Raw genomic sequence first — 114,865 nt, 5'->3', positions numbered from 1 at the left:
CGCAGGGTGCTGCTGACTGTGTCGATGTTGGCCAGCAGCGACCCGATCTGGATTCGCCGGTGAGCGACGATGGTGGAGAGGCGATGCAGGTCATCCATGGCTTGCGGGATGACCGGCGGTAGGCCCTCCAGCTGCTTACCCAACGTGCCGAGCGAGGCGGCGATTTGGTCGGTATCGGTCTCGCCGAATGTGGTGGTGACGTCGGCCAACGTGTCTTGCAGGTCGTAAGGGACCTCGGTATGCGCCAGGTCGATGATTCCGTGCGCCACCGTGCCGCTGCGTCCCGGCCGCAACTCCAGGTATCGCGAACCAAGGATGGTGGTGACCTTCATAATCGCCCTGGTTTCGGCGCCCAGCGGGACGTCGTCACGTACACGCAGACCGACTTCCACGTGATCGCGGGCCAGTCGCATACTGGTGACCTCACCGACCGGGATACCCGCGACCGTGACGATGTTGCCCGTGTGGAGGGCGGCGGCTTGTGCGAATTGCGCTGTGTAGTGCCGGTATCCGAGTCCGGCGGTCTTGACCAGGAGCAATCCGCCCATCACCGCGACAACCAACCCGATCGCGATGAATCCGATCCATGTTTTGTTGTACGAGTCCAACGGGCGTCGAATGGGACGCCGCCACCGTGCGCTGTTAACCATTGGCCATGCTCCTGCACTTGGGTGTGTGCTGGGTCTTGTTTCCCGGTGTTGCCGCATCCACGATGATCGGGACGACGACGTTCAACCCCGGAAAGAATCCGAGCGCATTGAGATCACACGCATAGATGTTCACGTAGGAGCCGCTCTGGGTTATCCGGGCGACGCCCTTGAGAATCAACGGCAGGTTGCTTCCCAGGAATGCGGTTTGATTTTCGATGCCCACCATGTGCCGGGCCACGCCGGGCTGACGGTTGATGAGGTCGTTGAGTGGCGGATCGATGATGTCGCTGATCGTGGAGAGCCGTTGGGCCACATGGCGGAATGAACCCAGTGAGTCCACAAGTTCGGGGCGTTTGGCGTTGAACGAGGACATCATCTGGCGGGTCTGGGTCAAGATCTGATCAAGGCTGCCGTCCTGTTCGGCGAGGATGCCGGACACCGCGTCCAAGTTGGTGATGACCTGGTCAAGGGATTCGTCCTTACCTGCGACAATCCTTGTCAGGCTGGTGGTTTGGTTCACCAGTGTGGGGATCGCGGCAGTATCGCCCTGTAATGAGGCGACCACGCCATTGGTGAGGTTATCGAGTTGCTTGGGATCCAGGGTGCTGAACAGGGGCGCATATCCGTGTAGCAGTCTGCCGACATCGAATGAGGGCTCGGTCCGTTCCAGTGGGATGGTGCTGCCCGCGGGCAGCGGATCGAGGCTGCCTGTGTTGCCCATCGACAGACCGAGATAGCGCTGCCCGATGATGTTCTGGTACGTCACAGAGGCAACGGTGTTCCCGAACACGTGCTGGTCGTTTTGTACGACAAATGAGACTTTTGCCGTATCGCCGTCGAGTTCCACCTTTTCGACGCGACCCACCCGCACGCCGGCGATCCTGACGTCATCGCCCTCACGCAGACCGAATACGTCCGACACCATCGCTTGATAGGGCGTCGTCGACCCGGAGATATCGCGCCGCAACGAGACATAAACCAACCAGGTAAGACCAAGACAAACCGTTGTGAAAAGGGCAAGGCCCACAAACGCGCCGCGTACCTTCATGACCCGCTTTCGTGTGATTTCTTCAGGGATACGGTGGTGCCGCGCGCCAACGGTCCGAGCAGTAGTTGTGTTGCTGTAGTAGCTGTTTCGCCGGTGATCAGGCCGAGCTGAGCCCGCTCCTCGGCGCCGCCCACCGGACCCACGTTTCCGCCATAGGAGGCAGGGGCGGCTGGGACTGACTGCGCCGGAGGGGGAGGCGGGGGAGCGTCGGCCGGGTCCGCGGTGCCCGGTACCCGGGGAGCGGGGCCGGTCCACCAGGGCAGCGGTGGGTTGGGATCGGCGCGTGCGGGATTTGGATTGATCAGTGGCGGTTCCACCGCGATCAGATTTCCGTCGGGGCCGATCTTCGTCCCCGGTGGTGGCGTCAAGTTCGTGGGCGGCTGATAGTTCTGTGGGAGGAGAACTTCCGGTAGGTCTGGACGTACGACGATTTGCGGTGCGGTGAAGCAGCTCGGGCCCTTGAGCTCGCCGTACTGAGGGCAATCGGCGCGGGTATAGGTAGTGGAGGGCGTGAAGGAGAGGATGCCGCGCAGAGTCGCGCTGTCATTCTCCGGATTCCACGCCTCCTGGATGAACTTGTTGGCGAATATCTTGGTTCGCACTGCGATCGGGACGAATTGCTTGCGGTTTTTCGCGATAACGCCAAGGGCCGGACCAAGCTCGGCGGAGATCCGGATGAGCTGGTCGACGTGGTTGTCGATGGCTTCTCGAGCCGTGCCGAAGGTGTAGTCGGCACTGGCGACCATCGATTTCAGTTGTGCGCGTTTCTCGGCGAATGTCTGCATCGGTCTGACCGCCTGATGCAACGCATCGACCAGGTCAGGAGCGGTGCCCTGTAGTCCGGCCGCCGCATCGACCAGGGCAGAGACGGTCGACGGACCAGGATCAGTGGTGACGATGCTGTCGAGCTGTTGAATGAGTCGGTTCAATTGGGCGCCGCCGGTGAGAAGTCTGGCCCTTCGGTTCTCGGTGGCAGCCCCCACCGCGGCCAGGATGCCCACAGTGTTGTCGTTTCGGTCACGACCGGTGGCGGCCAGTACATCGCGCAGCTTGCTGATGGTGGTCTGGAACAGCACCGTCGGCAATGTGATGTCTTCCTGGATGCGGGCCCCGGCGCGGATCGGTGTCGCGTTCCCGTTCTGGACCAGCTGCACCGAGGACACCGCGAACACATTGCTGGGCACGACCCGCGCGGTGACGGTCGACGGAATGTTCTTTGCGTACAGCGTCTTTATGTGGATCCGCACGTAGTTCGGCTTGCCGTCGACCGCTGGGGTGACGTCGTGGACCGCACCGACGAGCACGCCCCGATACTTGACATCAGATTTCCTGGGCAGACCGTCGCCGACATTTTCGAGCTCGGCCACCACATCGACGTAGTCATCCAGGCGGCCAGTCGATTTCATGAGCAGCAGGGCCACTGCTATCGCGAGGGACGTGATGACGATGCCGCCGCGGATGAGCAATTGGCGTGTGTTCGGGCCGCGGCCATCGAATTCGAACGGGTTACGCACGGTCAGCCTCCGAACCGTGCGCCCGCATCGACACCCCAGAGGGCCATCGTGAGCAGCATGTTGACCATCACGACGGCGGTGATGGTGGATCGAATCGCATGCCCTGCCGCGACGCCAACCCCTTCGGGACCGCCGGTGGCATAGAAGCCGTAGTAGCACTGGATGGTCGAGGCGATCCAGCCGAAGATGATGCACTTGATCACCGAATAGATGACGTCCTGCACGCTGAGCATCATGGTGAAGTAGTGCAGATAGGAGCCGGTGGAGGTATTGCCGAGAACCATCACCATGAGCTGGCAGGACAGGTAGCTGGTGGCCAGGCATACCACGTACAGGGGCAGGACGGCGACGACCGAGGCCATCAACCGGGTGGTGACCAGATAGGGGATGGGGCGGATGGCCAAGGCGCCCAATGCATCGATCTCCTCGGCGATGCGCATCGAGCCGAGTTGGGCGGTGAACCGGCAACCGGCCTGCACCGCGAACGCCAGTGAGGCCATCAACGGCGCCAGTTCGCGGGTGTTCACCAGTGACGAGATGAATCCCGTTGCCGGACCGAGCCCAAGCAGGTCGAGGAAGGCGTAACCCTCGATGGCGATCAAGGCGCCGGCAAGCATCCCCAGCCCTACCGCCACGCCGGCGGTACCGCCGCCAACGACGATGGATCCGTTTCCCCACGAGATATCGGAGAGCAGGCGCACGAACTCTCTGCGGTAGTGGCGTAACGCGAACGGAATTCCGGCGAGCGCTTCGCCGAAGAAGGTGAGCATGTGCCCGAGTTGCATGATCGGTCCCGCGCCGGCGTCTTGAGCCCGCCGGAAGGGGCGCAGCGGTCCGGGGATGTGACGCGATGCCGTCACGTCACAGGCCCGTACGTGGAGACAGCATGACGTAGAACTGGCTGATGGCGACATTCACGGCCATCAGGATCAAGATCGATTCCACGACAGCGGCATTCACCGAATTGGCCACTCCGATCGGGCCGCCCTGAGTCGCCAGACCCTTCTGGCATGCGATCACCGCCACCAGGGCGCCGAAGATGACCGCCTTGAGTAGGGCCACGATCATGTCGCCGGTGGTGGCAAAGGACGAGAAGGTCGACACGAAACTTCCTGGAGCGCCATCCAGGGCGTACACATTGAACAGGTAGGCCGCCAGGAAGCCGACGAAACAGGTTCCGCCGGTGAGCAGCAGCGCCACCAGAATGGAGGCGGCGAACCGGGGGACCACCAACCTGCGGATGACCGAGACCCCCATGACCTCCATGGCATCGGTCTCTTCACGCATTGTGCGCGAACCCAAGTCGGCGGTGATCGCCGAACCGACTGCCGTGGCCATCAGCATCGCTGCCACGAGTGGTGCGGCCTGCCGAATCACCGCCAGACCACTGGCGGCGCCGGCCAGCGAGGTGGCACCGACTTGTGCTGCCAACAGCGCGAATTGAATCGACAGTGTGACTCCTAGCGGCAACGCGATCAGGATCGTGGGAAGCACAGCCGTCGATGCCATGAATGCGCCCTGGCGGATGAACTCACGCCATGGGAACCGCCCGGAGGCCACGTCGATGAAGAAGTACTGCACGGTGTGTACGGCCATCACGAACTGCTCGCCGACGGTCGTCACGGCTGCCAAAGGATGACGCCGGACGTAGCCGACGGCCCAATCCTCGATCGTCGCGACGCTGCCGGCCGGAGCCTTCACTCCTTGTGTCGGCGCGAACTCCACTGCTGGATCACTCAAAGTCTTATCCCCGACTTTCCCTTGACGGGTTAGACAGCAACAGTGCAGGCGGCTCCGTTGCAGTCTTCCGTGGCCCACACTCTAGGGATGTCCCCAAAGTGTGGTCAATAGATTCTTCGAAGAATTATCATTAACTTAAATCTTTGGAACGACATATGTTGGCATTTCACATGCAGTAATATCGTGCAGACGCGTTCATCGGCATGTGAACTACTGAGAACATGAAGGATGGCGGATTACTACCGGTGTAGTGGTGCCGGGATGTCGGAGAGGATGTTCCAGCAATGTTGAGCAAGCTCAACCGGATACTGAACTACGAGATGAAGGTCTCCGAGTTCCTCGGGACACTGATCATCATCGGGATTCCCTACGGCTTGATCGGTGTGGTGTGGACACTCACGCACACATCGCACCTCAAGGAGCTCGACGGGATCGATCTGGTGATCTCGTTTCTCGGCTCGATTGTCTGCTGGCCCGTGCTCACCTTCTCGAATGTGTGCATGACCTGATGATGGGGTTGGTATGGATCATCGATGTCCTGGTGATCATCGTTCAGATCATGGGGGGCCGTCGTCAGGTCAATCCGATACTGCGAATTGGGTTATGGGTCTCATTCGTCTGTCTCGTCGTCGCCGGAACGGCGGCGTTGGGCGGACTTCTAGTGCTGCTACAGATGTGGCTGGCAAGCCTGCGCTGAGAGGAAAGATAAACCATGCCAACGCAATATGTTCAGATGCCTCCCGGGGTGAGGCCCCGCCTCACCACCGATCAGACACGGATACAGATCACTCAGTACACCCCGCGTTGGGTGAATAAGAAGAAGGTCGACCCCACGCAGGCACTCGATTTCTGGTCGGCGGCCGGGGCCGCGGCGAATGTGGTCATGCAGATGTGTTGGCCGGAAGTGGGATACGGCGTTGCCGAAAGCAGGGTCGAGTCCGGCAGTCTCATGAAACACCCCTGGAAGCGTCTGCGTACCACGGCGCAGTACCTCGCCGTCGCAGTCTTGGGAAGCCAAGTGGAGCGAAACGCGTACCGCGACGCCGTCAACGTCGCTCATCGGCAGGTGCGATCGACCGAACATAGCCCGGTGGACTACAACGCCTTCAACCGAGAGCTGCAGTTGTGGGTGGCGGCGTGTCTGTTCATCTTCTACGAGGACACCTACCAACTGCTGCACGGCAAGATGACCGACGGGCAGGCCGAGTACTTCTTCCAGAAGGCGATGCCGATCGGGACCACTCTGCAAGTTACTGAGGACCAATGGCCCTCAACCAGAGCGGATTTCGATACCTACTGGAACATCGCATGTGAACGGGTCAAGCTCGACGGGTACATCCGCGACTACGCGATGAAGCTGATCGACCTACGAATGATCAACTGGCCCATGCGCAAGCTGCTGGCACCGCTGTTGCGCTTTCTAACCATAGGGTTTCTCGCTCCGGTTTTCCGTGAGCAGATGGGCCTGGAATGGACGGACGACGACAGGCGGCGGTTCGAGCATCTGTTTCTGTTCGTCTCATTTGTGAACCGCTTCATTCCGCGATATCTGCGAAACATGAACTACAGCTTGCTCATGCGAGATCTACGTTGGAGATTGCGTACCGGCAGGCCGCTCATCTGAACCCGCCATGATGGGTCTGCCGAGGAGCGCAGCCTCCATCAGACACCGCACGCTGGCCCGCGCGTGTTCGGTGTTGTCGTACTGAACCAGCCGGCCCAGGTCTACGACAAGCGTGAAGCCGGCGTGGACCGCGAAGCGCGCGTGCCCGGGCGTGATCTCGGGCCGTGCGGACAGCAACAGCTTGGTCCAGGATTCGACGGTGGAGCGCTGAACATGGTGCAGGATCGCCTGTTCTGCGGCAGGGAGATTGATGCGTTCGGTGTAGTAGACGTATCCGAGTTCTGGCCGCTCGAATGAACGCGCCACGTATCCCGCCACGAGCTTGCCCAGTGCGGCCTCCGGAGCTGTCGTCTCGGACAGCGCCCGGGATACATCCCCGGAAATCCGGTCTGCCGCACGACGAAACGAGGCTGCGAGCATATCTGCCTTGCTGGGAAAGTAACGATAGATGCCGGACACCGGAATGCCGATGGCTGTCGCAATGTCTTCCATGCTGGTTTCGCGGTAGCCGTTCACGTTGAACAGCCGCATCGATTCATGCAGCAACATCTCATAGGGGCCCGCGTCGATCGTCACCGGTGGCGCCGGGGGCAGAATGGTGTCGTGCGGCGGTGGTGTAGGCAGTTCCGTGTACAGCACCGACTCGGCGAGTTCGGCAAGGACAGTTCGGATTTCCGGAATGGGCAATGTCGCCCGATGATCGGTGATGCTGCCGATGACGCTCAATGCCGCAGACGACAGTGTCCAGCGTTCATGAGATGTCAATGCGGGTCGGATGGATCCGAGGGGCTTCTGTATGCGCCGATTGACCAGTTTGATCTGATTGGAGAGCTCGATCTGGTCCTCATCCTTGAGATACCTTCCCTCCCAGCGGAAAAGGCCTCCTGCCGTGCGGTGGGCAATCGTGGTCTCGATGAGTCCGTCCACCAAGGCGCGCAGTGTCTCTCGCGGGTCGGCGTGGGCGTCGGCGAGAAGGTCAGTGGCGTCAACGAGGCAGCGTCCCAGCCCCAATACCGCGTCGCGGAACAAGTCGTATTTGCTTGCGGAGTGCCGATAGAGCGCCGGTGCCGAGATGCCCACGCGCGATGCGATTTCCTCCATGCTCACGGCGTGATAGCCGGATTCGCTGAAGGCATCGGATGACGCCTTCGCGATCTGGACCTTGCGATCCTTGGGGCGGCGCCGTACCGATTCGGCGGGCTGCGGCCGGCGGGAGGCGGACATGGTCTCTACGGTAGTTGAGGACACGCGAAGTACGTGGCAACAGAGCGGAAATCGCCCGGCTAGCCGAGCCGGCCGCTGATGCGCGGGAGCAGGTAGTTCGAATACGTGTACTTGCCGGTGATCTTGCCGTCGTCGTCGAAATGAAAGACGTCTAGCCCCTCCCAGCCGAACCGTGGAAGCACCACCGCCCCAATGCGCGTCACCAAACCCAACACCCACCCCGCCGACCGGCGCGAACGGATGTCGTGTCGGCAGGTCCATCGAATGGTGGCCTTACGTGCGGCCGCGTCGATGATCCGGTCGTGTTCATCGAATGTCATCGCGCCATAGGCGCCGCGGAACTGCGGTTCGAATTCACGACGAATGGCGGCCAGACCCACGTGGCGAGATCCATCGCCCGGCAGGTACTCGGCGTCCTCGGCGAAGTGCTGCATGACCACGTCGAGCTCGTTGGTGTTGAACGCAGCCACGAAGCGGTCCAGAGCTGCCGCGATATCAGGCATGGCTCAGGTGAACCGGAACCAGCGCAGCGCACCGTATCCGGCGAGCGAGCCCCATACCGCGAGCACGGCGATTGCGAACCAGTCCACCGAAAGCGTCATGGCGGCGGCCAGCGCCTCCGAGAGCGCACCGGAGGGGGAGAGTCGCGCCAAAAGCACCACGGCATGGGGGATCGCGTCGGTGGTGCGCCCGTCCTCCAGGGTCAACGCCCCGAGCCCGGCGAAGATGAACCACAGCAGATTCGCCAGGGCGAGCACAATTTCCGCGCGCAGGGTGCCGCCGAGTAGCAGTCCCATCGCTGCGAACGTCGCGGTGCCGAGAGCGATGACCACCGCACCGAGGAGCAGTCCGACCGGATGCGGGCGCCAGCCCAGCGCAGCGCCGATGGCGCCTATGACAGCGGCCTGCAGGACCACCACCGTCACCACGGCCAGCGCCTTGCCGGCGATGATGCCCCACACCGGTAACGCGGTGGCGCCCAGGCGTTTCAGAGCGCCATACCGGCGATCGAACCCGACAGCGATGGCCTGCCCGGTAAAGGCTGTGGAGATCACCGCCAGTGCCATGATGGCGGGCACGAAGATGTCGGTACGCGAGCCGGGGAATTGGCCCAGCGGCAGCAAGGTCAGCCCGATGAGCAGCGTGATCGGGATGAACATGGTCAGCAGCAGCTGTTCGCCGTTGCGCAGCAGCAGTTTGAGCTCCAGCCAGAACTGCGCGAAGAGCATGGTGTGCACCGCGCTGGCACGCGGATCCGGTGTGAACGTACCCGGGTCAAAACGGGGTGTGGTGTCGGTCATCGCAATTCCCTGCCGGTCAATTCCAGGAACACATCCTCGAGACTGCGTTTCTCCACGCGCAGGTCGGTGGTCAACACATCCATCCGCGCGCACCACGCGGTCACCGTGGCCAGAACCTGCGGGTCGACCACGCCTTCGACGCGATACTCGCCGGGAGTGGCCTCGGCCACCTTGTATCCCTCGGGCAGCGCCGAAATGAGCAGTGCCAGGTCCAGTCGTGGCGGCGCAGAGAAGCGCAGCTGGTTCTCCGCCCCGGTCTGCATCAGCTCCGAGGGTGTACCGGCTGCCACCACGGCACCGTGATCGATGATCATGAGCTGGTCGGCCAGTTCCTCGGCCTCCTTCATGTGGTGCGTGGTCAGTACCACCGATACGCCATCACGACGCAGGCAGTCGATCAGCTCCCACACCACCAACCGGGCGTGGGCATCCATCCCGGCTGTCGGCTCGTCGAGGAAGACCAGCTCGGGCCGGCCCACCAGTGCGCACGCCAGCGCGAGGCGCTGTTGTTGTCCTCCGGACAGCCGTCGATACGGAGTGCGGGCGGCGTCGGTCAACCCGAGCGTATCCAGAAGCCATTGTGGGTCAAGCGGATTGGCCGAATATGAGGCGACAAGGCCGAGCATTTCGCTGGCCCGGGCGGTGGGGTAGGCGCCGCCGCCCTGCAGCATGACGCCGATACGCGCGCGCACCGCCGAGTTCTTCGCAACCGGATCCATGCCCAGCACCTCAACGGTGCCTTCGTCGGGATGCAGGAAGCCCTCGCACAGTTCGACGGTCGTTGTCTTCCCGGCGCCGTTGGGGCCGAGCAGCGCAAAGACCTGGGCCTGCTCTACCTCAAGGTCGAGGCTGTGGAGTGCTGTCGTTGTCCCGTATCGCTTCGTCACCGACCGCATCCGCACCGGCGGTACCGTCCTTGTCGGTGGTTGCGTCACGGTCAGTCAGCGTAAGCGGCGCGTCTTTGTCACCGTTAGGCAGCCGACGCCACGGCAGATAGTCGTGCGTGATAGCGATGAGCAGTAGCGCGATGATCGCGCTCGCCACGGTCGCGTCGATGATCTGGAACAGCGCGAACCTGTCACCGTTGGCGGTGGGCCCGAAAATGCCCACGAGCAGCGTGATGCCGATTGCCGTCCCGCGGAACGCCGGGCGGGTGGCCCAGGCGGCCAGGGGAATGATCGCCCAGAGCAGGTACCAGGGCTGGACCACCGGAAACAGCAATACCGTGATGCCCAGGGCGACACCTAGCCCGCCGACGGGGTGCAGACGCCCCCGTAGCACCGCGAGCAGCAGCCAGGACACCGCGATACCGATGATGCCGATACCGATGCCGCGGGTCAGGGACAGGATCGCGGTGGTGTGATCACCGAGGCCGAGCAGGATGCCGACTTGCCCGGTGCCCAGCGCGACGAGCGTGGGCGGAGACATCCAGCTGCGGACGGCGTTGGCGGTGCCGAGTGTGTACACCCAGCCGAACCCGAGTCCGCTGGCGAATCCGATGAGAACCGTGCAGGCGCCGGTGATGGTGCCCAGTAATGCTCCGGCGTGGAAGAGCCCGCGGACGCCACCGCCCCACCGGCGCGCCAGCGCCATGCCGACGAACCCCAGAGCCAGCAGTGAAGGGAGTTTGACCTGCGATGACGCGGTGATCAGCACCGTGCCGGCCAGCAGATTGCCTAGCGGCACCCAGGTCGCCCATTCGGTACGCACTCCGATAAGGGCACGTGTCGAGTCGACACCGCGCATGGCCAGCTCGGTGCCTGCCAGCATCAGGCCCAGCATGAGCGCTTCATTGTGGATTCCGGCGACCAGATGCATCAGCAGCAGCGGATTCGCGGCGCCGAGCCAGAGCGCACTGACTTCCGCGACGCCGCAGCGCTGGGCCAGACGTGGTGTTGCCCAGATGATCAACAGCACCCCGAGCAGTTCGACGAGCCGATGACACAGTGCTCCGGCGACGATGTCATCGCCGGTGAGCCGCGAGATGCCCTTGCCGATCCACAGAAACAAGGGACCGTAGGGGGCGGGTGTTTCTCGCCACATGCTGGGCACCGACAGGGTGAACACGTGATCCAGGCCAAGGGCGACCGCTGGGCCCTCGGTGTACGGATCCTTGCCCAGGCGCGCTATCTGGCTCTGGGCCAGGTACGAATACACGTCCTTGGAGTACATCGGCGGCGCGATGAGCAGCGGCAAAATCCAGAGCAGCAGGGTCCGGTCCAGCTGGCCGCGGGACATCCTGCGCACCGGGCCGCGCTCGCCGTTGGCGTTTTTGTTGCGCAGGCTGCCGATGGCGAATCGCCCCAGCATGAGCCAGGCCAGCGTCATCACCACCGCGCCGGTCGTCGTCATCGTCAGTGACACCGTTTGAATGCGCGAGGGCAGGTTGAGCAGCCGAACGCCGAAGATCGGGTCTTGGATCACCGGACGTGCGCCGGCGCCGAGTGCGCCGATGGCCATGAGGGCGGTTCCCGTCGCGCCGAACAGCCGAGTTCGGTTCATGGCCGTGAGCTCGCGCTCACTGAGCGGGGCCGAGGAACGTTCGTCATCATGCAGATGCGACAGCGACGAGCTCAGCCACTGACCACGTACCGACACGCGAGCAGCGTATCGGCCCGTCATGCCGGCTCCGTGGAACCGGCCGGGCAGGGCCTGTCCGGCCGGTTCGGCGGCGATCAACATAGGTAACCCTTGCTAGACGTGGCATTCTGAATTGCGTCACACTGGTGTTGTGAAATTCGGCCAGCCCTCTGTGGTGGCGTCTGCTGCGGCGACGTCGCAGGTGCTGGACGCTGCCCCGGCCGTGTCTCATGACGGGCAGACGCGGGTGGCCGTGGTGCGGCTGCTCATGGAGTCCGGGCCGGTCACCGCCGGTGAGATTGGCGAACGGCTCGGTCTTTCGCCCCAGGGTGTGCGCCGTCACCTCGACGCTTTGATCGAGGCCGGGGACGCCATCTCGAATCCGGCGGCCGCATGGCAGCACAACGGCAGAGGCCGCCCGGCCAAGCGGTTCCAGCTCACCGCGGATGGTCGCGCCAAGCTCAATCACGCCTACGACGACCTCGCGTCTGCCGCCATGCGTCAGCTGCGCGAGATCGGCGGCGACGATGCGGTGCGCGTGTTCGCGCGCCGTCGGATTGACTCGATCCTGAGCGATGTCGTCGCCGGTGGACCCTTTCACGACACCGAGGCCACGGTGAATCAGTTGGCCGCGGCCCTGACCAAGGCCGGGTATGCGGCGAGCACCCAGCGGGTCGGCGCAGCCGGCGGACCCTCCAGCGGTGTGCAGATATGTCAGCATCACTGCCCGGTATCGCACGTGGCCGCTGAGTTCCCCGAACTCTGTGAGGCGGAACAGCAGGCCTTCGCCGAGGTGTTGGGAACACATGTACAGCGGCTAGCCACCATCGCCAACGGTGACTGTGCCTGTACGACGCATATTCCGCTGCACGTATCGACAACTCTGGCGCCCAGCCCCGCGTCAGATACAACGACCAGTAAGGAGTCACGATGACCCTCGAGCGTGAGGTGCTGACCCAGAACGAGACGATCGCGTCACTGGGCAACTACGGCTATGGCTGGTCGGACTCCGATGCCGCGGGAGCCAGTGCGCAGCGCGGTCTGTCCGAGGCTGTGGTGCGTGACATCTCGGCGAAGAAGAGCGAGCCCGAGTGGATGCTCGATGTCCGCCTGAAGGCGCTGCGCACTTTCGACAAGAAGCCGATGCCCAACTGGGGATCGAACCTTGATGGCATCGATTTCGACAACATCAAGTACTTCGTGCGCTCCAGCGAGAAGCAGGCGGCCACATGGGACGACCTGCCCGCTGACATCAAGAACACCTACGACCGTCTCGGTATCCCCGAAGCCGAGAAGCAGCGTCTGGTGTCCGGTGTCGCCGCACAGTACGAGTCGGAAGTCGTCTATCACTCGATCCGTGAGGACCTGGAGGCCCAGGGGGTGATCTTCCTGGACACCGACTCAGGCCTGCGCGAACATCCGGAGATCTTCAAGGAGTACTTCGGCAGCGTCATCCCGGCCGGGGACAACAAGTTCTCCGCGCTCAACACCGCCGTGTGGTCGGGTGGCTCGTTCATCTACGTGCCGCCGGGCGTCAAGGTCGATATCCCGCTGCAGGCCTACTTCCGCATCAACACCGAGAACATGGGCCAGTTCGAGCGCACGCTCATCATCGTCGACGAAGGTGCCTACGTGCACTACGTCGAGGGATGTACCGCACCGATCTACAAGTCAGATTCGTTGCACTCGGCCGTGGTGGAGATCATCGTGAAGGCCGGTGGGCGTTGCCGCTACACGACCATCCAGAACTGGTCCAACAACGTGTTCAACCTGGTCACCAAGCGTGCGCGGGCTGAGGCGGGGGCCACCATGGAATGGGTCGACGGCAACATCGGCTCCAAGGTCACCATGAAGTACCCGGCTGTGTGGATGACCGGTGAGCACGCCAAGGGTGAGGTGCTCTCGGTGGCGTTCGCGGGCGAGGGACAACACCAGGACACCGGCGCCAAGATGCTGCACCTGGCGCCGAACACGTCGAGCAACATCGTCTCCAAGTCGGTGGCGCGCGGTGGTGGGCGGGCCTCCTACCGTGGCCTGGTCCAGGTGAACAAGGGGGCGTACGGCTCCCGTTCAACCGTTAAATGCGATGCGCTGCTGGTTGACTCGATCAGCCGCAGCGACACCTACCCGTACGTCGACATCCGCGAAGACGATGTCACGATGGGGCATGAGGCAACCGTCTCCAAGGTCAGCGACGATCAGCTGTTCTACCTGATGAGCCGCGGTATGACCGAGGACGAGGCGATGGCCATGGTGGTGCGCGGATTCGTCGAGCCCATCGCCAAGGAACTGCCGATGGAGTACGCGCTTGAGCTCAACCGTCTCATCGAGCTGCAAATGGAAGGTGCGGTCGGTTAAGGCATGTCGAATCTCACTGAAGCCGTAGAGGGTACGGCTGTCAACAAGGGTGAGCTGTTCAGCTCCTACGACGTCAGCGCATTCGAAGTGCCCGGCGGTCGTGACGAGCTCTGGCGTTTCACCCCGCTGCGCCGGTTGCGTGGTCTGCACGACGGCAGTGCCACCGCGACCGCTGAGCCGACGGTCACCGTCGCCGCTGTTGACGGTGTGACGGTCGAGACCGTGGACCGCACCGACGAGCGGCTCGGCCGGGGCGGTGTCCCGTCGGACCGGGTTGCCGCACAGGCGTACTCGTCGTTCTCGAAGGCGACCGTCATTTCCGTCGGCAAGCAGGCGGTGGCCGCGGACCCGATTGAGATCACGGTCACCGGTCCCGGTGCCGGGCAGGTGGCTTACGGGCACACCCAGGTTCAGGCCGGCGAGCTTTCGGAATCGGTTGTGGTCATCGACTACCGGGGCAGTGGAACGTACGCCGAGAACGTCGAATTCGTGCTCGACGACGCCTCCCGGCTCACCGTCGTCTCGATCGCCGACTGGGCCGATGACGCGGTGCATGTCTGCGCACATCACGCCAAGCTCGGCAAGGATGCGGTACTGCGCCACATCGCGGTCACCCTGGGTGGCGATCTGGTCCGTCTCACCGGCACCGTCCGGTTCGGTGCGCCGGGAGGTGACGCCGAGTTGCTCGGTCTCTACTACGCCGACGACGGCCAGTTCTTCGAGCACCGGCTGCTGGTCGATCACGCTCAGCCCAACTGCCGTTCCCATGTCACGTACAAGGGTGCGTTGCAGGGTGATCCGGCTTCCGATAAGCCCGACGCGCACACGGTCTGGATCGGTGACGTGCTCATCCGCGCCGAGGCCACCGGAACCGACACCTTCGAACTGAACCGCAACCTGATCCTCACCGACGGCGCTCGGGCCGACTCCGTGCCCAACCTCGAAATCGAGACCGGTGAGATCGCCGGGGCCGGGCACGCCAGTGCCACCGGGCGATTCGATGATGAGCAGCTGTTCTACCTGCGCTCGCGCGGTATCGCCGAGGAGGATGCGCGCCGACTGGTGGTGCGCGGCTTCTTCCAGGACATTATTGGCCGGATCGGGATCGAGTCAGTGCGCGACCGCCTCACCGCGGCCGTCGAAAACGAACTCGCCCAGACCAACTCGTAGATAGAAAGCAACTCAATGACCACTCTGGAAATCAAGGACCTGCACGTCAGCATCTCGCCCAACGAGGGCGAGGCCATCGAGATCCTCAAGGGAGTCAACCTGACCGTGAACTCGGGGGAGACCCATGCGGTCATGGGCCCCAACGGTTCCGGGAAGTCCACGCTGTCCTATGCCATCGCCGGACACCCCAAGTACGAGGTGACATCGGGGTCTATCACCCTCGACGGGCAGGACGTGCTGGAGTTGTCCGTCGACGAAAGAGCGCGCGCCGGTCTCTTCCTGGCCATGCAGTACCCGGTCGAGGTGCCGGGCGTCTCGATGTCGAACTTCCTGCGCACCGCCGCCACCGCTGTGCGCGGCGAGGCCCCGAAGCTGCGCCACTGGATCAAGGAAGTCAAGGAAGCGATGGGGGAGTTGGAGATCGACTCCGCCTTCGCCGAGCGCAGTGTGAATGAGGGCTTCTCGGGCGGCGAGAAGAAGCGCCACGAAATCCTGCAGCTGGGTCTGCTCAAGCCGAAGATCGCCATCCTGGATGAGACGGACTCCGGCCTTGACGTCGACGCCCTGCGGATTGTGTCCGAGGGCGTGAATCGCTACGCGGAGCGCGAGCACGGCGGCGTGCTGCTGATCACCCACTACACCCGGATTCTTCGTTACATCCAGCCACAGTTCGTGCACGTCTTCGTCGGCGGGCGCATCGTCGAGTCGGGCGGTCCCGAGCTGGCCGACGAGCTGGAGGAGAACGGCTACGTGCGCTTTGCCCCCGCAAGCGGGCGGGACCCCCACCAAGCGGTGGGAGCCTGACCGTGACGGCCACGGTGCCGCTGGACACCACTCGGATCTCGGAGATCAGGGATGACTTCCCGATCCTGAGCCGGACGGTGCGTGGCGGTAAGCCGTTGGTGTACCTGGATTCCGGTGCAACCTCGCAACGGCCCATCCAGGTTCTCGATGCCGAACGTGTCTTCCTCACCGAGCGCAACGCGGCGGTTCATCGTGGCGCGCATCAGCTGGCCGAAGAAGCCACCGATGCGTACGAGGGCGCACGCAACACCATCGCTCGTTTCGTGGGTGTCGATGACGGCGAGATCGTCTTCACCAAGAACGCCACCGAATCGCTGAACCTGGTGGCGTACACCCTCGGTGACAGCCGGTTCGACCGTGCGGTGGGCCCGGGCGACGAGGTCGTCATCAGCGAGCTGGAGCACCACGCGAATCTTGTTCCCTGGCAGGAGCTTTGCCGCCGTACCGGCGCCACCTTGCGCTGGTACGGCGTCACCGATGACGGTCGAATCGATCTGGATTCACTCGAGCTCACGGGCGCCGTCAAGGTTGTCGCCTTCACGCACCAGTCCAACGTGACAGGTGCGGTGGCTCCCGTTGCCGAGCTGGTGCGCCGCGCTAAATCCGTTGGTGCCCTTGTCGTGTTGGACGCCTGCCAGTCCGTCCCGCATATGCCCGTGAACTTCCGTGAACTGGGCGTCGACTACGCGGCGTTCTCAGGGCACAAGATGCTCGGTCCCTCGGGTGTCGGCGTGCTGTACGGCCGTCGCGAACTGTTGGAAGCCATGCCTCCGTTCATCACGGGTGGCTCCATGATCGAGACGGTGACCATGCAGGTCAGCACCTACGCGCCGCCGCCGCAGCGATTCGAGGCCGGTGTGCCGATGACCTCGCAGGTGGTCGGCCTTGGCGCTGCCGTTGACTACCTCAATGCGATTGGCATGGAAGCTGTTGCCGCGCACGAACATCAGCTGGTATCGGCCGCGCTCGCCGGGCTCGGAAGTGTCGAGGGCGTTCGTATCGTCGGTCCCACGGAGAACGTCGACCGCGGAGGCGCGGTCTCCTTCGTGGTGGATGGAATCCACGCGCACGATCTGGGTCAGGTGCTCGACGACGAGGGTGTGGCGATACGGGTCGGGCATCACTGCGCCTGGCCACTGCATCGACGCTTCGGGATCGCGGCGAGCGCACGTGCCTCCTTCGCGGTCTACAACACCCTGGACGAAGTCGACCGATTGGTCGAAGGCGTCCGTCGTGCACAGGAGTTCTTCCTGGGCGAGCGGAGCGACGGGGGATCGTTCCTGTGAGACTCGAGCAGATGTACCAGGAAGTCATCCTGGATCACTACAAGCATCCGCATCATCGCGGGCTGCGTGAGCCGTTCGCGGCCGAGGTACACCACGTGAACCCGACCTGCGGTGACGAGGTGACCCTGCGAGTCACCCTGGATGACAACAGAATCGCCGATGTGTCCTACGACGGACAGGGCTGCTCGATCAGTCAGGCCGCGACGTCGGTCCTGACGGATCAGGTGATCGGACTGACCGTGGATGAGGCACTCAAGACGGTGGCCTCGTTCAACGAGATGATTTCCTCACGCGGCACCATCGACGGAGACGAGGACATCATCGGTGACGGAGTCGCCTTCGCGGGAGTTTCGCGGTACCCGGCCCGTGTGAAGTGCGCGCTCCTAGGATGGATGGCATTCAAAGACGCTCTCGTGCAGGCAGACGCCGCGACCAGCGGCACTACTGAGAAGGTGAAGCGATGACCGAAGTGTCCGCGGAAGTGAAGCTCCTCGAAGATCTCGAAGAGGCAATGCGTGATGTTGTTGACCCCGAGCTGGGTATCAACGTCGTAGATCTGGGGCTTGTGTACGGGCTCAACGTCGAAGAGAGCGAGAGCGGCAAGGTCGCCACGATCGACATGACGCTCACCTCGGCGGCATGCCCGCTTACCGATGTCATCGAGGACCAATCGCGTAACGCGCTTGTGGGCGCCGGACTGGTCAACGAGATCAAGATCAACTGGGTCTGGGTGCCGCCGTGGGGCCCGGACAAGATCACCGACGATGGTCGGGAGCAGCTCCGGGCCCTCGGCTTCACCGTCTAGTGCTGGTGGCGGCCTTCCTGGTCGCCCACGCATGAGCCGTCCCGTGCGGCGCGAAGGGTGATCGTCGCAGCCTGAAGATTGCCCGATGCGTCATCGGCGCCGTGTGCGGCGATGCACCTGCCTGTCGCGATCGCGCTCTGGGCCGCCGGAGCACGCTTGGCATAGGCGGTGTCGTTGTTGACCGTTACCGTCGTCGGGGTGGCAGCCCCGCCGTTCGGGTCGGTGGCGGACACGGTGATCGCGTTCCCGCTGACCGCGGAGACTGTCCCGCGAATAGCCTGATGCTCGGCGCGTTTGTCCGATGTCGGGGCCGGGGAAGACTCCGGTGAATCCTTCTTGTGCGCCGGTGTGCAGTTGCCGTCTTCGGCCGGCCAGATCATCACGCGGCGGGCTGTCGGCGGGTTGGAGTCCTGTTGGGCCATGGCGGCGATACAGCTGCCCGTGGTGACGTCCGTCAATTGCGCCGAAGTGATCTCGGAGATCTTGGTGGATTGACCGAATCCGACGGTGGCGGTTCCGTCCTTCTTGGTCACCTGGATGGTGTTGCCCGAGACCGAGGCAATGAGCCCGGCTACGTGGTCTTTCCCGCTGTGTTCACCGTGCGGTGCCGCCGAGGAGGTAGCCGGTGCCGATGAATCCGCGGATGTGCCGTTGGTGTTTGTAGGCGCGCCGCATGCGGCCACCGAAAGCGCGGTGAGTCCGGCGAGTGCGAACAGTGCGCCGCGGGCGAACCGTGGTGGGGCGGGTGTCTGGTGTGGGGGCATCGGTGTTCTCCATGGTCGATGAATGAGACACCTCAGCGTGCTGGCGCGGGCTGAGGTTGCGCTCCGGCATGCGTGAGAAGTTGCTGTGTATTGCGGATGCCAGATCGGATCTACCGCGGAGGAGGTCCGCATCGCCCGTCGGTTGCCGGGCCCAGGTCGATCTTGGTGGCCTGCAGCACCCCGTCGGCGTCCTTCGTGCCGTGTGCATCCGCGCATTTGCCGGCGATGATCGCAGTGGTCTCAGTGGGTTGCCGTTGGTCGTAACGGGTGTCGGCGGTCACCGTGACGTTGGTCTGAATCTCCGACGCCCCGCTGGGATCGGTGTTCGCCACCACGATGGTGCTGCCGTTGAGCGACGCGACCGCACCCTGGACGCTGGGGCCGCCGAACGGGGGCGGTGAACCCTCGGGCGCGCCGCCCGGTGGTGGCCCCGGCGGTATGCCGGGAGGTGGTGCGCCGCCGGGCGGTGTCTCCATCGCACATTTGTTGTCCTCGGCCGCACTGATCAGCACCCGTTGCGCCGTGGCCTGGTCCGACTCATCTGCACCGGCCGTCGCCTGCACGCTGACGCAGCTGCCCACGATCACATCCGGCAGATCCGCGGGGTGCACCTCGGTGAGCTTGGTCATGGTGTTGAAGTCGATATCGACACTGCCCACGGGGTTGGTCACCTGGACCGTGTGCCCCGCCACCGAGGAGATCAATCCGCCGGCTCTGTCGTGCCCACCTGCGTGCCGTATGACGGTGGTCGAGGCGGGGGCAGCCGATGGCTGGCCAGGTTTGTCCACGGACCCGCCGCATGCCGCGCTGGAGAACACCACGACTCCGACGATCACTAGCAACGTAGGCCGTGGCCGGAGATTTGGTGACATGGTTGACCACGTTATCCGGAATGGATCAGGCGTCGGCGTAGTTTGACACCTCGTGACCGACGTGAGACCAGACGTAGCGCCCCTTTTCGAACCGTTCACCGTGAAATCGTTGACCGCACCCAATCGATTCGCGATGGCGCCGATGACGCGATCGGCGTCACCCGGCGGTGTCCCGGGCGAGAACGTGGCGGCGTACTACCGCCGCCGTGCTGCCGGAGGTGTTGGGTTGATCATCACCGAGGGCGTCTTCATTCCCGACGACGCCGCGGGCGGTCAGGCTAGCGTTCCGCGCCTTATCGGCGACGATGCTCTGGCGGGATGGACGGCCGTGACCGATGCCGTGCACGAGGAGGGGGCGGCGATCGCCGCCCAGCTGTGGCACCAGGGCGTCGAGCGCGGCGCCGATCCGGAATTCAATCCGCAGGTGGAGTCGGTGAGCCCGTCGGGTCTGGCCGGAGATGCTTCCCCGTTGGGCCGAGCGCTGCTGACCGGTGAACTTGCCCCGCTTGCGGAGCAATACGCGACGGCGGCCCGCAACGCCAAGGCGGCCGGATTCGACGCCGTCGAACTACACGGTGCACATGGCTACCTACTCGACCAGTTCCTGTGGGAGCGCACCAACGTTCGGGCCGACGGGTATGGCGGCTCGGCCGTCGATCGAGTGCGCTTCCCGGTCGAGGTGGTGCGTGCGGTACGTGCCGCCGTCGGACCCGATTTCCCTATCCTGTACCGGTTTTCACAGTGGAAGCAGGCTGATTACACGGCCACCCTGGCCGATAGTCCGGCAGAGTTGGAACGTCTGCTCGCACCGCTCGTCGAGGCAGGCGTGGACGTTTTCCACCCATCCACACGTCGCCACTACATACCGGCCTTCGCGGATCTGCCAGGCGCCGATGGAGAGCTGAGTCTTGCCGGCTGGACAAAACGTGTCACGGGCTTGCCGGCCATCGCCGTCGGCTCCGTGGGATTGCAGACGGAGTTCAAACCCACCGAGGTCCGGGATATCGAGCCCGCACCTGTCGAGGCGGTACTGCGACAGTTTGCCAACAACGAGTTTGACGTCATCGCTGTGGGCCGCGCGCTGTTGTCGGATCCCGACTGGGTGAACAAGCTGCGTGCCGGCAGGCAGAACGAGTTCGTCGGATTCAACATCGGCAAGGCCCTGGCCGCGCTGTACTGAGCGCCCGTGGAACATCACGCACCCCGGCAACGTTGAGGACAACATGGCAACACGTGACATCACCGCTGACGCGTTCAACGACTTGGTCCACGACAACGACATCGTGCTCGTGGATTTCTGGGCGTCCTGGTGCGGACCGTGCCGCCAGTTCGGGCCGGTGTTCGAGGCGTCTTCGGAGGAGAACCCCGACGTCATCCACGCCAAGGTGGACACCGAGGCTGAGCAGGCGTTGGCGGCGGCGGCGAACATCCGGTCCATTCCCACGCTGATGGTGTTCAAGAAGGGCCAGCTGGTGTTCAACCAGGCCGGTGCGCTGCCCCCGGCATCGTTGGCCGACCTGGTGCAGAAGGTCCGCGATCTCGACGTTGAGGCAGCACTGCGCGAACAAGAGGCGTAACACGACCCGCGGGGTACCGCGCGGAAACGATTTGGTGCAACCCGCCGCTGTCGGTTATATGGACGCATGAGTTTCGTGCTGGTCGACCGTCCGCGTCCGGATATTGCCCTGGTCACCCTGAACCGGCCGGAGCGGATGAACGCCATGGCGTTCGATGTGATGCTGCCCTTCAAGCAGATGCTCGTCGACATCAGCCACGACAACGATGTGCGCGCCGTCATCATCACCGGGGCCGGTAAGGGGTTTTGTTCGGGCGCCGATCAGAAATCCGCCGGGCCCATCCCGCATATCGGGGGATTGACCCAGCCGACTATCGCGCTGCGCTCGATGGAGCTCCTCGACGAGGTCATCCTCACGCTGCGCCGGATGCATCAGCCGGTGATCGCGGCCATCAACGGGGCCGCCATCGGTGGTGGCCTGTGCCTGGCGCTGGCCTGCGATGTCCGGGTGGCATCGGAGGCCGCCTACTTCCGGGCCGCCGGTATCAACAATGGGCTGACCGCCAGTGAGCTGGGCCTGAGTTACCTGCTGCCGCGTGCCATCGGCACGTCCCGCGCTTCGGACATCATGTTGACCGGCCGCGACGTCGACGCCGACGAGGCCGAACGCATCGGTTTGGTATCCCGCAAGGTGGCCTCAGAGTCGCTGCTGGAAGAGTGTTACGCGATTGGAGAGCGCATCGCCGGGTTCTCCCGTCCAGGGATCGAATTGACCAAGCGCACCATTTGGAGTGGGCTGGACGCCGCTAGCCTGGAAAGTCACATGCACCAAGAGGGCCTGGGCCAGCTGTATGTCCGGCTGCTCACCGACAACTTCGAAGAAGCCACCGCTGCCCGCAAGGAGCAGCGTAAAGCGGCCTTTAGAGACAAGCGCTGACAGCGCGAGACGCTACACAGCATTCAAGGAGTAAGTAGTGATTACCGCGACGGACCTCGAGGTCCGCGCCGGCGCCCGCACGCTCGTCTACGCGCCGGGCCCCGCGTTACGCATTCAGCCCGGCGACCGTATCGGGCTGGTGGGGCGTAACGGGGCGGGCAAGACCACCTCGATGAGAATTTTGGCCGGCGAGGGTGAACCGTATGCCGGCTCGGTATCTCGTATCGGTGAAATCGGTTATCTGCCACAGGATCCCAAGGAAGGAAACTTGGATCTGCTGGCGCGTGATCGGGTGCTGTCGGCGCGCGGTCTGGACACCATCATCAGCGATATGGAGAAGCAGCAGACGCTGATGGCCGAGCTGGCCGATGAGGCTCAGCGCGATAAGGCGGTGCGCCGCTACGGGCAGCTGGAAGAGCGCTTCTCCTCGCTGGGCGGGTATGTCGCCGAGAGTGAGGCGGCGCGCATCTGTTCGAGCCTCGGGTTACCTGAGCGGGTGCTGATCCAGCCACTGCGGACCCTCTCGGGCGGTCAGCGGCGACGTGTGGAGTTGGCCCGGATTCTGTTCGGAGCGGCCGAGGGTGGCGCCGGGTCGAACATGACGCTGCTGCTCGACGAGCCGACCAACCACCTCGACGCGGACTCGATCGGCTGGTTGCGCGGCTTCCTGCAAAACCACGAAGGCGGGCTCGTGGTGATCAGTCACAACGTCGAGCTGCTGGCCGACGTGGTGAACAAGGTGTGGTTCCTGGATGCCGTCCGCGGCGAGGTCGACGTCTACAACATGGGTTGGCAGAAGTACCTGGACGCACGGTCGCTGGATGAACAGCGTCGTCGGCGTGAGCGGGCCAATGCGGAGAAGAAGGCCTCGGCCCTGCGCACTCAGGCCGCCAAAATGGGCGCCAAGGCAACCAAAGCCGTTGCCGCACAAAACATGTTGCGCCGAGCCGAGAAGATGTTGTCCGGACTCGACGAGGAGCGGGTGGCCGACAAGGTGGCCCGCATCAAGTTCCCGACGCCCGCCGCATGCGGCCGGGTGCCACTGGTGGCCAAGGGGCTGACCAAGAACTACGGATCTCTGGAGATCTTCACCGGGGTAGATCTGGCCATCGATCGCGGGTCTCGAGTCGTTGTTCTCGGGCTCAACGGCGCGGGGAAGACGACGTTGTTGCGGTTGCTCGCGGGCGCCGAGACCGCCGATGCCGGTGCGCTGGAACCGGGCCACGGCCTCAAGCTCGGATACTTCGCGCAGGAGCACGACACCCTGGATGATCACGCGACGGTGTGGGAGAACATCCGCCACGCCGCCCCGGATACCGGGGAACAGGAGCTACGCGGAATCCTGGGCGCCTTCATGTTCAGCGGCCCGCAGTTGGAACAGCCTGCTGGGACGTTATCCGGCGGCGAGAAGACCCGTCTGGCCCTGGCCGGTCTGGTTGCTTCGACTGCGAATGTGTTGCTGCTCGACGAGCCGACCAACAACCTGGATCCGGCCTCGCGTGAGCAGGTTCTCGACGCGCTGCGCAGTTACCTCGGCGCCGTCGTTCTTGTCACCCACGACCCGGGGGCCGCCGAGGCACTAAATCCGCAACGTGTCGTGTTGTTGCCGGATGGCACCGAAGACTACTGGTCCGACGAGTACCGAGACCTCATCGAGCTGGCCTGACCGTCCTCGTACGCCCGAAGCGTCTCATACACACGCGTGATCACATTTGCGCTATGGTGCAACCGGGTCGAGCCGCAGTCCACCGGGGCCGCGGCATGGAGTCGGGAGAGAGGTCGCGATGGCCAAAACGCGCGACGAGGAACGTGTCGAGCTGAAGGCGGCATACGAGCAGGGTGCGAGTATCCGCACACTTGCTGCGGATGCCGGCCGATCGTATGGGTACGTGCATCGTGCCCTCGTGGAATCGGGTGCGGCGCTGCGTGGGCGCGGCGGCCCGAATCGGCGCGGCCGCAAGGTGTAACTGGCGTTCGACACGCAGTGTGCCCGTTGAGCTTTCGGGCGCCAATTGTTGCTACCGTTATGTGATGCGAGGACATGGCGGTATCCGGAACATCGGCGTGCTGGCGCTGGCGGCGTTGACGGCATCCGGCTGCGCCGGTCAGGTGCGTCAGGTGGATGAGGCGGTGTCGCCCGTGGCCACCACGACGGCGTTGCCGCAAACATCGACACCCGCTCCGGAAACCTTCCGCGTCACGGCATGTGAGACGGTCAGCGGTGGCGGCGGCAAGAATGTGGCCACGCAGCTGCGGGATGTGCGGGTGGGCAAGCAGGACGACTACGACAGGGTCACCTTCGAATTCGGGCCGGAAGCCAAGAGCAAGGTGGCGCTGGATCAGTTGGTAGTGCCCAAGTACACGGTGGACAGCCCCAGCAGTGTGTCCGCGGGCCCCAAGGGTGACAACGTCATCGTCGCCGGATCGGCCCTGCTCGGGGTGCTCTTCGACGGTGCGTCCGCGCACGAGACCGATAAGCCCGTCCGGTCCTATCCGGGGCCGAGTGAGATCAAGCCGAAGGACTTCCCGATCCTGGCGGAAGCCGAGCAGGGTGAGGACTTCGAGGGGAAGGTGCGGTGGGCATTGGGCCTGAACAAACAGCGCTGCCCACAAGTGAGCACGCTGACCAACCCGCCTCGTCTCGTGATCGATCTCCCGCACTAGTCGAGTTTGTGATTGGGCACCACCGCCTGCGCCACGGTTAGCAACCCAGGACAATCACCGCTCGAACGCCAGCGGTTCGGTGCCCGAGGCCGTACATTCCGTAACCATGTATCGATACCTGGTACCGCCTGTACTAGTAGTCGCCTCGCTCGTGGGTATCCCGCGGGCCACAGCCGCGCCGGAGTGCCCGACATTGACCGATGGTGGCGCCGAGAACTATGCCAACGTCCTGCACGATGTCCGCATCGAAACCCTTGACGAACTCGACAGGGTCACGTTCAGCTTCGGGCCCGACAAGCTGGCGCCGCCGACCGGGCCCGTCACCTACTGGCAGGCACCACCGTTCTCGGTCACGCCGGTGAGCGGCGGGTACGCGGTGGCATTCCGCGGCGCCGCGGCACACAACACCGTGTTGGGGACGTGGGACCGCCCCGAGAACCAGCAGCTGAAGTCCTTTCCGCAGCCGAACGATCTCGGAGCACCCGCGGGCGCTCCGGTGGTCCGATCAGCGCGCCTGCTGCAGGACCCGGACATCTTCAAGGACAAGAACGGCGTGATGGCGTGGAAGGTCGCTGCGCAGGCATCGAAATGTCCGGTGGCGTACATCGCCGACACTCCCGCGCGGGCTGTCATCGATTTCCCGCACTAGTCCGACGGCAGGGGGGAAACATCGTGAAGGTGATGCACCGGGTCGTGCACGAAATACAGACCCAGCGTCTCAACGGTGAAAACCGAACCGTTACTTCGCCTTCCGCAGCGCATTAGCGAGCCCGCGGGCACCTCGGCGAAGGCGGCGGCGATGGCCTCGCCTGCGGTAGCCAGCTCCTTGGCCACCGTCCGCGGGTCCTGTTCGCCGTACCTGTCGTCGATGGCCGTCTTGTCCTGGTCCCAGTTCTCGAACAGCGGATTCTCCTCGGCGAGCATCAGCTGCAGTCTCGTCAGGAAGATACGGAACACATCCCGGACATGCGCGCCGTACTCCAGCGGCGACCAGGTCTGCTCATCGGGCCGTTGCCGCGCCTCTGGCCGGGACAGTACCGGCTGCCATGCCGCCAGGTTTTCCCGCACGATATCGGGTATCTGAGTGAAAGATGTTGTCGCTGGGTCAAATCCGCATTCCCCGCAGCGGTTATCCAGAACCCAGGTCCAGTCCTTGGTATCAGGAGTGATCGGCACGGCGCACCGAATCCTCGACGAGATCCAGGACGCGGCTGAGGCTTTCGGTGGACTGGCCGGCGGCCAGACGGGCCACCAGGCCATCGAGCACCAGATCCAGATACCCCAGGATCACCTCACTGGGCACGTCCTCGCGCAACCGGCCCGCCTTCTTCTGGCGTTGTAGCCGCGCCAGCGTGGCGGTGTTGAGTTCTTCAGATCGCTGATTCCAGCCCCGCCGGAATTCGGGATCATTTCGCAGCTTGCGGGCAATCTCCAAACGCGTTGCCAACCAATCGAACTGATTCGGGTCGGCCAGCATGTCGCGCATGACCTGCACCAGACCCTCGCGGCTGGCGACATTCGCCATCCGTTCGGCATCTTCACGGGCCAGCGCGAAGAACAGCGTGTCCTTGTCGCGGAAATGGTGGAATATCGCCCCCCGCGACATACCGATGGTGTGTTCCAGGCGGCGCACGGTGGCGCCGTCATACCCGTACTCGGCAAAACAGCGCCGCGCGCCATCAAGGATCTGGCGGCGACGAGCCGCGAGGTGATCCTCGCTAACGCGCGGCACTGTTGGTCAGCCGTTTCTAGCCGGCCAGCATGTTCCGCAGCACGTACTGCAGGATGCCGCCGTTGCGGTAGTAGTCGGCCTCACCGGGGGTGTCGATTCGGACCACCGCCTCAAACTCGACCTTGGAACCATCGACCTTGGTCGCGGTCACGTGCACGGTCTTCGGTGTCGAGCCCTCGTTGAGCTTCTCGATACCGCTGATGTCGTAGGTCTCGGTCCCGTCGAGCTTGAGCGAGGCCGCCGATTCTCCGACCGGGAACTGGAGCGGAATCACCCCCATACCAATCAGATTCGACCGGTGGATGCGCTCGAACGACTCGGTGATCACGGCCTTGACGCCCAGCAGGCGAGTGCCCTTGGCCGCCCAGTCGCGGGAGGAACCGGAGCCGTACTCCTTGCCACCCAGCACCACCAGTGGGATTCCCGCCTTCTGGTAGTTCACCGAGGCGTCGTAGATGAACGACTGCGGGCCACCCTCCTGGGTGAAGTCGCGGGTGTAACCGCCCGACACGTCGTCCAGCAGCTGGTTGCGCAGGCGGATGTTCGCGAACGTGCCGCGAACCATCACCTCGTGGTTACCGCGGCGTGAACCCAGCGAGTTGTAGTCCTTGCGGTCCACACCGTGCTCGTCGAGGTACTGCGCCGCCGGGGTGCCCGACTTGATCGAACCGGCCGGTGAGATGTGGTCGGTGGTCACCGAGTCGCCGAGTAGCGCCAGCACGCGCGCACCCTTGATATCGGTGACCGGCGTGGGCTCCAGCGGCATCCCGTCGAAGTAGGGCGCCTTGCGCACGTAGGTGGACGTGTCGACCCACTCGAAGGTGTTGCCCTCGGGGGTGGGCAGACCGCGCCAGCGCTCGTCGCCCTTGAAGACATCGGCGTAGGAGTTGGTGAACATCTCGCGGTTGATCGACGAGGCGATGGTCTCCTCGATCTCCGAGGCGCTGGGCCAGATGTCCTTCAGGTAGACGTCGTTGCCGTCGTGGTCCTGTCCCAGTGGGTCGGTGTCGAAGTCGAAGTCCATGGTGCCCGCGATGCCGTAGGCGATGACCAGTGGCGGGGAGGCCAGGTAGTTCATCTTGACGTCGGGGGAGATGCGGCCCTCGAAGTTGCGGTTACCCGAAAGCACCGCGGTGACCGACAGGTCGTTGTCGTTGATCGCCTTGGAAATCTCGTCGGGCAGCGGGCCGGTGTTACCGATGCATGTGGTGCAGCCGTAGCCGCCCAGGTAGTAACCGAGCTTCTCCAGGTAGGGCCATACGCCCGCCTTGTTGTAGTAGTCGGTGACGACCTGCGATCCCGGAGCCATGTTGGTCTTGACCCACGGCTTGGTGGTCAGGCCCTTCTCGACGGCCTTCTTGGCCAGCAGGGCAGCGCCCAGCATCACCGAGGGGTTGGAGGTGTTGGTGCACGAGGTGATGCCCGCGACGACAACCGCGCCGTGGTCCAGCACGAAGTTGCCGCGCTCGGCGGACTTCACCGTAACCGGCTTGGTCGGCCGGCCCTCCGCGCCATTCGCCGCGGACGGCACGACGGCATCGTCCTCGGCGAAGGACAGCACCGCGGCATCGCTTGCCGGGAACGACTCTTCAACGGCCTCATCGAGGTTCGTGTGAGGAGCGGGGTGGTTCTCTTCCACGTAGTTGTGGATGTCCTTGCGGAACGCATTCTTCGCGTCGGACAGCTCGATGCGGTCCTGCGGACGCTTGGGCCCGGAGATGGAGGGCACCACGGTGGCGAGGTCGAGTTCCAGGTACTCCGAGAAGGCCGGCTCGTGGTCGGCGTCGTGCCACATGCCCTGTTCCTTGGCGTACGCCTCGACCAGCGCGAGCTGCTGGTCATCGCGGCCGGTGAGGCGCAGGTAGTTGATGGTCTCGTCGTCGATGGGGAAGATCGCTGCGGTAGAACCGAATTCGGGGCTCATGTTGCCCAGGGTGGCGCGGTTGGCCAGCGGGACCTCGGCCACGCCCTTGCCGTAGAACTCGACGAACTTGCCCACCACACCGTGCTTGCGCAGCATGTCGGTGACGGTCAGCACCACGTCGGTGGCGGTGACGCCCGGCTGGATCTCACCGGTGAGCTTGAAGCCGACCACACGGGGGATGAGCATCGAGACCGGCTGGCCGAGCATGGCGGCTTCGGCCTCGATACCACCGACACCCCAGCCGAGGACGCCGAGACCGTTGACCATGGTGGTGTGCGAGTCGGTACCCACACAGGTGTCCGGGTAGGCCTGGCCGTTGCGCGTGAAGATGGTGCGGGCCAGGTACTCGATGTTCACCTGGTGCACGATGCCGGTGCCCGGGGGGACGACCTTGAAATCGTCGAAAGCGCCCTGGCCCCAACGTAAGAACTGGTAACGCTCGGCATTGCGCTCGTACTCGAGTTCGACGTTGCGCTCGAAGGCGTCGGCGGTGCCGAAGACGTCCAGGATCACGGAGTGGTCGATGACCATCTCGGCGGGGGAGAGCGGGTTCACCTTGTCGGGATCGCCGCCCAGTGCCGCCACTGCTTCACGCATGGTGGCCAGGTCGACCACGCAGGGCACACCGGTGAAGTCCTGCATGACCACGCGGGCCGGGGTGAACTGGATCTCGACGCTCGGCTCGGCCGAGGGGTCCCAGTTGGCCAGCGCCAGCACGTGGTCCTTGGTGATGTTTGCGCCGTCTTCGGTGCGTAATAGGTTCTCCGCCAACACCTTCAGGCTGTAGGGCAGTTTCTCGGTACCGGGCACGGCATTGAGGCGGAAGATCTCGTACGACTCATCGCCAACCTGCAGAGTGCCGCGCGCGCCGAAGGAATTCACCGATTCATTGCTAGTCACATCAGCTCCAGAGCTCGAAGGTCACCCGCCGGCGGGCTGTGCCAGGCGGGGTTCCGGAGGCGCCACCGCAGATGGCTGCCTTCCATCGATAGTCTAACAGTACGCTTGTCCCGTAATAAGGGGGATGCCCAAATTTCACCCGCCATTCCCGTCGTGGCATCCGCCACTGTCGGCCGGGGTGTCGTTATGCACGCGAAATGCTGCGGGTCGACCTGCGCAACGCCGCGCTCGCTGCGGGTTAGATTGATCGCGTGACGCCGCAGCACTTGCCCACCTTCATCCCCGCCGAGCTGTGCCAGGCGGTGGGCGTGTCAGTCGAGACCGCGGGCACCGATCCGCTCGGCTGGTCGATCAAGTGTCTGGAGATGGCACGCGCGGATGTCAACGAGGATGGGGTCGCCGCCCCGTCGGCGGATGTCAGCGGATTGAAGGATGTCATCGCGAAGGCGCACGCCAAGAACATCGACCTGAAGGTCGTGGCGCTTCCCAACAATCCCTGGATCGATACACCGCTGCGCGATATCGCCACTGAGATCGGTAAGGACCATCCGGACTCGACGGTCCTGGTCATCAGCCCGTCCTACGCCGGCACCTACAGCGCCACGTTCGACAGGGTGACGCTGGAGGCCGGGCAGGACGTCGCCAAGACGGGCAACCCCGTGCTGTCTGCGAACAACTTCGTGAACGAGATCGGGCGCGAGCACTTCTCATGGACGGCGCTGACCATTGTGCTTGTCCTGCTCGTCGCGGCGGTCTGCGCCGGAATTGCGCTCGTGCGTGGCCGATTCGCGAATGACTCGGTTAAGTAACGATTTGCAAACCATTCGCGCAGCCTGTTTTTTCATGAAATAGCCGCGCGCAGTATGGAACCGGGATGATCTGCCGGTATTCAATTCGAAGCAATTAACCGTCAGAAGACGTGTTGCCAATTGCCCGTCAGGGGCCAATTAATTACAACTTTGTAATTTGTGACTAAAGTTTCATTAGTTGCAAAAGTGACGTACGGTGCAAGTGGCGCCAAAGTGGTTAGTGCGTCTTATGTGACAACTGGGAGCGTGTCGGGGAAGGGCCGCTATGACCGAGAAGGCTCGCCGCACGCCGAAGATCGAGGAGACGGCAGACCGTATGAAACGGACAGTCCCGCAGCAATTCGCGGACCGTTTCGCGGTGCGTGGCAAACGAACCGCGGTAGTTGCGCTGGTGCCGCCGCTGTTGACCGCCAGTCTGATGATGTGGCCCACAACGCTGCCCGTAACCTCCGCCGAGCCGAACGACATGGCCTCGCTGATCAGTCAATTGGCCGACACCAACCAGCAGATCGAACAGCTCACCGCGGATGTGCAGACCCAGCAGGAATCCATCAACAAAGGCTTGGTCGATCTGCAGGACGCGCGCGATAACGCCGCCGCGGCAGGTCAGGCGGTTGAAGAAGGTCAGCGCGCGGTCGACACCGCCAACGGTGCGATCGCCGAGGCGCAGGGCAAGTTCGACCGGATGGCCGTGGCCACCTATATGGCAGGGCCGTCTGGCTCATATCTGACAGCGACCAATCCCGACGACGTGGTGCGCCTTGCCTCGGTGACCAAGAGCGTGGAGTCGAGCTCGCAAACCGTCATGGACAACCTGCGCCGGGCACGTACCGAGCAGGTGAACAAGCAATCACAGGCGCGGGCCATTCAGGAGAAAGCCGACCAGGCGACTGCGGATGCGCAGAAACAGCAGGACGATCTGGTGGCTGCGATGCACGACGTGCAGAAGAAGCTGGAATCCCAGCGCGGCATAGCCTCGGAACTGGCGGAAAAGAAGAAGAGCGCCGAGGCGCAGCTGAGTGCGGCCCGGGGCCCGGCGTTCGCCACCTCTACGGCGAGCGCTCGTGTCATCGATCCGGCCGCCGCCATCGCCGGTAACGGCAACGAATGGACTTCGGCTCCGGCGGCTGTGGCCTCGGCTGCATCGGCTAGTCAATGGGATACGACGCTCCCGATGATCGCCAGCGCCAACGTGCCTACCGATCCGACGCAGACCATCAACATGGTGTTGGGTATCGGCAACACCGCCGCCAACGTCGGCCAGTCCGCGGTGTGCGGAGTGATCGGCATGTTCTGCCCCAAGGCGGCCCCGGCGGCGGCAGCCTCCAGTGAGGGCGGCGAGTACATCCCCAAGGTTTACGGCCGGGAAAACGTGGAGCGGGTGATTGCCCGCGCGGGCAGCGCGATGGGCACGCCGTACTCGTGGGGCGGTGGTTCGTACAACGGCCCGACCCGCGGAATCGATTCCGGCGCAGGAACTGTTGGATACGACTGCTCCGGGCTCATGATGTACGGCTTTGCCGCGGTCGGCATCAGACTGAGGCACTACACCGGGTATCAGTACAACTCCGGGCGCAAGGTGCCCAGCGCGCAGATGAAGCGCGGGGACATGATTTTCTACGGCCCCAACGCAAGTCAGCACGTTGCTCTCTACCTCGGCAACGGTCAGATGCTCGAAGCGCCCAACACAGGCGACGTGGTCAAGGTGTCGCCGGTGCGGACCAGTGGCATGACGCCCTTTGTTACCAGACTGATTGAGTGGTGAAATCGGTGAACGCAGCGAGAACGACCAAATTACTCAAGGTGCAGGGCCTCTTCGTGTTACGTGCCGCACTCGCCGTGGGAATCGCTATCGCTCTGGTGCTGTTCATGGGTGTACCGCGCGCCACCGCCGACGACAACCCGATCAGCCCCAATGTCGGTGCTGCCTTTCTCAACGCCCTGGGACTGAACCCGTCGGGCGGCGACTGGGACAACACCCTGCCCTTCGCGGGGCCGAGTCAGGGCGCGGACCCGGCGAAGATCATGAACGGCGTCATGGGGGTCGGACAGACCGCGTTGGGTGCATTGGGCATCGGCGGCAATCGTGCGTCCGCGGGCGCCGGACGTCCCCTCGCGTACGGCCGCCAGGCGGTGGAAGCGGTGATTCAGCGAGGCGGTACCCAGCTGGGTGTTCCGTACTCGTGGGGTGGCGGCACCGTGCGCGGCCCCAGCGGCGGCGTCGACTACGACGCGGGCAAGGTGGGCTACGACTGCTCCGGCTTCACCATGTTCTCGTATGCGGCCGCGGGCGTGAAGCTGCCCAAGTACTCCGGTGACCAGTACAACGCGGGCCAGAAGGTTCCGGTCTCGCAGGCCAAGCGCGGCGATCTCCTCTTCTACGGACCGGGCGGTTCCCAGCACGTGGTGATCTACCTGGGTAACGGTCAGATGCTGGAAGCCAGCGGCAGCGCCGAAAAGGTAACGGTGTCGCCGGTCCGCACGGGCGGGATGACTCCTTACGCCGTTCGTATCATCGCGTGGTAGCCCTTCTGATCTCTCAGGTGAGCTAGAACGGCGCGCCAGCGAACGGGTACGTGGACCAAATCCCGGGATGCTGGAATAGTGGACCGGAGGCGCCGCCCAGGGTTGGGTGCCGCCCACATGGACATGGCCACCAAGAAGCCACCGAAGTAGCACGGAATCATCAGGCAGAGCCGGAGGGAAGTTGATGTCATCACCAGGGTCACCAGGGGGAGGTGCCGGTTACTCCGGCGGAAGCGCCGGCCTCGCGCCGCACGCCCCGCAGGGTGCGACATCACCGGCCCTGGCCGCCGAGGTACAGAACCTTGAGCGCGCCATCTTTGAGGTCAAGCGCGTCATCGTGGGTCAGGACAGGCTCGTCGAGCGAATTCTGGTCGGTCTGCTCGCCAAGGGGCACGTGTTGCTCGAAGGTGTGCCCGGTGTTGCCAAGACGCTTGCGGTCGAGACTTTCGCCAAGGTGGTGGGCGGATCGTTCTCGCGTGTCCAGTTCACCCCGGACCTGGTGCCTACCGACATCATCGGTACCCGCATCTACCGCCAGGGCAAGGAGGAGTTCGATACCGAGCTCGGCCCGGTGGTGGCCAACTTCCTGCTGGCCGACGAGATCAACCGTGCACCCGCGAAGGTGCAGTCGGCATTGCTTGAGGTCATGGCCGAACGGCATGTCTCCATCGGTGGCAAGACCTACCCGATGCCCAAGCCGTTCCTGGTGATGGCCACACAGAACCCGATCGAGAACGAGGGTGTGTACCCGCTGCCGGAAGCGCAGCGCGACCGCTTCCTCTTCAAGATCAACGTCGACTACCCGACCGTCGAAGAAGAGCGCGAGATCATCTACCGGATGGGTGTCACGCCGCCGGAGCCCAAGCAGATCCTGTCCGCCGAAGCACTGCTGCGCCTGCAGGATCTGGCCGCCAACAACTTCGTGCACCACGCCCTGGTCGACTACGTGGTCCGGGTCATCTCGGCCACCCGCAACCCGGCGCAGTTCGGGCTGGGCGATGTCGCCAACTGGATCTCCTACGGCGCAAGCCCCCGCGCCTCACTGGGCATCATCGCGTCGGCGCGTGCGCTGGCACTGGTTCGTGGACGCGATTATGTGATCCCGCAGGACGTCATCGAGGTCATCCCGGATGTGCTGCGTCACCGCCTGGTGATGAGCTACGACGCGCTGGCCGACGAGGTTTCCGCTGACACCGCCATCAACCGGATTCTGCAGACGGTGGGCCTGCCGCAGGTGAATGCCGTTCCGCAGCAAGGGCATTCGGTGCCGCTGGCGATGGTCGGGACGAACGGTCCGGCCCCGGCAGCCCATAACGCCGCGCCCAGGTGAGCACACCCAGTCCGGGCAGTGCCCGGCCGGTAGACATCCCGTCCCTGCGTCGGGGTGAGATCCGTGATCCGCAGCTCTCGGCGGCGTTGCGGACATTGGAACTGAAGATCCGTCGCAAGCTTGACGGAGTGCTGCACGGCAACCACCTCGGCTTGATTCCCGGTCCCGGATCCGAGCCGGGGGAGTCCAGGCTGTATCAGCCCGGTGACGATGTGCGTCGGATGGATTGGTCGGTGACCGCGCGCACCACCAGCCCGCACGTACGCCAGATGATCGCGGACCGCGAGCTGGAAACCTGGCTGGTGGTCGACATGTCGGCAAGCCTGGATTTCGGGACGACTAACTGTGAGAAGCGCGATCTCGCGGTGGCGGCAGCAGCCGCCATCATCTTCCTGAACAGCGGTGGTGGAAACCGGTTGGGCGCGCTGATTGCCAACGGGGACAAGATTGTTCGTCTACCGGCGCGGTCCGGACGTGCCCATGAGCAGGACATTCTGCGCAGCATCGCCACCATGCCGAAGGCGCCACAGGGTGTCCGTGGCGATCTGTCACTGGCGATAGACGCACTGCGGCGCCCGGAACGCCGCCGCGGCATGGCGGTCGTCATCAGCGACTTCCTGGGCCCCATCAACTGGATGCGGCCGTTGCGCGCCATCGGCGCCCGGCACGAGGTGTTGGGCATCGAGGTGCTCGATCCGCGCGATATGGAGCTTCCGGATATCGGTGAGGTGCTCCTGCAGGACGCCGAGACCGGCATCACCAAGGAGTACCGGATCGACGAGAATCTGCGCCGGGATTTCGCACAGGCGGCGGCAAGGCATCATGAAGAGGTGGCACGCACATTGCGTCGTTGCGGTGCACCGCTTTTGAGTCTGCGGACCGACCGTGACTGGATCAACGACATCGTGAGATTTGTCTCCCAACAGCGCCGCGGTGCGGTCGCCGGGACAGGAGCGGGGGCTCGATGAGTGATCTGCCGTTCTTCGGGCCGATGACTCTCACGGGCTTCACCCACCCGTGGTTCTTCCTGGTCCTGCTGCTGGTGGCCGCGTTGGTGGGGCTGTACGTGTTTGCGCAGTACCTGCGCGAAAAGCGGGTGCTGCGATTCGCCAATACCGAGCTGCTGGATTCTGTCGCCCCCAAACGTCCGCGCGCCTGGCGTCACGCAGCCACTGCGCTGCTGGTGGTTGGCCTGATGGTGCTGACCATCGCGCTGGCCGGGCCCAGCCATGACGTGCGGATTCCCCGGAATCGTGCCGTGGTCATGCTCGTCATCGACGTCTCGCGGTCCATGGAATCGACCGATGTCGCCCCCAACCGTCTGGGTGCCGCGAAGGAAGCCGGTAAGGAGTTCGCCCGCAACCTGACCCCGGGCATCAACCTGGGTCTGATCGCGTACGCGGGTACCGCGACGGTGCTGGTCTCGCCGACCACGAACCGCGAAGCCACCGTAAACGCCCTGGACAACCTCCAGCTTGCGGATCGGACCGCCACGGGCGAGGGCATCTTCACGGCGCTGCAGGCCATCGCTACGGTCGGTGCGGTCATCGGCGGCGGCGACAAGCCGCCCCCGGCGCGCATCGTGTTGATGTCCGACGGTAAGGAAACGGTGCCGTCGAACCCGGACAACCCCAAGGGCGCCTACACGGCGGCCCGCACCGCCAAGGATCAGCAGGTGCCGATTTCGACGATCGCGTTCGGCACCAAGGACGGGTATGTCGAGATCAACGGGCAGCGTCAGAACGTGCCGTACGCCCCCGACATGATGGAGAAGGTGGCCAAGTTGTCGGGTGGAGAGACCTATACGGCCTCCACACTCGGCCAGCTCAAGGAGGTGTACGCGAACCTCCAGCAGCAGATCGGGTACGAGACCATCCGCGGCGACGCCAGTGTCGGATGGTTGCGTTTGGGTGCTCTGCTGGTGCTCGCAGCGGCCTTCGTCGGGTTGGTGATCAACCGGCGTCTGCCCAACTGAGTCGGCATTCGCATGGCGGCTCGTTTGGGCCAGTCGTTTAGGAAGAAGTTTAAGAAGACGATAAGTTGGGTTCCATGTCTGATGCTCTCGGCGCTGGCGCCACCCGTCCCGACTTTGTCTCTCGTTCTGTATTGGTTACCGGTGGCAACCGGGGTATCGGCCTTGCGATCGCGCAACGTCTTGCCGCTGACGGGCATAAGGTGGCGGTGACTCACCGCGGATCCGGGGTGCCCGAGGGCTTGTTCGGAGTGGAGTGCGATGTCACCGACAACGATGCCGTCGACCGGGCCTTCAAAGAGGTCGAAGAGCATCAGGGAGCTGTCGAGGTGTTGGTATCCAACGCCGGCATTGCGCAGGACGCATTCTTGATGCGCATGACCGAGGAGAAGTTCGAGCAGGTCATCAATGCGAACCTGACCGGGGCGTTTCGGGTGGCCCAGCGCGCCTCGCGCACTATGCAGCGGAAGCGCTTCGGCCGGATGATCTTCATCGGTTCGGTTTCCGGTACGTGGGGAATCGGTAACCAGGCCAACTACGCGGCTTCCAAGGCCGGTGTCATCGGCCTGGCGCGCTCGATCGCTCGGGAGCTCTCCAAGGCGGGCGTCACCGCCAACGTGGTCGCCCCTGGTTTCATCGACACCGAGATGACCCGCGCGCTCGATGAGAGGGTTCAGGAGGGCGCACTGGAATTCATCCCGGCGAAGCGAGTGGGCACTGCCGCCGAGGTCGCCGGGGTCGTCAGCTTCCTGGCGTCCGAGGATGCCAGTTACATCTCCGGTGCGGTCATCCCGGTTGATGGTGGCATGGGCATGGGCCACTAGAAGGACTTTTTCGGACATCGATCAGTGTGGTGGCGCGACGCGCGTGGCCACCGCAATTACCTAAGGAGAATCGTGGCAGGGCTACTTGAGGGCAAGCGGATTCTGGTGACGGGCATCATCACCGATTCGTCGATCGCGTTCCACATCGCGAAGGTCGCGCAGGAGCAGGGCGCACAGCTGGTACTCACCGGATTCGACCGGTTGCGTCTTATCGAGCGCATCACGCAGCGCCTGCCCGAGCCCGCGCCGCTGCTGGAGCTCAATGTGCAGGACGAGAAGCACCTGGACAGCCTTGCCGACCGTGTCACCGAGGTGATCGGCGAGGGCAACAAGCTTGACGGCGTGGTGCACTCCATCGGTTTCATGCCGCAGACCGGCATGGGGTTGAACCCGTTTTTCGAGGCCCCCTTCGAGGACGTCGCCAAGGGCTTTCACATCTCGGCGTTCTCGTATGCGTCCCTGGCCAAGGCCGTGCTGCCCATCATGAACCCGGGCGGCAGCATCGTGGGCATGGACTTCGACCCGACCCGCGCGATGCCGTTCTACAACTGGATGACCGTGGCCAAGAGCGCACTGGAATCGGTAAACCGGTTCGTCGCGCGCGAGGCGGGTGCGGCCGGCATTCGTTCGAATCTGGTGGCGGCCGGTCCCATCCGGACGCTGGCCATGAGTGCGATCGTCGGCGGTGCGCTGGGCGAGGAGGCCGGCCAGCAGATGAGCGTGCTCGAGGATGGTTGGGACCAGCGTGCCCCGATCGGTTGGGACATGAAGGACCCGACACCCGTCGCCAAGACCGTGTGCGCCCTGCTCTCGGACTGGCTGCCCGCCACCACCGGCGACATCATCTTCGCCGACGGCGGCGCGCACACTCAGCTGCTCTAGGGGCTCCCATGCTTTTTGACGCGGTGCTTCTGCTGTCCTTCGGGGGACCCGAGGGGCCGCAAGAGGTTCGGCCGTTTCTGGAGAACGTCACCCGCGGTCGCGGGATTCCGCCGGAACGTCTCGACGAGGTGGCCGAGCACTACTTCCATTTTGGCGGTGTCTCACCGATCAACGGCATCAATCGCGCCCTGATCGCTGAGATCTCGCGCCAGCTGGAACTGAGCGGACGCCCGCTGCCGGTGTTCTTCGGCAACCGCAACTGGCACCCCATGGTGGAAGAAACCGTTGCCGACATGCGCGACAAAGGGGTTCGCCGCGCAGCGGTCTTCACGACCTCTGCCTGGGGCGGTTACTCGGGATGCACCCAGTACGTGGAAGACATTGCACGGGCCAGGGCCGCGGTGGGCGAGGGGGCGCCCGAGCTGGTCAAGCTTCGTCAGTACTTCGACCACCCCGCGTTGGTGCAGCTGTACGCAGAGGCGGTGACCGCCGCGGTGTCGGGGATGCGGGAGGCGCCCCGGCTGGTGTTCACCGCACATTCCATCCCCATCGCCGCCGACCAACGGCACGGTCCCGATCTGTACAGCCGACAGGTGCGCTACCTTGCGGAGCTGGTTGCGGCCGCGGCCGGTTACCAGGATTACGACGTGGTGTGGCAGTCCCGCTCTGGTCCACCCCAGGTCCCGTGGCTAGAACCCGACATTGTCGATCATCTTGCGGCACTGAAAGATCGGGACATTCGCTCGGTTGTGGTAGCACCGATCGGGTTTGTCTCGGACCATCTCGAAGTGGTGTGGGACTTGGACAACGAGGCGCGTGAGTACGCGGCCGAACACGACATCGAATTCGCGCGGGCGGCGACACCGGGTGCGGACGAGCGATTCGCACGTGTGGCGCTCGACTTGATCGCAGAGATCGCGGACGGCACGGCACCGCGGCGTATGGCCGGAGCGAACCCGGTCCCCGGGTACGGGTTCAGCGTGAACGGCGCCCTGTGTTCGCCGCTGTGCTGCGGTCGCCAGGAGGTCTAACGCGCGGCTTCGATGATGGCGGCCGCGGCGGCCATCCGTGCCTCACGCACCAGGATGATGAGGGGGCGCAGCACGTCGGCGACCGCACCGTCATCGAGGGCGCCGGGTAACTCCATGACCTGGGCCGCCGCGGTGGCTATGGCCTCGACCTGGTTGGCCGAATCCAGCACGCGGACTGCCCGGTGTGGCGCGTAGTCGGGCAGTCGGTGCCCGCGTAGCGTGGAAAGTACCTCTTCGACCAGGGCGCGGGGGTCGGCATCTGCTGTGTCCACGACCCGATCGAGGCGGTTGAGGGTCGCTGTGGCAGTCCGGACTGCCTGGCGTAGTTGATATTCGGCATCCCCAAGATCTGGTCCGGCTTGTGCTGGGATTCGGGCGGGGAGTGAGTACACGGTCCAGGACAGGCCAACGGTTTCATCGCGATCCTCGTCGTACTCCACAGCGGGAACCAATCCTATTGCTGTGGAGTTATTTTGGCGGTCGCTGAGCACAATCGCCTCGCTGGCCTCCATCGCGTCACGTTGGAACTGGGTGTTGGCGGGCAGGCCGCGGGGGTCACCGGGAGCGGGCAAGATCACATGGATATCGGGTACTCCGTGTGGCTGGCCGGTCGCGGTACGGACCGTCTGGAGTAGGCCGATGGGGCCGTTGTCGTCCATATCAGGCCACGAAAGCCCTGTGTGACCGGCCGCGACGGCGTCGTAGGCCGTGACCAAATGTCGTGGCGCCCAGGCGATAAGGGCATCAATGACGTCGTCGGGAGCCGCGCGGCCGGCCAGCCACGCGCTTGCCCACACCGCCAGGGACACACTCGGATTCGCCATAGTGCTCGCAGTCTAAGGCCCCGTATCCGCCCCCACCAGTTGCCCACGCGGTCTAATGTGGACGCATGCCGATTGTGTGGCTCGTCGCAGGCATCCTGCTTGCGGCCGCCGAACTGATGACAGGTGACATGTTCCTGTTGATGCTTGGCGGTTCGGCCCTGATCACGGCCGGTGCCGGCTGGGTGTTTGACATGCCGTTGTGGGCAGAGGGGCTGGTCTTCGTCATCAGCGCGGTCATTCTGCTGGTCGGCGTGCGGCCTGCTCTGCGCAAGCGGCTAACGGCAGGCCCGATCCTGCACACCAACGCCAAGGCGTTGGAGGGCAAGAGTGCCATTGTGATTGAACCGGTCGATGACGTCCACGGGCTGGTTCGACTCGGCGGCGAGATGTGGTCCGCCCGCAGCCTGGAGAAGTCTGGGCGATTCGAGCAGGGTGAGACGGTGACGGTTGTTCAAATCGACGGCGCGACGGCGGTTGTCGAGAAGATCTAGCGCAAGAATCTCAGTGACAGGAGTACGGGTATGGGAGTAGCTGCCGGAGCCTTTGTGCTGATCGTCTTGATCATCCTGGGCGTCACCATCGTGCTGAAGTCCGTGGCACTCGTCCCGCAAGCGGAAGCCGCGGTGATCGAGCGTCTGGGGCGGTACTCGAAGACCGTGAGCGGGCAGTTGACCATTCTGGTGCCGTTCGTCGACCGCATTCGGGCCAAGGTTGATCTGCGTGAGCGGGTGGTGTCCTTCCCGCCCCAACCGGTGATCACCGAGGACAACCTGACGGTGAACATCGACACCGTCGTCTACTTCCAAGTCACCAATCCGCAGGCTGCGGTGTACGAGATCAGCAACTACATCGTCGGTGTGGAACAGCTCACCACCACCACGCTGCGCAATGTGGTCGGTGGCATGACGCTGGAGCAGACGCTGACCTCACGCGATCAGATCAACGGCCAGCTGCGTGGTGTACTCGACGAGGCCACCGGGCGGTGGGGCCTACGCGTCGCGCGCGTCGAGTTGCGATCCATCGACCCGCCGCCTTCGGTGCAGGAATCGATGGAAAAGCAGATGAAGGCCGACCGCGAGAAGCGCGCCATGATCCTATCGGCCGAAGGTGCCAGGCAGGCCGCGATCCTGTCGGCGGAGGGGCAAAAGCAGGCCCAGATCCTGGCCGCCGAAGGCTCGCGGCAGTCGGCGATTCTGGCCGCCGAAGGTGAACGCCAGTCCCGCATCCTGCGTGCCGAGGGTGAGCGCGCCGCTCAGTATCTGCAGGCTCAGGGTCAGGCCAAAGCCATCGAAAAGGTCTTTGCCGCAGTGAAATCCGGCAAGCCCACTCCGGAGTTGTTGGCATATCAGTATTTACAGACACTGCCGAAGATGGCTCAGGGTGAAGCCAACAAGGTATGGCTCATTCCCAGCGACTTCGGCTCGGCATTGCAGGGGTTCACCAAGTTGCTGGGCGCGCCCGGCACCGACGGCGTGTTCCGCTACGAGCCGTCTCCTGCCGATGAGTCGAGCGAGCGTCCCGAGGACGACGCCACCGAGGTTGCCGGATGGTTCGAGACAAAGACCACCCCGGAAGTCGCTGCGGCGGTTGCCGCGGCGCAATCCGCGGCCCAGGAGATCGGGGCATCGGACCCCGCGATCGATCCGGCGAACCGTCACGGTCTGCCCGGGGCGTGATGCCGGCGCGGGCGTTGTCTGCTTGACAAGCCGATTTCTCCGGCCCATCATGGGTACCGGTTCAGCACCTTGCTAGGTGAGGCTCCTACGTGAATACAGGCCACTGATCTGACGACGTCGAGAGACGCCCAAGGTTAGGACAGGTCTTCCCGGACTAAGGGATGACCCGAAGTGGCTTCCGCGAGCGGACACGTCACGTAGTGCCGAAGCCCTGACGAGAGGGGTGCGTACCGGACGCCGTGAGTGTCCGGTGATTTCCTCTTGTGGTCGCTGTTCTGGAACAGCAGGCGCCCTCGTGCGCCCCGACGGCAAGGAGGTGAGGCACAACCGTGATATCCGGCGATAGTCCGCATAGACAACAGCTGCCGCATACCTTGCTGCTCATTCGAGGGTGAATCCTCGCTCTAGTCAACGTGTTTGACGTTTGCGTTCAGGTATGCGGCTTCCCAAAAGGAGTCCGATCATGAGCACCACATTCCACGCAGTACGCCGGCTGTGGACACGGCACCGGCTGACCCCGCAAGAGCGCGCCAATCTCCAATTGGCGTACTCGCCGCTGGCGGTCGTCTCGGCATCTCTCGGAGCGCACCCACCGCGGTAGCCGCGAGGGGCATCGCCATCGCATCCACGCACAGTCGATTCACAGTGCGTGGACATTCGGAATTCATTCGAGGCCAATACGCTGAGGAGTCGGCATGTCTACTTCGAGTAACGCGGCTGTGCCGCGGGTAATCCAATTTTCGGATCTATTGAAGGCTCCGGTTGTCGCACGTTCGGGTGACACAGTAGGCCGGTTGGAAGACGTCATCGTTCGGTTCCGTGGAGCAGATGAGTACCCGATTGTCACCGGCTACTTCGTCGACATGGGTGGACGCAGGGTATTCGTATCTTCAGACGCGGTTTCTGTCGTGGCGCCAGCTCGAATTGAATTGAGCAAGAACAAAGTTGATCTGCGCGGCTTTGAACGTCGCGATGGGGAATACCTACTGGAGGAGGACGTACTCGATCACCGGTTTATCGATGTGGAGAATGCCGAGCTGGTGCATGCCTACGATATCGAGCTGGTGGAGTCGCCTGAAGGGTGGATTCTCGCTCGACTCGATACCCGTCGTCCGGCAAGGTTTTTCGGCCTGATCAAGGCGGGGGCCGGCCAGGCGGGTAGGGACTGGAAGGCGTTCGAGCCGATGATCGGCCATGGTGGATCGCTGCTGGCACGCCGCGTCGGGGGGAGAGTGAACACACTCAAGCCCGCCGAAATCGCCGACCTACTCGAGGAGGCCGCCAAGGAAGAGGGCGGCGAGATCCTCGACCGCGTCCGCGACAATCCCGAGCTCGAAGCCGATGTATTCGAGGAACTCGATTCGGATAAGGCCAGCAAGCTGTTCCAGGACATGCCCGATGCCGAGGTCGCTGCTCTGCTTGGCAGGATGCGCGCCGATGATGCGGCGGATGCGATCTTCGATCTGCGCCAGTCGCGTCGACGGGCCGTCTTGGAGCTGATGCCGGGCCCGCAACGTACCAAGGTGGTCACGTTGATGGGGTTCAGCCCTCAGTCGGCCGGTGGTCTGATGAACGTCGACATCGTCTCGTGCGTGCTCGGTAGCAGCGCCGCTGATGCGCTTGCTGCGATCTCTGCGGCGAAATCCCTACAACCCGAGGCGCTTCTGAAAGCGCACGTGATCGCCGATAACGGTGAATTGGTGGGTGTGGTGTCGGTGATCCGGCTCCTGCAGGCCGCTCGTGACGTGACCGTGGAATCGATCATGGACGATGACCCGGTGCGGGTCTCCCCGGAGGCCGATCTCACTGATGTCGCGCTGCTGATGGCCGACTACAACCTGGCCTTGATTCCCGTTGTCGATGGGGGAGACAAGGTTCTTGGCGTGGTCACGTATGACGACGTGTTGGCCGCGTTGATCCCTGAGGATTGGCGTCGTCGCGAACCCGCCCCGCGTCCGGTGCGCCAGATCGCCTCGAGCCCAGACGGAGTCAGCCCATGACCGAGATGGGAATGGTCGACGCGCCATTGGGAAACTCGGACGACCTTGTTGTGGGGGCACCTGGAGGCGTCACGGCCCAGCCGAAGAGCGCAGTTCTTGACTCGGCGCATCTCGGCGATATCGAGGGCGCATTCGGCAGGATCAGTGTGAGTGATCCCGGCCAGGCGCGGACCTTCAAGACCCGGATGGCCACGATGGCCGCGATCCTGGGACCGGGCATCATCGTCATGGTCGGTGACAACGACGCCGGCGGCGTGGCGACCTACGCGCAGGCCGGTCAGAGTTATGGATACAGCTTGTTGTGGGTGCTTCTGCTGCTCATTCCGGTTCTTATCGTCAACCAGGAGATGGTGGTTAGGCTTGGCGCGGTCACCGGGGTGGGACACGCACGGTTGATCAACGAACGGTTCGGCCGTGGGTGGGGCTGGTTCTCCGTGGGCGACCTGTTCATCCTGAACTTTCTGACCCTCGTTACTGAATTCATCGGTGTGGCATTGGCTTCCGAGTACCTGGGAGTTCCGAAGTACTACACGGTGCCCGTCGCCGCGATCGCGCTGATTCTCATCATGGCCACCGGGAGCTTCCGTCGTTGGGAGCGCGCCATGTTCGTGTTCATTGTGATCACGCTGCTGCAGATTCCCATGTTCTTGATGTCGGATCCGCAGTGGGGCAGGGCCGCACACGATTTCGTGGTGCCGGGCATCGAGGGCGGAATCAGTTCGGGTGCTGTACTGCTGATCATCGCGATGGTGGGCACCACCGTGGCGCCATGGCAGCTGTTCTTCCAGCAGTCGAACATCGTCGACAAGCGCATCACTCCTCGGTTCATCGGGTACGAACGTGCTGACACCGTGATCGGCTCTCTCGTGGTGGTGATAGGTGCTGCCGCGTTGCTGATGACGGCCGACTACGCAGCCCGCGTCACCGGGAACTCGGGCCCGGACAAATGGGGTGACGGTGGTGATGCGGGTCTGATCGCCGGCTGGTTGGGAGAGGCTCAGCCATTGCTGGGCAAGATCTTTGCCATCGTGCTGCTGGATGCGTCGATCATCGGCGCAGCGGCGGTCACCCTGGCGACCAGTTACGCGTTCGGTGACACCTTCGGGCTCAAGCACTCGCTGCACCGTAGCTTCAAGGACGCCAAGCCGTTCTACTTGTCCTACACCGTGATGGTTGGCGTGGGGGCGGCCATCGTGCTGATTCCGCATGCCCCGCTCGGGCTGATGACCACCGCGGTGCAGGCATTGGCCGGGCTGCTGCTGCCCAGCGCGAGCGTGTTCCTGCTGTTGTTGTGCAATGACAAGGCGGTGCTGGGTCCCTGGGTCAACAAGGCGTGGCTCAACATCGTGGCGGGGCTCATCGTCGGTGTGCTGCTGTTTCTTTCCGGCATCTTGATGGCCACCACCCTCTTCCCGGACCTGGACTTCGTGCAGGTCGCCGGTGACCTGGCGGCAGGTGTCGCGGTTCTCGGGGTGCTGATAGGGATTGGTCTGTGGTGGACCTCGGGTAGGCAAAGCGTCGATCCGGCGGCGGTGGCGATGGCCAAGGCCCTCGAAGGCGTGGACGCCCGGACCTGGCGGATGCCCCCGTTGGCCTTACTCGAACCGGTCACGTGGAGTCCGTCGACGAAGTTGGGCATGCTTGCGCTTCGGGGATACCTCGTGGTCGGCGCCATCCTGTTGGTGGTGAAGGCAATTCAACTCGCGCACGGGAGTTGAGTGTCTGCCCAGGCAACGCGTATGAGAAGACGCGGTCGCGCTGGATTCTGTGGGCGCGACCGCGATGGCGCTCCAGGAAAAGTCGCAACGCGCGAATACTCATGTCTTCATTGGACGGGATTGATTCCGGGCTGTGCGTCCGGCCGGTTCCCTACGTTGCTAAATGCCTTGATGACGTGCGTTATCCGCAGGAGAACCGTTGGATCTTCGCGCCGATCAAGGCCGCATCCGCGATAGGGCTGCTGGGCGGAATCCGGTTCCCGGGGCTTGCCAAGCTGACGCTGGTGATGCTCACCATCTATTTCGGTCTGGCAGTGGGCGCACATCTGCGGGTGCGCGATCTCGGTGTGAATGCGATGTCCGCCTCGACCTTGTTTGCCACCTACGGCGTGTTGGCGGCCAGGGGCTTGGCGGCGAAATCGTCATGACGCAGCGGCGTTTGGCGACACCGACGGTACTGGCCGCGCTGGCGGCCATGCAGGCAGCCGATGCCGCGGCTTGCGTCCGGCCGATCAAACCCATCAAGGATGCGCTGGAGAAAGTTGGTTTGCCACAACGGATCTGGTGGGTTCTACCGGTGGTGAAGTCGGCCTCGGCCGTGGGGCTTCTCGGCGGTATCCGATGGACAGCGTTGGGTCGGCTGACCGCGTTCATGCTCACCGTCTACTTCACGCTGGCGGTGGGCGCGCACTTCCGCGCGCATGACCAGGCATTCCGCGCGCTGCCGGCGGCAAGCCTGCTGGTGTGGTTCGCGATTCTCGCGGGCAAGGGATTTCAGGGGCGGGAGTCCGCGGTCTAGCCGCCGACCCGTTCGGGTTCATCCGAGGCCTCGGGAGCGGCGATTTCGGTGTGCGTGCGCTTGTATCGCCGGATCTCGTACAGGATGCCCAGCACGCCGATCACCGAGGTGGCCAACGAAACCATGAAGAGCGTGCCACTGATATGTCCGGTGAGTGCGTCACCGAGTACCACGACGGCAAGGGTGCCCGGAAGCAAGCCGATGAAGGTGGCCAGCGTGTACGGAAGCACCCGCACCGCGGAGGCTCCGGCCGCGTAGTTGAGCACCGAGAACGGCACGGCCGGGATGAGCCGCATAGACATCACGGCGATCCAGCCGCGACGGCGTAGTTGGTCGTCGACATTCTTCACACCGGGTCGGTGATGCAGTGTGCTGAGCTTCCAACCCAACGCCCGCACACCCCACAGCGCCAGGACCGCGCTCGCGGTGCTCGCGACAACGGCAAGTAGTACGCCGAGCTGCGTGCCGAAAAGCAAGCCGGCGGCCAGGGTGAAGGCGGTCCGTGGGAACGGCAACACCGTCACGATCGTGTGCGCGGCGAGGAAGGCCAGCGGGAACCAGGGGCCGAGCTCACCGGCCCAGTCCCGCATCTGCAGGGCAGTCGGCAGTGGAAGAAACAGCACGGCCGCGGCCACGATGAGAACGGCCACACCGGTCCATAGCAGCTGACGCGGCGGGATCCGTCGCGCCGCCGCGACGCCCGCGCCCCAGACCTGCCGGAATCCCATGGTGGTCAAGCCTACGGAGCCCGGATGAACGAAGGGGACAGGACACGGGTGTCGCGATGGCCGTGCCCCCGTACTGGGCAGTAGTCGATGGCGTCATTTAGCCTGATGACTAAGTGTGATAGGCATTTCGGCATGGAGTGCCATATATGTCGCTCGACGACGAGCAGCAGGGAGCAGTTTCGTGACTGTTGAGGTACCCGAGATTAGGCATGACTTCGCACGGTGGCAGAAGAACGTCGCCGGGGTGTTGGCTAAGTCGACGCGCAAGGCTGTCGAGGATCTGCCCGCCGACCCCGAGCGACTGCTCGACTCGCCGACATACGACGGGATCGCGATCCGTCCGTTGTATACGGCGTTGGATGAGCTTCCCGAGCCGTCGCTGCCCGGACAATGGCCGTTTGTCCGTGGTGGCGATCCTCGGCGCGATGTGAACAGTGGGTGGAAGGTCGCCGAGCGTTTCGACGGTGCCGCTGGGACCGATGCGGCCCTCGTGAACGAGGCCATTCTGGACGCTCTGGGGCAGGGCACCAGCGCCATCGTCCTAGCCGGTCTTGCACCCGAGTCGGTGGGGCGTGCGCTGCAGGACGTCTACCTCGATTTGGCTCCGATCCAAGTGGAGGCCGGTGCCGGGTTGATCGAGGTGGCCGAGGCGATCTTCACGGTGCTGGATGCCTACGAGGGCGATGCCGCCGGTGTTGTCGTGGACCTCGGCGCCGATCCGCTCGGGGATGCCTTCACCGGCCGTTCTGGCATAGCGATCGATGACGCGGTGGCGTTGGCCGAACGTGCGGTCGCGCGGACCGAGCAGATCCGCGCCATCACCGCAGACGGCACGATCGCCCACGAACTCGGCGCCAGCGACAGCCAGGAACTTGCGGTCGCGATAGCGGCCGGGGTCGCCTACCTGAGGCTATTGCAGAACGCGGGCCTGGGAATCGCGGAAGCATTGCGGCAGATCAGTTTCCGTTTCGCCGCGACCGATGATCAGTTCCTGTCGATCGCCAAATTCCGTGCCGCCAGAGTGCTCTGGGCGCGGGTGGCCGAGGTCGCCGGCGCGCCCGAGGCCGGGGGAGCTCTCATGCATGCGGTGACCTCGGAGCCGATGATGGCCCAGCGTGATCCGTGGGTGAACATGCTGCGCACCACGTTGGCCGCCTTCGGCGCCGGAGTCGGTGGCGCGGACAGTGTGCGGGTGCGTCAATTCGATGACGCGATTGCCGGTGGACTGGATTCGGTATCCCCGGCGTTCTCCGCGCGAATCGCCCGAAACACGCAGCTCCTGCTCATCGAGGAGTCCCATGTCGGCCGGGTGCTCGACCCCGGCGGCGGTTCGTGGTACATCGAGGACCTCACGGAAACCCTTGCTCAGCAGGCATGGTCGCTGTTCACCGAGATCGAGGGTGCGGGAGGATTCCAGGCGGCCGCCGAACTGATTCGGGAACGCATCGCCGCGACGCGCGCCGAGCGTACCGACGACATCGCCCATCGGCGTACCTCGGTGACCGGGGTGAACGAATTCCCGAACCTGGCGGAAGCTCCGCTGCCACCACATGCGACGGCGGGTTACCGATACGCCGCCGAATTCGAGGCCCTGCGTGATCGCTCCGATGCAGCGCTGGCCGCATCGGGTGCGCGTCCGTCCGCACTACTGATACCGCTGGGTCCGCTGGCCGAGCACAACGTGCGCACCACATTCGCCTCGAACCTGTTGGCCTCAGGCGGTATCGAGGTCGTCAATCCCGGCGTACTCGACGCCGGATCCGTTGCCGATGCGGTGGCGGATGCGGGAGCGCGCATCGCCGTGATCTGTGGAACCGATGCCCGATACGCCGCTGAAGCAGGTCCGGTTGTCGACGCGGCCAAAGCGGCGGGGATCACCGACGTGTATCTCGCGGGACCCGAGAAGTCCGTCGCGGAGGTCGCGCAGACATCACGACCCGATGGCTACCTGACCATGAAAATCAATGCTGTCGAAGCGCTTTCGGCCATACTGAACAAGTTGGGGGCGTGACATGACTGACCTCACGGATCTTTCGGTATCCGATACCACCCTGGGCAGCTTCGCCGATGTGCCGCTGCACGGTGATCGCGCATCGGTCGCGCCGGACGCTGCCGCCGTCGCAGCCGCGGTGGGCGCCGCCGCCGGCGCCCACGGATACACACCCGAACAGCTCGACTGGGAGACGCCCGAGGCGATCACCGTCAAGCCCATCTACACTGCCGCGGACCGAGATGCCGTGCGAGATCAGGGATATCCACTGGATACCTTCCCGGGGCAGGTGCCGTTTCTGCGCGGGCCGTACCCGACGATGTACGTCAATCAGCCGTGGACCATCCGCCAGTACGCGGGCTTCTCCACCGCCGCCGAATCCAATGCCTTCTACCGCCGCAACCTGGCCGCGGGCCAGAAGGGCCTGTCGGTGGCCTTCGACCTGGCGACCCACCGGGGATACGACTCGGATCATCCGCGGGTGCAGGGCGACGTCGGCATGGCCGGTGTGGCCATCGATTCCATCCTGGATATGCGTCAGTTGTTCGACGGGATCGACCTGGGGTCGGTATCGGTATCGATGACCATGAACGGTGCGGTGCTCCCGATTCTGGCGCTGTACGTGGTGGCCGCCGAGGAGCAGGGTGTCAGTCCCCAGCAGCTGGCCGGAACCATCCAGAACGACATCCTCAAAGAGTTCATGGTCCGTAACACCTACATTTACCCGCCGAAGCCGTCGATGCGGATCATCTCGGACATCTTCTCCTACACCAGCGCCAAGATGCCGAAGTTCAACTCGATCTCCATTTCCGGCTATCACATCCAAGAGGCAGGTGCCACAGCCGATCTCGAACTGGCCTACACCCTGGCCGACGGCGTCGAGTACATCAAGGCGGGGCTGGAGGGCGGCCTTGACATCGATGTGTTCGCACCGCGACTGTCCTTCTTCTGGGCGATCGGCATGAACTTCTTCATGGAGGTGGCCAAGCTGCGGGCCGGGCGTCTGCTGTGGAGCGAGCTGGTCGCGCAGTTTGATCCGAAGAGCGCCAAATCGCAGTCTCTGCGTACGCATTCGCAGACCTCCGGCTGGTCGCTGACCGCGCAGGATGTGTTCAACAATGTCGCCCGCACCTGCATCGAGGCGATGGCCGCCACGCAGGGGCACACCCAGTCGCTGCACACCAACGCCCTGGACGAGGCGTTGGCGCTGCCCACCGACTTCTCGGCACGTATCGCACGCAACACCCAGCTGCTCATCCAGCAGGAGTCGGGTACCTGTCGTCCGATCGACCCGTGGGGTGGCTCGTACTACGTGGAATGGCTGACCCATCAGCTCGCATCCCGTGCGCGCGAGCACATCCGAGAGGTCACCGAGGCCGGTGGTATGGCGCAGGCCATCGATCAGGGCATCCCGAAGCTCCGCATCGAAGAGGCCGCCGCACGTACTCAGGCACGCATCGACTCGGGCCGTCAGCCGGTGATCGGCGTCAACAAGTATCAGGTGATCGAGGATCAGCAGATCGAGGTCCTCAAGGTCGAGAACTCGCGGGTGCGCACCGAACAGCTGGCCAAACTGCAGCAGTTGCGCGCCGAGCGCGACAACGACGCGGTGCAGCGGGCACTCGACGAACTCACCAGGGCCGCGGCTGATTCCAGCCGTGCCGGGGAAGACGGATTGGGCAACAACTTGATGGCGCTGGCCATCGACGCTGCTCGTCACAAGGCGACCGTCGGGGAGATCTCCGACGCGCTGGAGAAGGTCTACGGGCGCCATCAAGCCGAAATCCGTACCATCAGCGGGGTATACCGCGACGAGGTGGGAAGGGACGGCGCCGTTAGCAGCGTGACGCAAGCGACCGAGCTCGTACAGAAGTTCGCCGACGCCGATGGCCGCCGGCCGCGTGTGCTGGTCGCCAAGATGGGCCAGGATGGGCACGATCGCGGGCAGAAGGTGATCGCAACGGCCTTCGCCGATATCGGTTTCGACGTGGACGTGGGCCCGCTGTTCCAGACTCCGGAGGAAGTCGCACGCCAGGCCGCCGACAACGACGTGCACGTGGTCGGGGTGTCCTCGCTGGCCGCCGGTCACCTGACTCTGGTGCCGGCGCTGCGCGAGGCCTTGGCAGAGGTGGGGCGGCCCGACATCATGATCGTCGTCGGCGGCGTCATCCCGCCCGGTGATTTCGATGAGCTGTACGAGGCGGGTGCCGCGGCCATCTTCCCCCCGGGAACCGTGATCGCTGACGCCGCGATTGGCTTGTTGCACAAGCTGGCTGAACGACTCGGATACAAGCTCGCGTAAATGGACCTGAGCAACGCGATCCGTTCGGGTGATCGTTCCGCGCTCGCGAAAGCCATCACTTTGGTGGAGTCGACGCGCCCGGATCACCGAGCGCAGGCTCAGCAGTTACTGCTGGATATCTCGCCCGATGCGGGAGAAGCGCTGCGAGTTGGCATCACCGGTGTGCCCGGTGTGGGCAAGTCGACCACCATCGAGGCCCTCGGCATGTATCTCATCGAGCAGGGGCACCGGGTCGCGGTGCTGGCGGTCGATCCGTCGTCCACTCGCACCGGAGGATCGATCCTCGGCGACAAGACCCGGATGGGGCGGCTCTCAGTACATCCCGATGCGTACATCCGGCCCTCGCCCACCTCAGGCACGCTGGGTGGGGTGGCGAAGGCGACCCGTGAGACGGTGGTGCTGCTGGAGGTGGCCGGGTTCGATGTCATCCTCATCGAGACCGTCGGCGTCGGGCAGTCCGAGGTCACCGTCGCGAACATGGTTGACACCTTTGTGTTCCTGACGCTGGCACGTACCGGAGATCAGCTGCAGGGCATCAAAAAGGGCGTGCTGGAGCTCGCCGATATCGTGGTGGTGAACAAGGCCGATGGTGCCCATGCCATCGAGGCACTGAAGGCCGCGCGGGAGTTGTCGGGCGCCCTACGTCTGATCTATCCACATGACACCCTCTGGCGCCCACCGGTTCTCACCATGAGCGCATTGGAGAACAGCGGGGTGTCCGAGATGTGGGACACCGTGTTGCGGCACCGCGAGGTGTTGACGGAGGCGGGGGAGTTCGGGGCCAAACGCCGTCGTCAGCAAGTCGACTGGATGTGGGCGATGGTGCGTGATGCGGTGCTGGATCGGGTGCTCAACGCGCCGGACGTGAAAGCCGCACGGGCGGATATCGAACAGCAGGTGCGCGAGGGAACCTTGACCCCTGCACTGGCTGCCGAGCAACTGCTCAAGCTCAGCTCGTAGTCGCGCGCGAGAGGATGTTCCATGGCCCTGGTCTTTCTCGATACCGAGACCACCGGGCTCCACCGTGAGCGCCAGCCATGGGAAATAGCGATCATTCGCCGGACCGATGCCGGTCAACGGCAGCTGCACCTGTGCGTGGACGTTCAGGATCTGGATCTGGAATCGGCTGATCCGGCCGGTCTTGAGATCAGCGGTTTCCACAAACGTCATCCGCAGGTGCGTCTGCGCCCGCTGCAGTTCCCCCGCGTCTTCCGTGCCGCTGAAGCGGTTTCGCTTGTCGGGGAATGGACAGCGGGCGCCACCATCGTCGGGGTGATACCTCAATTCGACGCCGAATGTCTGACTCGAATGTTCTTGGCGCATGGGGGCAGCCCGGCCTGGAATCCCGATCTTGTCGATGTTGTCGCATTGACGGCGGCCCGGATCCGTGAACGCGGGTTGATACCTGACGCCGACTACTCGAACCTGTCGCTGCAATTCGGGGTCAGAACGCCCAGCGCCGGCCAGCGGCACACGGCCCTGGTTATCTGAAGTTGTCGCTATATTTACTTCCGTGACCAGCCGTTGAGCGTCGTGAACAGGTGTCCGGCACGAGAGGTGAATCGGCAGGGTTTTGCGGTGTGACTGTTGTGTCTGGTCGGCCCCTGCGGGACATGTTGAAAACCGTGTCGTTACAGGTCATACATGGCTAGATTCGACGCGCTGGAACGCGGGTGGGTCGATCTCGGAACGCGCCCTAACGAGCGTGCAGCGCTACGCAACCCTTACGAGCACTGCTGACCATCGATCTGAGTCTCACGAGCCGGATGGGTCTGCGGCACCGGCGCAGCCCGCTGAGGTCAAGCTGATCGGAAACAGGGACGTCGAGGTGATGCTGACCGGATCGATCGCCGCTAAGTATTCGTCGGCAACCGAGGATCAGAAGAAAGCTCTCGGCAAGGCACTGGCGGGTGACCGCGACGCCGGCACACGGGAGAGTGGCGCGGTGTTCCAGGAGTTCCAGAGGGGTGCAATCATCGCCAAGAACAACCAGGCGGCACACCTGCATACATCGTCGTGGGCAAGATCCGGGACGCCTGGAATAACCAGCGCGGCCCGGACGGCACGCCGTCGGTTACCGGCGATAACGGCTCGGCAGGTCCTCTGGGCCTGCGCACCAGCGACGAGAACGCAGTCGGCGATCTGCTGGCGTCAATCTTCGAGCCTGGCAAGATCGCGTATAACGCGAAGACCGACCAGGTCGACGTGACGGTGAATGGCAAGGTCGTACCCTCCGGGCTATAGTCCGCCAACTTTCGGGACTAAATCGCGATCAGGTATTGTGACTGCGAGTTGGTCGACCGTGGGCCTTTGGGGGTTCTGGCGCCTATTGGTCCGACCAGCGGACGATTCCGGTATCGAGCGCATAGTGCGCGCCGACAATCCGCAGCTGGTTGTTGCTGGAATTCATTGCCAACGGCGGGTCGGTGCGCAAAGCGGCGACGGTCGCACGGATCTGAGCGCGGATGGTCGCCTCGATGAGGTCGTCCAGGGATTTCCATGGTGTTTGCTTGGCTTCCAGATATGCCGGTTTGAGCGCCTCGACTACCTCGGCCAAGTGAGCAGGCGCAGGTTTGTGCTGTTCGAGGGATTTCACCGCTGCCGTGGCCGCGCCGCAGCGCTGGTGGCCCAGGACCACCATCAGCGGCGTGTGGTCCATGATGGCGCCGTATTCGATGCTGCCCTCGATGAGAGCGTCGTAATCCTGTGCGCCGGTGCGTATCACGAACAGATCTCCCAGGCCCTGGTCGAACACGATCTCCGGAGGAACCCGAGAATCGATGCAACTGAACACAATTGCCATCGGGTCTTGCCTGTCGGTCAGCTCGGCTCGCCGCTGCGGCGACTGACGTGGATGCATCATCTGTCCGTCGGCGAAGCGGGCATTGCCCGCCTTCAACTCTTCAAGCGGGTCACTATGTCCGGGTACGGACGAGGCGACAGTCGGCGTTGAGCCGTGCTGCCCACATGCTGCGACGGACACGACCGCTGCGAGCCCTCCCACGAGAAGTCCTCGCCGGTTCAACAGCCCTCCCATTGGTTCTCCTAGCCTGTTTCGCAAACGCAATCTCGTGACCATCTCACAAGTGGGTGAGCTGCGACCAGACCGATCATTTCGCGAAGATGAGGATTGCTGGCAGCAGTTGAGGCCCAGAACTGCGCAGAGTGCGATGACTACGTCGGGCACCGATAGGTGATCCCGGTGCTGGGGATGTGGGAGGCGATGGCCAGCACCGGTGCACCGGACCGATGGGCGTCGCAGAGGCTATTGATTGATAAGGTGCAAATTGCCGGGGCTTCAGGACCCGGCGCACACCGCAAGGCGGTTGTGCAATTCGGCATCGGCGACGGCGAACGCCGCGGCCTCTTCATGGCGGACGCCGGGGAGATCAGGACGTCGATGAGTTGATCGGCGATGGCGCGTGCCATCGTGGCTCCTTACTCGAGGGCGGCTAGTGCAGCAGACCGGCCTTGCGGGCATCGAACAGCAGTTGATCGCGGTGGTTGGGATGGGCGATGGCTATCAACCGGCGGGCTCGTTCGCTCAGTGACGCACCGCGCAGCGTCGCGATCCCGTATTCGGTGACAACGTTGTCGATGGTGTTCTTCAGCGTGGTCACCACGCTGCCGCTGTGCAGATGCAGGCGTATCCGTCCCAGACCGGAACTGGTTGTCGAGTGCAACACCAGAAATGCTTGCCCCCCTGACGAATACATGGCTCCACGAGCGAAGTCGGCCTGCCCTCCGGACGAGGACCAGTACCGGCCGGCGATGGTCTCGCTCGCGGCTTGGCCCATCAGATCGACCTCGGTGGTGGCGTTGATGGAGATGAAGTTGGGCTCTTGGGCAACGACCCGCGGATCGTTGGTCCATTCGACGGGCAACATTTCGACCGCGGCGTTGTGGTGGAGCCAGCCCATCAGCTCGGCTGAACCCACCGAGAACGTCGCGACGTGCTTGTTGCGGTGATGGCGCTTTCGGCTTCCGGTCACCGCACCGCACTCGACGAGATTCATCAGACCATCCGAAAAGCACTCGGTGTGTACGCCGAGGTCGGTGTGGTCAACCAGCTCGGACAGCAGAGCATCGGGAATCGCGCCGACACCAACCTGCAGACAACCACCGTTTGGTATCCGTTCGGCGATGAACTGCGCGATCGCCCTGTCGCGAGGGTCGGGGTGACGTCGGTTGACCGTGGGCAGCGGTGCATCGGTCTTGGTCCAACCAGCGACCTTGCTGATGTGAATGTGGTTCTGGCCGTATGTGAAAGGCTGAGCGTCGGTGACCTCGAGGAAGAACGGCACCTCGTCGATGAACGATGCCACGTAGTCGGCATTGGTGCCCAGGCTGAAGTAGCCGTGTTCGTCAGGGCCGTTGGCGGCCGCGACGACCAGATCGGGCTTGACGGTTTGCCGCAGCAGCAGCGGTACTTCGGAGAAGTGGTTGGGTACCAGTTCTACGTGTCCATCCCAGTAAGCCTCTCGAGTCCCTGGCCCCAGGTAATAGCTGACGTGCCGCAGATGATCGCCGAATTCCCCACGGATGTAGCGCCGTTCGATGAACGCATCCATCTGGTGGATGCACACACCGTCGAGATGGCTCGCATGATCCTCCAACACGTCGATCAGCGTTGGCGGTTCACCGAACCCGATCGGGACCAGGATGTTGGCTTGCGGGCGAACGAATTTCAGGACGTCGTCGGCCGCCACCGGTGCCGGTGTGTTCATGGTTGAGCCCTGTCAGTAGGAGCGAGGCAAGCCCAGGACGTGCTGTCCGAGGAAGGCCAGAATCATGTTGTTGTTGACGGGTGCGACCTGGTAGACCCGGGTCTCGCGGAACTTGCGCTCCACGTTGTACTTGTCAACGAAGCCGTAGCCGCCGTGGGTGTCCAAGCAGATTTGCGCGGCCTGCCAACTCGCCTCGGAAGCGACGAATTTCGCTGTGTTGGCTTCCGCGCCGCACTTCTGTCCGGCATCGAACAGTTCAGCGGCCCGGTTACGCATCATGTCAGCGGCAAGGACTTGGGTGTAGGCGCGGGCAAGCGGGAACTGCACGCCCTGATTGGCGCCGATCGGCCGGCCGAACACCTCACGTTCCCGCGCGTAATTGATAGCGGTGTCAAGAAACCAGTAACCATCGCCGATCGCTTCGGAAGCCAGCAGGATTCGTTCGGCGTTCCAACCGTCGATGACGTAGCGAAATCCCTGCCCCTCTTCTCCGATCAAGGCGGAGGCAGGAATACGCATGTGCTCGTACCAGACCTGATTGGTGGCGTAGTTGAACATGGTGCGCACCGGCTCGACAACAAAAGTGTCCGGGGCGTTGGCGCGGACCTCGCGCAGATCAACCAGGAAAAGACTCATGCCCTGGGCGCGCTTCTCCGGGTCCGCCGGCCGCTCTTCGGTGCGGGCCAGCAGCATCAGCAAATCCGACTGCAGGACACGGCTGGTCCAGTTCTTGTGGCCGGTGACCACATAGCCGTCGCCGTCTTTGGCTGCGAACGTGGTGATGTCCGGCGTGTTGGACCCCGCCTCGGGTTCAGTGATCGAAAACGCTTGCAGGCGTAGTTTTCCTTTGGCGATCTCGGGCAGATAACGTTGCTTCTGCTCATCGCTGCCGTGGCGCAGCAGTGCGCCCATCGTGTACATCTGCGCATGACATGCCGCTGAGTGGCCGCCCGAGCGGTTGACTTCCTCCAGGATGATCCCGCCCTCGGTGATACCCAGGCCCAGCCCGCCGTACTCGATCGGTATGAGGGCAGCCAGGTAGCCGGCCCTGGTGAGGGTTTCTACGAATTCCTCGGGATATTCGCGGTTCAGGTCGCGCGCTCGCCAGTAGTCCTCGCCGAATTGGTCGCACAATTTCCGCACGGCGCGGCGCAACTTTGCGTGTTCGGGGCTATCGGCGGAATTCGCCAACTCGATGGTCATCACTGTCCTCCTAGTATCCGATTAGTTGAGTGCGCCACGAATCTCGGCGGTGTCAAGGATGCGGTGCGCTTGGTCAATGCGCGGTTTGTCGATCATCTGGCCGTCGAGTTCGACTGCCGACCCGTGCGCTTTCCGGGCTGCCTCGACGATGTCCCGGGCTCGAGCGACTGCCTCGAGTGAGGGCGTGAACACCGCGTTGACGGTGGCGATCTGGCGCGGATGGATGCACTGCTTGCCGGCGAATCCCAGCCTGCGGGCCCGTTCGGCGTCGTGGCGTACGACGTCCGGGTCGGTCAGGGTCACGGTCACCCCGTCGATGGGGGCCCCGATATCTGTCTGTCGGCAGGCGATCACCAGTACCGACCGTGCGTACAGCAGGGCCTGCTCATCCTCCTCGACTCCGTCGATACCCAAATCGAGGGCGAAATCGATGCTCCCAAAGGCGAGAGTTGACACATTGGAACTCGCTGCAATCGCTGAGGCGTTCGACACCCCAGCAGCGCTTTCGATCAACGGCACCAAAGGGATATGGCCGCCAAGGCTGTGTGATACTTCGGCGATCTGGTCCGGGTGCGCAGACTTGGGGACGATGACTGCCCTCAGCCCCGGCGCGTCGGTGACCGCGGCGATGTCATCGGCATGCCATGGAGTGTCGATGCCGTTCACCCGCACTGCGGCTCGGTTGTCGCGGAGCCACTCGGCCACTGCATCGCGCGCTGAATTCTTGTCAGCCTGAGCCACCGCGTCCTCGAGGTCACAGATGACCACGTCCGCTCCGCTGCCGGCTGCCTTCGGGAATCGGTCACCACGATCGCCGGGGACGTAGAGCCACGACCGGTGAGCGGTACCTGACGTCATCACCGCACCTCACTGCCCTGATCGGGCACGCTGGCAGCCGCCCGGGATCGGTCATCCCAAACAGGTTGAGCAGCTGCGAATTTCGGTCCATGTCCGCGGCGATACACCAGGAAACTACGTTCGAATGTGATGACGATCTTGCCCTCCGCGGTGTATCCCACCGTCCGCACCTCCACGATGCCGACGCTGGGGCGCGACTTGGACGGCCGGGCGGACAGCACCTCCGACTGTGAGTACACGGTCTCGCCCTCGAACAGCGGATTGGGCATGCGCACCCGGTCCCAGCCGAGGTTGGCCATCACATGCTGAGACAGATCAACGACGCTTTGCCCGGTGACCAACGCGAGCGTGAACGTGGAATCAACCAGTGGTTTACCGAACTCGGTCTGCGCGGCGTAATGAGTATCGAAATGCAGCGGCGCGGTGTTCTGCGTCAGCAGTGTCAGCCAAATGTTGTCGGTCTGGATGACCGTGCGGCCCAAGGGATGCTGATACACGTCCCCAACTACGAAGTCTTCGAAGTACCGTCCCTGCCAGCCCAAGACAGGTTCGGCGGAACTGCGCTGATCTACGTCGGCCATCATGTGCTCCCTGAGGTGGTTGGCGAGTTGTTTTGAGTTAAGCAAAAGAATCGCCATGCGTAAAATGATAATATTTTCTCGAGTTGATGCCATTTGTGCATCAATACCTTCGGTTCGTCCAGCGCCCGCCCGTGCACCCTGCGCCTAAGCCGCAGTTCGGTGCGGACGCGCAGCCCTACTGGTATCGGGGACGGCGTTGTTGGCTGAGGCGTGCAGATCAGCGTCCAATGCTCATTACTTTTGCGCCGTAGTGGTGGAATATCCATGCATTTGGCGCATGATTCAGTGATGAATGTCGATGAACTGCAGTGGTTTGTTGTCCTCGCCGAAACCCAGCACATGACCGACGCCGCCGAGCGAGTCAACATTGCGCAGCCCACACTGTCGCGAGCGCTCAAACGGTTAGAACGCCAGGTGGGTGCTCCACTATTCGACAGGGTCAATCACCGACTCCGACTCAATAATTGCGGCGGCATCATGCTCGAGCATTCGCGCCGCGGCTTGGCGGAGATCCACGCGGCTGCGGAACGGATCGCCGCCCTGCGTGACCCCGACAGCGGGACGGTCCGCCTCGCTTTCCTGCACTCGATGGCCAGTTCTTTTGTCCCCGATGCACTGCGCCGGTTTCGCGTTGATGCCGCGCAGGTTCGGTTCGAGCTGCAGCAAGCGGCCGGGCACGAGATCATCGAACTGCTCGGCAACGGCCAAGTGGACCTCGCCATCACCGGCCCGCGTCCCAATGGACACGACTTCGGCTGGCATGAACTTCTGACCGAGCGATTGTGCTTAGTGGTGCCCCAGGATCACCGCTTGGCTAGACGGCGCCGGGTCGACCTGGCCGAGACCGGCGATGAATCCTTCATCGCCCTCGGTGAGCATTTCGCGTTACGCCAGATCACCGATGCTCTGTGGGCCGCAGAGGACATCAGGCCCGCGGTCGTATTCGAGGCTTCCGAGATTGCCACCGTCGAAGGGCTGGTCGCCGCCGGTCTGGGCATCGCCGTTGTTCCCGTCCCACCGCCGCATCGCTGTGAGCCGATGGCGGTGTACGTCGCCTTGTCCAACCCTCAAGCGAAGCGCCCCATCGGGTTGGCCTGGCCACAGCGGCGGGCCATGTCAGCGCCCGCTGAGCGCTTCGCGGCCTTTCTCAAGTCGACCCGCTAGACATCCGCCACGTATCCCCGCCAGAACCGCGCGGTGTCCCCGCTGGTTGATAGACGATGGGTGTGGTTGAGCAGATTTGGTAAAACGTCATCGCAAGCGACGCAGGTGGCCGGGGACCCGCCATCGTCGACATCCGCCGCCCCATCGCCGCGGGTTGAATGCCGCGGACCGACGGTGGCATCACGGACGACGGGCGCGCAGAACCCTTCGGTGACCAGCCTTTTGCGCAACTGCGGCACCAGGTCGTCGGTTTGCGGACCCCATACCTTGTGGGGGGCTCGCCACGACGGTCGTCGGGTCCTCGATGAATTCCCTGAGCTGATGGGTCGACTGGATCCTTTCCACCACATCCGTCGCCGGCCCGCGCGATTCCTCCCAAAGGGCTGTACGGAAGGAAGGACAATCCGAGTTCGGTGGTGTACCGAAGTTCATCCTGGCTGGTGCGGAACGCGGGGGAGTACTGATTCTGCACGGCCACAAGGCGATCGCCGAGGATCGAATGCGCGAGCCGGATCTGGTCCACATTCACATTCGAGATGCCGGCCAGGTGAACCACGCCCGAGTCGACCAGGTCGCGCAGTGCTTCAATTCCTTCGGCGAAGGGGACTCGGGGGTCCGGCCGGTGGTACAAGCCGCGCACCGCTGAGACCGCCGATTTCAGGTTGTCGTAGCGGATTCCGGCCGAACGGCACCCCACCAAGAACCTCGAAAGCGTGCACGTGGGCCTCCAGGAACGCCTCCTGGCCAGCTGAGAAGAACCCCCGGTGCAGTGCGCGGCCCGAGAACGACAGGCGCAGGCGCAGCGAGAACAACGCGCACGTGACCGGTTGACCGCGCAGCTCGATCACCACGTCACCGAAGTCGACCTCTGCCTCGTCACCGGGGCGGTGCGACTGCGGCACAAACACCTCGACTGGGGCACGACCGGATTCGTCCAGAATCTCCCCGCGACGCACCGACACATAAGCCCGCACCCGCGAATACGACACATCGGCTTGATGCTCATCACGTAGCCGGTCGAAGATCCGCTTGGCTGTGTGGCGTTGCTTGCGCCGGGCCGTCAGATCCGCGCGCAGCTAGCCGTCGATGGCCTCGCGGTAGTCGTCGATCTTGCTGCCTCGGTCGGGGTAGTGCTTGCGCTCGCTCGGCCAGGCCGAACCCAGAGCTTGTGCACCGTCGTCCACGAGACCCGGTACTCACGCTGAATCGCCCGCGCCAACTTGCCAACGCGGGCGCCCCGGCGGATCGCTGCATACAGCTCCGCCTTCGAGCCCGAACGCCGCACACCGACATCCAACTCGGACCACGTGGACAGCCGGTGACTCCCGAATTCACAGTCACGGACTTCACCGTGACAACACCGACTCCGAAATCTGTGATCAAACGACTCTCGAATCAGCAGTCAAAGTCACCGGAGATATCTTTGCTTCGCAGAGTTCGTCGAAGTGCGCGGCGATCTCCCCGGTCGTTAACGCTTGGCATACCATGACAACACGATCTCATCGACTCGCTCCTCCTCGGAGAGAAACCGGGCCGAGATCGGAGCGTCGGCCCATAAACGCCGGGGTACCTGATCTTGATAGCCCCCGCCGTTCGGGGGGGACTGTCTGAAAAACGGTGGATCTGACTTGGTTCAACACGCCGGGCGTTGCTTGGCGGGAAGGACTGATGATGACCGAAACCATGGATGACATGGCGAATCAGATTGATACCGCGGCGGTGGCCGCGCAGTTGCTGGCCCAAGCCGGCGAGCAGGGTGTGGAGCTGGTCGGCCCGGACGGGTTGCTCAATGCGCTCACCAAACAGGTGTTGGAGTCCGCGCTGCAAGCGGAGATGGATGAACACCTGGGCTATGAAAAACACCAGGTGGCGGGCCGTAATGGCGGGAACTCCCGCAACGGGGTCCGCGAGAAAACGGTGCTGACCGAGATCGGGCCGGTGCAAATCGAGGTGCCCCGCGATACCGACGCCCGCTTTGATCCGAAGATCGTCCGGAAACGCCAGCGCCGGCTGACCGGGATCGATCAGATCATCTTGTCCCTGACCGCCAAAGGGCTGACCACCGGCGAAGTCGCCGCTCATTTCGGTGAGGTCTATGGTGCTGACGTCTCGAAGGACACGATCTCGAAGATCACCGATAAGGTGGTCGGAGAAATGGCCGAATGGGCAGGGCGGCCACTAGATTCGGTGTATCCGGTGATGTTCATCGACGCTATCCACGTCAAGATCCGCGACGGCCAGGTCGCCAACCGGCCGGTCTATGTCGCCATCGGCGTCACCACCGCAGGTGAACGGGACATCCTGGGCTTGTGGGCCGGGGACGGCGGTGAAGGCGCCAAATACTGGCTTGCTGTCTTGACCGAGATCAAGAACCGTGGCACCGCCGATGTGTGCATCGTGGTCTGTGACGGACTCAAAGGCTTACCCGAGTCGATCAACACTGTCTGGCCCGCTGCTGTGATCCAGACCTGCGTTATCCATTTGATCCGCAATACCTTTCGCTACGCATCCCGCAAATACTGGGACGAGATGGCCCGCGATCTGCGGCCGGTCTACACCGCAGCGACCGAGGCCGCGGCCAAAGAACGCTTCGTCGAGTTCAGCGGCAAATGGGGCCAACGCTATCCGGCGATCATGCGACTCTGGGAGAACGCCTGGAGCGAGTTCGTGCCGTTCCTGGACTACGACACCGAGATCCGGCGAGTCATCTGCTCCACGAACGCTATCGAATCGGTCAACGCCCGCTACCGCCGGGCAATCCGCGCCCGCGGTCATTTCCCCACCGAGCAAGCAGCTCTCAAGTGCCTGTATCTGGTCACCCGATCACTAGACCCCACCGGCAAAGGTAGGGCACGATGGGCCATGCGGCGGAAACCAGCTTTGAACGCATTCGCTATCGCGTTCGAAGGCCGGATTACCCCGGCAGCGAATAACTAACCATGCCAAGCAGATCCACCGTTAATCTGACAGATCCTTCGGTGACAACAGACCGAGGTCAGGCGGTGGTGTCTGGTTGCCGGGCCCGGGCCTGAGGCCATCATCCTCACGCTGGCGGGCGGTGCTTGAGATCTCGTAGATCACCGTGCGCCACTTCGATTTTGCGGCGCAGTGCTTCGTTTTCACGGCGGAGCTTCTTGTTTCGGTCGGTCAACGCGGCGATGCGAGTGAGCAGGGATCGCTCGCTGGCTCGCTGGCGGGCGGGGATCGGTTCAGGACCGGGATTACGTGCCTGCAAATCGCGAACAGTCGTCATCAAGTCGGGGTGCGAGTGCAGGAATGTTCGCGAGACATTTGCGCGACGAGCGACTTTCGAGATACTGACGGGTTCACCGCTGCGGTACAGCTCTCGGATCGCGGCATGTACACGCTCGACCGATTCCTCGCTGCGCTTCTTGGCTGCCGCGATCAGGTGACGGGAGTTGTCAGCTCGCATCGCCGTGTGCCCTCTGTCCGCCACGGGCTGTCCCGCCGATCACGATCTGATCGCTGTGACACCCTTCGCAGGCGCTGATAATGCGATCGAGGTTCCCCAGCAGCTGTGTGTTCTTCTCGACGACCCGGTGATGGCCTTCGGCTTCGGCCTTGGTGATCAGCTGCAGAGTCGCCGAACGCTGGGCCTGATGCTGCGGCAAAAAATCCGGTGTGGTGAGAAACAACGGGCAAGTCAAACACGGGTTAGCATGCTCACAGGGACTGTGCGCCGGCATTCCGCAGTAACCGTTTGGCAGCGTGGTCTTCGCCTTGTCCAGTCCAGCCCGGGTCCACTCTGCCCCGGCGAGCGGATGATCTTCGTCGAGTTCGACTTCCTGACCTTCGGAGTTGATCTTGCGGGCTTTGAGCCATGCCTCACGCAGTTTGTCATCGCACAGCCTGGCGTAGTGGGCGGTCATCTCCGGGCTCTCGTGATCGAGCAGCTTTTGCACAATATGTTGGGGCACATCACGATTAATCAGCCGGGTGGCGAAAGTGTGCCGCAGTTGATGTGCAGTCACGTAGACGGGCATCTGACGCTCGTCGACGAGCTGAATGCTATCTAGCCAGCTCCGGATTTGGTGGCCAAAGGTTCCCGGAGCGTACGGCCGTGAACCATCTGGATTAGCCAGATGGGCCGGGATCAGTCGCGTGCAGCCCTGGGGGAAGCGCTGCAGTACCCGGCCTTGTTGCGCCGTGATCACCCCGAGCGTGTGGTCATCGAGTGGCACGAACGTGGTACGGCGCATCTTATGGTTCAGGAACCGCAGGTACGGGTTGTCGTCGCCATCGCGTACCACGCAGCTGAAGTCGAGTTGGCGGGCATCGCCACCGCGTAGGCCGCAATTCAGCATGATCTCGACGATCGCCCGCACGTTGGGATCCCTGATTTGGCCGAGTTTTTCGTCGCTTTCCAGCTGCCGCATCACGTATTCAGGGATCGCCCGCGCCGCGGCGTCGCGAAGTCGCTCGACGTTGTCCTCGGGATACAGCTGGGTGGTGACAGGCAGATCGGGAGCCCACGCCTTGCGGTGAACGTCCCGCAGGAACACCGACACGTTGGTGATGTAGCCGCGGCGGGTCTCGGAGTTCTCGATCGCCAACTTGCGTTCGGCAAGCCACCCTTCGAGATGGTCTCTCGTGAGCTCTGCTGGTGTCGTTGGCGGCGACGCATGGCCTTGTAGATAGACGCTCAGGCTCACGATCGCAGCCAGGCTGACGTGGGTGGTGTGCTTGGATCGGCCGACTGTCAGACGGTTACGGAGCCATTTCTTGGCCAGCTCACGTAGCCACAGTTGGGAAATGCGGTCAAACTTTAGGCTCTCGGTCTTGGCGTCAAAGCCCAGACGGTTCAGCCGCCACACATCGCGGGGATACTCCACATCCCACCCGATGCCGTTAACGAGCATGTCCAACTGGTCCGAGACAGTGCGTACGAATCGGTTCACTTCGGCAAAATCGCCACGAGCGGTGAGGAATTCGTTCTGCCACTGCTCAGGCGTTCGTTCTGTCAGGCTATTTGCCCCTGTCGCGGTAAGGAACTTCGTCAAGGGTTGCAGGTCGGCGAGTTTCGTTCGGATCCGCCCGGCGTCGGCCCGGCATTGCAGTCCATATTGAATTTCCAGACGCATCTGCGGGCGCAAACCATCCAGCCGCAGAACTGGCCGGCCGAATAATCCTGCGTGTACGACGAACTCGTCCACTGATTCGTTGTGGCCGCCGATCCGGGCACGTTCGCGCCACCGGTTGAAGTGGCCCCGACATAGCTCTTGTCGCCCCTGAGCGGCCAGATCACAGTCTTCAACGGCGCATCTTTTCCGAACCTCAGGTAGCCAGGTGACTGTCGCGGCCCATTGATCGACCGGAGACGGTCGGCCCGATTGCACCCAGCGATGTCGATGCTGGCTGCATAATCCTTGTCCGTAGACACCGAATTCACACCCTTGGACTGCGCAGCGGCGAAGCAGCCGACGAACCCGGCCCTGTGTGAGCACCCAGGTGTCTATGTCTTGTCGGCCTTGCTGAATCCACCGGGCATGGTGCGCGTGACACAACAAGCACTGGTAATCGGACTCGCGATCGCAGCTCTCGATGCGGCACATGCCGACGCAAAGCAGCCGATGATGCGAGCCGGTGATGACGTCGTGGCGCCATTCTGGGCGCACTGCGGTAAACAATGCCGCCAGCAGTCGCGGGTCACCGCCATCCCCACGAACGGCCAGTCTTCTTTTGGTCACTGTTCCTCTTCCTGAGCGAGCCAGCCAGCGTCAATCAGCGCCTTGCGGGTGTCTGCGGCCGTGAGATGGCCGTAAATGTTCAGCGTGGTCTGCACGCTGGAGTGACCCAATAACAGTTGCACCACATGCCAATCAGTGTTCCGAGTCAACAGGTCGTGGGCGAACGTGTGACGCAATTGATGAGGAGTGAACGACGACAACCCGGTAGCCTCACGCAGACGCAGAACCAGTTGCCGCACACAACCGTAGGTCATCGGGCTGCCACGTTGTCCACGAACAAGATTCACGAACAGATAGTCTGAATCGATCGCACCGTATTCGAGGTCCATGTAGTCTGCGTAAAGGGCGAAAAGCTCGGTATTCACCGGAACAGTACGAGGTTTCCATCTTTTCACCCGGGCACCGTTCTCGTTGAGCCGCGGCTCGATCTGAACCTCGCCTTTGGCGATGTTGAGGTCTTCATGTCGCATCCCCAACGCCTCGCCAATGCGCGCACCGGTCTCAAACAGCAGATTCAACAGAAATCTGTCACGCACCAGCCTGCAAGCGCCGACCAGTCGGCCCATGTCTTCGCGCCCAACGATCTGCGGGAACGGGTCAATCGCCGCGCCCAGCTGAATCTCCTTACGCAGCCGACCGGACTGCAGATGCGCCAGGAAAGGCTTATATGTCCTACGGCCGCCCGGGTGCCAGCGGCTCAAGCACATTCGGACCGTCTCATCGCGGCGAGCATGAAACACGTAGAACGTGTCCACAGATGCCAGTTTCCGACGCAACGTATGCACGGTGACCGCCGGTTTCACCATCGGCAGGACAGACACTGGAGCCGTGCGGGTTTCAAGCGGCAGACGCAGCCACGACACCCAATGGGCGATGTCCTCGATATCCAGAGTGCGCCAATCACGCTGTTGCAACCGCGTCCACTCGAACAGATCCGCGACATCACGCGCGTACGCCCGAATCGTGTTCGGAGACCGGCCAATGTTCGTCAGATAGACCAGAAACCGATCAATCTCGTCAACCGGACGTAGATCCGCTCCCAGGACCGCATAAGACAACTGGCCGTCAGCCGAGCTTCGGACCGCCTGAACATCCATCAGCTTGACTCCCGGAGTTCGTCGCTGACAGCGAGGCTATTAGTGCAATCCACAAATCAATTGCCCCAACACACATTTAGTGGTTTACATCCTTTACAACACTCGATGACGTACGGATAACTCTGGGAGATGCTCGTTGGGCCATGCGTTGGTACGACCGATTATCGGAATGAGGATGTCGAGGACAGGTAGATGAGCTTGCGCCGGACGCCGGCGATCTCGCGTGCCACAGAACGCAGCACCGCACGTTCCTGTGGGGCAAGGGCAGCCAGTGACACGGTGTCGGACATCTGCTGCCCGTCCTGCCAGGCTGCCGCCCGGGACCGCCACCGAAATCGCAGCAGCCACGCGAAGCAATCCCGCAGCGTTGACGCGTCATCGGCGTCCAAGATCTTGGCCGCGGAGGCGGCGTCGAGGCGATCCGGTGTCGCGAGTGCATCCGATCCGGCGGACAACGCCGCCCAGCGGGCGATCTTCACCACGGGATCGATCGCCGCGACCTTAAGGTCGACAGCATCCGACTGCGTGGCGAATATCCTTAATCGGGAGGGGAACCCGGCGCGCACGGCCACCGCGTCCTGAAGCATGGCAAGCCGGATGGCATAGTGCCGCTGTGCGCAGCGGACGTTCTCGCTGCGAAGTGCGTTGTCGGATAACAACGCTCCCGCGTCAATCCCGTGAGAGTCGGCCATCAGCCCCGCCATCACCACACCGCGGTCTTCGGGCGGGTTGATGCACCACCGTTCGATTCCCTCGAACCAGTTGGCCTTGCGGCGGCAGAATCGGCCGCGACTGGCCAGGACTCCGTTGGCGTCGCTACCGATGTCCGCACGTTCGAGCATCGCGTGGACGCGAGCCGCCTGCTCCATCAGGTATGTCTTGCCCTCGGCGTCGATCTCGTCGTCCACGACAAGCAGTGTCTCTACATCGGAACCGGGTGCCGCCTCGCCCCGGGCCACGCTTCCGGAGACGAACCAGGCCCAGCCCGGGTTCACACCCTTGGTGACGAGTCGTGCCGACGTGTGGATGCTGTGCCGCAACGCTTCCGACCAGGCGGCGGCCAGCGCCGCTTCCGGTGTACGCGCCCGCACTTCGCGTGCTATCACCGCCCGGACGGCCGCCACGGCTGTGCAGAACTGCGCCTCGTCGTCGGCGATATCGATCTGCGCTATGGCCAGCGCGATCCCGTTCTCGGGCGGCACATCGGCAGACATGGAGATGATTGTTACCTAGGTCGAGGCGATGGCGTGGGATATGAAATCGCGTACCGGGCGCGAAAGCGGCTGCCCGGAGTTCCAGATGATGCCGACGTCCCGGTGCGCATCGGCATCCACCAGGCGCAACATCCTGAGGTCGGGTGGGTAGGTGGTGGCATCGACGGGGAGCACCGTGATGCCGAGGCCCGCCGCCACCAGGCCCGCCACGGTGGTCAGATTGCTCGATTCCAGCACTATGCGCGGCTGGAATTGTGCAGCAGCACAGAGCTCTTCGAGAAGGCGACGCATCCCGTACCCGGGATGCATCCCGATGAAGGGCTCATCGGCCAGATCAATCATCGATACGTCCGCGGCTTGTGCCAGCCGGTGATCCGTGGGTACGGCAACCCCCAGCCGCTGCCGGAAAAGGTTGCGCCACGCAAGATTTGCACGCCGAGGACGTGGCGACACGATCGCGACGTCAAGATCGCCATTTGCGACAAGGTCATCAAGGCTGCCCGCGGCGCCCTGCTCCAACACGAACCGCACGTGTGGCGACGTCGCGGCGAAGCCCGCAATCAGGCGGGCGACGAGCGTGGGTCCAAAGGTGTGCAGGAATCCGAGCCGGATCTCGCCCTCGGCGGGGTTGGCGAGGTCGTTGATGGTTCGGCGGGCAGAGTCCAGTTCCATCTGGGCGCGCCGGGCGTGCTGGTAGAAGATCCGCCCCGACGGGTTCAACGTCAGTCGCTTACCGTGCCGGTCGAACAATTGAACGCCAAGCCGTCGTTCCAACCTGGCCAGCATCCGGGTGAGCGTGGGCTGGGCGAGTTGGAGTTGCTCGGCGGCGGCGGTGACGTTTTGTCGTTCGGCGAGTGTGATGTACCACTCGTAGTCACCGTCGGCCACGCTGCTACCTCCATATATGCGTAAAGTGAATTATAGATCGTCATATCGCTCATTTCCGTGATATGCCTGCTCGGGAGGAGCATCACTCGTCATGGCGATGGCTCCAAGTACCGAGCACACCCTGGCGATCAGCGCCGCCGATCCCGTACCCCACGAGACGGGTACCGCCGGATATCGGCGCCTAACGGGCGCGCTCTTCGCCGCCGGGCTTGCGACCTTCGCGGCTCTCTACGGCACGCAGGCGGTGCTCCCGGCTCTCTCTGCGGATTTCGGGGTCAGTCCCGCCGCCGCCGCGCTGACGGTCTCGGTGACCACCGGAATGCTCGCGCTGTCGATCATTCCGGCCAGTGCGCTCTCGGAACGGTACGGGCGCACCCGGGTGATGCTGGTCTCGGCAATCGCGACGACGATCATCGGGTTACTGCTCCCGGCCAGTCCCAGCTTCGCGGTGCTGTTGATCGGCCGTGCTGCCGAAGGTGCAGCACTGGCGGGGATTCCGGCTGTCGCGATGGCGTTTCTTGCCGAAGAAGTACACCCGGGCTCACTGGGCTCGGCTATGGGCAGATACATCGCCGGAACGACGGTCGGTGGGCTCTCCGGACGGCTGGTGGCGTCCTCGGTGCTCGATGTGAGCAACTGGCGGATCGCCTTACTCGGCAGTGGTGCAATGACTTTGGTGTGCACGGTGTTGTTCGCGGTGCTGCTGCCGAAGTCCCAGTTCTTTGCGCCGAAGCGGGTCAGGGTCGGTACCACGATGCGAATCCTCGGTGCGCACCTGCGAAACCCGGTCCTGCTCATCATGTTCGGGTTGGCATTTGTGCTCATGGGCGGGTTCGTCACCGTATACAACTACCTGGGATATCGCCTGGTCGCGCCGCCGTTCGATTTACCCACGGCTATTGCCGGCCTGTTGTTTCTGCTGTACCTGGCGGGAACGGTGTCGTCGGCGATGGCCGGGCGGCTGGCGGACCGTCGCGGCCGGGGCCTGGTGCTGATCGCGGCGGTGACCATCACGGCGGTGGGGCTCGCGCTGACCATCCCGGACTCGCTCATCACGGTGATCATCGGAGTGGGGGTGTTCACCGCCGGATTCTTCGCCGCACATACCGTCGCGAGCGGCTGGGTTGGCGCCGTGGCGCAGCGCGACCGAGCCGAGGCGTCCGCGCTGTACCTGTTCAGTTACTACCTGGGCAGCTCGGTGGCAGGCGCTGTGGGTGGATTGGCATACCAGGCCGGCGGGTGGGCACTCACGGTGCTCTTCGTGGGTGCCCTCCTGGCGATTGCCCTGGTACTGGCCGCGGTGATGATGCTCCGAAACCGGTTTGGCCATATCAACGCACCCGAATAGAATTGCCGGCACAGACATCGATCCGGCCATCACCGGGGAGTCTCCGGAAGAAAGGCTCCGCGCCCGGCGCGGATCACCGAGTAGAGCCGGACGGGTAGGCCCGTCACAGCCTGCGTGAGAGGCCCCGGGCAGGTGGGGGCAAGCGGGGTGGTACCGCGGAGGTACGCCGACGGCGTCCCATCGTCCCCGTGCCGGCGAGCACAGGGAGATGTACCGACTATGCCTGATGGTCTTCGCGCACGCGGCTCATCCACAGACGCGTACCCGCGCACCGATCTTGGCGCCGATCAGCGCAGCGGATCACCGAATCTTCCTGCATTGGAAGAGCAGGTGCTGCGCTACTGGGGCGCGGACGACACATTCCGCGCCAGCATCGCCAACCGGGACGGCTCGCCGGAATACGTCTTCTACGACGGTCCGCCGTTCGCCAACGGCCTGCCCCACTACGGGCACCTGCTCACCGGGTACGTCAAGGACATCGTGCCGCGCTATCAGACCATGCGTGGCCATCAGGTGTATCGCCGATTTGGCTGGGACACACATGGTTTGCCCGCCGAGCTGGAAGCGGAACGCCAACTCGGCATCACCGACAAATCGCAGATCGACGATATGGGTATCGCCGAGTTCAATGACGCCTGTCGCGAGTCGGTGCTGCGCTACACCAAGGAGTGGCAGGACTACGTCACCCGGCAGGCGCGCTGGGTGGACTTCGACAACGACTACAAGACGCTCGACCCGACCTTCATGGAGTCGGTCATCTGGGCGTTCAAGCAGTTGTGGGACAAGGGACTGGCGTACGAGGGATATCGGGTACTGCCGTACTGCTGGCGTGACGAGACACCGCTGTCCAACCATGAGCTGCGTATGGACGACGACGTCTACCAGAGTCGCCAGGATCCCGCGGTCACCGTGGGATATCGGATCGCGGGCAACGTGGACAGCCGGTGGGCGGTGCTCGACGGTGCACGCCTGCTGATCTGGACCACCACCCCCTGGACCCTGCCCTCGAACCTGGCCGTTGCGGTCAACCCAGAGGTGACCTATGCGGTGGTGAAACCCGAGGGCTCAGAGGAGCGTTACCTGTTGGCGCAGCAGCGAATTGGAGCCTACGCGCGCGAGCTGGGTGAAGAGCCCACCGTGCTGGACACCTACACCGGGGCCGAGCTGCTGGGCATGCGGTACCTCCCGCCGTTCCCATACTTTCAGCAGGATGCGTCGCCGAATGCCTTCACGGTGCTCTCGGCCGATTACGTAACGACCGACGACGGCACCGGCATCGTGCATATGGCGCCCGCCTACGGTGAAGAAGACAAGAACGTGACCGACAAGGCCGGGATTACCCCCGTCACCCCGGTCGACTCAAAGGGCCGATTCGACGCCACTGTGCCCGACTATCAGGGCCAGCAGGTATTCGATGCCAACGCGCAGATCATCAAGGACCTCAAGAACGGCACCGGTTCCGCGGGTATCAACGACGCCGTCCTGCTGCGTCACGAGACCTACGACCACTCGTACCCGCATTGCTGGCGCTGCCGAAACCCGTTGATCTATCGCGCGGTGTCGTCGTGGTTCATCAAGGTGGCCGAGTTCCGCGATCGAATGGTGGAGCTCAACGAACAGATCACCTGGTACCCCGAACACGTCAAGCACGGCCAGTTCGGCAAGTGGCTGGAGGGCGCGCGCGACTGGTCTGTTTCCCGAAATCGGTACTGGGGCAGCCCCATACCAGTGTGGAAGTCTGACGATCCGGCGTATCCGCGCATCGATGTATACGGAAGTCTCGACGAGCTTGAGCGCGACTTCGGAGTTCGTCCGACGAACCTGCACCGGCCGTACATCGACGAGCTGACCCGCCCCAATCCGGACGATCCGACCGGCCAGTCCACCATGCGGCGCATCCCGGACATCTTCGATGTCTGGTTCGATTCGGGCTCAATGCCGTACGCGCAGGTGCACTATCCGTTCGAGAACGCCGAGTGGTTCGACAACCATTTCCCGGCAGACTTCATTGTCGAGTACATCGGACAGACGCGCGGCTGGTTCTACGTCATGCACGTGCTGGCGACCGCGATCTTCGATCGGCCCGCGTTCAGAACCTGTGTGTCGCACGGCATCGTGCTGGGCAACGACGGCCAGAAGATGAGTAAGTCGCTGCGTAACTATCCCGATGTCAACGAGGTCTTCGATCGCGACGGATCCGACGCGATGCGGTGGTTCCTGATGGCGTCGCCGATCCTGCGCGGCGGCAATCTGATCGTCACCGAGCAGGGCATCCGCGAGGGTGTGCGGCAGGTGCTCCTGCCGCTGTGGAACGCATGGAGCTTCCTGCAGCTGTACGCGCCCAAGCCGGGCGTATGGCGCACCGATTCGACGCAGGTACTGGACAGGTACATCCTGGCCAAACTGGCGCAGCTGCGTGACGACCTCACCGCGGCCATGGATATCTGCGATGTCTCGGGCGCATGCGAACACCTGCGGCAGTTCACCGATGCGCTGACCAATTGGTATGTCCGACGGTCACGTTCGCGATTCTGGGACGAAGATGCGGATGCGATCGACACCTTGCACACCGTCCTGGAGACCACCTGCCGTCTGGCCGCACCGCTGCTGCCGCTGACCACCGAGGTGATCTGGAAGGGATTGACGGGGGAGCGTTCTGTGCACCTGACCGATTGGGTGCCCGAATCGGCGCTGCCCGCCGATCCCGACCTCGTCGCCGCCATGGACGAGGTGCGAAAGGTGGCTTCCACTGGGTCTTCCTTGCGCAAGGCCAAGAAGCTGCGGGTGCGCCTGCCGCTGCTGAAGTTGACTGTCGCGGTACCGAACCCCGAGCGGTTGGAGCCCTACCGGGCACTGATCGCCGATGAGCTCAACGTGAAATCCGTGGAACTCACCGACGATATCGCCGGATACGGCAAGTTCGAGTTGACCGTCAACGCGCGCGCCGCCGGCCCGCGGCTGGGCAAAGAGGTGCAGACCGTCATCCGTGCGGTCAAAGCCGGCGACTGGGCGCAGCAGGCCGACGGAACTGTCGTCGCGGCCGGAATCACCCTGCAGGAGGGTGAGTTCGACTCACGGCTGGTGGCCGCGGAGCCCGATTCCACGGCCGCCCTTCCCGGGGGCGGGGGATTGGTCATCCTCGATGACACCGTCACCGAGGAGCTGGAGGCCGAGGGATGGGCGCGCGATCTCATCCGAGAGCTGCAGGATCTTCGCAAATCGTCTGGTCTGGAGGTGTCCGACCGTATCGAGGTCACCCTCGAGGTTCCCGCCGAGCGCGGTGCCTGGGCCGAACGTCACCGCGACCTGATTGCCGGTGAAATCCTTGCCACGACACTGGAAATCGGCGAGGCCGGCCAGGATACGCGAACGCCCGCCACCGATCTCGGTGACGGGGTCCGGGTGTCCTTGAAGAAGACGGCGGGCTAGCGCCGGCTCTAGGCGGCCTTAACCGCGCGCCAGCGCTGATTGCCGCCGTCGAGGTGATGCTCGATATCGGTGAAACCTGCTGCCCGCAAGCGATCCGGCAGTGATGTCGTCGGCACCGGGTTGTAGGTGTCACCGATGTGCAGCAGCCGGAAGAACGTGGAATGTACTCCGTCGCTGCCGGCGAAGACACCGCCGGGGGCCAGCACCCTGTGCGCCTGCGCGAACAGCTGGTCCTGCAGATCAGGTGTCGGGACGTGGTGCAGCATGGTGAAGCACACCACGGAGCTGAAGCGGTCGTCGTCAAAACCGAGCTTGGTGCCGTCACCCTGGATGACGGTCGCCTGATGGCTGTAGAGCCGCTGGAGCCGCGAGGCCATGGTGTCGTCGATCTCCACGGCGGTCAGCTGGGGGGTGCGTTTGGTGAGCACTCGCAGATTCGCGCCATAGCCGGGGCCGATCTCCAAGGTGTCCGCTCCGAGTTCAACGCCCTGCAGCGCCCACGGCAGGAGCTGGGACTCGGTCTTGCGGGCCCACATCTCCGAGCTACAACACCACCGGTGCACCAAATTCATTGCCATGACATCAGGCTAGGGACGCATCGGCTGTCCGAGTAGCGTGATTCGGCCATTTCTTATCGGAGTTCGGCCATCGAATGGCGACCGTGGTGCTCAGCGTGGCCGTATCGCCGGACAGGGCACGTCCGACCTGCGCAATACGATGATCGCGTGTGTGCTGCCGGTCGATGGGTTCTGCACCTCGACATGGACGCCTTCTTCGCCTCGGTCGAGCAGCTGACCCGGCCAACCCTGCGTGAGCGACCGGTCCTTGTCGGCGGCACGGGAGGTCGGGGCGTGGTGGCCGGTGCGAGTTATGAGGCCCGGGTTTTCGGTGCCCGCTCGGCCATGCCCATGCACCAGGCGCGGCGCCTCGTGGGCATCTCCGCCGTTGTGCTGCCGCCTCGCGGGGCGGTGTACGGCGTCGCGAGCCGACGGGTGTTCGCGACGGTGCGATCGATGATTCCGGTTCTGGAACAGCTCTCCTTCGACGAGGCTTTCGGGGAACCCGCCGAACTGGCCGGGGCCACAACCGAAACGGTAGGCCAGTACATCGATGAACTTCGTTCCCGGGTGCTCGCCGAGACCGGGCTCACCGCATCGGTCGGGGCGGGGTCCGGGAAGCAGCTCGCCAAGATTGCATCGGGACTGGCCAAACCCGACGGGGTGCGGATCATCGCTCCCACGGAGGAACGCTCACTGCTCGACGATCTGCCAGTGCGCAAATTGTGGGGGATCGGACCCGTTGCCGAAGAGCGGCTGAACCGTCTGGGAATCAACACTATTGGCCAGTTCGCGGCGCTGCAGACCGGCGAGTTGGCCTCGGTGCTGGGCGGCACCATCGGCCCCGCTCTGCACCAACTCGCACGTGGGATCGATGAGCGTCCGGTCGCCGAACGTGCCGAGACCAAACAGATCAGCGCCGAATCCACCTTTGCCGATGATCTGACGACTCTCGATCAATTGCGGGAGGCGATCGAACCCATCGGCGCCCACGCCCATCGACGGTTGATCAAGCACGGTCGCGGCGTGCGTACTGTCACCGTCAAACTTCGCCGCTCGGACATGAGCATCCTGACCAGATCGGCGACTTTGCCCTATGCCACCACTGAACGGGCGGTTCTGATGTCAGCCGCTCGCCGACTGCTGCTGGACCCTGTTGAGATCGGTCCCATTCGCCTTGTCGGCGTGGGATTCTCGGGATTCTCCGATACCCAGCAGGCCTCACTGTTTCCCGACCTGGACCAGACCGAATCAATCGCCGAAACCGATGAGTCCGCATCGGCCGTCGCCGCGCCGGAACCACGCGTGGTGAGCTGGGGCGTCGGTGACGACGTCAGTCATCCCGAGTTCGGACACGGTTGGATCCAGGGCACCGGACATGGCGTCATGACCGTGAGATTCGAGACACGTGGCAGCGGGCCCGGCATCGCGCGCACCTTCGGTGTCGATGATCCGGGTGTCACCCGCGCCGACCCCGTGGCCAGTTTGGACTGGCCGCAGGAGTCAGCCGAGCCGGTCGATGACGGCACGGAGATCTGATCCGGTGGCCAGCGCCGCCATCAACAGCACGCGCGCCTGCGCGGAACGTAGCCGGGGCACCACCACCGCGCCGGCATCGATCAATCTCTGGCCCGGCGCATATCCGGCTGCCAACGCGCCACCTGGCACCCGGGTGGTCACCAGCACCCGTATCCCGTTCTCCACGAGACGCGAAACCGCCTCGATGACAACATCATTGGCATTGCCCGCGCCCATGGATTCCAGCACCAGTCCCTGGGCGCCGGCTCGCACGTAGGAGTCGAGCGCCACCGCGTCGGCGCCCGGGTACAGGCTCACGATGTCGACGCGGGGTAACGCGGCGCGGGTCACGGTGCCAAGGAATGGTGCGGGGGCATTGCCGCCGCGAACGAACACGCCGTCGCGCACATGTCCAACAGTGGTGGAACCGGCGAATCCGGCGGGGTCCGCCAGGTCGATCTTGCGCAGGCCAGGCGCCGCGTACACCTGCCCGGCGAAGCACACCACCACGCCCAGAGTCTCGCCGCTCGCGGCCACCGTCAACGCGTCGCGAAGATTTCCCGGACCGTCGGATTCAGGGTGGTCGCCGCTGCGTTGCGCCCCGGTGAGCACCACGGGCACCGGCACTGCGCAGGTCAGCGCGAGCCAGAGTGCGGTCTCCTCCAGGGTGTCCGTGCCGTGCGCGATGACGACTCCGGAGGCGCCGCCGGCGATATGACCGCGGATTGACGCGGCGATCTGCTGCCAGCGCTGCGGGGTCATTTCCGAGCTGTCGATCGTCATCAGATCGTCGACCACGACCTCGCCGTACCCTGACGCCGCGAGTAGCTCATCGCCTGAACTGCGGTGCCGGGCGATGCCGTCACTGCCGACCTCGGTCGCGATGGTTCCGCCGGTGGTCAGCAGCACAAGGGTCGGCGATGAGCCTTTGGGGCGAAGAGCGTCGGGCACAGCGGCGATCATCGCAGACACGCTGCGCAAAGCGCCTCACCGAGTAAGGGATGATGGGTGACGTGAGTGACGAGCCCGAAACCGCCCCGAAGCCCAAGCGGCGGATAAAACTGCTGCTCATCGTGGCGGCGGTGGTACTCGCGGTGGACGTCGTCAGCAAGGTCCTCGCCGTCAAACTGCTGCAGCCCGGCAAACCGGTGCCCATCATCGGCGACACCGTCAGCTGGACGCTGGTGCGTAACTCGGGCGCCGCGTTCTCCTTCGCCACCGGATACACCTGGGTTCTGACCCTCATCGCCATGTCGGTCGTGGTGGGAATCCTGCTCATCGGACGCCGGTTGGTCTCGACGTGGTGGGCGATCGGTTTGGGGATGATCCTCGGCGGTGCGCTGGGCAATCTCGTCGACAGGTTCTTTCGGGGGCCCGGACCCCTGCGCGGTCACGTGGTCGACTTCCTCTCGGTGGGGTGGTGGCCTGTCTTCAATGTCGCCGACCCGGCGGTGGTAGGTGGGGCGATCCTGCTGGTGGCGCTGTCGCTGTTCGGCTACGACTACGACTCCGACGAGCGCTCGACGCGAGGAGTATCGAGCACCGACGAGCGCTCGACGGGAGAAGCATCGAGCACCGACGACTCGACGACGCCGGACGACGCCGACGCGCAGGCTTCCCAGATCAAGCCAATATGACCTCGCGTTCTCTGCCGGTGCCCGACGGCCTGTCCGGCATGCGGGTCGACGCCGGGCTGGCACGCCTGCTCGGGCTGTCGCGCACGGCCGCGGCCACTCTCGCCGAAGAGGGCGCGGTGCTTCTCGATGGTGTTGTGGTCACCAAGTCCGAGAAACTCACCGCGGGCACCTGGCTGGAGGTCACTCTCCCCGAACCCAAGGCCCCGCCGGAGAATCGGGTCGAGGCCATCGAGGGTATGAAAATTCTGTACGCCGATGACGATCTGGTTGCCGTCGACAAACCAGCGGGCGTCGCGGCCCACGCCTCTGTCGGCTGGAGCGGTCCCACCGTGCTCGGCGGGCTCGCCGCCGCCGGGTTCCGGATGACTACCTCAGGTGTGCCGGAACGCAAGGGAATCGTGCACCGCCTGGACGTCGGCACCTCGGGCGTGATGGTTGTCGCGTTGTCGGAGAAGGCTTACACCGAGCTCAAACGGGCCTTCAAGTACCGGCGCGTGGAGAAGCGTTATCACGCTCTCGTGCAAGGACATCCGGACCCGTCCAGCGGCACCATCGATGCCCCCATCGGGCGGCACCGGGGACACGACTGGAAGTTCGCCGTCGTCGAGGACGGACGTCATTCGATCACCCACTACGACACCCTTGAAGCGTTCGTGGCGGCCAGCCTGTTGGACATACACCTGGAAACCGGTCGCACCCACCAGATCCGGGTGCATTTTTCGGCCATCAAACATCCCTGCTGCGGTGATCTGACCTATGGCGCGGATCCAACGCTGGCTGCCAAGCTCGGGCTGGAACGGCAATGGCTGCACGCCAAATCGCTGGCATTCACGCATCCGGGCGATGGCCGCTGGATGGAGATCACCAGCGACTATCCGGACGATCTGGCGCACGCGCTCGACGTCCTGCGATGAGTGGGGCGATCGCCGCTTCCCAAGAGAGTCGTCTGAAGTCCGGATACCTGTTCGGTGCGGCCGCCTACTTCATGTGGGGATTGTTTCCCGCGTTCTTCCCTCTGCTGAAGCCGGCCAGTGCGCTGGAGATCCTGGCGCACCGGATGATCTGGACGCTGCTGTTGATGCTGACCGTCGTCGCCATCTCTCGGCGATTGCGCGATCTCATCGCGATGGGGCCGCGCAACTGGCTTCTCCTGGCGGGTGCCTCGGTGCTTATCGCCCTCAACTGGGGTGTCTACATCTATGCCGTCAACTCGGGGCACGTCCTGGACGCCGCGCTCGGATACTTCGTCAACCCATTGGTGACGGTGTTGTTGGGCGTACTGATCTTCCGGGAGCCGCTCAGCAGATGGCAGCTGCTGGCCCTGGTGCTGGCAGTCACCGCGGTCATCGTGCTCACCATCAACTACGGACAGCTGCCGGTCATCACGTTGGTACTGGCCGTCTCGTTCGCCGGATATGGAGCCATCAAGAAGACGGTGACCGTCGATCCGCGCGTGAGCCTGACTGCCGAGGGAATCGTCGCGGCACCGTTCGCGCTGGCCTATGTGGCGTTTCTCGGTCTCACCGGGCAGCAGCACTTCCTTGGTTACACCCACGGTCACACCGCGCTGATCGTGTTCAGCGGTGTGGTGACGGCGCTGCCACTGCTGATGTTCGGGATTGCGGCACAACGTATTCCATTGGTAACCCTTGGGTTGCTGCAGTACCTGACGCCGTCGCTGCAGATGCTCTGGGGTGTACTGGTCAAGCACGAGGCGATGCCCCCGGAGCGCTGGGCCGGCTTTGCCCTGATCTGGGCGGCGCTGGTGGTCTTCACCGTCGACGTGGTGCGCAGTGCGCGCCGGGTGCAGCCCGCCACGACCTGACACACAGCCGCCATCGTCGGCGCGCCATCGCGCTGCGGAGAGTTACGGTCGCGCGGTGCGCATTGCGGTCATCGGTGGCGGCCTCGGTGGATTGACCGCGACGATCAGCCTGACGCAGGCGGGCCATGAGGTGACGCTTTTCGAACAACGGGAGAGGTTCACCGAGGTCGGTTGCGGTATCAGTGTCTGGCCCAACGCGATGCGGGCGCTCGACGAGCTGGGACTTGGCGCCGAGGTGCGAGCGCATGGCATCCACCACTGCAGCGGGGCATTTCTGAGCCCAACCGGGTCGCGGCTGTTGGAGCCCGGCCACGGTACTTCGAGACTTTTGGAGACACCTGCGTCGTCAGCCGCCACCCGTGCGAGGACTCGTCGGCGAAACAGGTCTTGATCGTTGCTGACGGGGCTTTTGTGACCGCTGTGATTCGGGTAGCTGGATGAGCCGGGCGACACACCCCCGACACGCCCGGGACTGTCGGACCCTCGCCATAAACTGACCCCTCTAGCGATTGACGCCCCAATCGTGGGTCGGTACGAAAGGCACGTGTGAGCTCCTCGAATTCTTCGTTCGTGCACCTGCACAACCACACCGAGTACTCGATGCTCGATGGTGCCGCGAAGATCAAGCCGATGCTTGCCGAGGTTGAGCGCCTCGGCATGACGGCAGTCGGCATGACCGACCACGGCAACATGTACGGCGCCAGCGAGTTCTACAACGTCGCCAGCGCCACCGGGGTCAAGCCCATCATCGGCATCGAGGCCTACATCGCGCCCGCCTCTCGGTTCGACACCAAGCGTGTCTTCTGGGGCGATCCTGGTCAGAAGTCCGATGACGTGTCCGGCTCGGGTTCGTACACCCACATGACGATGGTCGCTGAGAACGCGACAGGCCTGCGCAACCTGTTCAAGCTGTCCTCGATGGCCTCGTTCGAGGGCCAGCTGGGCAAATGGGCGCGCATGGACGCCGAGCTCATCGCCGAGCACTCGAGCGGCATCATCGCCACCACCGGATGTCCTTCCGGTGAGGTGCAGACCCGGCTTCGTCTCGGTCAGGAGGCAGAAGCACTCGAAGCCGCCGCCAAATGGCAGCAGATCTTTGGCAAGGAGAACTTCTTCCTGGAGCTGATGGACCACGGGCTGTCCATCGAACGCCGGGTGCGTGAGGGACTGCTGGAGTTGGGCAAGAAGCTCGGCATACCTCCGCTGGCCACCAACGACTGTCACTACGTCACCAAGGATCACTCGCACAACCACGAAGCACTGCTATGTGTGCAGACCGGCAAGACCATGTCGGACCCCACGCGCTTCAAGTTCGACGGCGACGGCTACTTCCTGAAGCCGGCGTCCGAGATGCGTGACCTCTGGGATGACTCCGTCCCCGGCGCATGTGACAACACCTTGCTCATCGCCGAGCGGGTGCAGTCGTACGAAGACGTCTGGAGCTTCAAGGACCGTATGCCGGTGTTCCCGGTGCCCGAGGGCGAAGACCAGGACTCCTGGCTGCGCAAGGAGGTGGACCGTGGACTGGAGCATCGTTTCCACGGCGTCCCCGGCGGAGTGCCCGACGAGTACTTCACCCGTGCGCACTATGAGCTCGACGTCATCAAGCAAAAGGGTTTCCCCGCATACTTCTTGGTCGTTGGTGACCTGGTCACGCATGCCAAGGAAGTCGGTATCAGGGTGGGCCCGGGTCGTGGATCGGCGGCCGGATCGCTGGTCGCCTACGCGCTCGGCATCACCAACATCGACCCCATCCCGCACGGGCTGCTGTTCGAGCGCTTCCTGAATCCGGAACGACCGTCGGCACCCGATATCGATATCGACTTCGACGATCGTCGCCGCGGAGAGATGGTCCGGTACGCCACGGACAAGTGGGGCAGTGACCGGGTCGCACAGGTCATCACCTTCGGCACCATTAAGACCAAAGCGGCGCTGAAGGACTCGGCGCGTATCCACTACGGACAGCCCGGATTCGCCATCGCGGACCGGATCACCAAGGCGCTGCCACCGCCCATCATGGCCAAGGACATCCCACTTTCGGGTATCACCGACCCCGAGCACGAGCGGTACAAAGAGGCCGCCGAGGTTCGCACCCTGATCGACACCGATCCCGATGTGCGGACCATCTATCAGACCGCCCGCGGTCTGGAAGGCCTGATCCGCAACGCCGGTGTGCACGCATGTGCCGTCATCATGAGCTCGGAGCCGCTCACCGACGCCATTCCGCTGTGGCGGCGCGCGCAAGACGGCGCCATCATCACCGGCTGGGACTATCCGTCGTGTGAGGCCATCGGCCTGCTGAAGATGGACTTCCTGGGTTTGCGCAACCTGACCGTCATCGGTGATGCGCTGGACAACATCAAGGCCAACAGGGGCATAGATCTGGACCTCGATCATCTGCCACTGGAAGATCCGGCCACGTACGAATTGCTCTCCCGCGGTGACACTCTCGGCGTGTTTCAGCTCGACGGCGGCCCCATGCGGGATCTGCTGCGCCGCATGCAGCCCACCGGATTCAACGACATCGTCGCCGTGCTGGCGCTGTACCGCCCCGGCCCGATGGGCATGAACGCACACAACGACTACGCCGACCGCAAGAACGGTCGTCAGCCGATCAAGCCCATTCACCCCGAACTGGAGGAGCCGCTCAGGGACATCCTCTCGGAGACCTACGGTCTGATCGTCTACCAAGAGCAGATCATGTTCATCGCCCAGAAGGTTGCCTCGTACTCCATGGGTAAGGCCGATGCGCTCCGCAAGGCCATGGGCAAGAAGAAGCTTGAAGTGCTGGAAGCCGAGTACAAGGGCTTCTATGAGGGCATGACCAACAACGGCTTCTCCGAGAAGGCCGTGAAGGCGCTGTGGGACACCATTCTTCCGTTCGCCGGATACGCGTTCAACAAGTCGCACGCCGCCGGCTACGGATTGGTGTCGTTCTGGACTGCCTACCTCAAGGCCAACTACCCCGGCGAGTACATGGCCGGGCTGCTTACCTCCGTGGGTGACGACAAGGACAAGGCGGCCATCTACCTCGCCGATTGCCGTCGGCTGGGCATCACGGTGCTACCGCCAGACGTCAACGAGTCGGTCCACAACTTCGCCTCGGTGGGGGAAGACATCCGCTACGGGCTCGGCGGCGTGCGAAATGTCGGCGCCAACGTGGTCCAGTCGCTGATAGCGACCCGGGAATCGAAGGGCGCCTTCACCGATTTCTCCGACTATCTGCACAAGATCGACATCGCGGCCTGCAATAAGAAGGTCACGGAATCGCTGGTGAAGGCCGGTGCCTTCGACTCGCTGGGGCATTCCCGCAAGGGGCTTTTTCTCGTCCAATCCGATGCCGTCGACTCGGTGTTGGGCACCAAGAAGGCCGAAGCGATGGGGCAGTTCGACCTCTTCGGCGGCGCGGGGGACGACGATGCCGACGCATCCAGTGTGTTCGCCATCAAGGTGCCCGACGAGGAATGGGAAGAGAAACATAAACTCGCGCTCGAGCGAGAGATGCTGGGGCTGTACGTATCCGGGCACCCGCTCAACGGAGTGGCGCACCTGCTGGGTCGCCAGACCGACACCCAGATCCCAACGATCCTCGAAGGCGACATCGCCAACGACACTCAGGTGCGCGTGGGCGGGATCCTCGCCTCGGTCAACCGTCGGGTTAATAAGAACGGAATGCCTTGGGCTTCCGCGCAACTCGAGGACCTCACCGGTGGCATCGAGGTGCTCTTCTTCCCGCAGGCCTATTCGGTGTACGGCGCCGAGATCGCCGATGACGCCGTCGTTCTGGTGAACGCGAAGGTGGCGATCCGTGATGACCGGATTTCGCTGATTGCCAACGACCTTGTGGTGCCAGACTTTTCGCAGGCCTCCGACGATCGTCCGGTTGCGGTCACGCTGCCGACACGTCAGTGCACCATCGACAAGGTGACCGCACTCAAGCAGGTGTTGGCGCGGCATCCCGGGACCAACCAGGTTCATCTGCGTTTGATCAGCGGAGAGCGTGTCACCACGCTCGAACTCGATCAGTCGCTTCGGGTGACGCCATCATCGGCTCTGATGGGTGACCTCAAGGCGCTACTCGGGCCGGGCTGCCTGGGCGGCTGAGTCTGCGAGTCGGGTCGCTGCGGCATCGGCCAGCTCGGGCACGACGGGATCGGCGGAGTCGAGCCATTCGGCTTGATCGGCCACCACACCGGTCAAGATCTTGCGTGCGGTCGCCAGTAACTCGGCTACGCGCGGTGAAGTCAGTGTGTACAGCACGGACAGTCCTTCGCGGCGGGCGGTCACCAGGCCGGCACGCCGCAGTACGGCCAGCTGCTGCGACAGGTTGGCCGCCTCGATACCCACTTCGGGCAGCATTTCCGACACGGCTTGATCGCGCTCGCTGAGCAGCTCGAGCACCCGAATCCGCACCGGATGGCCCAATGTCTTGAAGAAATCCGCCTTCATCCGATACAGCGGTTGACGCGCATCCATATCCAGTCCACCTCACCACACAACAACTTGCAAAGATTAGCAACCCGGCAACACTGCAGGACAGGGGCCCGTCTATAGTTCCTGACGGCTCTCGTCGGGGCCTTACCTGTACTCAGCAGGGCTGTCTGCTGCTCACTCCGGCGAGAGCCGCACAAGACGCCAGGAGTGTGTATGACAACGGATCGGCCCACCGCGGGGCAGTACATCACCTACGCCTACGGAAAGCGCTTACCCGACTCGATGCGGGATTGGGTGACCAACGATCTGTCCGGTCCCGGCGCGGTGCGGCGGCACATGATCCGGTACGTGATCCCGCCGCATTTCATCCTGGCTCCGTTCTGGCTCCTGCCGGGTGGACTGCTGCTGCACGTGGCGATCACCCTGCCCATCTACGTGTGGGCGATCCTGATGACCCACGCTCTCAACAAGATCTGGCGACGCTACCGGTTGGCCCAGCATGATCTGGATCCGAAACTCGCCGATATCGGTAACCGCGAAAAGCACGCCCGCAAGCACCAGACATACGCCCAGCGCTACGGTGCCCGTCCGGAGTCGACCGACACCTACTCCAGCAGCGACCCCATCTGAGGAGCGCTCACCGCCGCGTCCCTGTCCAGGGCTCTTCGTTCTTCCTTCGCCGTGCCGTCTCGTAGTTCCGGTCCTTGGCCCATTGCTGCTCGAAGGTCAGTCCCGGCCGCGCGCTGGGGATCCGGTTCATCGCCCGGCTGAGCCAGCGCGGCGGGGTGGCCGGCTCCCATTGCGGGAACGTGACACTGAGTGAATACATGGTCTTCAGGACCACGAACACGCCGAACAGCGCCGAGGGCGCGTCGGTGACCGCGACCGCGAACATCCCGAAGATCAAGGTGAGGTGTACTACGGCAACCCGCATGAACCCACGGCTTGCCATCACCTCCAGCTGCCAGAAAGACCAACGGCGCAGCGACGGAAGGTCGATCAGGAAGTCGACGGCCAGTGCGATAAGAACCTGTAGGCACCCGAATCCCACAGTGTGCCAATCGACACCAATCAGTGCGGCCTTGCCGTTGTGGGTGAGGAGCAACACGATGACGGCCAGAAAGAACCCGTGTGCTCCCGAAAAGACGAGAGTCGTGAAGAGGAATCCTTTGATGAAAGAAGTTCGCGAGTAGCTCTGATCCGGCCCCGGTGCCTCGTACCTGAAGTGCCCGCGGCGCGGACTCCATCGCTTGTGAAGAAGTGCCCGGAGTGCGACGAACAGAGACGCCACCACAGTTTCGAACCAGTAGACCGCGAGCGTCGTACCGGCGGTCCACCCGCCCACGAACCAGCCGGTGAGGGGAATCGCGTTCACCGCGAGCATCGTGGCCAGGTGCAGAATCCGGTTAAGGGTCCCGGGTACCTCCGATGCCGGGGCCGAACCCTGCGCGATCACCGCTAGCCCAGAATGTTCACGGCACGGGCCAGCACCAGTGCCACTGTGGACAGCGCGACCATCGACTGCAAGGTCATCAGCATCTTCGCCCAGCGCGACAGTGGCATGGTGTCGGTGGGGGAGAACGCGACGACGTTGGTGAAGCTCACGTAGAGGTAGTCGGGGAACTTTGGGCGCCAATCCGGCGGAGCGAGTTCGGGATTGGCCATCTGCGGAAACATAAAATCCGGATGCGGCCGTTCGGTGGTGTGGCGCGCGAACGGTCCGCCACGGTCAAACTCCCAGTACCACATGCCGAACACGATGATGTTGGTGATGAAGATGGCCAGGCCGCTGCCCAGGAGCACGCGCGGGTTGTCACCCATCTGCCCGGTCACGATCTTGTAATCCAGCAGCGCCGCCGAGATGGTGTTGTCGGCGGTGATGGCTGCGATCAGCACATATGTCGCCCAGCGCCCGAGAGTTGTTGAACGCGTGAACTTTAGCGGGTTCAGGATCACCAATACGACCAGGAGTGCGGATTCGAGGGCCGGTAGCGGCCAACGTGGCGTCAGGTTGAACTGGGCGGGGATGGCCAGCTGAAGACCGATTGCCGCGACAAGAGCGATAAGGACCGGTATTCGGCTTTCCGGAGCGCCCGGGCGCAACCAGGAAGGCAGGTATTTCTCGGCGGCCAGTACATCATCGGTCACCTCGTGGGCCAGCCGCTCCATACGGCGCTCACCGGGATGCCCGGCGGCCGATTGGCTTGGTGAAGACATGGGGATGTATTACACCCCGTTGGATGGTTCTGCTCAGTGAATGAGCGAGCCGGTGAGCCAGACCATGCTGGCCACCGCGGCGGCCGAGAGTACCGCCGTCGACATCGACGCGACCAGCAAGAGCGTCACCACGAATACCGCGGTACCGACTCCCAGTGCCAGCAGCTTGTAGGCCGGCATGGCCGCGACGTCCACCGGCCGCACCCCGTGTGCTGCGCGCTCGAACGTCGTCATGAATGAAGGATATGCCTAATCGGGAAGTTCGGTCAACCGAACACTCCCATCATGGGGTCTAAAACTAAAGTCGCGGGGTATCCGATGCGGGCGGGCCTCGTGGGTGCTGGGTGTTATCGGCGTGATTCCGCGATGCCTGGAGCGATACAGTTATCGGCATGCCATTAACCGGTGAATACGAACCCAGTGGACTCGATTGGTCGCAGAAGCAGGTGGCCAAGATTATCGAGAGTGGGACCACCGACGGCATCACCATCGCGGACATGCCCGTGATCCTGCTGACCACGCTGGGCGCGAAGTCCGGCAAGCTGCGCAAGATCGCCCTGATGCGGGTCGAGCACAACGGCGAGTACGCCATCGTGGCCTCGCTCGGAGGCGCACCCAAGAACCCCGTCTGGTACTACAACGTCAAAGAGAATCCGCTCGTCGAGCTGCAGGACGGCAGCACCACCAAGGACTACCAGTCGCGCGAGGTGGTCGGCGACGAGAAGGCACAGTGGTGGGATCGCGCCGTCGAGGCCTACCCGCCGTACGCGGAATACCAAACCAAGACCGACCGTCAGATCCCGGTTTTCGTGCTGACACCTGTCTCTTGAGCACGGCTCAGGCCGTCACCGCCGACGACATCGATGCGGCGGCCAAGCGCATCGACGAGGTGGTGCACCCGACTCTCGTCCAGCACGCTGATCGTCTCTCGGCGCTCACCGGGGCCAACGTCTATCTCAAACGTGAAGATCTGCAATCGGTTCGCTCGTACAAACTGCGTGGTGCGTTCAACCTCCTGATGCAGCTCAGCGACGAGGAGAAGGCTGCCGGCGTCGTGTGCTCCAGCGCCGGAAACCACGCCCAGGGGTTCGCGTTGGCCTGCAACTCGATGGGCGTACACGGGCGCGTATACATCCCCAGCAAGACTCCGAAGCAGAAGCGGCAACGGATCATCTATCACGGCAACGGGTTCGTTGAGCTCATCGCGGTCGGGCACGGCTACGACGAGGCGGCCGCGGCGGCCAAGGCCGACGCCGAACGCACCGGGGCCACCCTGGTCCCGGCGTTCGACGATCCACGGACCATCGCCGGGCAGGGCACCATTGCCGCCGAGATCCTCGACCAGCTCGATGTCCAGCCGGACGTTGTGGTGGTCCCGGTCGGTGGCGGCGGCTGCATCTCCGGGATCGTCACGTACCTGCGGGAACGGGCTCCTCAGGTGCGGGTCGTCGGTGTCGAACCGGCCGGTGCCGCGTGCATGGCGGCCGCGATGCGCGCGGGCGGTCCGGTTCCACTCGACCACGTCGATCCGTTCGTCGACGGCTGCGCGGTGCAGGTGGCCGGTGCGGTTCCGTACCGACTGCTGGCCGCGGCCGGAGAAACACTGACGTTGATGACCGTCGACGAAGGTGCCGCCTGCACCGCGATGCTCGAGCTGTATCAGAACGAGGGCATCATTGCCGAACCCGCCGGTGCCCTGTCGGTCGCCGCGCTGTCAGAACTGGACCTGGCCCCCGGCGAGACGGTTGTCTGCCTGATTTCCGGTGGAAACAACGATGTTTCGCGGTACGGCGAGATCCTGGAGCGCTCATTGGTGCATCTGGGGCTCAAGCACTACTTCCTCGTCGACTTCCCGCAGGAGCCGGGTGCGTTGCGCCGATTCTTGGGGGACATACTCGGGCCCAACGACGACATCACGCTGTTCGAGTACGTCAAGCGGAACAACCGTGAGATGGGTGCCGCCTTGGTGGGCATCGAGCTCAGCAATGCCGATGATCTCGCGGGCTTGCTGGACCGCATGTACGCGTCGGACCTTGATATCGAGCGGCTGGAACCGGATTCGGCCGCATTCCGCTACCTGACGTAGCGCCGACTATCCGGTCTTGCGCAGTACTACCAGGGCGCGATCCTGGACACGCACGGCCTTGCCTGCGTCGACTATCGCCGAGCATTGTCCGTCGGGTTCGGCGGTGTCGAGGACTGCCGTCCACTGCCTCGCATAGTCGCCGTCGGGTGTCACGAAATCCAGCGGCTCGTCATAGGCGTTGAAACACAGCAGGAACGAGTCACCGGACACGCGTTCGCCGCGTGCGTTGGGTTCGGGGATCGCATCGCCGTTGAGGAAGACGGCCAGACTCTTGCCGAAACCGCTGTCCCAGTCGGCGGTGGTCATTTCCTCGCCCGCGGGTGTCAGCCACGCGATGTCACGTACTTCCTCGCCCTCGCGGATCGGTCGTCCGGCGAAGAAGCGGCGGCGGCGGAATACCGGGTGCTGTTTACGCAGCGCGATCACCGTCCTGGCGAATTGCAGCAGGTCGGAATTTGTCGCAGCCAGCTCCCAGTCCATCCAGGACAGCGTCGAATCCTGGCAATACACGTTGTTATTGCCCTGCTGGGTGCGGCCGATCTCGTCGCCGTGCGAGAGCATCGGCGTGCCCTGGCTCAGCACCAGAGTCGCGAAGATGTTGCGCATCTGACGGGCACGTAGCGCGAGAATCTCCGGATCATCGGTGGGGCCCTCCACACCGCAGTTCCACGAGCGGTTGTGGGTTTCCCCGTCCTTATTGTTCTCGCCGTTGGCCTCGTTGTGTTTTTCGTTGTACGAGACCAGGTCTCGTAGTGTGAAGCCGTCATGTGCGGTGACGAAGTTGATGCTCGCACTGGGGCGGCGCCCGGTTGCCTCGTAGAGATCTGAGGAGCCGGTGAGACGGGAGGCGAATTCGCCGAGGGTGGCGGGCTCTCCGCGCCAGTAATCGCGGACGGTGTCGCGAAACTTGCCGTTCCATTCGGTCCACAGGCCGGGGAAGTTGCCCACCTGGTATCCGCCCTCACCGATATCCCAGGGTTCGGCGATCAGTTTGACCTGACTGACGATCGGGTCTTGCTGCACCAGGTCGAAAAAGGCGGACAGGCGGTCGACGTCGTGCAACTCGCGGGCCAGGGTCGAGGCCAGGTCGAACCGGAATCCGTCGACATGCATTTCGGTGACCCAATAGCGCAGCGAGTCCATGATGAGCTGCAACGTGTGCGGGTGGCGAGCGTTGAGACTGTTCCCCGTCCCGGTGTAGTCGGTGTACCGCGCGAGGTTGTCATCGTTGAGTTTGTAGTAGGCGCGATTGTCGATACCGCGGAAGCTCAAGGTCGGACCGATGTGATCACCCTCGGCCGTGTGGTTGTAGACGACATCGAGGATGACCTCGATGCCCGCCTCGTGCAGAGCGCGAACCATGGCCTTGAACTCGGCGACGGCACCGCCCGCGTGCGGCGATGACGCGTACCCCGCATGCGGAGCCAAGAATCCGAAGGTGTTGTACCCCCAGTAGTTTCGCAATCCTAGTGCAATCAGCCGGCTGTCCTGGAAGAACTGGTGCACGGGCATCAATTCAATGGCGGTAACACCGAGGGAACGCAGGTGCTCGATCACGACGGGATGTGCCAGACCGGCGTAGGTGCCCCTGAGCTCCTCGGGGACTCCGGGATGTGTCTGTGTCATGCCCTTGACATGAGCCTCGTAGATGACCGTCTCGTGGTACGGGGTGCGTGGGCCACGATCCGAACCCCAGTCGAAGTAGGGGTTGATGACCACGGAGGTCATGGTGTGGCCCAGCGAGTCGCGCGCGACGAGTGCCTCGGTGTCCAGTGGATCGGTCTGGTACGAGAGCAGCGGCGGATCCGCCTCGGGGGTATAGCCGAACTCACCGTGAAAGGCCTTGCCGTACGGGTCGAGCAGCAGCTTGTTCGGGTCGCAGCGGTGCCCGGCCTCAGGCTCCCAGGGCCCGTGCACCCGGAATCCGTAACGCTGGCCGGGGGAGATGGTTGGCAGATAGCAGTGCCACACGTACCCGTCGACCTCGTCGAGTGGCACTCGGGTTTCTGTGCCGTCCTTGGCGATCAGGCACAGTTCTACGGCCGTGGCGACCTCGGAGAACAGCGAGAAGTTGGTGCCGGCTCCGTCATAGGTGGCGCCCAGCGGATACGGGTTACCCGGCCATACCTGAAGTGGTGGCAGGGTCATAGTGATAGACCCTATCGGTCTACGCCGGGATCGCGCGCCTCACTTGCCCGGCGGGGTCGTTCGCCACCAACCGGTTGCGAGGGTGATCTGGCGCCCCAGCTCCTTGGTCATGGTGCGCATATAGGTCGCCGAGATGTGGTGAGAATCGTGATACACCAACACGTTTCCCTCAACTACGCGACATTTGTCAGAGCGGCACACGGCCTTGGTCATGTCGAGGATCTTGAGCAGTGGGAACTGGTTCGCGATGGCGAGCGTGGGATTCACATCGTCGAGCGCGCGGTTGCGATCCATGGCGCACGAATCGGAGTTTCCACCCGCCGAAATGCAGTCGGCGGCGGTGTAGGTGGTGCCGTCCTTGTCGATCAGCCAGGGCGTGTCGCGCATTCCGAGAACGGGAATGCCCGCCTCATCGAACGCCGACCAGATACCCAGGTAGCTGTCGGGCATCACATCGCCGGTGCCGAGGGCGGAGCGGGGGCGGGTCGTGGTGGTGAAGACGTAGTCGGGATGTTCCTTGATCAACCGCGCCATCACCTCGTCGACCCATTTCTTGCAGTCGGGGTACGGATCGTTGGACCCGGCGATGCGGGGGACCTCTTCGGTACTGAGCGGGCAACCCATCTTGAGATAGGTGGTGATCTTGAAGTTGTGTTGGCGCCCCAGGATGTCGAGCGCGGTGATCCAATGTTCGGCATGTGACCCACCGGCCAGTGCGATGGTTCGCGTGGCGTGCGGATTGCCGTAGTTACAGGTGATCACCGCGCGATTGCGGAAGTCGCTGATGCATTCCTGCTCAGTGGTGATGGGCAGGTCGTCGGAGGCCTCCAGGGTGGTGGGCCGCATCGGTAGATCGGGGACCCGATCGCCGTAGAGCAGGGCTCCGGCACCCGGGTAGTCCCGTGGACGCAGGCCGGAAAGCTCCTTGCCGTTGGACCGCTGCACCGTGACATGTTCGAGCCAGGTGAACGAGGTGGCGGTCAGCGCGACCGCCATCAACACGATGGAGGTCCCGAGCGCCAAGGTGGGGCGCCGCAGCCTGGTCCACAGCGTGGAGGGCTTGGCAACCGGTCGGGGGTATCGCAGGGGAGTCTCGACGTATTTGTTGGTCAGGTAGGCCAACGCCAGGGATATGCCGAGGATGGCGGCACCTTCCCACAGCGAGACCTTGGGCTGGCCGCTGTAGACCAGCCAGTAGACCAGCAGCGGCCAGTGCCACAGATAAAGGGAGTAGGCCAGCGATCCCAGCTCGACCAGCGGCCTGGTGGCCAGGAACCGGTTGGCCGCCGGTTGTGGGGTCTCTGTGGGCAGATTCGCCGCCGACAAGATGAGGACGAGTGTGGCGACGACGGGCACGAGGGCCAGCGGGCCCGGGAACTCCCGCACGCCGTTGATGAGCGCGCCGCAGGACAGGATCGTCGCGAGGGCCGCGATGCTCAGGATCTGGCGAAGCCACATCGGCCAGCGGGTTCCCGCCACCAGCGCGCCTACCAGCACGCCGAGCAGCAACTCCCAGGCCCGCGCGAACGTGTTGTAGTAGGCAATCGACTGGAAGTCGAGATGAGCGTAGATCGCGTACCCGAACGATGCGGCGGCCAGCACTCCGATCACGGCCACCAGGACGGTGCGAATGTGCCGGCCGAGGGGTTGGCGCAGCATAACTGCCAGCAGATACACCAACGCCAGGAAACCCACGTAGAACTGTCCCTGAACGGACATCGACCAGAGGTGCTGGAGCGGGCTGACCGACTCGCTGGCCGCCAGATAGTCGGCGGCCGTGTTGGCCAGCTCCCAGTTCTGGTAGTAGCCCAGGCTGGCCAGACTCTGCTCGGCGAACGTCTCCCACCGGGTCTCGGGTTGCACTAGAATGGTGAGTACGGCACAGGCCGCCAGCACCAGAACCAGCGCGGGGAGCAACCGCCGGACCAGTCGCTTCAACACCGGCACCGGATTGAGCGAGGCTCCCTGTGTGGTCGCTGTGCGAAGTAGCTTGCTGCCGTAGAAAAAGCCCGAAAGGGTTAAGAAAACGTCAACTCCACCCGACACCCTGCCGAACCACACGTGAAACACCGCGACCAGAAAAATCGCGATTCCACGCAATCCGTCGAGGTCGTAGCGATAAAACCCCTTGCCGCTCTTGGGTTTTGGGGTGGCGTCCATCGCCGCGGTGCTGGGCACCTCGGGATCAGTCATGGGCTTGGTTGCTGAGACGAAGAACATTTTCGCCCCCAATGTACCCATGGTTGCCGAGAGTCTCCGCAGGTGCGCGCCAACGGCGTGTGCGTACGAGGCGAATGTCTCCGTAGTGAGGGTTTGTGACAGGCTCGACGACTGTGCCGAGGTTGACACCCGATGAAGTCGGAGCCATCGATGCCGCGCATGTGTGGCATCCGTACAGCAGGATCGGTGATCCCGATACGACCCAGCGGCCGCTGGTGGTCACCAGCGCGAGCGGACCACATATCACTGTGGTGCGTGAGGGCCGACCGGTCGAGGTGCTCGACGCGATGAGCTCATGGTGGTCGTGCATTCACGGCCACGGCCATCCCGCGCTGGACCGTGCGGTGACCGAACAGGTGGCCTCGATGAGTCACGTCATGTTCGGTGGGCTCACCCACGAACCCGCCGCGCGCCTCGCCCAACTGCTGGTGGAGCTGACTCCGCCTGGCCTGGAAACGGTGTTCTTCTGCGACTCCGGATCGGTATCGGTGGAAGTGGCGATCAAGATGGCGCTGCAGTACTGGCGCAGTCTGGGGCTGCCCGCCAAGCATCGCCTGATGACCTGGCGCGGGGGTTACCACGGCGACACCTTCGCCCCGATGAGCGTGTGCGATCCGGAAGGCGGCATGCACTCGCTGTGGACTGATGTGCTGGTCGAGCAGGTCTTCGCCGAGAAGGTTCCCAACGCGTACGACGACGAGTACACGCGGCGTTTTGAAGCGGAGCTGACCGAGCATGCCGCCGAACTGGCGGCCGTCATCGTCGAGCCGGTGGTTCAGGGTGCCGGCGGAATGCGGTTCCACGATCCGCGTTATCTGACAGAGCTGCGCGCCATGTGCGACCGGCACGGTGTGCTGCTGATCTTCGACGAGATCGCGACAGGGTTCGGGCGCACCGGTGAACTGTTTGCGGCCGACCATGCCGGGATCAGCCCCGACATCATGTGTGTGGGCAAGGCGATGACCGGTGGCTATGTGACCCTGGCCGCCACGCTGTGTACCGCGAAGATCGCACGCACCATCAGCGACGGTGCGGCGGGCGCGCTCATGCACGGCCCGACCTTCATGGCCAACCCGTTGGCCTGCGCGGTGGCGGTCGCCTCGATAGAACTACTGCAATCAGGGGAGTGGAAATCGCGGGTCGCGGCGATATCCGAGGGCCTGCGCAGCGGACTGGCGCCCGCCGCTGATCTCGATGGGGTTGCCGATGTGCGGGTGTGCGGTGCGATCGGGGTGATTGACATGCAACTGCCCTTGGGTGAGCACGCCATGCGGGCCGCCACCGATGCGGCGCTCGACGCCGGGGTGTGGCTGCGGCCGTTCCGGACCTTGATCTACACGATGCCGCCGTACATCTGCAGCGAGGACGAGATACACCGGATTACCGATGCGATGGTGCGTGCGGCGACCGCGGTGGGGGCCGCATCGCCGGGCCGAACGCCGTGACGGGAGCTTCCACGCGTGCGCTAACCTGAACACCGTTCAGGAGAGGAGGCGTCGGTGGTCGAGGCATCATCACCGCTTGCCTGGCTGGGTGAGGTAGAGCGTCAACGGGAAACCGCCGGACTGCGTCGGCGTCTACGTACCCGCAGTGCTGCAGAACCCGAGATCGACCTGGCGTCCAACGACTACCTGGGCCTGGCACGACACCCGAAGGTGATCGAGGCCGGCGTCGAAGCCCTGCGGATGTGGGGTGCGGGCTCCACCGGTTCGCGCCTTGTCACCGGCAACACCGAGCTGCATGAAGAGCTTGAGCGCGAGCTCGCCGACTTCATGGGCACCCAGTCGGCATTGGTCTTCTCCTCGGGCTACACCGCCAATCTCGGTGCGGTGGTTGCACTTTCCGGTCCGGGAACGCTTGTTGTCTCCGATGCACGCACCCACGCCTCGCTGATCGATGCCTGCCGCCTGTCGAGGGCGCGCGTTGTGGTGACCCCCTATCGCGATACGCAGGCAGTGGCTGCGGCCCTGGCGCAACGTCCCGAGGAACGCGCACTTGTCCTTACCGATGCGGTCTTCAGTGCCGATGGCGCGCTCGCACCGCTGACCGACCTGTACGGGGTCTGCCGTAGTCACGGCGCGGTGCTGTTGGTGGACGAGGCACACGGGTTGGGCGTACGCGGAGCCGGTGGTCGCGGGCTGGTCTCCGAAGTCGATCTTGCCGGTCGTGAGGATCTCGTCGTCACCGTCACGCTTTCCAAGGCCCTCGGTAGCCAGGGTGGGGCCGTGTTGGGCTCCGAGGCTGTCCGCGCACATCTGATCGATGCTGCGCGACCGTTCATCTTCGACACCGGTCTGGCTCCGGCGGCGGTTGGGTCAGCGCTGGCGGCACTGCGCCTGATGGCTGTCGAACCGGAACGGGTACACGCCGTCCTCGAGCATGCGGCCACGCTTGGTCAGTGGTGCGGCTTGGCGGATAGGCCCGAATCTGCGGTGGTGCCGGTGGTGTTGGGAGACCCCACGGTCGCGTTCAACGCCGCCAGGGCATGCCTGGAGCAGGGCGTCCGGGTGGGCTGCTTCCGCCCGCCGTCGGTCCCCGAAGGTCAGTCGCTGCTGCGTCTGACAGCACGCGCTTCTCTGACCGATGCCGATATGAATCGGGTGCGTGAGGTGCTCGCTGGCGTATTGGCGCTGGCCCGCCGATGACAGTTCTCCTGGTCACCGGAACATCGACCGGGGTGGGCAAGACGGTGGCCACGGCGGCTCTGGCCGCGGCCGCGGTGAGCCAAGGCATTGAGGTGACGGTGTGTAAACCGGTGCAGACCGGCGAGGACCGTGACGCCGACGAGGTTGCCCGACTGTCCGGGGTGACGCGAGTCGAGACCTTGGCGCGTTATCCGGAACCGCTGGCCCCGGTGGCGGCGGCCTCGCGGGCGGGCCTTCGCCTGCTGGACCACGTGCAGATGGCCACGGCAATATTCGCTCTCGACCGCCCCGGAGCGTTGACGCTGGTTGAAGGCGCGGGTGGCCTGCTCGTGGAGTTGGCCGCCGGGGGGAAGACCCTGCGCGATCTGGCGATTGTTCTGGACGCACCGGTGCTGGTGGTGACCACCGCTGACCTGGGCACGCTCAACCACACCGCGCTCACGCTGGAAGCACTGGAGGCGCAGTCAGTGCCCTGTGCCGGCCTGGTGATGGGGAGTTTCCCGGCAGAGCCAGACCTGCCGCAGCGGCTCAACCGTGAGGATCTGGCGAACCAGTTCAAGACGCCGGTGCGCGCGGTGATTCCGGAGGGCGCCGGACGGCTGATGCCCGCGGTCTTCGCCGAGATGAGCGTTGCGCTCTTCGACCCCCAGTGGGTCCGGGAGCTGGTCGCCTCTAACTGATCGAGCTGGACTGGCGGGCCAACTGGCCGATGCCATCCACAAGAAGACGCACCCCAAAACCGAACTGCGCGGTGGGGTCCGTCAGCCCTGCACCGTCGGCGAGGAACGACTGGCCGTCTTGTAGCGCACCGGCCGAATCCCACTGCAGCCGAGACTGCTCGTCGGCGACATAACCCAAGACGTAGTAGACGATGCTGCGGGCGGCCAGGGCGGCGGGCACCGCGCCCAATCCAGAGGTGACGGCGGCCTCGGCCAAGCGGTTCACCACCGTGATCATGTGGGAGGTCTGGCCGGAGGCGAAGCTCGCCGACACCAACTCCGCTCCGTCCTTGTGGGATAACAGAGCGTCACGCAGGGCGGCACACAGGAATTCGACGCGCTGCTGCCAGGACACATCGCGACAATCGGATTCGGCCAAGGGCGCCAGCACGTGATCGGCGACCGCGCCGAGCAGCTGCTGCTTGTTCGCGAAGTGCCAGTACAGCGCGCTCGGCGCGATATCGAGTTCACGAGCCAGCCGGCGCATCGTGAGGTCAGCGATCCCGTAGTCGTCGAGAATCGCGGTGGCCCGGCGTACCAGGTCGTATCGGTTCAGCGGGGCGGCGCGCCCCTTGTTTGGCTCGGTGATGGCCATACTCTAACCTGAACACCGTTCAGGATTGAGTATCAGGTTTGGACCTAGTGAGGAGCGCTGCGTGACTCAGGCAGCCGAAGCAACGACCGCGGGCGATACGGATCGCGACATACTGGCTACCGCCCGTGAGCAGGTGCTCGAGCAGGGGGTGGGCCTGACCCAGGATCAGGTACTGCGCGTGCTCCAGCTCCCCGATGATCGCCTTGAGGAGCTGCTCGCCCTCGCGCATGAGGTCCGGATGCAGTGGTGCGGCCCCGAGGTAGAGGTCGAGGGCATCATCAGCCTCAAGACCGGTGGCTGCCCCGAGGACTGCCATTTCTGCTCGCAGTCCGGTTTGTTCGCTTCTCCGGTACGCAGTGCGTGGCTCGATATCCCGAGCCTGGTCGAGGCCGCTAAGCAGACCGCGAAGTCCGGCGCCACCGAGTTCTGCATCGTGGCCGCGGTTCGTGGCCCGGACGAGCGCTTGCTGGCGCAGGTCGCAGCCGGTATCGAGGCCATTCGCAACGAGGTCGACATCCAGATCGCGTGCTCGCTGGGCATGCTGACCCAGGAGCAGGTGGATCGCCTCTCGGCGATGGGCGTGCACCGCTACAACCACAATCTCGAAACAGCCAAATCGCACTTCCCGAACGTGGTCACCACGCACAGCTGGGAGGAGCGCTGGGACACCCTTCGGATGGTTCGCGAGGCGGGCATGGAGGTCTGCTGCGGCGGCATCCTCGGTATGGGTGAGACGCTCGAGCAGCGCGCCGAATTCGCCGCCAATCTTGCCGAACTGGAACCCGATGAGGTTCCGTTGAACTTCCTGAACCCGCGCCCCGGAACGCCTTTCGGCGATCTCGAGGTACTCCCGGCCGCTGACGCGCTGCGCGCCGTTGCCGCGTTCCGCCTCGCACTGCCGCGCACCATGCTGCGCTTCGCAGGCGGTCGCGAGATCACCCTGGGTGACCTGGGTGCCAAGCAGGGCATCCTGGGCGGCATCAATGCCGTCATCGTCGGCAACTATCTGACGACACTGGGCCGTCCGGCCGAGGCAGACCTGGAACTGCTCGTCGATCTGCAGATGCCGATCAAGGCACTCAACAGCAGCCTGTGACCAATAGCCTGTACGTGATGGGCACAGAACCGGTGGCCGCCGGTAAGTACAACGTGTACACCGGCGAATCAATGGACGGGTTGACTGGTCTGGTCATGCCGACGGCGGCACAGTTGGGCTTGGAGCCCCCGCGTTTTTGCGCGGCGTGCGGGCGGCGGATGATCGTGCAGGTGCGCCCGGATGGTTGGCACGCGAAGTGTTCGCGGCATGGTGAGGCGGACTCCAAGCAGCTTGAGCAGCGATGAGCGCTAGCGAAGAGCCGCAGGTACCGATGAGCGCTGGCGAAGAGCCGCAGGTACCGATGAGCGCTGGCGAAGAACCCGCAGTGCCTGCGACTGTCGCCTCGCCGGTCGTGGATCAGGCTGTCGCGCCACGTTTTTCACACGTGAAGGCGGCCGCGGTGGTGTTCGGCGTTCTTAGCGCCGCAGGAGTGTTGGTAGGGGCGCTATGGAGCACCATCGCACCGGGTGCGCACGGCGCCATCGCCGATACTCGTGACAACGGCCGCGTGTTTGTTCACCTGGGTAATCAGGCCGACAATTTCTTTATCGCGACCACGCTGCTGACGGGGATGTCGGCGGTGGTTGCGGTGGTCGTATCCGCCGCGGCCTGGCAGTGGCGGGCGCACCGGGGCCCGATGATGGTGGGCGCGATCGCCCTGGGGGCACTGGCAGGCTCGGCGCTCGCGGCCGGTGTCGGGGCCGCATTGGTCCGGTGGCGTTATGGCGTACTGGATATCGCGGGTGCTCAGCTCGACGAGGGTCATCGGATCAAGTACGTCGTTGAGGCTCCGGCTGTCTTCTACGGTCACACGCCTGCTCAGATCGCCGTCACGCTGGCGCTCGCTCCGTGTTTGGCGGCGGTCACGTACATGTTCTGTGTGGTGGCGTGTGTGCGTGACGATCTCGATGCCTGGCCACCGGTGACTGGCCCGCTGTACCGGGTGCCGTCGACCGTCCCGCCGGTCGACGGAGTCAACTCGACGGCCTAGTTTCGTCGAGGCCCAGCGCGCGTGCGGTTGCCCGCGTGGAGTCGGTGACGGCCGCCGCATCCCAGACGGGTTCTGCGGCAGCCGGGATCGCGCCCAACATCGTCGTGTGCCACGACGTGTGCCATCGCTCGGGGAAGCAGCGCTGGAGGGCGTCGAGCATGATCGGGACGGCTGTGGACGCACCGGGAGAGGCGCCAAGTAGTCCGGAGATGGTGTGATCCGCGCTGACCACCAGTTCGGTGCCTTGCTGGAGTACGCCCACGCGCCGGCGATCGGGTGTGATGAGTTGTGCCCGTTGACCTGCCGGGACAAATTCCCAATCGCCGGGTTCGGCGGTGGGGTAGTAGCGGCGCAACTGAGCGAATCGTTGGCGGGGGCCCGCCGCCAACTGGGTGATCAGGTATCCGATCAGTGAAAGATTCTGGACGAGCGCGGCCGCGATCACATGTACGTTGTGCCAGCGCAGTGTGGTGAAGAAATCGATCCATCGGCCGGTGCTCACGTGTGAATGGGCCACCGCAACGAGGTGGCGTCGGCTAGCAACACGACGGCCGCTATGCCCAATGATGTTCTGGCGCTTCCCGATCCAGATCGTATTCGATGTGCTACGGGCGGACCATTCCCTGGTAGTCGCGGATGGCGAAGGTATCGTGGATGTTCAGCGCGCGTGCCGCGACAAGCCGGGAGGCGACGCGTGCCAATGGCGTCGGCAAATGACCAAGGATTCGTGCGCCGTGAATGAGAGTCCACAGCCCGACACGGCTCTTGGGAACCAAGGTGCCCGACGCGGTCAGGGCCAGTTGACGGCTGCGGCGTACGTACTCGCCCAGCGCCGCTTCGCAGGCGGGGTAGGCGCGGGTGTGATCGCCTGCTGCGGCCGCGATTTCCCCGGCGAGCACATATGCCCCGACCACCGCCAGGCTGGTGCTTCCTCCCACTGCAGGGCCCGGACAGTATCCGGCGTCACCGACGAGCGTGATCCGGCCCTTTGACCAGGTATCCATGCGCAGCTGGGTGATGGAGTCCATGTAGAACGCGTCGGTTACGTCGACCTGTGCCAGCATCCGTGGCACCTCCCAGCCGAAGTCCGCGAACGCCTCGCGCAATAGCTGCTTCTGCCGTGGTACATCCCGGTGGTGGTACTGAAGTGGTGCTCGTGGGCGGAATAGGAAGAACGCGCGCGCATCTGGGAGCGGCGCGGCGCTGTAGATGCCCGCCATCCGGTTGACCCGCGGGAACATCAGGGCGCGGTCGTGGAGATCTAGGTAGTTGGGTATCGAGGCGACCGCAAGATACTCGCCCAGCCAATGCGAATAGCCGGACTCGGGACCGAACACCAGGTTGCGCACATTCGAGTGCAATCCGTCCGCGCCGATGACGAGTTCGAATCGCCGTTCGGGGCCCTGCTCGAAGGTGACGTGAACACCGGTGTCGTCATCGGTGAGCGTGGTGATCGAGTCGCCGAAGATGTACTCGGCGGTGGAGGAGCTGGTTTCATACAGGATCTCGCTGAGATCGTCGCGCATGATCTCGACATGGCGCTGCGACACGGCCGAGAAGATGAGCGCCTCGGGGAGGTCCACCAGGTCGGGCTTGCCCTCGCGATGGATGGATAGGAGGTCGGTGCCGACCTTACGGGCCTCGATCCTCTCAAGAGCACCCATCTTCTCCACGATGTCCATCGCGGGTTTGAACAAGTCGACGGCGTGCCCCCCGGATTTGCGTGGAGCCGGTGAGCGCTCGACCACTGTGACGTCAAATCCATAGTGCGCCAGCCAGTAAGCCAGCGTGGGGCCTGCGACGCTCGCGCCAGAAATGAGAACTCGCATCTCCGCTTCCTTACTTAACGCTCGGTAAGTAAACCCAGCATACTGCTTACCGACCGGAAAGTCAGGGACTATTATCGGAAGATGGCTCCCGAAGCTCCCGTCACGATCAATACCAGGGAACGCATCCAAGCGGTCGCGCGAGATCTCTTCGCGGAGCAAGGGTTGCGCAACACCAGCCTGCGAGACATAGCGGACCGGCTGGATATCACCAAGCCCGCTCTCTACTATCACTTTTCGTCGCGGGACGACCTGGTACGGAGCATCGTGCAGCCGATGGTGGACGACTTGGAGGCGTTTTTGGCCACCGGCGGATCACGGGACGCTCGCCAACTATTGGAGGACTACTTCGACGTGCTGTGGGCTCATCGCGTGGTGATGGGCATCATCGTGCGTGACCTGGCCACATTGGGACAGATCGAATTGGGCGAGTGGATGATCGAATGGCGGCGTAACCTGATCAGACTTCTGGCGGGCGCCAAACCCTCACCGGTACAGATGATCCGGGCGACAGTCGCCCTCGGCGGATTGTCCGACTGCACCATCGAGTACGCGGGCCGAACACGTACGCAAGTCAAGAAGACTGCGGTAGAGGCCGCCCTTGCCGCGCTGAACAGCTGAGCCTTCTCTACAGAGGACGTCCGCCCAGTACCTTGGCGCTCACCCAGCCGAGCTTGAGCAGGCCCAAGTAGGTGGAGGGCTTCAACGCCAGCGGCCAGCTTGTTCGGCGCGGCTCCGTTCCCAGATCTTCACCGTCGAACCGTGCACGCAGCCATGCCATCGACATGGGTGCGGACATCGGGTGCAGCAGCAGGTGCTCGTTGAGCAAGTCGCGGTGGTAGGCGACATGGGCACCGCCGCCGCGATAGGTATCGGCGAGCTCGTCGATACACGACGTCGAGATGATCTGGTCGTGCACGGCCTGGACGATGAGGAGTGGAGGGGTGGGGACGGTCTTTCCGAGCTTGATGCTCTCGAAGACGTGTTGCACCTCAGGGGTCTCGAGGAGCTGATCTAGCGGCTGGTCCACCAGATCGTCCATGTCTTTGAAGGCCATGGCCACGATGGCCCGCAAGGTTGGCATGTCTTCGAGCCGCCCGAGGAACTCCTTGCCGCTGGGCGTCGCATGCTCCTCGATCACCCGCTCAAGGCCGGGGTACACGTGTGCGAGGGCGGCGACGACGAGGCCGGGCAGCGCGGCGAACAGCCCGCCATTGAGGCGACGGAAGGTATGCCCCAGGTCGCCCACGGGAGAACCGAGCACCGCACCCGCGATATCGAGCTCGGGTGCGTACTCGGCACTGACCTCTGCCGCCCAGGCGGTGGCAAGCCCTCCGCCGGAGTACCCCCACAGTCCGATGGGCGCGCGTCGGGACAGTCCGAGGCGCTCACAGTCGAGCGCCGCCCGAATTCCGTCGAGCGTCCGATACCCGGGGTCCTCCGGCGCACCCCAGATCCCATCGACACCCTCGTGATCGGGTATGGAGACGGCCCAGCCGTGGGCGAGCAGTGCCGCGATCAGAAGTAGTTCGAGCTGCGTGAAGGAGCCGAGCGCGTGCGCACCACGTCGCAAGGCATAGGAGGGGAAGCAGCGATCGGTGACGGCGTCAATGGCGCATTGGTACGAAACGATCGGAATGGATGCCGCCGGATCGGTACCGGCGGGCGTGAGAACGGTGGTCACCGCCGCATCGGGGCGACGATTGAGGTCATTACTGCGGTAGAGCAGCTGCGTCGCGGTGAATCGCTGCGGGATCACGCCCAGGAACCCGATCTCGACATCGCGGGTGCGCAGCACGGTGCCGGGCACGGCGTGTTCGAATCCGCGGGGCGGGAGGTAGAACGGATCCTCGGTGGGCAGCAGCGGGCGCGCGCCGCGCTCGAGCTCCTGATGAGGCGGTTCGCCGATCCACTTGACGTCACCGGATATCGCCAGGTAGTGGGGTGCCATGCCTGAGCTCCCTTCAAGGTCCCCGGCATTCATACCCTAAGAAGACTCTAAGAGGCTAGTCCCGTCAGCCGGGAGGGCGTAGCGCAGCAAACTCGTCGGTGACTCGGTACCGGTCGTCGGTGAATCGGTAGAGCGCAGCGGGCCGGCCGCCACTGCGACCCGATCGCACGGTGGTCCCGGTTGGGGTGAGCACGCCGCGCCGCACCAACACGCGCTGGAGGTTGGTCGCGTCGACGGGATATCCCAGCGACGCACAGTAGATGTCACGGAGCGTGGAGAGTGTGAATTGCTGTGGTGCTAAGGCAAATCCGATGTTGGTGTAGGACATCTTGGCTATCAGGCGGGTATGCGCGTGCGCGACCATCACCTGATGGTCGAAGGCCATCGCGGGCAACGTGCTCACCCGGTGCCACTGGGTATCGGCGGGAAGCTCGGGGGTGGCGGGGAAGGGGACGAGTCCGAGGAAGGTTGAGGCGATGGTCCGCGGACCGGGAACACGCCCCGGTGCAGAAAACACGGCCAGCTGTTCGAGGTGTGCCAACTCACGCACATCCACCTTTTCGGCGAGCTGCCGGCGGATGGAGGAGGGGAGGTCCTCGTCGGCGCGGACCTGGCCGCCGGGGAGCGCCCACGCGCCGCGGTGCGGTTCGAGCGCGCGCTGCCACAGCAACACGGCGAGTTCAGGAGTGGATGTGGGGCCATTCGCGCTGGTTGTGCTGTCTTCGAAGTGACGTACTTGGAACACCACGGCTAACACCTCGTGCTCGGTGCTAGTATGGACCATGTTTTCGATCATAAGTCGAAAACCTCGGTCGACCAAACGCAGCCCGAAGGCTGATCGAGAACCAAGGGCGCGAGGAGGCGGCCATGACGGCAGCTGACGTCGTACTTGACGGCGTGATCGACGGCCCAGGTGGGTACACCGGGGTGGAGGGCGATGCCCGTTGGGCCGAGCAAGTACGTCGGCTGGCCAAGCAGCGTGGCGCCACATTGCTTGCGCACAACTACCAGCTTCCCGCCATCCAGGACGTCGCGGACCATGTCGGAGATTCTCTGGCGCTCTCCCGTATCGCCGCGGAGGCGCCCGAGGACACCATCGTCTTCTGCGGTGTTCACTTCATGGCCGAGACTGCCAAGATTCTCAGTCCGGACAAGACGGTGCTCATCCCGGATCAACGCGCAGGCTGCTCGCTGGCCGATTCCATCACCGCAGAGGAACTGCGCGACTGGAAGGCCGAGTTTCCCGACGCCGTGGTGGTCTCTTACGTCAACACCACCGCGGCCGTGAAGGCGCTCACCGACATCTGCTGCACCTCCTCGAACGCTGTCGACGTCGTCGCGTCGATCGACCCGGACCGTGAGGTCTTGTTCTGCCCCGACCAGTTCCTCGGCGCTCACGTCAAGCGCGTGACAGGTCGTCAGAACATGCAGATCTGGGCGGGCGAGTGCCACGTGCACGCCGGAATCAACGGCGAAGAACTCGCCGGACAGGCGCGTTCACACCCGGACGCCGAGCTGTTCGTCCATCCCGAATGCGGATGCGCGACATCGGCGCTCTACCTGGCGGGCGAGGGTGCCGTCCCCGACGACCGGGTGAAGATCCTCTCCACCGGCGGCATGCTGGACGCGGCCCGTGAAACGCGGGCGAGAGAGGTATTGGTGGCCACGGAAGTAGGCATGCTCCATCAGCTGCGCAAGGCGGCTCCAGACGTGAACTTCCTGGCAGTCAACGACCGTGCCTCGTGCACGTACATGAAGATGATCACCCCCGCGGCCATGCTGCGCTGCCTTGTCGAGGGCCGCGATGAGGTGCATGTGGACCTGGACACCGCGCGGCTGGCTCGGCGCAGTGTGCAGCGGATGATCGAGATCGGACAGCCCGGCGGCGGAGAATGACGCTGCCGGCGGGGACCACCTGGGCTGCCGATGCCGATGTGGTTGTCGTCGGTGCGGGTGTAGCTGGATTGGCGGCGGCGCTCGCAGCACACCGCCTCGGCCGAAAGGTCGTGGTGCTCAGCAAGGTTGGAGCGACTGCGACGCATTTCGCTCAAGGCGGTATCGCGGTGGTGCTTCCCGATACGGACGATTCGGTCCAGGCGCACGTCCAGGACACGCTGACCGCAGGGGCCGGGCTGTGTGACGTGGACGCGGTGCGCTCCATCGTGTCCGACGGTTACCGCGCGGTGCGCGATCTGGTGGCTGACGGTGCCCGATTCGACGAAACACGTTCTGGACAATGGGCGTTGACGCGTGAGGGTGGACACGGGACCCGTCGGATCATTCACGCGGGCGGCGATGCGACCGGCGCGGAGGTACAGCGGGCACTCGATCACGCCGCGGCGACATTGGACATCCGGCGCAGCCACGTGGTGCATGACATTCTCATGGGGCCCGACGGTGTGGGCGGTGTGCTCGTGAAGAACGATGACGGTGTGGGCGTCATTCACACCGGGGCCGTGATTCTTGCCACCGGCGGTCTCGGACACCTGTACTCGGCGACCACCAATCCGGCGGGCTCCACCGGCGACGGGATCGCACTGGCCTTACGCGCGGGTGCTCCGGTAGCCGATATCGAGTTCATCCAGTTTCACCCGACCATGCTGCATAGTCCCGGGGCCACCGGCTGCCGTCCTCTCATCAGTGAGGCGGTCCGCGGCGAAGGTGCCGTTCTTGTTGATAAACAGGGAGATTCGGTGACCGCCGGGGTGCATCCGATGGGTGATCTGGCACCGCGTGATGTAGTGGCCGGAGCGATCGCCCGGCGGCTGCGCGAGACTGGAGATCAGTGCGTCTACCTCGACGCACGCGTGATCGGCAACTTCGCGAGCCGATTCCCGACCATCACCGCTGCGTGCGTCGCGGCGGGCATTGATCCGGCGGCCCAGCTCATCCCGGTCGTTCCGGGTGCGCATTACAGCTGCGGCGGCGTTGTCACCGATCCGTACGGCCAGACTGAGATTGCCGGATTGTTCGCCGCCGGCGAGGTTGCTCGTACCGGCATGCATGGGGCAAACAGGCTGGCTTCCAACAGTTTGTTGGAAGGCCTCGTGGTGGGCAGGCGTGCGGGGGAGGCGGCTGCCGGCGTGGTCGGTCGGTCGCCCATCGTCACGGATCGTGATCGTGTGCAGTCTCGCCTCGAACGTCGACGACTTCAGGCGGCGATGACTCGCTGGGGGTCCGTGCTGCGTGACGCGAACGGGCTCAAGCTACTTGATGAGGAGTTGCGATCATGTGTCCCAACGCAGTCCGATTCGAGCAGCATGACTCCACATGACGTGGAAGATGCTGCGCTCACCTTGACCGCCGCCGCTGTGGTGAAGGCGGCTGCTGCACGCGCCGAATCCAGGGGCTGCCACGGCCGCTCGGATTGGCCGGACACCGATCCAGAGTTTGCCGTGAGCCTCCCGGTGCGCCGCGATGCTGACGGATGCGAAGTTGCGCTACCGTCAGGGGTGCCATGTTGACCGAAACATTCACGGAAACCGAACTCGCCGAGGCGCGTTCGCTAGTAACGCGTGCTCTTGAAGAAGACCTCCGCTATGGACCCGACATCACGAGCCAGGCAACAGTGCCCGCCGACGCGGAGTGCACCGCCTCGATGGTGACACGATCGGGCGGAGTCATTGCCGGCGTTGACGTCGCCCTCATCGTTCTCGACGAGGTTGTGGGCGTGGGGAATTATCGTGTAGAGAATCGTCTCTCCGACGGCGCGCGCGTGGGCACCGGAACGCCACTGCTCACCGTCACCGCCCCCACACGCGATCTGCTCACTGCCGAGCGCACCATGCTGAACCTGGTGTGTCACCTCTCCGGAATCGCGACCACCACCGCTGCCTGGGTGGATGCTGTCGACGGAACAGGCGCGCAGATTCGCGATACCCGCAAAACCCTTCCGGGACTGCGACTCCTGCAGAAGTATGCGGTGCGTGCCGGGGGTGGTGTGAACCACCGCCTCGGTCTGGGTGACGCCGCGCTCATCAAGGACAATCACGTGGTGGCCGCCGGATCGGTGGTGGCCGCGTTGCGGGCGGTCCGTGAGGCCGCCCCGAACATCGAGTGCGAGGTGGAGGTGGACTCGCTCGAACAGCTGGACGAGGTCATCGCCGAGGGGGCAGAGCTTGTCCTTCTCGACAACTTTCCCGTCTGGCAGACGCAGGTGGCCGCGCAGCGTCGTGATGCACGTGCTCCGCAGCTCAAACTGGAGTCCTCCGGTGGGCTTTCGCTGGAAACCGCTGCCGCGTACGCCAAGACGGGTGTCGACTACCTTGCGGTGGGTGCGCTGACGCACTCCGCCCGAGTCCTCGACATCGGTTTGGATATGTAGCGTCAATCCCGCAGTGCGGCCCGCGCGAACTCGGTCGTGTAGGTGGCGGTGATGTCGATACGTTGCTTCACGGGCGCCACATTCTTGGAGTACATCCCGAGGATGCGCAAGGCATTCTGGGCGCCTTCGGGTTTCATCAACCCGTCGCCGTTGAACATTCCGATGGAGTCGGCGATCGACTGCAGGTAGAGGTCTTTGTTTCCGCCCGCGTATTGGGGTGGCATCTGGTCCGCGATCTGTGCTGGGGAGTGCTGTTTGATCCACCGCAGGGTCTGGACGAACGCCGTGACGAGCTTCTGCACGATGTCGGGATGCGCCTTCACCGTGTCGCACCGCATGTAGAGCGAGGTCGACGGATACAAGCCGCCGAGAGCCCGGCGTGTTCCGGCTTCGGTACGCATGTCGACGAGGACCTTGGCCTGGCCCGCGTTCACCATCTGCGCGACCGTCGGATCCGTGGTCATGCCGGCATCGATGCCGTCATGGTTCATTCCGGCGATGAATGTTTGGCCCGCACCGACTTTGACCCGGTTGTAGTCGGCGGTGTTCAGTCCGGCCTGACCTGCCAGGGCCTGTGTCAGGAAGTCTGTGGATGACCCCAACGATGTGACTCCGAGGTTCTTGCCACGGAAGTCGGCGGGGGATGAGACGGTCGCGGTGTCCCTGGCGGACACCAGCTCCACCTCCCCTGGAACGTCTGCCATCTGAACCACCGAGGTGATGCATTGCTCCTTGGCCTGCAGGTCAATGGTGTGGTCGTAGAACCCGACAACCGCCTGCACGTCGCCGGTGAGCAGCGCGGTCTCTGCGGTGGCGCCGGACTGCTCGCTGAGCAGTGTCACGTCGATGTCGTTGTTCGTGAAGTGGCCGAGCTGTTGGGTGAGCATCGCCGGTAGATAGATGATCTTCTCGAGGCCGCCCACCATTATCGTGACCTGCGGTCTGCCGTTGGCCATCGGGATGTGCCGAGAGTCGCGGCATCCCGCGGCCAGGAGTACAGCGATGACGAGAACGAAGGCGAGTACAAGTTTTCTCATTACTACACCCCATGGCCCGAACTGGATTGCGTGGGGCGCCATTTCAGCAGCCGGGATTCGGCGATACCGATAACCCATTCGGCGAGCAGGGCGACGACCGTGATGATGATCATGCCCGCGTAGATGCCCGCGGAGTCGAAGGTGCCCTGGGCATTGCTGATCAACAGGCCCAATCCCTTGCTGGCTCCAGCGTATTCACCGACGACGGCCCCGATCAGGGCGAATCCGAATGCGGTGTGCAGGCTCGACAGAATCCAGCTTGTCGCGCTGGGGAGCACGATCGAGGTAAGGATGCGACTGGGGCCGGCACCGAGGATCCGGGCATTGTTGATCACATTTCCGTCGACCTCACGGGCACCGGTGAATGCGTTGAAGAACACCGCGAAGAACACCAGAACCACCACGGTGGCCACCTTGGAGCTCAGCCCGAGGCCGAACCAGATGATGAACAGCGATGCCAATACGATGCGCGGAACGGCGTTGAGCGCCTTGATGAACGGCGCCAATACCTCCGACCAAGAGCGGCTACGGCCCAGCAGCACGCCCAGTGTCACACCCGCGACAGTGCCGATCGCAAACCCCAGGACGGCCTCTTGCACGGTGGTGAAGATCTGCAGCCATATCGAGCCGAACTGGGTGCCGACGGTGAACCACTCAACCAATCGATCCCAGATCAGTGAGGGTTTCGAGTAGAAGAAGGGGTCCAGCCAGACCGAGGCAGCCAGCTCCCACGAGGCCAGCCACACCACCACCAACAGGGTCCGCAACCCCCAGACACGAATCTGGCTGCGGCGCTTGGTGTGGCGGGCGCGCTGGAGGATGTCCTCCTCGCTTTCGGACACCGGATGAATGAGCAGACTATGCGACACGAGACTCTCCCTTCGCGCGAGCGGCCTCGACCTGATCGCGCAGTGTTTCCCAGATTTCGCGGTAGATGGTCCGGAATTCGTCGGTGAGTCTGACCTCTTCGACATCGCGGGGACGCGGGAGGGTGACGGGAAAGTCGCCACACACGGTGGCGGGGCTTGCGGTCATCACCACCACTCGGTCGGCCAGCGCGATCGCCTCTTCGAGGTCGTGGGTGACGAAGATGACCGCCGCTCCGGTGCCTGACCACACCCGCAGCAGTTCGTCCTGCATGAGCTGGCGGGTCTGCACATCAAGGGCGCTGAATGGCTCATCCATCAGCAGAATCTCGGGTTCGTTGACGAGGGTCTGGGCCAGCGCCACACGCTTGCGCATCCCGCCGGAGAGCTGATGCGGATAGTACCTCTCGAACCCGGCCAGGCCGACAGTCCGAACCCACGTCGCTGCCTTCGTGCGTGCCGCGTCCTTGCTCGCGCCGCGATAGATCGGACCCAGGGCGACATTGTCGATGACGTTCTTCCACGGCAGGACCGCGTCCTGCTGGAACATGTAGCCCACTCCTGCGGGGATATCGGACACGTCCTCGCCGCGCACCAGCACACGGCCGGCCGATGGCGGTTCAAGTCCGGACACGAGGGACAAGGTGGTCGACTTGCCGCATCCTGTGGGTCCGACGACTGCGACAAACTCCCCGGCGCCGATGTCGATGTTCAGATCTCGGACCGCGGTGTGGATACCGTCGCCTCGATTGGAGGGGAACCGTTTGGTTGCACCCTGAAGTTCGATGAGTGGAAGCGTCATTGCCTTCTCCTTCGCTAGCCGACGGTGACTGAACATAAGTGGTGGGCGTCACAGATTTCTGCTTGTGCGCACTACCCGCGCAAATCGCGGATTTCGTCAGTTTTGCGCATTCTGCGCACGGCCTGCCTACGCTCAGGCACATGGGTTCCGGGAAGCGCACTGCGCTGCGATTGCGCACGCAGGTGCTTCTCCTACAGGTCGCTGTCATTTTTCTGGCGTTGGGGTTGGCGTTCGCAGTACTCGCCGCGGTGGGTGATCGGCGGCTGTCCTCCGAGTACGGCCAGCGGGCGTTGGCGATCGCGGGAACAGTGGCGGCCATGCCGGAGGTGCGGGCCCGGGTTACCGAGTACGCGCAGGGCACGCTCACTCCGGGACCGAACCTCACCGACGAGCTCTCCGATGGGCCGCTGCAACACATCGCCGCCGCGGTGCTGGAACGCAGTGACGCGCTGTTCGTGGTGATCACCGATGAGCATGGAATCCGACTGGCGCACCCCACACAGGAGCGACTGGGTCATCCCGTCAGCACCGACCCGTCCGGGGCTCTTGCCGGACGAGATGTCGTCGTCGAGGAAACCGGGACGTTGGGAGGCTCCGTGCGGGCCAAAGTGCCAATACGGCAGCCTGGTTCATCGACCGTGGTGGGGGAGGTCAGTGTCGGAGTGTCGACCACCGCCGTGCGCGACAGATTGTTCTCGGATCTGAGGATCGCGGGATGGATCGTCGGTGTTGCATTTCTGTTCGGAATCGGCGGCTCGGTGTTGTTGGCTCGCCGGTGGCGAAGTCTCACTCTGGGCCTGGAGCCCGCCGAGCTGGCCGAGCTGGTGAGAGAACAAGCGGCGGTTTTACACGGTATCGGCGAGGGTGTTCTCGCCGTAGACGTCGACGGGCGAACGACAGTTGTCAACGATGAAGCGAGACGTCTGCTGGGGCTTGATGATGTGACGGGGCGCCATGTCAGTGATATCGGTTTGACCCCAAGGATTCTCGCGACACTTCGGGAGATGTCGGCGGCGCCGGTTCTGGCGACGGTGGAAGACCGGGTTGTTGTGGTGACTGCGCGGAGGGTGACCCGAGCCGGCCGTGAGCTGGGCGCGGTGCTCACCGTGCGCGACCGAACGGATGTCGAATCCTTGACTCGGCAGCTGGATGCGGTGCAGTCGATGAGCACCGTACTGCGGGCGCAGCGACATGAGTTCGCGAACCGCTTGCACCTGTTGAGCGGGCTGGTGCATGGAAACCGGACGCAGGAGGCCGCCCGCTTCCTGGACGAGTTGCTCGGTACCGGCCCGCTGGGAGCAGCGCTTCCGGATATCGAGACGTTGGGCGATCCCTACCTTCAGGCCTTTGTCGCGGCGAAGACCGCGAACGCCCGTGAGGCGGGCGTCACGCTGACATTGGGTGACAACACCTGGGTATCGGGCACTCTCGTACATCCCGTCGATGTCACGACTGTGCTGGGCAATTTGATCGACAATGCGATCGATGCGGCACGTACCGGTGCCGACTCGCAACGTCGGGTCGAGGTCGGTGTGGTTCAGGATGGTTCTACGCTGCACATCAGTGTCGCCGACAGCGGTAACGGCGTTGCCGAATCGGTGGCGGATGATCTTTTCGCAGAAGGGATCTCGACTAAAGAGCACGCCGCAGTGCCGGGCGGCCGCGGAGTGGGCCTGGCGTTGTCGCGTCAGATCGCTCGCGGACTGGGCGGCGACGTGTGGCTGGCGGTGGCAGCGGGGGCAGGGCCAGGGCTCGCGGGTGCGGAATTCAGCGCGCGGATGCCATCGGTGATGACCCCGACCGACGGGAAGGACCCGGAATGAACGAAACCGACATAAAGGTGCTGATCGTCGACGATGACTTCCGCGTGGCCAATTTGCACGCCGGGATAGTCGATGCGGTACCGGGATTCACGGTCGTGGCGACGGTGAACAGCATCGGCGCCGCTCACGACGCGATGCGGTCGAACATTCTCGATCTCGCGCTGGTCGACGTGTACCTGCCGGACGGTTCCGGGATCGACTTCGTGCGCGAGTTGCGCTGCGATGCCATGGTCCTATCGGCAGCGGTCGACGGCGCCACGATCCGGCAGGCGCTGATCGCCGGTGCCGTGAGTTATTTGGTGAAGCCGTTCGCCAATGCCTCGCTGGTGGCGAGGCTGACCGCGTACGCCCGTTACCGCAAGATCCTGCACAGTGACGAGCTGAGCGCGGCCGAGGTGGACGCTGCGTTGGAGTCCCTGCGACCCAGTGTCGGTGTGCCGCGTGCTGCCGCGGCGTCGCCCACCAAACAGATCGTCCTACACGCGATTCGGGACGCGCGCGTGCCCATGTCTTCTGCGGAAGTTGCTCTGGCGGTGGGGATCTCACGTGCGACCGCGCAGCGCTACCTGGCCTCACTGGTGGGAAGTTCAGAGTTGCAGATGCGGTTGCGGTACGGCACCACCGGCCGTCCCGAACAGGAGTTCCTCATTCCAGGAACGTGACATTGGCGCTGACCGGGTCGCGCGGGGCGCGTACAGAATTCACCGGTGCGGCGGGATTCGCATAGCCAATGGACACCGCGCAGATCAGATTCAGGCTCTCGGGCAGATTGAGCACCGGCCGAATCGCTTCGGGAAACATGGCGGGAGCGACCTGCATGCACGAACTGATCCCGCGCGACTTAAGGGCCAGGGCAAGCGTCTGCAAGTACATGCCGACTCCGGCGATATCGGCCGGGCCCAGGCGTGAGTCCACGCCGACGATGGCGGCGGTGGGTGCCCCGAAGAACCTGAAGTTCCGCAGTCCGGCCTCGAAACGTGCCTCGGCATCGTCACGCTGGACGCCGAGTGCCCCGTAGACCTGGACGCCGACCGCGAACCGGCGGCCGTTGTACTCGTCGGGCAGCTCCATGCGATCCAGGCCGTTGGTGTGTACGCAGGCCACCAACGACTCGCTCAGGCGCTCGCGTATTGCGCCTTCGGCGATGACCACGCGCCACGGCTGGATGTTCGAGTTCGATGGCGCGTGCTGTGCCGTCTCCAGGGCGGCCATCAGAACATCGCGGGGGACCGGTGTCGATAAGAAATCACGGATCGAGGACCGGTCACGGACCAGCTGTTCGAAATCAGGCACGCCTCAGTATGGGCAGGGCCCACCAGAAATTCAACAGCTGATGAATATCTACTGGGCGATATCGGCGACGAACACTCCCGCGCGCTTGTTCACCTGGCGGGTCGCCCGGGTCAGTCCCGGATCTCCTTGGCCCTGCTCCACGATGCGCGGGTTGATCACATGAATCTGCTTGCCCCGGAAGAGCGTGATGTCGGCACCGCCGGCGGCGATCACGTTCTTGGTCCAGTTGGTCTTGCCGTGAATCAGTCCGATGGAGAGGACATTGCCTTTGCGGAATGCATTCACGGTGGTTTCGTACTTGGCGCCCGAGGTGCGGCCGAAGTGCGTAACGGTGGCGAATGAAGGCAGAAAGCGTGCGATAGGCGCCATGAGCGGGTTTATGAACTTGATCTGAGCTCGCTCAAGCCAGTCAGGCAGAAGCATGGGCACGCCGGGCTGATGGTTTGCTGACATCGATGATCCGATCGTTGTGGGTCGGTGCGGTGTTTCGTGGACGAGTCTAGTTAGACGTGCGTCACACACAACCGGTGACTGCGTGGTAAATGGTGTTGAGCAGCTCTGGGAGAATGGCGGATGTGACCGACGGACCCACCCCAGCAGATGCTCTTGGTGCAGGCGGCGCAACGCTGCTTCGCCGTATCGACATGCGTGGTGCAAGCCTGTCCCCGTCCCATCTGCGCTCTGCGCTCCCGCGAGGCGGAACCGATGTCGACGCCGTGCTCCCGACGGTGCGGCCGGTCGTCGAAGCGGTCCGAGACCGCGGCGCCGAGGCGGCACTTCAGTACTGCGCCGAGTTCGATGGCGTTCGCCCCGAGACCATTCGCGTGCCGGCGGCTGAGCGGGAGCGCGCCTTCGCCGAACTGGACCCCGCGGTGCGCGACGCACTCGAGGTGGCCATCCTGCGCGCGCGGGCGGTGCACGCCGATCAGCGCCGCCAGGACACGGTGACCACCGTCGCCGACGGCGCCACCGTCACCGAGCGGTGGGTGCCCGTCGAACGCGTGGGCTTGTACGTTCCCGGCGGCAACGCCGTGTACCCGTCGAGCGTCGTGATGAACGTCGTGCCGGCGCAGACGGCCGGAGTCGGTTCCCTCGTCATCGCGTCACCGCCGCAGGCGCAATTCGGTGGGCTGCCCCACCCGACGATTCTCGCGGCGGCGCAGTTGCTTGGAGTCGAGGAGATCTGGGCGGTCGGCGGTGCGCAGGGTGTCGCGCTACTGGCCCATGGTGGCGTCGACACCGATGGCGGCGAGCTCGCTCCGGTCGACATGATTACCGGGCCCGGCAATATCTACGTGACCGCGGCCAAGCGGTTGTGCAGGTCGCTGGTGGGGATCGATGCCGAGGCAGGCCCCACCGAGATTGCCATCCTCGCCGACGAGACGGCAGATCCGGTGCATGTGGCCGCGGATCTGATCAGCCAGGCCGAACACGATGTGTTGGCGGCAAGCGTGCTCGTCACCACGAGTGAAAAACTGGCCGATGCGGTGGTGAAAGAGACCGCCGCACAGCTGGAGACGACGGTGCATGCCGAACGTGTCACCGCGGCGTTGACCGGCCCTCAGTCGGGAATCGTTCTCATCGACGATCTCAGCGCCGGAATCAAGGTTGTGAATGCCTATGCGGCCGAGCACCTGGAAATTCAAACTGCCGATCCTGTGCCCGTGGCCGCACGCGTGCGCAGTGCCGGCGCGATCTTCCTGGGTCCGTGGTCGCCGGTAAGCCTCGGCGACTACTGCGCCGGATCCAATCACGTACTGCCCACCGCCGGGTGTGCACGGCACTCCAGTGGGCTGTCCGTGCAGACCTTCCTGCGCGGCATCCACATCGTGGATTACACCGAGGCTGCTCTCAAAGAGGTTTCCGGGCACGTGATCACGCTTGCCAACGCAGAGAATCTGCCTGCGCACGGTGAGGCCGTTCGGCGCAGGTTCGAGCGATCATGAGCGATCTGATCGGAGGCGCGGCCCGGCTGGAAGACTTGCCGCTGCGGGACAGCCTGCGTGGCAAGAATCCCTACGGCGCACCGCAGTTGACCGTGCCGGTGCGGCTGAACACCAACGAGAATCCGCACGAACCATCGGACGGCTTGATCGAGGACGTCGCCGTGTCCGTTCGCGAGGTGGCCGCGGAATTGCATCGATACCCAGACCGGGATGCGGTGGCCCTGCGCACGGATCTGGCGGCATACCTGACCGAGCGCACGGGTGTGCCAGTCGCTGCCGAGAATGTTTGGGCGGCAAACGGTTCCAACGAGATACTGCAGCAGTCACTGCAGGCCTTCGGCGGGCCCGGGCGCAGCGCGTTGGGCTTCACGCCGTCGTATTCGATGCACCCGATCATCTCCGATGGAACCCAGACGGAATGGTTGCAGGCTCAGCGTTTGGAGGACTTCTCGCTCGACGTCGGCGCTGCAGTCGAGGCGATTCGAACGCGTCAGCCCGATGTCGTCTTCGTGACGAGCCCCAACAACCCGACGGGGCAGTCGGTTCCGCTGCAGGACTTGCGGCAGATTCTCGACGAGGCTCCGGGCGTGGTGATCCTGGACGAGGCGTACGGCGAGTTCTCTTCGGCGCCGAGCGGAATCACGTTGATCGACGAGTATCCGACGAAGCTGATCGTGAGCCGCACCATGAGCAAGGCCTTCGCCTTCGCCGGTGGGCGGCTGGGGTATCTCGCGGCGGCACCGGCGGTCATCGATGCGCTGCTGTTGGTGCGACTGCCGTACCACCTCTCCGTGCTCACCCAAGCGGCCGCGCGTGCCGCGGTGAAACATGGCGCCGAGACCCTCGGCAGTGTCGCGACGTTGGTCGCCGAACGTATTCGGGTATCGGAAGCGTTATCGGCCAGCGGATTCGAGGTCATTCCCAGTGACGCGAACTTCGTGCTGTTCGGCCGATTCACCGATTCGGCCGCGAGCTGGCAGCGTTATCTCGACGCGGGTGTTCTCATCCGGGATGTCGGCATTCCGGGATTTCTGCGCGTCACCATCGGGTTGGCGAGCGAGAATGACGTGTTCTTGAAGGTCAGCGACAATCTGGCTGCGACGGACCTAGAGAAAGGTGCGCCCTCATGACGGCATCGGCGTGGAATCGGGTGGCACGCGTGGCGCGCGCCACCCGCGAGTCGGACATCGTGGTGGAACTGAACCTGGACGGCACCGGCCAGGTGCACATAGACACCGGGGTGCCGTTCTTCGACCACATGCTCACGG

Annotated in this window: 111 protein-coding genes, 3 pseudogenes and 1 riboswitch (2 of these 115 cut by a window edge); of the genes and pseudogenes, 66 read left to right on the top strand and 48 right to left on the bottom strand. The window is 63.9% G+C overall.

The window, feature by feature from the left end:
• The 5 genes in view from MSTE_RS13305 to MSTE_RS13285 are tightly spaced (at most 2 nt apart) and all read right to left on the bottom strand, a layout consistent with a single transcriptional unit that may run on beyond the window.
• Positions 1-650, bottom strand: partial view of an MCE family protein gene (locus MSTE_RS13305; RefSeq protein ID WP_096501866.1) — the 5' portion only. 397 nt of this gene lie to the left of the window's left edge; only the first 650 of its 1,047 coding nucleotides appear in the window; it begins with the start codon at positions 648-650; its stop codon lies off the left edge, out of view.
• Complete coding sequence (locus MSTE_RS13300; protein WP_096501864.1) at positions 643-1,698, bottom strand: MlaD family protein; 1,056 nt, start codon at positions 1,696-1,698, stop codon at positions 643-645. Before MSTE_RS13300 ends, MSTE_RS13305 begins: the two co-directional genes overlap by 8 nt.
• On the bottom strand, positions 1,695-3,212 hold the full coding sequence (locus MSTE_RS13295; protein ID WP_096501862.1) for an MlaD family protein: 1,518 nt from the start codon (positions 3,210-3,212) through the stop codon (positions 1,695-1,697). The genes MSTE_RS13300 and MSTE_RS13295 overlap by 4 nt, the downstream gene beginning before the upstream one ends.
• A 2-nt stretch (positions 3,213-3,214) precedes the next feature.
• A complete protein-coding gene (locus MSTE_RS13290; protein ID WP_096501860.1) occupies positions 3,215-4,072 on the bottom strand; it encodes an MlaE family ABC transporter permease in 858 nt (285 codons plus the stop codon).
• A 1-nt stretch (position 4,073) separates the two neighbouring features.
• Positions 4,074-4,952 (bottom strand): MlaE family ABC transporter permease, encoded by an 879-nt coding sequence (locus MSTE_RS13285; RefSeq protein WP_231896877.1) that lies wholly within the window; start codon positions 4,950-4,952, stop codon positions 4,074-4,076.
• A gap of 284 nt (positions 4,953-5,236) precedes the next feature.
• On the opposite strand from MSTE_RS13285, the gene MSTE_RS13280 reads away from it, so the two are divergent.
• The 3 genes from MSTE_RS13280 to MSTE_RS13270 are packed head-to-tail and all read left to right on the top strand — an operon-like array spanning position 5,237 to position 6,576.
• Positions 5,237-5,461, top strand: a complete 225-nt coding sequence (locus MSTE_RS13280; protein ID WP_096501857.1) for a hypothetical protein — start codon at positions 5,237-5,239, stop codon at positions 5,459-5,461.
• Positions 5,449-5,649, top strand: a complete 201-nt coding sequence (locus tag MSTE_RS13275; RefSeq protein ID WP_096501855.1) for a hypothetical protein — start codon at positions 5,449-5,451, stop codon at positions 5,647-5,649. The genes MSTE_RS13280 and MSTE_RS13275 overlap by 13 nt, the downstream gene beginning before the upstream one ends.
• 15 nt (positions 5,650-5,664) lie before the next feature.
• Positions 5,665-6,576, top strand: coding sequence for an oxygenase MpaB family protein (locus tag MSTE_RS13270; RefSeq protein ID WP_096501853.1), 912 nt, complete (start codon positions 5,665-5,667; stop codon positions 6,574-6,576).
• Here MSTE_RS13270 and MSTE_RS13265 read toward each other — a convergent pair.
• Genes MSTE_RS13265 through mptB form a run of 5 tightly spaced genes read right to left on the bottom strand, consistent with a single transcriptional unit; the run spans position 6,538 to position 11,699 of the window.
• A complete protein-coding gene (locus MSTE_RS13265; protein WP_096501851.1) occupies positions 6,538-7,800 on the bottom strand; it encodes a TetR/AcrR family transcriptional regulator in 1,263 nt (420 codons plus the stop codon). The two genes, MSTE_RS13270 and MSTE_RS13265, sit on opposite strands and share 39 nt — an antisense overlap.
• Positions 7,801-7,859: 59 nt before the next feature.
• Positions 7,860-8,303, bottom strand: a complete 444-nt coding sequence (locus MSTE_RS13260) for a YybH family protein (RefSeq protein WP_096501849.1) — start codon at positions 8,301-8,303, stop codon at positions 7,860-7,862.
• Positions 8,304-8,306: 3 nt separating this feature from the next.
• The gene (locus tag MSTE_RS13255; RefSeq protein ID WP_096501847.1) at positions 8,307-9,101 is read right to left on the bottom strand and encodes an ABC transporter permease; all 795 of its coding nucleotides are present in this window, start codon (positions 9,099-9,101) and stop codon (positions 8,307-8,309) included.
• Entirely contained in the window at positions 9,098-9,997 is a 900-nt protein-coding gene (locus tag MSTE_RS13250) for an ABC transporter ATP-binding protein (protein WP_096501845.1), read from the bottom strand. The genes MSTE_RS13255 and MSTE_RS13250 overlap by 4 nt, the downstream gene beginning before the upstream one ends.
• A complete protein-coding gene (gene mptB / locus MSTE_RS13245) occupies positions 9,939-11,699 on the bottom strand; it encodes a polyprenol phosphomannose-dependent alpha 1,6 mannosyltransferase MptB (protein WP_096505835.1) in 1,761 nt (586 codons plus the stop codon). The genes MSTE_RS13250 and mptB overlap by 59 nt, the downstream gene beginning before the upstream one ends.
• A 133-nt stretch (positions 11,700-11,832) precedes the next feature.
• On the opposite strand from mptB, the gene MSTE_RS13240 reads away from it, so the two are divergent.
• From MSTE_RS13240 to MSTE_RS13210, 7 genes are read left to right on the top strand one after another with little or no spacing between them, the layout of a single operon-like run.
• The gene (locus MSTE_RS13240) at positions 11,833-12,615 is read left to right on the top strand and encodes a helix-turn-helix transcriptional regulator (protein ID WP_096501843.1); all 783 of its coding nucleotides are present in this window, start codon (positions 11,833-11,835) and stop codon (positions 12,613-12,615) included.
• The gene (gene sufB / locus MSTE_RS13235; protein ID WP_096501841.1) at positions 12,612-14,039 is read left to right on the top strand and encodes a Fe-S cluster assembly protein SufB; all 1,428 of its coding nucleotides are present in this window, start codon (positions 12,612-12,614) and stop codon (positions 14,037-14,039) included. The genes MSTE_RS13240 and sufB overlap by 4 nt, the downstream gene beginning before the upstream one ends.
• 3 nt (positions 14,040-14,042) lie before the next feature.
• Positions 14,043-15,209 carry a Fe-S cluster assembly protein SufD gene (gene sufD / locus MSTE_RS13230; protein WP_096501839.1) on the top strand — a complete coding sequence of 389 codons (1,167 nt, stop codon included), beginning with the start codon at positions 14,043-14,045 and terminating at the stop codon, positions 15,207-15,209.
• Between the two features lie 15 nt (positions 15,210-15,224).
• Positions 15,225-16,013, top strand: coding sequence for a Fe-S cluster assembly ATPase SufC (sufC, locus tag MSTE_RS13225; RefSeq protein ID WP_030093468.1), 789 nt, complete (start codon positions 15,225-15,227; stop codon positions 16,011-16,013).
• 2 nt (positions 16,014-16,015) lie between these two features.
• Positions 16,016-17,299, top strand: a complete 1,284-nt coding sequence (locus MSTE_RS13220) for a cysteine desulfurase (protein ID WP_096501837.1) — start codon at positions 16,016-16,018, stop codon at positions 17,297-17,299.
• On the top strand, positions 17,296-17,763 hold the full coding sequence (sufU, locus tag MSTE_RS13215; protein ID WP_096501835.1) for a Fe-S cluster assembly sulfur transfer protein SufU: 468 nt from the start codon (positions 17,296-17,298) through the stop codon (positions 17,761-17,763). Before MSTE_RS13220 ends, sufU begins: the two co-directional genes overlap by 4 nt.
• Positions 17,760-18,104, top strand: a complete 345-nt coding sequence (locus MSTE_RS13210) for a metal-sulfur cluster assembly factor (RefSeq protein WP_096501833.1) — start codon at positions 17,760-17,762, stop codon at positions 18,102-18,104. The genes sufU and MSTE_RS13210 overlap by 4 nt, the downstream gene beginning before the upstream one ends.
• Here the strand turns inward: MSTE_RS13210 and MSTE_RS13205 are convergent.
• Both MSTE_RS13205 and MSTE_RS13200 read right to left on the bottom strand, forming a co-directional pair.
• On the bottom strand, positions 18,101-18,868 hold the full coding sequence (locus MSTE_RS13205; protein ID WP_096501831.1) for a DUF5666 domain-containing protein: 768 nt from the start codon (positions 18,866-18,868) through the stop codon (positions 18,101-18,103). The genes MSTE_RS13210 and MSTE_RS13205 overlap by 4 nt on opposite strands.
• A 110-nt stretch (positions 18,869-18,978) precedes the next feature.
• On the bottom strand, positions 18,979-19,740 hold the full coding sequence (locus MSTE_RS13200) for a DUF5666 domain-containing protein (protein ID WP_231896876.1): 762 nt from the start codon (positions 19,738-19,740) through the stop codon (positions 18,979-18,981).
• A gap of 52 nt (positions 19,741-19,792) precedes the next feature.
• Between MSTE_RS13200 and MSTE_RS13195 the strand changes: the two genes are divergently transcribed.
• The 7 genes from MSTE_RS13195 to MSTE_RS13165 all read left to right on the top strand — a co-directional run bounded on the left by MSTE_RS13195 (position 19,793) and on the right by MSTE_RS13165 (position 25,506).
• On the top strand, positions 19,793-20,920 hold the full coding sequence (locus MSTE_RS13195; protein WP_096501829.1) for an NADH:flavin oxidoreductase: 1,128 nt from the start codon (positions 19,793-19,795) through the stop codon (positions 20,918-20,920).
• 43 nt (positions 20,921-20,963) lie between these two features.
• Positions 20,964-21,317 (top strand): thioredoxin, encoded by a 354-nt coding sequence (trxA, locus tag MSTE_RS13190; RefSeq protein ID WP_096501827.1) that lies wholly within the window; start codon positions 20,964-20,966, stop codon positions 21,315-21,317.
• A gap of 66 nt (positions 21,318-21,383) precedes the next feature.
• A complete protein-coding gene (locus MSTE_RS13185) occupies positions 21,384-22,193 on the top strand; it encodes an enoyl-CoA hydratase (protein ID WP_096501825.1) in 810 nt (269 codons plus the stop codon).
• A 37-nt stretch (positions 22,194-22,230) separates the two neighbouring features.
• Positions 22,231-23,859 carry an ABC-F family ATP-binding cassette domain-containing protein gene (locus tag MSTE_RS13180; protein ID WP_096501823.1) on the top strand — a complete coding sequence of 543 codons (1,629 nt, stop codon included), beginning with the start codon at positions 22,231-22,233 and terminating at the stop codon, positions 23,857-23,859.
• 118 nt (positions 23,860-23,977) lie between these two features.
• Entirely contained in the window at positions 23,978-24,160 is a 183-nt protein-coding gene (locus MSTE_RS13175) for a helix-turn-helix domain-containing protein (RefSeq protein ID WP_096501821.1), read from the top strand.
• A gap of 64 nt (positions 24,161-24,224) precedes the next feature.
• Positions 24,225-24,857 (top strand): AMIN-like domain-containing (lipo)protein, encoded by a 633-nt coding sequence (locus MSTE_RS13170; protein WP_096501819.1) that lies wholly within the window; start codon positions 24,225-24,227, stop codon positions 24,855-24,857.
• A 79-nt stretch (positions 24,858-24,936) separates the two neighbouring features.
• On the top strand, positions 24,937-25,506 hold the full coding sequence (locus tag MSTE_RS13165; protein ID WP_096501817.1) for a hypothetical protein: 570 nt from the start codon (positions 24,937-24,939) through the stop codon (positions 25,504-25,506).
• Here the strand turns inward: MSTE_RS13165 and MSTE_RS13160 are convergent.
• Genes MSTE_RS13160 through acnA form a run of 3 tightly spaced genes read right to left on the bottom strand, consistent with a single transcriptional unit; the run spans position 25,503 to position 29,395 of the window.
• Positions 25,503-26,033, bottom strand: coding sequence for a DinB family protein (locus MSTE_RS13160; protein ID WP_096501815.1), 531 nt, complete (start codon positions 26,031-26,033; stop codon positions 25,503-25,505). The genes MSTE_RS13165 and MSTE_RS13160 overlap by 4 nt on opposite strands.
• On the bottom strand, positions 26,017-26,589 hold the full coding sequence (locus tag MSTE_RS13155) for a TetR/AcrR family transcriptional regulator (protein WP_096501813.1): 573 nt from the start codon (positions 26,587-26,589) through the stop codon (positions 26,017-26,019). The genes MSTE_RS13160 and MSTE_RS13155 overlap by 17 nt, the downstream gene beginning before the upstream one ends.
• 16 nt (positions 26,590-26,605) lie before the next feature.
• The gene (gene acnA, locus MSTE_RS13150) at positions 26,606-29,395 is read right to left on the bottom strand and encodes an aconitate hydratase AcnA (RefSeq protein ID WP_096501811.1); all 2,790 of its coding nucleotides are present in this window, start codon (positions 29,393-29,395) and stop codon (positions 26,606-26,608) included.
• Between the two features lie 269 nt (positions 29,396-29,664).
• On the opposite strand from acnA, the gene MSTE_RS13145 reads away from it, so the two are divergent.
• The 9 genes from MSTE_RS13145 to MSTE_RS13105 all read left to right on the top strand — a co-directional run bounded on the left by MSTE_RS13145 (position 29,665) and on the right by MSTE_RS13105 (position 38,787).
• On the top strand, positions 29,665-30,222 hold the full coding sequence (locus MSTE_RS13145) for an Rv1476 family membrane protein (RefSeq protein ID WP_096501809.1): 558 nt from the start codon (positions 29,665-29,667) through the stop codon (positions 30,220-30,222).
• Positions 30,223-30,538: 316 nt separating this feature from the next.
• Entirely contained in the window at positions 30,539-31,987 is a 1,449-nt protein-coding gene (locus MSTE_RS13140) for an NlpC/P60 family protein (protein WP_096505831.1), read from the top strand.
• 38 nt (positions 31,988-32,025) lie between these two features.
• Positions 32,026-32,748, top strand: coding sequence for an NlpC/P60 family protein (locus MSTE_RS13135; protein WP_096505829.1), 723 nt, complete (start codon positions 32,026-32,028; stop codon positions 32,746-32,748).
• Between the two features lie 184 nt (positions 32,749-32,932).
• Positions 32,933-34,078, top strand: coding sequence for a chaperone MoxR1 (gene moxR1, locus MSTE_RS13130; RefSeq protein WP_096501807.1), 1,146 nt, complete (start codon positions 32,933-32,935; stop codon positions 34,076-34,078).
• Entirely contained in the window at positions 34,075-35,046 is a 972-nt protein-coding gene (locus tag MSTE_RS13125; protein WP_096501805.1) for a DUF58 domain-containing protein, read from the top strand. Before moxR1 ends, MSTE_RS13125 begins: the two co-directional genes overlap by 4 nt.
• Positions 35,043-36,053 (top strand): VWA domain-containing protein, encoded by a 1,011-nt coding sequence (locus tag MSTE_RS13120; protein WP_096501803.1) that lies wholly within the window; start codon positions 35,043-35,045, stop codon positions 36,051-36,053. Before MSTE_RS13125 ends, MSTE_RS13120 begins: the two co-directional genes overlap by 4 nt.
• A 74-nt stretch (positions 36,054-36,127) precedes the next feature.
• Complete coding sequence (gene fabG1, locus MSTE_RS13115) at positions 36,128-36,874, top strand: 3-oxoacyl-ACP reductase FabG1 (protein ID WP_096501801.1); 747 nt, start codon at positions 36,128-36,130, stop codon at positions 36,872-36,874.
• A 72-nt stretch (positions 36,875-36,946) separates the two neighbouring features.
• Positions 36,947-37,756: an NADH-dependent enoyl-ACP reductase InhA gene (inhA, locus tag MSTE_RS13110; protein ID WP_046253835.1), complete on the top strand. Its 810-nt coding sequence runs from the start codon at positions 36,947-36,949 to the stop codon at positions 37,754-37,756.
• Between the two features lie 8 nt (positions 37,757-37,764).
• On the top strand, positions 37,765-38,787 hold the full coding sequence (locus tag MSTE_RS13105) for a ferrochelatase (RefSeq protein WP_096501799.1): 1,023 nt from the start codon (positions 37,765-37,767) through the stop codon (positions 38,785-38,787).
• Here MSTE_RS13105 and MSTE_RS13100 read toward each other — a convergent pair.
• Positions 38,784-39,611 carry a hypothetical protein gene (locus tag MSTE_RS13100; protein WP_096501797.1) on the bottom strand — a complete coding sequence of 276 codons (828 nt, stop codon included), beginning with the start codon at positions 39,609-39,611 and terminating at the stop codon, positions 38,784-38,786. The genes MSTE_RS13105 and MSTE_RS13100 overlap by 4 nt on opposite strands.
• A gap of 65 nt (positions 39,612-39,676) precedes the next feature.
• On the opposite strand from MSTE_RS13100, the gene MSTE_RS13095 reads away from it, so the two are divergent.
• From MSTE_RS13095 to MSTE_RS13070, 7 genes are all read left to right on the top strand, one after another.
• Positions 39,677-40,102: an NfeD family protein gene (locus MSTE_RS13095; protein WP_096501795.1), complete on the top strand. Its 426-nt coding sequence runs from the start codon at positions 39,677-39,679 to the stop codon at positions 40,100-40,102.
• Positions 40,103-40,132: 30 nt separating this feature from the next.
• Positions 40,133-41,287, top strand: coding sequence for an SPFH domain-containing protein (locus MSTE_RS13090; RefSeq protein WP_096501793.1), 1,155 nt, complete (start codon positions 40,133-40,135; stop codon positions 41,285-41,287).
• A gap of 61 nt (positions 41,288-41,348) precedes the next feature.
• A riboswitch (M-box (ykoK) riboswitch) is annotated at positions 41,349-41,517 on the top strand.
• Positions 41,518-41,750: 233 nt separating this feature from the next.
• Entirely contained in the window at positions 41,751-41,888 is a 138-nt protein-coding gene (locus MSTE_RS25195; protein WP_167455688.1) for a hypothetical protein, read from the top strand.
• Between the two features lie 94 nt (positions 41,889-41,982).
• Positions 41,983-43,287, top strand: a complete 1,305-nt coding sequence (locus MSTE_RS13085) for a magnesium transporter MgtE N-terminal domain-containing protein (RefSeq protein ID WP_096501791.1) — start codon at positions 41,983-41,985, stop codon at positions 43,285-43,287.
• Positions 43,284-45,005: an Nramp family divalent metal transporter gene (locus tag MSTE_RS13080; protein WP_096501789.1), complete on the top strand. Its 1,722-nt coding sequence runs from the start codon at positions 43,284-43,286 to the stop codon at positions 45,003-45,005. Before MSTE_RS13085 ends, MSTE_RS13080 begins: the two co-directional genes overlap by 4 nt.
• Positions 45,006-45,106: 101 nt before the next feature.
• Positions 45,107-45,433 carry a DoxX family protein gene (locus MSTE_RS13075; RefSeq protein ID WP_096501787.1) on the top strand — a complete coding sequence of 109 codons (327 nt, stop codon included), beginning with the start codon at positions 45,107-45,109 and terminating at the stop codon, positions 45,431-45,433.
• Complete coding sequence (locus MSTE_RS13070; protein ID WP_096501785.1) at positions 45,430-45,804, top strand: DoxX family protein; 375 nt, start codon at positions 45,430-45,432, stop codon at positions 45,802-45,804. Before MSTE_RS13075 ends, MSTE_RS13070 begins: the two co-directional genes overlap by 4 nt.
• Here the strand turns inward: MSTE_RS13070 and MSTE_RS13065 are convergent.
• The gene (locus MSTE_RS13065) at positions 45,801-46,532 is read right to left on the bottom strand and encodes a TVP38/TMEM64 family protein (protein WP_096501783.1); all 732 of its coding nucleotides are present in this window, start codon (positions 46,530-46,532) and stop codon (positions 45,801-45,803) included. The genes MSTE_RS13070 and MSTE_RS13065 overlap by 4 nt on opposite strands.
• Positions 46,533-46,713: 181 nt before the next feature.
• Here MSTE_RS13065 and mutA point away from each other — a divergent pair, with 181 nt between their 5' ends.
• The 5 genes and pseudogenes from mutA to MSTE_RS13040 all read left to right on the top strand — a co-directional run.
• Positions 46,714-48,543, top strand: coding sequence for a methylmalonyl-CoA mutase small subunit (mutA, locus tag MSTE_RS13060; RefSeq protein WP_096501781.1), 1,830 nt, complete (start codon positions 46,714-46,716; stop codon positions 48,541-48,543).
• Position 48,544: 1 nt separating this feature from the next.
• Positions 48,545-50,824 carry a methylmalonyl-CoA mutase gene (gene scpA / locus MSTE_RS13055; RefSeq protein WP_096501779.1) on the top strand — a complete coding sequence of 760 codons (2,280 nt, stop codon included), beginning with the start codon at positions 48,545-48,547 and terminating at the stop codon, positions 50,822-50,824.
• Complete coding sequence (meaB, locus tag MSTE_RS13050) at positions 50,825-51,784, top strand: methylmalonyl Co-A mutase-associated GTPase MeaB (protein WP_096501777.1); 960 nt, start codon at positions 50,825-50,827, stop codon at positions 51,782-51,784.
• Between the two features lie 21 nt (positions 51,785-51,805).
• Positions 51,806-52,315, top strand: coding sequence for a hypothetical protein (locus MSTE_RS13045; protein ID WP_096501775.1), 510 nt, complete (start codon positions 51,806-51,808; stop codon positions 52,313-52,315).
• A 280-nt stretch (positions 52,316-52,595) separates the two neighbouring features.
• Positions 52,596-53,068 (top strand): annotated as a pseudogene (locus MSTE_RS13040) (LGFP repeat-containing protein); the annotation flags it as partial.
• A gap of 82 nt (positions 53,069-53,150) precedes the next feature.
• On the opposite strand, the gene MSTE_RS13035 reads toward MSTE_RS13040, so the two are convergent.
• The 6 genes and pseudogenes from MSTE_RS13035 to MSTE_RS13010 all read right to left on the bottom strand — a co-directional run bounded on the left by MSTE_RS13035 (position 53,151) and on the right by MSTE_RS13010 (position 58,193).
• Positions 53,151-53,849, bottom strand: coding sequence for a carbonic anhydrase (locus MSTE_RS13035; RefSeq protein WP_096505827.1), 699 nt, complete (start codon positions 53,847-53,849; stop codon positions 53,151-53,153).
• Between the two features lie 170 nt (positions 53,850-54,019).
• Positions 54,020-54,203 (bottom strand): annotated as a pseudogene (locus MSTE_RS13030) (thiamine pyrophosphate-binding protein); the annotation flags it as partial.
• A 73-nt stretch (positions 54,204-54,276) separates the two neighbouring features.
• Complete coding sequence (locus tag MSTE_RS13025) at positions 54,277-55,551, bottom strand: acetyl-CoA hydrolase/transferase family protein (RefSeq protein WP_096501773.1); 1,275 nt, start codon at positions 55,549-55,551, stop codon at positions 54,277-54,279.
• A 12-nt stretch (positions 55,552-55,563) separates the two neighbouring features.
• Positions 55,564-56,754, bottom strand: a complete 1,191-nt coding sequence (locus MSTE_RS13020) for an acyl-CoA dehydrogenase family protein (protein WP_096501771.1) — start codon at positions 56,752-56,754, stop codon at positions 55,564-55,566.
• A 21-nt stretch (positions 56,755-56,775) separates the two neighbouring features.
• Positions 56,776-57,612, bottom strand: a complete 837-nt coding sequence (locus MSTE_RS13015) for an HpcH/HpaI aldolase/citrate lyase family protein (protein WP_096501769.1) — start codon at positions 57,610-57,612, stop codon at positions 56,776-56,778.
• The gene (locus MSTE_RS13010) at positions 57,612-58,193 is read right to left on the bottom strand and encodes a MaoC family dehydratase (RefSeq protein WP_096505825.1); all 582 of its coding nucleotides are present in this window, start codon (positions 58,191-58,193) and stop codon (positions 57,612-57,614) included. The genes MSTE_RS13015 and MSTE_RS13010 overlap by 1 nt, the downstream gene beginning before the upstream one ends.
• A gap of 288 nt (positions 58,194-58,481) precedes the next feature.
• On the opposite strand from MSTE_RS13010, the gene MSTE_RS13005 reads away from it, so the two are divergent.
• Positions 58,482-59,357 carry a LysR family transcriptional regulator gene (locus MSTE_RS13005; protein ID WP_096501767.1) on the top strand — a complete coding sequence of 292 codons (876 nt, stop codon included), beginning with the start codon at positions 58,482-58,484 and terminating at the stop codon, positions 59,355-59,357.
• On the opposite strand, the gene MSTE_RS25875 is transcribed toward MSTE_RS13005, so the two are convergent.
• Together MSTE_RS25875 and MSTE_RS25350 are read right to left on the bottom strand one after the other, a co-directional pair.
• Entirely contained in the window at positions 59,341-59,997 is a 657-nt protein-coding gene (locus MSTE_RS25875) for an aldo/keto reductase (protein WP_162291419.1), read from the bottom strand. The genes MSTE_RS13005 and MSTE_RS25875 overlap by 17 nt on opposite strands.
• Positions 59,942-60,346, bottom strand: coding sequence for a hypothetical protein (locus MSTE_RS25350; RefSeq protein ID WP_162291418.1), 405 nt, complete (start codon positions 60,344-60,346; stop codon positions 59,942-59,944). The genes MSTE_RS25875 and MSTE_RS25350 overlap by 56 nt, the downstream gene beginning before the upstream one ends.
• Before the next feature lie 703 nt (positions 60,347-61,049).
• On the opposite strand from MSTE_RS25350, the gene MSTE_RS12990 reads away from it, so the two are divergent.
• Entirely contained in the window at positions 61,050-62,294 is a 1,245-nt protein-coding gene (locus tag MSTE_RS12990) for an IS256 family transposase (protein WP_408645785.1), read from the top strand.
• A 106-nt stretch (positions 62,295-62,400) separates the two neighbouring features.
• Here MSTE_RS12990 and MSTE_RS12985 read toward each other — a convergent pair whose 3' ends face one another.
• From MSTE_RS12985 to MSTE_RS12965, 5 genes are all read right to left on the bottom strand, one after another.
• A complete protein-coding gene (locus MSTE_RS12985; RefSeq protein ID WP_096501761.1) occupies positions 62,401-62,790 on the bottom strand; it encodes a DUF6262 family protein in 390 nt (129 codons plus the stop codon).
• On the bottom strand, positions 62,780-64,531 hold the full coding sequence (locus tag MSTE_RS12980) for a tyrosine-type recombinase/integrase (protein WP_157997686.1): 1,752 nt from the start codon (positions 64,529-64,531) through the stop codon (positions 62,780-62,782). Before MSTE_RS12980 ends, MSTE_RS12985 begins: the two co-directional genes overlap by 11 nt.
• A 530-nt stretch (positions 64,532-65,061) precedes the next feature.
• Positions 65,062-66,162 carry a tyrosine-type recombinase/integrase gene (locus MSTE_RS12975; RefSeq protein ID WP_096501757.1) on the bottom strand — a complete coding sequence of 367 codons (1,101 nt, stop codon included), beginning with the start codon at positions 66,160-66,162 and terminating at the stop codon, positions 65,062-65,064.
• Between the two features lie 161 nt (positions 66,163-66,323).
• Positions 66,324-67,376 (bottom strand): putative nucleotidyltransferase substrate binding domain-containing protein, encoded by a 1,053-nt coding sequence (locus tag MSTE_RS12970; RefSeq protein ID WP_096501755.1) that lies wholly within the window; start codon positions 67,374-67,376, stop codon positions 66,324-66,326.
• 15 nt (positions 67,377-67,391) lie between these two features.
• Positions 67,392-68,264 carry a LysR family transcriptional regulator gene (locus MSTE_RS12965; RefSeq protein ID WP_096501753.1) on the bottom strand — a complete coding sequence of 291 codons (873 nt, stop codon included), beginning with the start codon at positions 68,262-68,264 and terminating at the stop codon, positions 67,392-67,394.
• Positions 68,265-68,355: 91 nt separating this feature from the next.
• Between MSTE_RS12965 and MSTE_RS12960 the strand changes: the two genes are divergently transcribed.
• Both MSTE_RS12960 and ileS read left to right on the top strand, forming a co-directional pair.
• Complete coding sequence (locus tag MSTE_RS12960) at positions 68,356-69,612, top strand: MFS transporter (RefSeq protein WP_096501751.1); 1,257 nt, start codon at positions 68,356-68,358, stop codon at positions 69,610-69,612.
• Positions 69,613-69,831: 219 nt separating this feature from the next.
• Positions 69,832-73,041, top strand: coding sequence for an isoleucine--tRNA ligase (gene ileS, locus MSTE_RS12955; protein ID WP_096501749.1), 3,210 nt, complete (start codon positions 69,832-69,834; stop codon positions 73,039-73,041).
• 8 nt (positions 73,042-73,049) lie between these two features.
• On the opposite strand, the gene MSTE_RS12950 is transcribed toward ileS, so the two are convergent.
• Positions 73,050-73,619, bottom strand: a complete 570-nt coding sequence (locus tag MSTE_RS12950) for a class I SAM-dependent methyltransferase (RefSeq protein ID WP_193442022.1) — start codon at positions 73,617-73,619, stop codon at positions 73,050-73,052.
• 147 nt (positions 73,620-73,766) lie between these two features.
• Between MSTE_RS12950 and MSTE_RS12945 the strand changes: the two genes are divergently transcribed.
• A complete protein-coding gene (locus tag MSTE_RS12945; protein ID WP_096501745.1) occupies positions 73,767-75,137 on the top strand; it encodes a DNA polymerase IV in 1,371 nt (456 codons plus the stop codon).
• Here MSTE_RS12945 and MSTE_RS12940 read toward each other — a convergent pair.
• Positions 75,102-76,019, bottom strand: a complete 918-nt coding sequence (locus tag MSTE_RS12940; RefSeq protein ID WP_193442091.1) for an asparaginase — start codon at positions 76,017-76,019, stop codon at positions 75,102-75,104. The two genes, MSTE_RS12945 and MSTE_RS12940, sit on opposite strands and share 36 nt — an antisense overlap.
• 98 nt (positions 76,020-76,117) lie before the next feature.
• Here MSTE_RS12940 and lspA point away from each other — a divergent pair, with 98 nt between their 5' ends.
• The 5 genes from lspA to dnaE all read left to right on the top strand — a co-directional run bounded on the left by lspA (position 76,118) and on the right by dnaE (position 82,682).
• Positions 76,118-76,753, top strand: coding sequence for a signal peptidase II (gene lspA, locus MSTE_RS12935; RefSeq protein WP_096501741.1), 636 nt, complete (start codon positions 76,118-76,120; stop codon positions 76,751-76,753).
• Positions 76,750-77,667 (top strand): RluA family pseudouridine synthase, encoded by a 918-nt coding sequence (locus MSTE_RS12930; RefSeq protein ID WP_096501739.1) that lies wholly within the window; start codon positions 76,750-76,752, stop codon positions 77,665-77,667. Before lspA ends, MSTE_RS12930 begins: the two co-directional genes overlap by 4 nt.
• Positions 77,664-78,578, top strand: coding sequence for an EamA family transporter RarD (gene rarD, locus MSTE_RS12925; RefSeq protein ID WP_096501737.1), 915 nt, complete (start codon positions 77,664-77,666; stop codon positions 78,576-78,578). The genes MSTE_RS12930 and rarD overlap by 4 nt, the downstream gene beginning before the upstream one ends.
• Positions 78,579-78,633: 55 nt before the next feature.
• On the top strand, positions 78,634-78,969 hold the full coding sequence (locus tag MSTE_RS12920; RefSeq protein ID WP_157997685.1) for an FAD-dependent monooxygenase: 336 nt from the start codon (positions 78,634-78,636) through the stop codon (positions 78,967-78,969).
• Positions 78,970-79,124: 155 nt separating this feature from the next.
• Positions 79,125-82,682: a DNA polymerase III subunit alpha gene (gene dnaE, locus MSTE_RS12915; RefSeq protein WP_096501733.1), complete on the top strand. Its 3,558-nt coding sequence runs from the start codon at positions 79,125-79,127 to the stop codon at positions 82,680-82,682.
• On the opposite strand, the gene MSTE_RS12910 is transcribed toward dnaE, so the two are convergent.
• Positions 82,653-83,054 (bottom strand): ArsR/SmtB family transcription factor, encoded by a 402-nt coding sequence (locus tag MSTE_RS12910; RefSeq protein ID WP_231896874.1) that lies wholly within the window; start codon positions 83,052-83,054, stop codon positions 82,653-82,655. The genes dnaE and MSTE_RS12910 overlap by 30 nt on opposite strands.
• Positions 83,055-83,225: 171 nt before the next feature.
• Between MSTE_RS12910 and MSTE_RS12905 the strand changes: the two genes are divergently transcribed.
• Positions 83,226-83,642 carry a DUF5313 domain-containing protein gene (locus MSTE_RS12905; RefSeq protein ID WP_030093419.1) on the top strand — a complete coding sequence of 139 codons (417 nt, stop codon included), beginning with the start codon at positions 83,226-83,228 and terminating at the stop codon, positions 83,640-83,642.
• Between the two features lie 7 nt (positions 83,643-83,649).
• On the opposite strand, the gene MSTE_RS12900 is transcribed toward MSTE_RS12905, so the two are convergent.
• From MSTE_RS12900 to MSTE_RS12890, 3 genes are read right to left on the bottom strand one after another with little or no spacing between them, the layout of a single operon-like run.
• Positions 83,650-84,468 carry a DUF6498-containing protein gene (locus tag MSTE_RS12900; protein WP_096501729.1) on the bottom strand — a complete coding sequence of 273 codons (819 nt, stop codon included), beginning with the start codon at positions 84,466-84,468 and terminating at the stop codon, positions 83,650-83,652.
• A gap of 2 nt (positions 84,469-84,470) precedes the next feature.
• On the bottom strand, positions 84,471-85,229 hold the full coding sequence (locus MSTE_RS12895; protein ID WP_096501727.1) for a hypothetical protein: 759 nt from the start codon (positions 85,227-85,229) through the stop codon (positions 84,471-84,473).
• A 33-nt stretch (positions 85,230-85,262) separates the two neighbouring features.
• Complete coding sequence (locus MSTE_RS12890) at positions 85,263-85,463, bottom strand: hypothetical protein (RefSeq protein ID WP_096501725.1); 201 nt, start codon at positions 85,461-85,463, stop codon at positions 85,263-85,265.
• A gap of 158 nt (positions 85,464-85,621) precedes the next feature.
• Here MSTE_RS12890 and MSTE_RS12885 point away from each other — a divergent pair, with 158 nt between their 5' ends.
• Both MSTE_RS12885 and ilvA read left to right on the top strand, forming a co-directional pair.
• The gene (locus MSTE_RS12885) at positions 85,622-86,059 is read left to right on the top strand and encodes a nitroreductase family deazaflavin-dependent oxidoreductase (protein WP_096501723.1); all 438 of its coding nucleotides are present in this window, start codon (positions 85,622-85,624) and stop codon (positions 86,057-86,059) included.
• Positions 86,056-87,315, top strand: coding sequence for a threonine ammonia-lyase IlvA (gene ilvA, locus MSTE_RS12880; protein ID WP_096501721.1), 1,260 nt, complete (start codon positions 86,056-86,058; stop codon positions 87,313-87,315). Before MSTE_RS12885 ends, ilvA begins: the two co-directional genes overlap by 4 nt.
• 6 nt (positions 87,316-87,321) lie before the next feature.
• Here ilvA and glgX read toward each other — a convergent pair whose 3' ends face one another.
• Together glgX and MSTE_RS12870 are read right to left on the bottom strand one after the other, a co-directional pair.
• Positions 87,322-89,463, bottom strand: coding sequence for a glycogen debranching protein GlgX (gene glgX, locus MSTE_RS12875; protein WP_096501719.1), 2,142 nt, complete (start codon positions 89,461-89,463; stop codon positions 87,322-87,324).
• Between the two features lie 39 nt (positions 89,464-89,502).
• On the bottom strand, positions 89,503-91,683 hold the full coding sequence (locus MSTE_RS12870) for an acyltransferase family protein (protein ID WP_096501717.1): 2,181 nt from the start codon (positions 91,681-91,683) through the stop codon (positions 89,503-89,505).
• Between the two features lie 122 nt (positions 91,684-91,805).
• On the opposite strand from MSTE_RS12870, the gene MSTE_RS12865 reads away from it, so the two are divergent.
• From MSTE_RS12865 to bioD, 3 genes are read left to right on the top strand one after another with little or no spacing between them, the layout of a single operon-like run.
• The gene (locus tag MSTE_RS12865; RefSeq protein ID WP_162291638.1) at positions 91,806-93,128 is read left to right on the top strand and encodes an adenosylmethionine--8-amino-7-oxononanoate transaminase; all 1,323 of its coding nucleotides are present in this window, start codon (positions 91,806-91,808) and stop codon (positions 93,126-93,128) included.
• Between the two features lie 54 nt (positions 93,129-93,182).
• Positions 93,183-94,328, top strand: coding sequence for an 8-amino-7-oxononanoate synthase (locus MSTE_RS12860; protein ID WP_096501713.1), 1,146 nt, complete (start codon positions 93,183-93,185; stop codon positions 94,326-94,328).
• Positions 94,325-95,008 (top strand): dethiobiotin synthase, encoded by a 684-nt coding sequence (bioD, locus tag MSTE_RS12855; RefSeq protein WP_096501711.1) that lies wholly within the window; start codon positions 94,325-94,327, stop codon positions 95,006-95,008. Before MSTE_RS12860 ends, bioD begins: the two co-directional genes overlap by 4 nt.
• Here the strand turns inward: bioD and MSTE_RS12850 are convergent.
• Positions 95,001-95,642 (bottom strand): TetR/AcrR family transcriptional regulator C-terminal domain-containing protein, encoded by a 642-nt coding sequence (locus tag MSTE_RS12850; RefSeq protein WP_096501709.1) that lies wholly within the window; start codon positions 95,640-95,642, stop codon positions 95,001-95,003. The genes bioD and MSTE_RS12850 overlap by 8 nt on opposite strands.
• Positions 95,643-95,703: 61 nt before the next feature.
• On the opposite strand from MSTE_RS12850, the gene bioB reads away from it, so the two are divergent.
• The 3 genes from bioB to MSTE_RS12835 are packed head-to-tail and all read left to right on the top strand — an operon-like array spanning position 95,704 to position 97,729.
• Complete coding sequence (gene bioB / locus MSTE_RS12845) at positions 95,704-96,738, top strand: biotin synthase BioB (RefSeq protein ID WP_046253801.1); 1,035 nt, start codon at positions 95,704-95,706, stop codon at positions 96,736-96,738.
• Positions 96,735-96,983 carry a biotin synthase auxiliary protein BsaP gene (gene bsaP, locus MSTE_RS12840; RefSeq protein WP_030093406.1) on the top strand — a complete coding sequence of 83 codons (249 nt, stop codon included), beginning with the start codon at positions 96,735-96,737 and terminating at the stop codon, positions 96,981-96,983. Before bioB ends, bsaP begins: the two co-directional genes overlap by 4 nt.
• Positions 96,980-97,729 (top strand): DUF2567 domain-containing protein, encoded by a 750-nt coding sequence (locus tag MSTE_RS12835; RefSeq protein ID WP_096501707.1) that lies wholly within the window; start codon positions 96,980-96,982, stop codon positions 97,727-97,729. The genes bsaP and MSTE_RS12835 overlap by 4 nt, the downstream gene beginning before the upstream one ends.
• On the opposite strand, the pseudogene MSTE_RS12830 reads toward MSTE_RS12835, so the two are convergent.
• Together MSTE_RS12830 and MSTE_RS12825 are read right to left on the bottom strand one after the other, a co-directional pair.
• Positions 97,713-98,222: pseudogene (locus MSTE_RS12830) on the bottom strand (malate:quinone oxidoreductase); the annotation flags it as partial. The gene MSTE_RS12835 and the pseudogene MSTE_RS12830 overlap by 17 nt on opposite strands.
• A 112-nt stretch (positions 98,223-98,334) precedes the next feature.
• A complete protein-coding gene (locus MSTE_RS12825; protein ID WP_096501703.1) occupies positions 98,335-99,558 on the bottom strand; it encodes an FAD-dependent monooxygenase in 1,224 nt (407 codons plus the stop codon).
• 81 nt (positions 99,559-99,639) lie between these two features.
• Between MSTE_RS12825 and MSTE_RS12820 the strand changes: the two genes are divergently transcribed.
• Entirely contained in the window at positions 99,640-100,176 is a 537-nt protein-coding gene (locus MSTE_RS12820; RefSeq protein ID WP_096501701.1) for a TetR/AcrR family transcriptional regulator, read from the top strand.
• Positions 100,177-100,183: 7 nt separating this feature from the next.
• Here the strand turns inward: MSTE_RS12820 and MSTE_RS12815 are convergent, their stop codons facing one another.
• On the bottom strand, positions 100,184-101,506 hold the full coding sequence (locus MSTE_RS12815; RefSeq protein WP_162291417.1) for a lipase family protein: 1,323 nt from the start codon (positions 101,504-101,506) through the stop codon (positions 100,184-100,186).
• A 64-nt stretch (positions 101,507-101,570) separates the two neighbouring features.
• Positions 101,571-102,290, bottom strand: coding sequence for an NUDIX hydrolase (locus tag MSTE_RS12810; RefSeq protein ID WP_096505823.1), 720 nt, complete (start codon positions 102,288-102,290; stop codon positions 101,571-101,573).
• Between the two features lie 83 nt (positions 102,291-102,373).
• Here MSTE_RS12810 and nadA point away from each other — a divergent pair, with 83 nt between their 5' ends.
• The 3 genes from nadA to nadC are packed head-to-tail and all read left to right on the top strand — an operon-like array spanning position 102,374 to position 105,830.
• Entirely contained in the window at positions 102,374-103,402 is a 1,029-nt protein-coding gene (nadA, locus tag MSTE_RS12805) for a quinolinate synthase NadA (protein ID WP_096501697.1), read from the top strand.
• The gene (locus tag MSTE_RS12800; RefSeq protein WP_096501695.1) at positions 103,399-104,970 is read left to right on the top strand and encodes an L-aspartate oxidase; all 1,572 of its coding nucleotides are present in this window, start codon (positions 103,399-103,401) and stop codon (positions 104,968-104,970) included. Before nadA ends, MSTE_RS12800 begins: the two co-directional genes overlap by 4 nt.
• Positions 104,964-105,830 (top strand): carboxylating nicotinate-nucleotide diphosphorylase, encoded by an 867-nt coding sequence (nadC, locus tag MSTE_RS12795; RefSeq protein WP_162291416.1) that lies wholly within the window; start codon positions 104,964-104,966, stop codon positions 105,828-105,830. Before MSTE_RS12800 ends, nadC begins: the two co-directional genes overlap by 7 nt.
• A gap of 2 nt (positions 105,831-105,832) precedes the next feature.
• Here nadC and MSTE_RS12790 read toward each other — a convergent pair whose 3' ends face one another.
• The 3 genes from MSTE_RS12790 to MSTE_RS12780 are packed head-to-tail and all read right to left on the bottom strand — an operon-like array spanning position 105,833 to position 108,535.
• On the bottom strand, positions 105,833-106,867 hold the full coding sequence (locus MSTE_RS12790) for an ABC transporter substrate-binding protein (protein ID WP_096501691.1): 1,035 nt from the start codon (positions 106,865-106,867) through the stop codon (positions 105,833-105,835).
• Positions 106,868-106,869: 2 nt separating this feature from the next.
• Positions 106,870-107,736, bottom strand: coding sequence for an ABC transporter permease (locus MSTE_RS12785; protein ID WP_231896873.1), 867 nt, complete (start codon positions 107,734-107,736; stop codon positions 106,870-106,872).
• The gene (locus tag MSTE_RS12780; protein WP_096505821.1) at positions 107,726-108,535 is read right to left on the bottom strand and encodes an ABC transporter ATP-binding protein; all 810 of its coding nucleotides are present in this window, start codon (positions 108,533-108,535) and stop codon (positions 107,726-107,728) included. Before MSTE_RS12780 ends, MSTE_RS12785 begins: the two co-directional genes overlap by 11 nt.
• 140 nt (positions 108,536-108,675) lie before the next feature.
• Between MSTE_RS12780 and MSTE_RS12775 the strand changes: the two genes are divergently transcribed.
• Together MSTE_RS12775 and MSTE_RS12770 are read left to right on the top strand one after the other, a co-directional pair.
• On the top strand, positions 108,676-110,358 hold the full coding sequence (locus MSTE_RS12775) for a sensor histidine kinase (protein ID WP_193442021.1): 1,683 nt from the start codon (positions 108,676-108,678) through the stop codon (positions 110,356-110,358).
• Positions 110,355-111,020, top strand: a complete 666-nt coding sequence (locus MSTE_RS12770; RefSeq protein ID WP_096501687.1) for a response regulator — start codon at positions 110,355-110,357, stop codon at positions 111,018-111,020. Before MSTE_RS12775 ends, MSTE_RS12770 begins: the two co-directional genes overlap by 4 nt.
• Here the strand turns inward: MSTE_RS12770 and MSTE_RS12765 are convergent.
• Together MSTE_RS12765 and MSTE_RS12760 are read right to left on the bottom strand one after the other, a co-directional pair.
• Positions 111,004-111,651: a nitroreductase gene (locus MSTE_RS12765; protein ID WP_096501685.1), complete on the bottom strand. Its 648-nt coding sequence runs from the start codon at positions 111,649-111,651 to the stop codon at positions 111,004-111,006. The two genes, MSTE_RS12770 and MSTE_RS12765, sit on opposite strands and share 17 nt — an antisense overlap.
• A gap of 48 nt (positions 111,652-111,699) precedes the next feature.
• On the bottom strand, positions 111,700-112,074 hold the full coding sequence (locus MSTE_RS12760) for a nitroreductase family deazaflavin-dependent oxidoreductase (protein WP_030093388.1): 375 nt from the start codon (positions 112,072-112,074) through the stop codon (positions 111,700-111,702).
• A 221-nt stretch (positions 112,075-112,295) separates the two neighbouring features.
• On the opposite strand from MSTE_RS12760, the gene hisD reads away from it, so the two are divergent.
• The 3 genes in view from hisD to hisB are tightly spaced (each overlapping or abutting the next) and all read left to right on the top strand, a layout consistent with a single transcriptional unit that may run on beyond the window.
• Positions 112,296-113,597, top strand: coding sequence for a histidinol dehydrogenase (gene hisD / locus MSTE_RS12755; RefSeq protein ID WP_096505817.1), 1,302 nt, complete (start codon positions 112,296-112,298; stop codon positions 113,595-113,597).
• Positions 113,594-114,727, top strand: a complete 1,134-nt coding sequence (locus tag MSTE_RS12750; RefSeq protein WP_096501683.1) for a histidinol-phosphate transaminase — start codon at positions 113,594-113,596, stop codon at positions 114,725-114,727. Before hisD ends, MSTE_RS12750 begins: the two co-directional genes overlap by 4 nt.
• Positions 114,724-114,865 carry the 5' end (the start) of an imidazoleglycerol-phosphate dehydratase HisB gene (gene hisB, locus MSTE_RS12745; RefSeq protein ID WP_096501681.1) on the top strand. It continues 482 nt past the right edge of the window, so only the first 142 of its 624 coding nucleotides appear in the window; the start codon lies at positions 114,724-114,726; its stop codon lies beyond the right edge, outside the window. The genes MSTE_RS12750 and hisB overlap by 4 nt, the downstream gene beginning before the upstream one ends.

Origin of the sequence: [Mycobacterium] stephanolepidis, from assembly GCF_002356335.1 — a bacterium.
GTDB lineage: Bacteria > Actinomycetota > Actinomycetes > Mycobacteriales > Mycobacteriaceae > Mycobacterium > Mycobacterium stephanolepidis.
The sequence above is the reverse complement of the archived record's forward strand: the minus strand, read 5'-3'. Positions and strand labels throughout refer to the sequence as shown.

Coding starts and splice junctions, on each gene's coding strand:
- MSTE_RS13300 (WP_096501864.1), bottom strand. CDS start 1,698: ATGAAGGTACGCGGCGCGTTTGTGGGCCTTGCCCTTTTCACAACGGTT.
- MSTE_RS13280 (WP_096501857.1), top strand. CDS start 5,237: ATGTTGAGCAAGCTCAACCGGATACTGAACTACGAGATGAAGGTCTCC.
- MSTE_RS13270 (WP_096501853.1), top strand. CDS start 5,665: ATGCCAACGCAATATGTTCAGATGCCTCCCGGGGTGAGGCCCCGCCTC.
- MSTE_RS13265 (WP_096501851.1), bottom strand. CDS start 7,800: ATGTCCGCCTCCCGCCGGCCGCAGCCCGCCGAATCGGTACGGCGCCGC.
- MSTE_RS13260 (WP_096501849.1), bottom strand. CDS start 8,303: ATGCCTGATATCGCGGCAGCTCTGGACCGCTTCGTGGCTGCGTTCAAC.
- MSTE_RS13255 (WP_096501847.1), bottom strand. CDS start 9,101: ATGACCGACACCACACCCCGTTTTGACCCGGGTACGTTCACACCGGAT.
- MSTE_RS13250 (WP_096501845.1), bottom strand. CDS start 9,997: ATGCGGTCGGTGACGAAGCGATACGGGACAACGACAGCACTCCACAGC.
- sufB (WP_096501841.1), top strand. CDS start 12,612: ATGACCCTCGAGCGTGAGGTGCTGACCCAGAACGAGACGATCGCGTCA.
- sufD (WP_096501839.1), top strand. CDS start 14,043: ATGTCGAATCTCACTGAAGCCGTAGAGGGTACGGCTGTCAACAAGGGT.
- sufC (WP_030093468.1), top strand. CDS start 15,225: ATGACCACTCTGGAAATCAAGGACCTGCACGTCAGCATCTCGCCCAAC.
- MSTE_RS13210 (WP_096501833.1), top strand. CDS start 17,760: ATGACCGAAGTGTCCGCGGAAGTGAAGCTCCTCGAAGATCTCGAAGAG.
- MSTE_RS13205 (WP_096501831.1), bottom strand. CDS start 18,868: ATGCCCCCACACCAGACACCCGCCCCACCACGGTTCGCCCGCGGCGCA.
- MSTE_RS13200 (WP_231896876.1), bottom strand. CDS start 19,740: ATGTCACCAAATCTCCGGCCACGGCCTACGTTGCTAGTGATCGTCGGA.
- trxA (WP_096501827.1), top strand. CDS start 20,964: ATGGCAACACGTGACATCACCGCTGACGCGTTCAACGACTTGGTCCAC.
- MSTE_RS13185 (WP_096501825.1), top strand. CDS start 21,384: ATGAGTTTCGTGCTGGTCGACCGTCCGCGTCCGGATATTGCCCTGGTC.
- MSTE_RS13175 (WP_096501821.1), top strand. CDS start 23,978: ATGGCCAAAACGCGCGACGAGGAACGTGTCGAGCTGAAGGCGGCATAC.
- MSTE_RS13170 (WP_096501819.1), top strand. CDS start 24,225: ATGCGAGGACATGGCGGTATCCGGAACATCGGCGTGCTGGCGCTGGCG.
- MSTE_RS13140 (WP_096505831.1), top strand. CDS start 30,539: ATGAAACGGACAGTCCCGCAGCAATTCGCGGACCGTTTCGCGGTGCGT.
- moxR1 (WP_096501807.1), top strand. CDS start 32,933: ATGTCATCACCAGGGTCACCAGGGGGAGGTGCCGGTTACTCCGGCGGA.
- MSTE_RS13120 (WP_096501803.1), top strand. CDS start 35,043: ATGAGTGATCTGCCGTTCTTCGGGCCGATGACTCTCACGGGCTTCACC.
- fabG1 (WP_096501801.1), top strand. CDS start 36,128: ATGTCTGATGCTCTCGGCGCTGGCGCCACCCGTCCCGACTTTGTCTCT.
- MSTE_RS13105 (WP_096501799.1), top strand. CDS start 37,765: ATGCTTTTTGACGCGGTGCTTCTGCTGTCCTTCGGGGGACCCGAGGGG.
- MSTE_RS13100 (WP_096501797.1), bottom strand. CDS start 39,611: ATGGCGAATCCGAGTGTGTCCCTGGCGGTGTGGGCAAGCGCGTGGCTG.
- MSTE_RS13095 (WP_096501795.1), top strand. CDS start 39,677: ATGCCGATTGTGTGGCTCGTCGCAGGCATCCTGCTTGCGGCCGCCGAA.
- MSTE_RS13090 (WP_096501793.1), top strand. CDS start 40,133: ATGGGAGTAGCTGCCGGAGCCTTTGTGCTGATCGTCTTGATCATCCTG.
- MSTE_RS25195 (WP_167455688.1), top strand. CDS start 41,751: ATGAGCACCACATTCCACGCAGTACGCCGGCTGTGGACACGGCACCGG.
- MSTE_RS13085 (WP_096501791.1), top strand. CDS start 41,983: ATGTCTACTTCGAGTAACGCGGCTGTGCCGCGGGTAATCCAATTTTCG.
- MSTE_RS13080 (WP_096501789.1), top strand. CDS start 43,284: ATGACCGAGATGGGAATGGTCGACGCGCCATTGGGAAACTCGGACGAC.
- MSTE_RS13075 (WP_096501787.1), top strand. CDS start 45,107: ATGTCTTCATTGGACGGGATTGATTCCGGGCTGTGCGTCCGGCCGGTT.
- MSTE_RS13070 (WP_096501785.1), top strand. CDS start 45,430: ATGACGCAGCGGCGTTTGGCGACACCGACGGTACTGGCCGCGCTGGCG.
- MSTE_RS13065 (WP_096501783.1), bottom strand. CDS start 46,532: ATGGGATTCCGGCAGGTCTGGGGCGCGGGCGTCGCGGCGGCGCGACGG.
- scpA (WP_096501779.1), top strand. CDS start 48,545: ATGACTGACCTCACGGATCTTTCGGTATCCGATACCACCCTGGGCAGC.
- meaB (WP_096501777.1), top strand. CDS start 50,825: ATGGACCTGAGCAACGCGATCCGTTCGGGTGATCGTTCCGCGCTCGCG.
- MSTE_RS13045 (WP_096501775.1), top strand. CDS start 51,806: ATGGCCCTGGTCTTTCTCGATACCGAGACCACCGGGCTCCACCGTGAG.
- MSTE_RS13025 (WP_096501773.1), bottom strand. CDS start 55,551: ATGAACACACCGGCACCGGTGGCGGCCGACGACGTCCTGAAATTCGTT.
- MSTE_RS13020 (WP_096501771.1), bottom strand. CDS start 56,754: ATGACCATCGAGTTGGCGAATTCCGCCGATAGCCCCGAACACGCAAAG.
- MSTE_RS13015 (WP_096501769.1), bottom strand. CDS start 57,612: ATGACGTCAGGTACCGCTCACCGGTCGTGGCTCTACGTCCCCGGCGAT.
- MSTE_RS13010 (WP_096505825.1), bottom strand. CDS start 58,193: ATGGCCGACGTAGATCAGCGCAGTTCCGCCGAACCTGTCTTGGGCTGG.
- MSTE_RS13005 (WP_096501767.1), top strand. CDS start 58,482: ATGAATGTCGATGAACTGCAGTGGTTTGTTGTCCTCGCCGAAACCCAG.
- MSTE_RS12990 (WP_408645785.1), top strand. CDS start 61,050: ATGGCGAATCAGATTGATACCGCGGCGGTGGCCGCGCAGTTGCTGGCC.
- MSTE_RS12985 (WP_096501761.1), bottom strand. CDS start 62,790: ATGCGAGCTGACAACTCCCGTCACCTGATCGCGGCAGCCAAGAAGCGC.
- MSTE_RS12975 (WP_096501757.1), bottom strand. CDS start 66,162: ATGGATGTTCAGGCGGTCCGAAGCTCGGCTGACGGCCAGTTGTCTTAT.
- MSTE_RS12970 (WP_096501755.1), bottom strand. CDS start 67,376: ATGTCTGCCGATGTGCCGCCCGAGAACGGGATCGCGCTGGCCATAGCG.
- MSTE_RS12960 (WP_096501751.1), top strand. CDS start 68,356: ATGGCGATGGCTCCAAGTACCGAGCACACCCTGGCGATCAGCGCCGCC.
- ileS (WP_096501749.1), top strand. CDS start 69,832: ATGCCTGATGGTCTTCGCGCACGCGGCTCATCCACAGACGCGTACCCG.
- MSTE_RS12950 (WP_193442022.1), bottom strand. CDS start 73,619: ATGGCAATGAATTTGGTGCACCGGTGGTGTTGTAGCTCGGAGATGTGG.
- lspA (WP_096501741.1), top strand. CDS start 76,118: ATGATGGGTGACGTGAGTGACGAGCCCGAAACCGCCCCGAAGCCCAAG.
- MSTE_RS12930 (WP_096501739.1), top strand. CDS start 76,750: ATGACCTCGCGTTCTCTGCCGGTGCCCGACGGCCTGTCCGGCATGCGG.
- rarD (WP_096501737.1), top strand. CDS start 77,664: ATGAGTGGGGCGATCGCCGCTTCCCAAGAGAGTCGTCTGAAGTCCGGA.
- MSTE_RS12910 (WP_231896874.1), bottom strand. CDS start 83,054: ATGGATGCGCGTCAACCGCTGTATCGGATGAAGGCGGATTTCTTCAAG.
- MSTE_RS12905 (WP_030093419.1), top strand. CDS start 83,226: ATGACAACGGATCGGCCCACCGCGGGGCAGTACATCACCTACGCCTAC.
- MSTE_RS12895 (WP_096501727.1), bottom strand. CDS start 85,229: ATGTCTTCACCAAGCCAATCGGCCGCCGGGCATCCCGGTGAGCGCCGT.
- MSTE_RS12890 (WP_096501725.1), bottom strand. CDS start 85,463: ATGACGACGTTCGAGCGCGCAGCACACGGGGTGCGGCCGGTGGACGTC.
- MSTE_RS12885 (WP_096501723.1), top strand. CDS start 85,622: ATGCCATTAACCGGTGAATACGAACCCAGTGGACTCGATTGGTCGCAG.
- glgX (WP_096501719.1), bottom strand. CDS start 89,463: ATGACCCTGCCACCACTTCAGGTATGGCCGGGTAACCCGTATCCGCTG.
- MSTE_RS12870 (WP_096501717.1), bottom strand. CDS start 91,683: ATGTTCTTCGTCTCAGCAACCAAGCCCATGACTGATCCCGAGGTGCCC.
- bioD (WP_096501711.1), top strand. CDS start 94,325: ATGACAGTTCTCCTGGTCACCGGAACATCGACCGGGGTGGGCAAGACG.
- MSTE_RS12850 (WP_096501709.1), bottom strand. CDS start 95,642: ATGGCCATCACCGAGCCAAACAAGGGGCGCGCCGCCCCGCTGAACCGA.
- MSTE_RS12835 (WP_096501707.1), top strand. CDS start 96,980: ATGAGCGCTAGCGAAGAGCCGCAGGTACCGATGAGCGCTGGCGAAGAG.
- MSTE_RS12825 (WP_096501703.1), bottom strand. CDS start 99,558: ATGCGAGTTCTCATTTCTGGCGCGAGCGTCGCAGGCCCCACGCTGGCT.
- MSTE_RS12820 (WP_096501701.1), top strand. CDS start 99,640: ATGGCTCCCGAAGCTCCCGTCACGATCAATACCAGGGAACGCATCCAA.
- MSTE_RS12815 (WP_162291417.1), bottom strand. CDS start 101,506: ATGGCACCCCACTACCTGGCGATATCCGGTGACGTCAAGTGGATCGGC.
- MSTE_RS12810 (WP_096505823.1), bottom strand. CDS start 102,290: ATGGTCCATACTAGCACCGAGCACGAGGTGTTAGCCGTGGTGTTCCAA.
- nadA (WP_096501697.1), top strand. CDS start 102,374: ATGACGGCAGCTGACGTCGTACTTGACGGCGTGATCGACGGCCCAGGT.
- MSTE_RS12800 (WP_096501695.1), top strand. CDS start 103,399: ATGACGCTGCCGGCGGGGACCACCTGGGCTGCCGATGCCGATGTGGTT.
- nadC (WP_162291416.1), top strand. CDS start 104,964: ATGTTGACCGAAACATTCACGGAAACCGAACTCGCCGAGGCGCGTTCG.
- MSTE_RS12790 (WP_096501691.1), bottom strand. CDS start 106,867: ATGAGAAAACTTGTACTCGCCTTCGTTCTCGTCATCGCTGTACTCCTG.
- MSTE_RS12780 (WP_096505821.1), bottom strand. CDS start 108,535: ATGACGCTTCCACTCATCGAACTTCAGGGTGCAACCAAACGGTTCCCC.
- MSTE_RS12775 (WP_193442021.1), top strand. CDS start 108,676: ATGGGTTCCGGGAAGCGCACTGCGCTGCGATTGCGCACGCAGGTGCTT.
- MSTE_RS12770 (WP_096501687.1), top strand. CDS start 110,355: ATGAACGAAACCGACATAAAGGTGCTGATCGTCGACGATGACTTCCGC.
- MSTE_RS12760 (WP_030093388.1), bottom strand. CDS start 112,074: ATGCTTCTGCCTGACTGGCTTGAGCGAGCTCAGATCAAGTTCATAAAC.
- hisD (WP_096505817.1), top strand. CDS start 112,296: ATGCGTGGTGCAAGCCTGTCCCCGTCCCATCTGCGCTCTGCGCTCCCG.
- MSTE_RS12750 (WP_096501683.1), top strand. CDS start 113,594: ATGAGCGATCTGATCGGAGGCGCGGCCCGGCTGGAAGACTTGCCGCTG.